This window comes from Bacillus sp. EKM501B (assembly GCF_011800505.1).
GTDB classification, from domain to species: Bacteria; Bacillota; Bacilli; order Bacillales; family Bacillaceae_G; genus Bacillus_A; species Bacillus_A cereus.
The window spans coordinates 747808-861284 of record NZ_JAALFZ010000001.1; the positions used below are offsets into that span (position 1 = coordinate 747808).

Consider the following 113477-nt stretch of genomic DNA (forward strand, 5'->3'; position numbering starts at 1 on the left):
AAGCAATAGATGTTGCAAACAGGGCAGTTAGAAAGAGTGCGAATAAAAAGGATTGATTCGTCCATAGTGATACTGAAAATAACTTTTCCCAATCTTCAAACAAGAAAGCGCAAATAGAAGAAAATATACCAACAGCTAATACTTGAGATGTGCTTAATAATAAAGGTGATATTTTTTTAGAAAAGAAGCCGTTAATAAGAATATGGGCAGCGAAAGCGACTGCACAACCAAGAACAAGTATATCTCCTATATTTAATTGGAAAGAATCAGCAGCTGTTAATAAGTACAAACCTGTTGTAGCTACAGCAATACCAAGTACGATGAAAATGGTGGCTTTTTGTTTTAAAAAGATAAAGGATAAGATTGGGACCATAACAATGCTTAGCCCAGTTAAGAAACCTGCTTTTGAAGAAGTTGTATAAAGTAAGCCAAATGTTTGTAATAAATAGCCGACAAATAAGAAGAACCCAACTATTAATCCAGCTAAACTACTATGTTTTAATTCTTGTTTTGAAGTTTTCTGTGAGAAAATAATTTGAACGAATAATAAAATAATTCCAGCGAATAAAAAACGAATACCATTAAACGTAAATGGACCAACGAAAGACATAGCGTTTTGAACGACAACAAACGTAGCTCCCCAAATAAAAGAGACAAATAATAAAGCAAGAGGAGCAATCCACTCTTTTTTCACACTCATACCCCCGTTAATTTTGTAAGATAGCTTTTCTAGCTAATTCATCAGCTACTTTATTTTGACTACTTGGAATCCACTTAATAAAAAAGAGATTGAAGTTTTTTATGTACTGTAGTGCTTCATCTAAAAGAGGTGCAAATATTTTATTTTTTGCGTATTCCTTTTCAACAGCCCGCTCAACAAGCTGCGAATCTGTACGAAAAGAGACAGTGCTATAATTATGCTCAATGCAATATTTTAATGCTAGAAGTAAAGCGCGGTATTCTGCTTCATGATTGGACATTGTTCCAAGTGGTACTGATAATTGTACAGGCGGCTGAACGCCTTTAATAAACACTCCTGCACCAGAAGGACCAGGATTTCCTTTTGATGCACCATCAATATATACTTCAATCAAAATGAGAAACCTCCAAATTATAAGATTATCCCCTACTTAAATATTTTTTTGAAGTAGGGGATAGAGTAGTTATCCGATTGTGATGCTGTAACGACATGTAAATGTTTCATTCGCTTGTAAAGATTGAATTCCCTTTTTGTCCTTGAAATCTTTTGCTGGATTTACTTCATCAGCGATTCCATACCAAGGTTCAATACATAAGAAAGGTGCGTTATCCCCTGGTGTCCATACGCCGACAAATGGAAATCCATCAAATTCTACTTTTACAAATTTATTATGTTTATGAGAACGAATCGAAATTTCATTCGTATTCATATGTTCAAAAATAAGTGCATCATTTTTGAATAAATCGTATGTAAGTGGCAATTCAGTCGTATTTTCAGCGATTAATTGCTTTTTGTTTGAAAGATAAGGTCCTTCTAATACGCTTGTTTCTAAGCGTTCCGAACCATTAAACGATAAGTGATAATCTGTAAATGATTCACCGTCCAATAAAGGGAAGTTGAATCCAGGATGTGCGCCGATTGAGAAGAACATTTCTTTAGAAGTAGGATTGTTTACTTCATATGTTACATGAACACTTTGTCCATCTAGCTCATAAGAAACGAGTAATTCGAATTCGTATGGGTATTTTTTTAATGTTTCTTCATTACTAGTAACGATATAAGTGATCTTTGTTTCGCTTTGTTCTTTCACAGAGAAAGTAAGATCACGAGCGAAACCGTGTTGTGTTAATGAATATGGTTTACCGTCTACGTAGTATGTATTATCTACTAATCGACCGACAATTGGGAACAAAATTGGTGCACGGCGTCCCCAATAAGTAGAATCACCTTGCCATAAATATTCTATGTTGTCTTCTTTTAAGCGAACGCTCTGTAATTCTGCACCTTTGTCAGAAATGGAAACGATCACTTTTTCATTTTGAATTGTTGCTGTCATGAAGTGAAACCTCCTAAATCTTTCATATGTTTCATTATACGTTGTCTAAAAGGAAAAAGGTAGTTTATGATAGGAAATCTATTGACGAAAGAGGGGCTACCACGTAAAATATAATCTTGTTGCTAAAAAAAAGAATAACGTGGTTCGAAACCATCCCACGTAAAAAAACTAAGGAGATTTTGTCATGAATATTAGAACATTAGTCGGTAATGGTATTTTAGCGGCATTATATATTGCTGTTTCTATGCTTATTCAGCCATTTGGCTTTACGAATGTACAGTTTCGTATTTCAGAGATGTTTAATCATCTCGTTGTATTTAACAAGAAAGCAATTTACGGAATTGTATTAGGTGTATTTTTAACGAATCTCTTTTTCTCACCTATGATCGCTTATGATTTAGTATTTGGAGTAGGGCAATCTATTCTTGCATTAGTTGCAACGATTATTTCTATGCGATTTATTAAAGGTGTTTGGGCTCGTATGATTTTTAATACAGTTATCTTTACGATTACAATGTTTATGATTGCAATTGAACTTCATCTTGCATTTGACCTACCATTTATGTGGACTTGGTTAACATGTGCAGCAGGTGAATTCGTAGTAATGGCGATCGGTATGCCTGTAATGTACTGGATTAATAAGCGAGTACAATTTGAAAGATTTATGTAATAGATGAAAGAGCTATTCCTTATATAGGATGGCTCTTTTTGTATGTGATTATATTGAATATAATACTGTGACTCTTGATAAAATATAATAAAATAAAGTGAGGCTTCAATTAGCCGGATAAATAAGAAGTCTTACATAAGGGGAATGTAGTATGAAATATAAAATTCATTGGTTGTATAAAACGAAGCGCGGATTGCAGACGGAATTAACAACAGAGTATATGAACATAGAAGAAGTACTTCAATTTGCAGAGGATTTTGAGAAAACAGGAAGAGTAAAAGAAATTTCATTTTATGATGAAATGGACGCAGAATGGTCATTAAAAGAGATGAAAAAGTTAAGTAAGCAAGTAGAGGAAGATCCCCAAGAAATACTCGTTTATTTTGATGGGGGGTATGATGTGCAAACGAAAGAAGCTGGCGTTGGTATATGTGTGTATTATAAAAAAGGAAATACAAACTACCGGATTCGCCGCAATGCATATATAGAAGGTATATATGATAATAATGAAGCGGAATATGCATCGTTACTATACGGTATGAATATACTCGAGGAATTAGGGATTAAGTATGAAGCAGTCACACTTCGCGGTGATTCTCAAGTTGTACTGCAGCAATTAGCCGGAGAATGGCCTTGTTATGATGAGCATTTAAACCATTATTTAGATCAAATTGAACAAAAGGCGAAGCAAATGAAATTAAAACTTATATGTGAACCAATATCTAGAAAACAAAATAAAGAAGCACATCAATTAGCTACGCAAGCATTGGAAGGAACAGTTATTGATAGTCATAAAGAAATAACTGAATAGAGAGGTGCAAAGGTGGATAAAAAGCAACTCATTACAGAGGTAAATGACTTATTAGAAACGTATTGTGAAGGATGTTTCTTGCGAGAACATAATCGAAAGACAAATAGTAAATATTATGCCCATTCATTTTGTATACGGCAATGTACAGTTGGAGAAACATTGAAAAAGTATGGAGAACAGTTGTCATGAAAAAACATCCAGAGAAAATTCTCTGGATGTTTTTTAGTGTCTTGCTTCGTTTAGTTGATGCTCACATTTATTTAATTTCTTTTCCTCATTCATTAAAAATGGCTCATCTAAATCAGTTGCAACAGATTTCATAATTTCAAGCTGAGAGCGAGCTGCTTCTACAGCAGTAGTAGCATGCTCTAATGTATCTGGATCCATTGAAATTGTTGCTGATCCTACCATTTTTTGTGCTGTTTCTACACGGAATTTCACTTCTTCAAAATCATTTACTTCTGATCCCATTAATAATTCCTCCTTTGTATAGTGCGCATTTCACATAGTTTTTGCTCTGTAAAACGGAAATATACAAAGGAATAACAAAGGAGGTTACCAAGTAAGGCAACCTCCTGTTATATGTTGGATTAAAGTTTTACTACGTTAGCAGCTTGAGGTCCGCGGTTACCTTCAGTAATGTCGAAAGATACTTCTTGACCTTCTTCTAAAGCTTTGTAGCCGTCTCCTTGAATAGCAGAGAAATGTACGAATACATCGTCAGCGCCTTCCATTTCGATAAATCCAAAACCTTTTTCGTTGTTAAACCATTTTACTTTTCCTTGCATGTTACAATTCCTCCTAAAAGCGTTTACTATTTTCATTTAGTGAAATTCATTAAAAAAATAATATAAACTAAAAATGCTATATTCTTGAATATTCTGCTAAATGATTAATTTAAATATACACGAATTGGGAGAATTTAGTCAAGTAAGCGATTTTATTTTTTTGTATTTTTAAATAATTTTCCAGTCAAATTTTTAAATAGGTATAGGACAGGCCGAGTATGTAATATTCTTAATTGAATGCTATACATAATGAGGTGAAAGAATGAATAAGTCTTACTTATTAGATAATGAAGGAATGAGAACGAGAACCGACATACCGGATTGGGTTGCAAAAGAATTTGAGATTTTTTCAAATGTTGTGTTAGAACCAACTTTTCCATGTTATTTCGGTTTAACAGCTTTCAAAAAGAATGAACTTCGTTATTCATTTCTTTCTCATAATGATTGGAGTCATTTGCCGCATACAATGTTATCTTTTTTAGAGTTAATGAAAGAGAGACCGATTGTAAGAAGGGGCTTTTTCCTTTTTGTAGAACCGGAATGTGAAGAACAATCACTCGAATATTACCGTGATTCTTTTTGGAAAGTGTTACAGTATTTACATGAAAACGATAATCAAGCATGGCCAAAGCAAATTCCTGAAGACCCAGACCATTATTTATGGGAATTTTCATTTGGTGGTGAGCCAATATTCGCATTTGGAAATGCGCCAGCTTATAAACAACGAAAAACTAGACATTTAGGGAATTCTCTCGTTATTGGTTTTCAGCCACGCACTATTTTTGATGGATTAGAGGGAGATCGTCCTAAAGGAGCATATTCAAGACAAATGGTCCGTGAGCGAGTTGAAAAGTGGGATCAATTGCCGAAACATCCTAACATTAGTCATTATGGTGACCCAGAGCATCGTGAATGGAAACAATATTTCATAGGAGACGATGTAGAGCCAATAAAAGGGAAATGTCCTTTTCTTCATAGGATAGAAAAGTAAGAGCCATCATCTAGATGGCTCTTTTGTATATTTTGGATAAAAAAGGGTATTTTATTATGAAAGCTAGTCTATTTTTTAAAATTACATCATTAACTAGTAGTAAAGAGAGTAGAAAGGATAGAGCGATGATTGGAGCAATTATACAGCAAATCGTATTAGGTATATCATTAGCTGCGCCAGTAGGGCCGATTAATATTGAAATGTTAAAACGAGGAATTGAACGTGGTTTTTGGCACGCTTGGGTTGTTGGAATTGGTGGAATGACTGCAGATGTTTTATTTATGCTTCTCATTTATTTCGGTTTATCTTCTGTGTTTATGTATACATATGTACAAGCCTTCATGTATTGCACGGGTTTTTTCTTGTTATTTTATTTAGGATTTCAAAGTGTAAAACAAGGAATTTTCGAATCGAATATGGAATATAAAAAAGAAGAGGTAGGTGGCCTTAAGCAATCGTTTATGGCAGGATTTTTAATTGCGATATCCAATCCATTAAATCTTGTTTTTTGGTTTGGTATATACGGAAGTACACTTAGCTCATTACTTACGAAGGTAACGAAACAAGAAGCTTTTTTGTACAGTCTTTGCATTATTGTTGGTATTATTTTATGGAATTTAAATATTGCTTTTTCTGTACATTTTGGAAGAACTTTATTAAAACCAAAAGCGCTTGGCTACATAACAGCCGGAGCAGGTATTATTTTAGTAGGTTACTCTATACATTTTGCATACAAAGCTTTACAGTTGTTCACATAAGATTGAAGGGGAGATTTTTATGTATCGAACCACTATTGACGGAAAAGAAATTATAATTACGTTAGCGCCAAAAATCCGAAAAGAAATTACTGATAGAAATCCACTATATGAAGCGGTATTTCATAATGCTGCAAGATTGTTACAAACAAAGCAACCGACGTTTGCAGTAAATCATGAAATATTTGGGCTCATTATTGGAGAAGTGCAAAGAGGAGAAGTAACAGTGTTTGCAGTGGAACATATTATTCCGAAGCAAAATATATTTGGATCAAACAATTTTTTCTCGGCAATAGAACAACAGGCAAATTTGTAAAGTGAATAGAATAAGAATAGAAAAGAAATAGTCGTAACGATATGTTGCGGCTGTTTTTTTGGAAAAGGGGGAAACAAGATGAAGAAAGTGGGGAAAGAGTTCTTTTTACAACATGATATTGTTATTATGTATAGCATTCTATTTATTTTCATTATTATTTTAAAAATGCAATTTTTTACGTGGTTTGGCATGTTAGCATGTGTGTTTGGGATTGTTTTCTATACACTTAATGAATATATGACACATCGTTTTTTATTCCATATAAAGCCACCTAAAAACACATTTCTATTAAAAATGTTAAGAAGATTGCATTATGATCACCACGTATATCCAGATGATTTAAAACTTTTGTTTTTACCTGTATGGTTTAGTATACCTAGTTTTACTATATATTTACTTATAGCATATGGTATTACAAAAAGTGTTACTATTGCACTTTCATTTGGAATCGGAATGATTATTATGCTGCTCGTTTACGAATGGAAACATTATATTGCTCATAGACCGATTCGTCCCGTCACTAAGTTTGGAAGATGGCTAAAAAAACAACATATATTACACCATTATAAAAACGAAAAGTTTTGGTTTGGTGTTTCAAATCCAGTATTCGATTTTATATTTGGAACACTTAAAGACGGAAAAGATGTTGAGTTAAGCGAAACGGCTCGTAATTTAGAAAAGGAAAAAAAGACAAAAGTAGTGCGTTAAGCACTGCTTTTGTCTTAATGAGGATAAATAAGTAAGGTGTCACTTTATTTTGAAAAAGTATATTAAAAATTTAGGGGAAATTGCCGAAAAATGTCTATCAAAAAATCTTTGCATGAATGCATGGATTGTCTAAAATGAATATAAGTTTCTGAATATTTGTAAAATTTAGTCTTTATGTATGCAAGGGGTAAGTGTATTTTAAGTAAGAGAGGGGATCGATTAATGAAACGAGACGATACGTCAGCACGTAAGTTGCAAAATGAGGTGAATTATACAGAGGTCGTTCAGTCGGAAGAATTTCAATTGTTATTAAATACGAAAAAGAAGTTTATCATTCCAATGAGTATTTTCTTTTTTAGTTTTTTTATCGCATTACCTATTCTAACATCGTATTCAAAGGTGCTTAATACACCTGCATTTGGAGACGTTACATGGGCGTGGGTATTTGCTTTTTCCCAATTTATTATGACATGGGCACTATGTATGATTTATAGCAAAAAAGCAGAATCATTTGATGAAATCTCCCGAAAAATTTTGCAAGATATGCAAAAAGGGAGGGGCTGAACTTGAATACTACTGCATTTGCACTATTTTTAATTATTGTTCTTGGTACGCTCGTCATAACCTATTTTGCATCGAAAAAAACGAAAAATGCGAGTGAATTTTATACGGCTGGAGGGGGATTAACTGGTTGGCAAAATGGTCTGGCCATTGCTGGAGATTACATGTCTGCTGCTTCATTTCTCGGTATAGCTGGAGCAATCGCATTAACTGGGTTTGATGGATTCTTTTATAGTATCGGTTTTTTAGTTGCTTATTTAGTTGTACTATATCTTGTTGCAGAACCGCTTAGAAATTTAGGAAAGTACACTTTGGCGGATATGATTGCAGCACGCTTTGACGCGAAAAAAGTTCGCGGAGTTGCAGCTCTTAATACGATGACGATTTCTATCTTTTATATGATTGCACAATTAGTTGGCGCGGGTGCACTTATTAAATTATTATTAGGGATTGAATATACGACATCTGTATTAATCGTTGGAACACTTATGACGGTGTATGTTATTTTTGGTGGTATGACAGCAACGAGCTGGGTACAAATTGTAAAGGCTGTATTACTTATGGCCGGTACGTTTATTATTTCTGTTATCGTTTTCGCAAAATTCAACTTCAGCGTGACTGAAATGTTTGCCCAAATGAAAACAGCTACACCATTAAAAGATTCATTTTTAAATCCAGGTGTAAAGTATAAGGATGGCCTTGATACACTTTCTTTAAATTTAGGACTAGTACTTGGTACAGCTGGATTACCACATATACTTGTCCGCTTTTTTACAGTACGTGATGCAAAAACTGCACGTCAATCTGTCGTATATGCGACATGGTTAATTGGTGCATTTTATATTATGACGATTTTCTTAGGATTTGGTGCGGCAGCGTTTGTAGGAAATGAAGCGATTATTAAAGCGAACCCAGCGGGTAATATGGCAGCACCTTTATTAGCCAAAGCGTTAGGTGGAGACTTCTTATTTGCTTTCGTATCAGCAATTGCTTTTGCAACAATTTTGGCTGTAGTGGCAGGTCTCGTATTAACGGCAGCATCAGCATTCGCTCATGATTTTTATAATGAGATCATTCGCAAAGGGAAATCATCGGAAAAAGAGCAAGTATCTATGGCTCGGTATGCATCTATTGGAGTAGCGATATTATCTATCATACTTGCATTATTTGCCCAAACATTAAACGTAGCATTTTTAGTATCATTAGCATTTGCAGTTGCAGCGAGTGCAAATCTACCAGTGATTTTATTTACAATATATTGGAAGCGTTTTAATACAACGGGTGCTATTTCCGGTATGATTGTAGGGCTCGTATCAGCAATTGTTCTCGTAGCGTTGAGTCCGAATGTTTGGAACCCTGTAGCTGGAAAAGCTATTTTTGCTGGGGAAGCGATATTCCCATATACGACACCAGGAATTATTTCAATTCCGCTCGGATTTCTTGCAGCATATTTAGGAACTGTTTTATCTAGTAAGAAAGAAGATGCAGCGAAATTTGATGAAATTCTTGTGAAATCTAATACTGGTCACGGTATTAGTGATGCGTCTTCACATTAAATAAAAGAGGAGCTTTTCGATAGATAAGAAAAGCTCTTTTTTCTTTTGTCATTTTCTTGTAAATATTACTGATTTGTAAGTAGGATTTGTCTTAATTTTGTGGAATGAAAATAGCAGGGAGAAATTTAAGTCATCATGGCACCAGCGCAGCTTTTGTGAAAAATAAGTTGTTATGGAAGGTGGAAGTAATGATGAAAACGAAGCAAACTGATGAATTATTAGCAAAAGATGAGCAATATGTTTGGCACGGAATGCGTCCCTTTAGTCCAAATAGTACAATGGTAGGGGCAAAAGCTGAAGGGTGCTGGGTTGAAGATATACAAGGAAAAAGATATTTAGATGGTATGAGTGGTCTTTGGTGTGTGAATAGTGGATATGGAAGAAAGGAGCTCGCAGAAGCGGCTTATAAGCAATTACAAACATTATCATACTTTCCAATGTCACAATCTCATGAACCAGCTATAAAGCTCGCTGAAAAATTAAATGAGTGGCTTGGGGGAGAGTATGTTATTTTCTTCTCAAATAGTGGTTCAGAAGCGAACGAAACAGCTTTTAAAATAGCAAGGCAATATTATGCGCAAAAAGGTGAACCACATCGTTATAAATTTATGTCACGTTATCGTGGGTATCACGGGAATACAATGGCGACAATGGCAGCGACGGGACAAGCGCAGCGTAGATATCAATATGAACCGTTTGCTTCAGGCTTTTTACACGTAACACCACCGGATTGTTACCGTATGCCTGAAATTGAAGGGCAGCATATTTATGATGTAGAATGTGTGAAAGAAGTCGATCGTGTTATGACGTGGGAATTAAGTGAAACAATTGCCGCTTTTATTATGGAACCAATTATTACAGGCGGGGGCATATTAATGCCACCACAAGACTATATGAAAGCTGTTCATGAAACGTGTCAAAAACACGGTGCCTTGCTTATTAGTGATGAAGTAATTTGCGGTTTCGGACGTACAGGAAAAGCATTTGGATTTATGAATTATGATGTGAAGCCAGATATTATTACGATGGCAAAAGGGATTACGAGCGCATATTTACCATTATCTGCAACAGCTGTGAAAAAAGAAATATATGAAGCATTTAAAGGGAAGGGAGAGTATGAATTCTTCCGACATATTAATACATTTGGTGGAAATCCAGCAGCTTGTGCATTAGCCCTTAAAAACTTAGAGATTATGGAAAATGAAAATTTAATTGAGCGATCTGCGCAAATGGGTTCCCTTTTATTAGAGCAACTAAAAGATGAAATTGGGGAACATCCGCTTGTTGGGGATATTAGAGGAAAAGGTCTATTAGTTGGAATTGAATTAGTAAATGATAAAGAGACGAAAGAGCCAATTGATAACGACAAAATCGCAAGTGTCGTAAATGCTTGTAAAGAAAAAGGGCTTATTATAGGACGAAACGGTATGACGACAGCAGGATATAATAACGTTTTAACATTAGCGCCGCCGCTTATTATTTCAAGTGAAGAAATTGCCTTTGTTGTTGGAACTTTGAAGACGGCGATGGAACGTATTTAATAAATAGAGAGAGGAGCGAGCTGTAATATAAGGCTCGCTTTTGTTTTTTAGTAGGAGGGGACTTTTAATGGAGAAATATGATCCTAACAAACATTATCACATCGGATATTATGAAGACGGATATGATTTAGAAGTGACGGCGTACAAAAGAATAAATGAACCAGTTTGGGATGCTTATCTTCCGCACTATGAGGTAGACGATTTTTACAAAAAAGTGGAGAAAATGAAGCTAGGTGAATATATAGATGACTATGGTATTAAAGTATATTCATTTAGTAATGACATCGATGATGAAGAAGCACGAACTATTTTTGAAAACTGGTTAAAAACGAATGGAATTGTTTAAAGATAAAATGAAAAAGGAGATTACTATCTTGTAAGATAGTAATCTCCTTTTCTTATTCTTATAGTAAATTTACTTACTTGCTTTCATTGCTTTATCTTTTGCACCAAAAGTGTATTTTAACATTGGTGGTGTAATCATTGTAGTTAAAATAACGACAATAACGATTGCTGTAAAGTAATCTTGTGCCAATAGACCTGAAGAAAGTCCTGTTCCTGCAATGATAAGTGCAACTTCACCACGAGAAACCATACCAGAACCGATAATTGCAGAAGACTTAGCATCAAATCCAGTCATGCGTGCACCAACACCACAACCAATTAGTTTCGTTAATACAGCGATTACTGTTAATGCTAAGATGAACCAAATTTGATTGCCAATACCGTCAAATGTAATATTCATACCGATACTAACGAAGAATACTGGAACGAACATAGCGTAAGCAATTGGTTCTACTTTCTTTTCTACTTCATGTTTGTAGTTTGTTTGAGAAATTGCAATACCAGCAGCGAAAGCACCGATAATACCAGCAATTCCTAATAGTTCGCCGAAATATGCGAATGAGAAACAGATGATAAGAGCTGCGCTCACGATAGACTCAGATACGCGCAGTGGTGACAACCAACGCATAATTGCTGGAACACCTTTCCATCCAATTAAAATAATAGAAGCGAAGAATACTACTTTCTTCAAGATAATCATTGTTAAGTTAACATCATCAGTGCCTAAGAAGCTCATTGCGAATGCTAATAAAATAACAACAAGAATATCATCAAATACAGCGGCTCCAAGCATCGTCGTACTTTCACGTGTTTTCATTTTACCTAAATCACGAAGTGTTTGTACGGAAATACTAACACTTGTCGCACATAGAAGTAATCCTAAGAATACAGCGTTTCCTTGTTCCATTCCCATAACAAGGCCGGAAACGTAACCACCTACGAATGGAAGAATAATACCTCCGAGTGCAACTGCTAAAGAAGAATTACGATTGGCGTTTAATTCTTCTAAGTCTGTTTCAAGTCCAGCCATAAACATTAGAAGAATAACCCCGACATTACTTAATTGAGTTAGAAGCTCTGAATTTTCAATCCAACCTAATACAGCTGGACCGATAACGATACCGACAATTAATTTACCTAGTACAGAAGGTTGACCTAATCTAACACTAAGATCACCAGCAAGCTTTGTACTTAATAAAATAAGTGCGATTTGAAAGAAAAATTCGAATTCCATCTGATCCTCTCCTCATCATTTTTAGTTTTATCATACGATTTCTCGGAATTTGCCTAATGAAAATATGTAAAACCCATTAAACAAAAGGGTCTGATTACGAGTTCTTTTGAACTTGTAATTTGAACCTGTAATTAATATATAATATATTTTGCAAAAAATCAATGAAAAAATGGGAGCTTTTTTAGAGAGAGACGGTGTTATTAGAGATATACATATAAGAATAGTGTGTGAATTTTTATATGTATGAAATAGTATGAAGTCCTTTTTCATTACAAATAATAAAGCCTAAATGCTATTTCACGAATTATAAATGTGAAAAGGAGGTTTTATCATTTGAATTCATTAAAAAATAACTTGTCTATTGTTGCTTTAGGTGGAGTAAATGAAATAGGAAAAAATATGTATGCTATCCAATATGAAAATGATATTGTCGTCATTGATTGTGGATCTAAATTTCCAGATGAAAGTTTATTAGGGATTGATTTAATAATTCCAGACGTCACATATTTGCAAGAAAATAAAGAAAAAATTCGCGGTTTAGTAGTAACGCACGGGCATGAGGACCATATTGGCGGAATACCATATTTTTTAAAACAACTAAATGTACCAATCTATGCAACAAAGTTAACGTTAGGTTTAATTGAAATTAAATTAAAGGAATACAATCTTCAAAATGATACGGAATTAATCGTTATTCATTCAGAATCAGAAATTGATTGTGGTTCTATTAAGGCAACCTTTTTTAAAACGAACCACAGTATTCCGGATTGTCTCGGTATTGTTTTTCATACACCAGAAGGTACTGTAGTACATACAGGTGATTTTAAATTTGATTTAACACCAGTAAATAATCAACATCCTGATATTCATAAAATGGCTAAAATAGGAAGTGAAGGTGTACTAGCTTTATTATCTGAAAGCACAAATGCAGAACGCCCAGGTTTTACTCCATCAGAAAGGTCAGTAGGAGAACGGGTAGAGGAAATATTTATGAAAGCAAATAGAAAAGTAATTATTTCTACATTTGCTTCTAATGTGAATCGTGTTCAGCAAATAGTTGAAGCTTGCATAAAAACAAATCGAAAATTGGCTTTGCTCGGGAGAAGTATGGTAAATGTAGTAGAAGTTGCTCTAGAGAAAGGGTATTTACATATTCCAGACGGCATGTTGATTGAAGCGAGTGAGATAAATCGTTTAGATCCAAAGCAGGTAGCGATACTTTGTACAGGAAGTCAAGGAGAACCGATGGCAGCTTTAGCGCGTTTAGCGAGTGGAAACTATAGACAAGTTGATGTTTTACCAGAAGATACGGTTATTATAGCTGCGACTCCGATTCCAGGAAATGAACGTAACGTTTCAAGAATTATAGATAATCTATTTGTTTTAGGAGCAAAAGTAATTTATGGATCAGGTAGTTCTACTGGAGTCCATGTATCTGGTCATGCGTATCAAGAAGAATTGAAATTAATGCTCACTTTAATGAAACCTAAATATTTTATCCCAATTCATGGAGAGTTTAGAATGCTACATCACCATAGTTTGTTAGCAGAATCAATTGGTATTGAAAAGGAAAATATCTTTATCGTACGTAATGGAGATGTTGTAGATATTAGTAATGAAGTGGCAATTCAATCTAGAAGAATACAGGCAGGAAATATATATGTAGATGGATTAGGAATTGGAGATGTTGGAAATGCATTATTACGTGATCGTAAACAACTTTCAGAAGATGGAATGCTCGTTATAGTTATTACTTTTAATAAAGTGGATGGAGAAATAATTTCAGGTCCTGATATTATTTCTCGTGGATTTGTCTATGTTCGTGATTCAGAAGAATTTTTAAGAGAATTAAATAAATTAGCTGTTATTACAATTAATAATTTAAAGAAAGAGAATGTGAATAGCTGGGGTATTTTGAAAAGGGAGGTAAGAGAAGCGTTAGGGAAGTATATATATACAAATACAAAACGAAAGCCGATGATTCTTCCTATAATAATAGAGGTTTAATAGTAAAAAAAGAATTCTCGTATGGGAATTCTTTTTTGTTTTGAAGACAAAATGAACATATAATGAAATAAATAGAAATGGAAGGAAATAAAAGATGTTATTAAATAAACGTTTTACAATTGGAGAAATGGCAAAAATGCATAATATCGCAGAATCTACATTAAGGTATTATGATGAAAAAGGAATTTTTCATCCGTCCATTGTTGATCCTCAAACGAATTATCGTTATTATACAATCGATCAATTTTCACTATTAGATACGATTAAGTTTTTACGCCAATTAAACATTCCATTAAAGGAAATTAAAAAATATATTGATGAAAGAAATCCAGCATACGCACTCAATTTACTGGAAAAACAACAAGAGATGATGCTGAAGAAACAAAGAGAAATTGAGTATGCTTTAGCGAAAATGGAGCATAGAATTCATTTAATTAAGGAAGCAACAAAAGCAAAAGCTGAACAAATGGTAATAAAAGAGATCCCGCAGCGAAAAATAACAGCTATTGCGGTTGCCCCGAATACGACGGATGATATGTTTGAGTACTACATTCATTCGTTGCAAAAAAATATGAGGCAAATGGATGATAGCTTATTTTCTGGAGATATTGGTGTAACTGTTGCGAAAAAAGGGTTAATGCAAAATGAGTTTCAAGCATATAGCAGTGTATTTATTCTTTTGGATTATATGCCTTTTGAAGTACAGAGTTCAGATGAAATTAAAGAAGGTATGTTTGCCTGTGTATATCATCATGGGCCATATGAAGAAACTGATGAAACATATAAGAAGCTAATGAAATATATTGATCAAGAAGGATACGAAATAAGTGGAGATGCAATTGAGATTGCATTAATTGATTGGTCTGTAACAGAAGATCCTGAGGAGCAAGTAACAGAAATTCAAATTCCTATAATGAAAAAACAAAGCAATAAGTTATAGGACTCGTATAATTACAAATGAGCATCAAACGCGATAATTAAGTCACCTATTTTTTAATTCTCTATTGACCTTAAAGTTACTTGAAGGTTTAAACTAAGAAAAGAGAGTTGAAAAAAAGGAGCATATTAGAGTATGGAAGCAACAGAAAAATTAAGAGAAAAACCAATTAAAAGCTTATTTATTTCTTATTTAATACCAGCAGTTCTTGGAATGGTATTAATGTCAGTGAATATTGTAATTGACGCGGTTATGATTAGTAGAGGAGTTGGGGCGAACGGTTTAGCAGGAGTGAACGTGGCTATTCCAGCCTTTTCGATTTTCTTCTCTATTTCATTATGGATCGGAATGGGCGGGGCAACGTTATACTCCATTGCATTAGGTGAAAATAAACGAGAAAGAGCAAGGTCTATTTTTACTCAATCAATGACGGTAGCAGTTGTTATCGTAGGGATTTTAGCAGCGATTTGCTTATGGAGAATAGAAGATTTAGCATACTTATTTGGTGCAAACGAAGTGATTCTACCATATGCGTTAGACTATTTACACGTATTATTAACATTTGGAATGATATACGTTTTAGAAAATATTTTAAGTACATTTATACGAAATGATGGAAATCCTAATTTAGCAATGGCTGGTCTTGTTGTAACGGCTGTATTAAATATAGTGTTTGACTATATCTTTATTTTTATCTTTGGATGGGGCGTAACAGGTGCTGCCTCAGCGACTATTCTTTCGGCAGCGATTGGTTTCCTTGTATTATTAACCCATTTCTTTAGAAAAAGTAGTATTTTAAAGTGGACGAAATTTCATTTTGAATGGGATACTGTCAAACAAATTATGGTGATTGGTTTCCCAAGTTTTACAGCAGAAAGTACGGTTGCAATCGTAACGATTGGTTTTAATATCGCATTTGTCCAATATGCAGGAGAAGTAGGAGTAGCTTCCTATGCGATGGTGAATAGTATTCATGCAATGACATTACTATTATTCTTTGGTGTTGGAGCAGCATTACAGCCAATTGCTAGTTTCCATTACGGGGCAAATTTATCAGAGAGACTTCGTGAAGGATTGAAGTTTGCTGTGAAAATTGCAGTTGTCCTTGGAGGCGTTGCGATAATTGTCGGATTATTCTTCGGGAAATATATCATTGGTTTATTTGATGTTCAATCTCCAGAATTATTGGAGTTAACCTTAACAGGTATTAGTTTATTCTTTATCCAATACGTATTTTTAGGTTATAACATTGTGTATGGAGAGTACTTCCAATCAGTGCGACAAACGAAGAAATCAGTACTTATTATAATGAGCCGAGGATTACTATTTATTATTCCATTGTTATGGATTATGCCGAAACTATTTGGTATAAATGGAATTTGGCTCGTTATGCCAGTTGCAGAAGTAATGACAGCGATTATCGTATTTACGATGAATCGTATGAAACATCCTGTTCCATTAAATATGGCAGGAGAGAAAGAAGCGATATGATAAAAAATCCCCTTAAGCAATTAAGGGGATTTTCTTATTCCTTTAAACTAATAGCAAAAGATCCATCCGTTTCTTGAACAGAAGCAAAGGCAACGTTTTTAATATTTGTAATTCCTTTTTCTTTTAATTCTTTATATAACCATTTTTCATCTTTATGTATTAACTTTAAGTTATCATATTGAATTTGTGAATCGACGATAAGTGCAATTGGTAATCCAGCATACTTAACATCTATGTTTAAATCTTTTGGAGTTAATGGTACAAGTTCTCTTTTTGGTAAAATACTAATAGCGCCGTTCGCTTCTAAAATAGCGTATTCAATTTCATGAACACTTGGATATCCTGCAACGCGAAGATTAGAAAGCAGTTCTGCAATGGGGTATCTACTTTTTTGTAAGTTCTCAAAAATAATATCACCATGTTTAATTAAAATGATAGGGTGTCCGAGAATAAAACGATTTAGTTTGTTGAATAGGCTTAATTTTGTAAGGAGTAAATGTAAACATGTGATAACAACCATACCGAGAAATGCTTGTAAAGCACCAGAGACGGGTATGGCCTGGAAAGCTAAATAAGATAAAAAAATTATAGCCCCAAAATCATGAGGAGTTAGTTGCGCTAACGCGGATTTACCGAGTAACTTAAGCGATAGCAAAAATAAGATGAAAAAGAACGACACGTTACATAAAAAGAGAAGCAATAGAGACACTCCTTCGTGTAAAGTTGTACTTACTATTCCCGAAAGTAATATAAATATTACCTTTCAGAGGATAAATTAGGGTTTATTGGAATTTGCCTGTATACAAACAAATAAATGGATATTATCATGAAGGAAGTAAAAGAAAATAGGAGTATATGAATATGAGAAAGAAGAAAATAATGAAGGGCATTTTAGTTGTTATAATAATTTGCGCCGTGTATGCGGGGTTTTTACAATATCACATTTATAAGCATGGGCATATGAATGCAACATACGATGCTGATTACATAATTGTACTAGGATCGAAAGTAAATGGGACGAAACCATCTTATTCATTGCAATATCGTATTGATAAAGCAGCTGAATATTTAAAATCACATGAGAAAACAATCGCTATCGTATCTGGAGGACAAGGAAAAGGCGAAGACATTTCAGAAGCATTAGCAATGAAACAAGGACTAATAAAACAAAATATCGCAGAAGACCGCATTATAATGGAGGACAAATCTACGAGTACAGATGAGAATATTACATTCTCAAAACCGTTAATTCCAGCCGATATGAAAAAAGGTATGATCGTAACAAACGATTTTCACATGTTTAGAGCGAAAAAAATAGCGGCCAAACAAGGTTTACAATTAGAAGGTCTTCCGGCAAAAACACCGAAACCAATCATCATTCCATCGAATGTACGAGAATATTTAGCAATTACACAGTATTGGTTTATGAATCGAATATAGTGAAAGTGATCCCGTCTGAAACTCAGGCGGGATTTAGTTTGAGGAAAATCTTACAAATATGTCACGTTCGTGAAAGGTAAAGCGATAGTTTCTAGAATGATTTCCTGACATAATGAAGGTAACAAAAACTATTTAGAGGTGAATCGGATGAAAGGAAATAATATTTTATCTTCGTTATGTTACTTTAGTATCTTTTTTGCACCATTTTTACTACCAATTATCGTGTACTTTGTTGCAGAAGATGAAGTGAAGTATCACGCGAAAAAAGCATTTTGGTCACATGTTTTCCCATACGCAATCTTATTTGGAGGACTAGCAGTATCAGGCATGTACGGTTTAGGTTTCAATCAATCTGACGGTGCTGGAATTGGAATGGCTATCACATATGCAGTGTTCATTCTTGTAGGAATTTACTACTTCATTTGGAATATCGTAAAAGGTATTAAAGTTTTGAAAACGGCGTAAAAAGATAATTATAATTTCATTTACCGTATCGATAAACGTTTTAAAAAAGGGCAATTCAAAAAGAATTGCTCTTTTTGTGCTTATAAGTTGTGAAAATTGAAAAAGATATGTTAATTTTTCATTATGAAGAGAAAAAAGGAGTGATTTTCATGAATGAGATCATACATAAGATGGAGCAACATGTTTCAGTTCGTAAATATAAAGAAGAATCAATTCCGAAAGATGTAGTAGAAAAGATGGTGCATGCTGCGCAACATGCAGCTTCATCACATTTTGTACAGGCGTATTCTGTTATATATGTAACAGATCAGGAATTAAAGGCTAAACTAGCAGAGCTATCCGGAAATCGCCATGTGAAGGACTGTGCAGCATTTTTTGTTTGTTGTGCAGATTTAAAACGACTTGAAATTGCATGTGAAAAACATAGTACAGAGATAAAGCATGAGGGAGTAGAAGACTTTATCGTTGCGACGGTAGATGCTTCACTTTTTGCGCAAAACTTAGCACTAGCAGCAGAATCGTTAGGATACGGTATTTGTTATATTGGTGGTATTCGTAATAATCCGAGAGAAGTGAGTGAACTGCTTCATTTACCGGATAAAGTATATCCTGTATTCGGAATGACAGTCGGTGTACCAGATGAAGAACATGGAGTTAAACCACGTTTACCAGTAGCAGCAGTTCTTCATGAAAATGGATATGATGAACAAAAATATGATGAATTACTAAACGAATATGATGAAACGATGAACGCGTATTATAAAGAAAGATCATCAAACAAGAAAAACGTAACATGGACGGAATCAATGAGTTCGTTTATGTCTAAAGAAAAAAGAATGCATATGAAAGAGTTTTTAAGTGAAAAAGGATTAAATAAGAAGTGAGTAAAGAGGCAAACCTGTGATGCAGGTTTGCCTTTTTGAGAAGGAGAAATACCTAAGGCCAGAAAGTTGTTTATTCTTTCTGAACTTAGGTATTTTGTTTGTTATCATGTACATAGAAATAAAAATTAATAATTTTTTACAAAAGTGATAGAAAATGAGAATGAAATGCCAATAGTAAGTAAAAGCGGCATAATAGCCGCTTTTTATCGTTTTATTTAGTATTTGATTTGAAATATTTTCCTTATGAAAGAAAGATTATTGCTAATTGTAAACTGTCAATAAAGTTATTTAAGTTTTGATATGGAATACCCCGCCGGAAAATACAGCAATAATTTCGTTTGAACATATCTGTTATTGCACGATCTAAAGCATCTTCTATAACAAGTTCAAACTTTCAATAAGAAGATAACCCCCTGTACAACTTAAAAGAATGTACGTAAATATTTTAAAAATCCGTTGATTAAGCCATTTAAAAATAATTTGACCTATAAACAAACCTAAAAATACAATTGGAATGGCATAAAAACTTGATTCCCAAATGGTTTTGTTTGTGCCAGTAAAGAGTATTTGAGTTACTAGACTAATGAAATATATAAACAGATAAAAAGCTAATGTAGTTGCTCTTAACTTCTCTTTTTCAGTATTAGTTCCTGTAAAATAAAGTAACAGGGGTGGACCTGGCATACCGATGCTTGTCGTTAAAAGACCAGATAATCCGCCAACTATGAAATCTCTAGATTGTGTTGATCTAACCTTAACGTTGCATATTAGCAACAATGTTAATAGTAAGAGTAGGATGCTAACTGCTAATTTAAAAGTGTTTATGTTAACGGAAATGAAAATTAAAATGCCAAAAGGAACACCAACTATACTTCCAAAAATAAACCTTTTCAGTAGAACAAAATCAACGTCCATTCTTATTTTCCAAATGAGTGAAATGGAGATAATTAAAGATAAAATAATGTTTATTTGTATAGCTTCTTGTGGTAGAAATAACATAAGTAAGAAAGGGGTTGCCATTATGGAAAAGCCAAAACCTGTACTTGCTTGCAGAATAGAAGCCACTAATATAATACATATGAAAAAGAATGTGATACCCAAAACAGCCCTCCTATTTAATCAAGTTTAACTAGTTAAAGTCTATTATTTAAGTGCAATGTTTCACAAACTTATTTATATTTTAACATAAATATCTAGTTTTTTCTCAAATAGTGTTGCCATATAAGGCTCTTTAACTAAAAAATCTGACTTGTGTTTTTAAACAATTTTATTATGGGGAAACAAATAATGAATGGGATCAAAATGTATTGATTATCATTAAATTATTCACTGAGATCCCCGCGATAAAACAAGAACAGCCATATAAAACTTACAAAAATACAGCATGTAGCTAATAAACAGCCAATCATTTGAGGAGAAAGAATTTCTAACAGCCCTCCTGTAAAAAACATCGATAACTGAATAAGAGATCCGTAAATGGAATAATTGAAGTTTTTATTTGTTTTAAGAAGTGTGGAATAAGAAACTGACATAAATAGATTAATCCTTATGTAATGACGATGTTTGAATTTGTTCTTTCCACTCACTTAAATACACTTTTTCCGCTGTGGGAAGTCCAACAGGTAATTGTGCAATCAATTCTAAACTATTTCCATCAGGGTCGTTAAAGTATACGGCTGCATGTGCTAATTCCGGAAAAACAATCGGTTCAATTGGTTCCATTCCAAAGTCTTTTCGTGCTGAAATTCCTTTTTGATTTAGCCAATGAATCGCATTTTCTAAATCATGTAAACTTACTTGAAAGGCGATATGTCGTAAAGAGGGGTGATAATTCACTTTGTATTCTGTGCCTTCCCAAAGGCCGAGCCAACTCTCATTTTCTTTAATCCAAAAGAAAGCAATATTATCTCCTCTTTTATATAATTTTAGCCCTAGTGATTCATAAAAAGGTATTGATACTTTTAAGTTGCGGACAGGTAAATGTGCTTCGTAAAGACCTCTAATCATTGTAATCCCCCTTAGTAAAAATGTTTCTTATTCCATAGTAAACAATATGTTGCTAGTTGAAATCGCAAATAAGAGGGATATAAATTCATACGAAAGTATGAAAAAAAACAGCTCATATTTGAGCTGTTTTTCTATAGTTTTTAGTTCATTTTTCAAGGATAGGATATATTAATATCCGTATCCGCCGCCACCCCAACAGCTACATCCGATGATGATTAGAAGGATGAATAGTACGATAAGCAAAGCAAATCCACCGCCGAAACCAGCGCAACTTCCACCATAACTCATATGTTTTCCTCCTTTTTAGTAAGTTAATCTATATGGTTCATGGACTACTATATACAGTATGTTTTTTGTATAGAAAACGAGCCAGTCTCATTTATAATTAGACAAATGCCTGTAGATTCATTAGGATTGCATGTTAGTGATTTGTAAATAAACCTTTACGTAATTCATAATTTAGGCATAAAAAATAAAAAATTGTAAAAAAAACCATTTTCTTATTTTTTTATGAGAGAATATGTACTATAATTTTACAAGTAATATTATGGGAAAAGGGAGTTTTAGTATAGAGATGGAGATGGGACAATTAAAAAATAAAATAGAAAACAAAAAGAAAGAGTTAATTCAACTTGTTGCGAGACACGGATTGGATCATGATAAAGTTTTGTTATTTAGTCGTGATTTAGATATACTTATTAATAAGTTTATGAACATAAAAGACAAAGTGCATAAATAAAAAATTTATAGTTTTTTATATTAAGATGTTTCACAGAAAGGAGAGGACAGTAATTGGAACATTTACAGGAAGAATTGTATAAACAAATAAAAGAAGAAAAAGGTACAGTGACAATTTTCTTAAAGAGTGGCGTTAGAATAATAGGAGAAGTTGTTGGAGTGGATAAATTTACAGTTTTAATCTTAGTGGATGGAAAACAACAGCTTATTTATAAGCAGGCTATATCAACAATAATGAAATAAGACACTCTTGTTGAGTGTCTTATTTCATTATTGCTTGCATGCCTCAACATCAATGCCGGCAGCAATTAACTTCTTTTCTCCATCTTGTTCAATAATTTTTTGTAATTTAGATAAGAAAGAATCAAAGTTTGTATGCTTTGCTACTTGGAACGTCATTTTATGTTCAATTGGTAGCCACGTATCAATATCAGCTTCGTTATGCTGAATTTTCACCTCAAGTTTATCGAGTGCATTAGCAACTTTTGCTTCGTACGTTTCTTTCGCTTCAAACTCCATCCATAAGTCATATAATTCCTCGCCGAGAGAACCTGTTAACGTTTGTTTAATATTTAAAATAGCCTCCAGTTCATTTTTTTGTTTTTGTAGCTGTAATTCGTGACTATTCATTGTATCAAAAGCAGGAATATCACCAGCTTCGGCTTCGACTAGGTCGTGAATAATAACCATTTTAAGTAATTTCTCAATACTTACTTTTTGATCCAAATAAGGTTCAACTAAAATGGCCATTAGAGACATCCGCCATGTATGTTCGGCAACACTTTCTTGACGTCCGTTGGAAAGCCAGCTATGTCGCATTTCATATTTTAGTTTTTCTGCTAATGCAATGACTTGTAAAATGTTGTGTTCCATCGTGATCCTCCTCATTTATTCATACCATAATTCTAATATAGAAATGAAATGTGTCAATTTTATGAGTATATTGCGATAAACAGATGATAAGCGTATAATACATGTTATATGTGAAAACGTATTATTAAAATAAAAAAATGTTATATAAAAATGGAAAGGAAAGGGCAGAAATATGGGAGAGAAAAATCAAGTATTAGCTAGACCACAAAGAAGAAAAAGGAAGTTTGATATTTCTAGCCCAGTGGGCATTATAGTAGGTTTCATTATAGTGATAGCGGCAATTATGCTTGGTGGCGGTGGAATAAAAGCTTTCAAAAACTTTTTAGATATTTCATCTATTTTAATTGTCATAGGGGGAACAACAGCGACAATTGTTGTGGCATATCGATTTGGAGAAATAAAAAAATATACGAAAAGCATTTTTACTGTTTTACATAGAAGAGAAGAAGATTTAGAACAGTTAACGGATTTGTTTGTCGATTTTTCGAAAAAGTCTAAAAAGAACGGCTTGCTTTCTTTAGAGGTAGATGGAGAGCAAGTAGACAATCCTTTTATTCAAAAAGGAATTCGATTAATGTTAAGCGGTTACGATGAAGATGAATTAAAAGAAGTGTTATTGAAAGATATTGAAACGGAAGTGTATGAGTTAAGAAAAGGAGCAGCATTATTAGATAAAATTGGTGATTTTGCTCCAGCTTGGGGAATGATTGGTACGTTAATCGGTCTTATCATTATGCTCCAAAACTTACAAGATACATCGCAAATTGGTACAGGAATGGCAGTTGCGATGTTAACGACATTATATGGGTCTGTACTTGCGAATATGATTGCAATCCCTCTTGCGGAAAAAGTATATCGTGGTATTGAAGATTTATATACAGAGAAGAAGTTTGTAATAGAAGCAATTTCAGAATTGTATCGTGGACAAATCCCTTCTAAATTAAAGTTGAAACTGGATACATACGTATACGAAACAAAGGTAAAAAAGGTAAAAGGAGCAGCCTAATATTTCAAGGAGTGGTATGATGAGTAAAGGACCGCAAAAGGGATCGCCTCGTTGGATGACGACTTTTACAGATTTAACGATGTTATTATTAACTTTCTTTGTATTACTAGTTGCTACATCAAAGCAAGATGCAGTAAAATTGTCAAAGATGCTTGAAAAGTTTAGTGATACGGGGCAAGTAGATGCAAAAGTAATGGAAAATACAATACCGGATATTTCACATGAAAAAAATGATGAAAAAATGATTTCAAAAAAGAGAATGGATGAATTATATAAGAAGTTAAAAGCATATGTAGATAATAATGGTATTAGTCAAGTGAATGTATATCGAGAGGATACAGGGGTAAGCGTCGTTATAGTAGATAATTTAATATTTGATACAGGCGATGCGAACGTTAAGCCCGAAGCGAAAGGGATAATAAGTCAATTAGTTGGATTTTTTCAATCCGTACCTAACCCAATTGTTGTAGAGGGACATACAGATAGTAGACCTATTCATAACGAGAAATTCCCTTCTAATTGGGAGTTATCTTCAGCACGAGCGGCAAATATGATTCACCATTTAATTGAAGTGTATAATGTGGACGATAAAAGGCTAGCTGCGGTAGGATATGCAGACACAAAGCCAATTGTACCAAATGATTCACCGCAAAACTGGGAAAAAAACCGTCGCGTTGTTATTTATATAAAAGAGTAGTATATTATTATTTTAATAATAAAATAATAAAAACACGAAAATTCTTTTAAAAAAATATTAAATTTTATCATTTTATTTTGTATAATGAGTGAGAATGATAAGGTGAAATATTAAGATATATTTATACATAGAAGGAGAGAATTAAAAAGAATGGCACATAAAATTTTAGTAGTAGACGATGCGATGTTTATGCGAACGATGATTAAAAACTTATTAAAAAGTAATGCTGAATTTGAAGTTATTGGCGAAGCAGAGAATGGGGTAGAAGCAATTCAAAAGTATAAAGAACTTCAACCTGATATTGTAACATTAGATATTACTATGCCAGAAATGGACGGGCTTGAAGCATTAAAAGAAATTATTAAAATTGATTCAAGTGCAAAGGTTGTTATTTGTTCTGCAATGGGACAACAAGGTATGGTATTAGATGCAATTAAGGGCGGGGCAAAAGACTTTATTGTAAAGCCATTCCAAGCGGATCGTGTAATTGAAGCTTTAACAAAAGTAGCAAATAGTTAATATAGAAGGGGTGCCACAAGGAATCAAAACAGTGATAGCGGATCGACGTGTGGCCCCCTTTTTTCTCATTGTAAAACACTAAATTGTTATACATAAATGAAATGTTTGTTAGACAGGTAGGGGATAAAAATGCAAACAGATCTATTAAATATATTTTTCGAAGAGTCAGAAGAACATTTACAGTCGCTAAATGAAAATGTGCTAGTGTTAGAACAAAATCCTGCTGATATGGATGTTGTAGGAGAAATATTCCGATCCGCTCATACATTCAAAGGTATGTCTGCGAGCATGGAATTTACGGAAATGGCTGATTTAACGCATAAGATGGAAAATGTGTTAGATGAAATTCGTCATGGAAATATAGTTGTAAATGCGGATATTATTGATGTGATTTTTGAGTGCATTGATAATTTGGAGAAGATGGTTGCAGATGTGCAACAAGGTGGAATGGGCAATATTGATGTAGCCTCAACTAAACAGAAATTAGAAGCATTATTGAACGGCAATGTAGAAACTCCTACGGAACATATAGAGCAAAATCATATAGACACCGATGATGGAGTTTCGCATGAAGTGCATATAACAGTTGAACAGCAAGCGATTTTAAAAGCAGTACGTGCCATTATGTGTATTGAAGCATTGCAAAATGTAGGGAATATACAAAAAACAGCTCCGAGTATTGAAGAAATTGAAGCAGATGCTTTCGGATTTGAATTTACAGTATTTATGGATACGGATTGTAGTATAGAAGAGTTGAAACAAGTAGTACTTCATGTTTCTGAAATTGAGAAAGTGGAAGTAAAGCAAGGAGAACCTATATCGAAGGAAGTAGCTTCTAAAAAAGTCGTTACACAAGAAGTTGTGCAAGTAGAAGAAAAGCTACAACCAGCTGTGGCTACGCAGGTAGAATCACCAATAGAGGCAACGAATCAACCTTCAAGTGCTATGCCAGCTAAAAGTACTACAAAAACGAAAAATGCTAAAGTGGAGAATCGTTCAATTCGTGTTCAATTAGAGAAAATCGAAAGATTAATGAATATGTTTGAAGAAAGTGTAATTGAACGTGGGCGCATTGATGAATTGGCTCAAACGATTCAAAACAAGGAGCTAATTGAACATTTAAATCGATTAGGCGATATTTCAAAAGATATTCAAAATGTACTATTAAATATGCGTATGGTGCCGATTGAAACTGTGTTCAATCGTTTCCCGCGTATGGTACGTATGTTAGCGAAAGATTTAGGGAAAAAAATCGATTTACAAATTACAGGTGAAGATACTGAAGTAGATAAAATTGTTATTGATGAAATCGGTGATCCGCTCGTTCATTTAATTCGAAATGCAATCGATCACGGTATTGAAACTGTTGAAAAACGACGTGATGCAGGTAAAAATGAGACAGGTACGATTAAATTAGAAGCCTTTCATAGTGGAAATCATGTCGTTATTCAAATTACGGATGATGGAAACGGTATTAATAAAGGGAAAGTATTAGAAAAAGCGATTAAAAATGGCGTTGTAACTGAAGCAGATGCGAATAGATTAACAGATCGTGAAGTGTTTGATCTTATTTTCCAACCGGGATTTAGTACAGCTGAAGTTGTATCAGATCTTTCAGGACGCGGTGTCGGATTAGATGTTGTAAAACATACGATTCATAGTTTAGGTGGACATTTAATTATTGATTCTGAGGAAGGAAAGGGAAGTACATTTAGAATTGAACTTCCATTAACGTTATCTATTATTCAATCTATGCTTGTTCAAACGAATGATAAGCGTTATGCTTTACCTCTTGGAAATATCGTTGAAGCAATTCGAATTAAGAGAGAAGACATCCAATCCTTACAAGGAAAAGATGTATTAAATTATCGTAATCAAATTATTGAAGTGAAACATTTAAGTACTGTATTTGGTGAAAAAACAGTAGATGAGGCGTTTGCGTCATATGATGGTCAAATGGTTCCTGTGTTAATTGTTCGTAACACACATCGCAGCTATGGACTTATTGTAAACACAATTATCGGTCAAAGAGAAATAGTCTTAAAGTCATTAGGTGACTTCTTTGCAGAGAGTTCTAACTATTTCTCTGGTGCGACGATTCTCGGTGATGGACGAGTGGTCCTCATTTTAAACCCAGAAGGTTTATAATAGGAATGAAGGAAAGCTCCCCACTTGTATACAATTGGGGAGCTTTTTGGCTAATCGTTACGAATCTAATAATGGATACATAGTAACGTTTTATACTAATGAGTTTGCTAACATAAAATAAGAGTTTATATTATTTGATAGAAAAACAGAAATGAGGAGGCAGGGAAAATGCCTGAGCAACACACAAAAGGGGATACGAGCACGATTGTGCTAGAAAAAGAAAATGAGCATTTAACGCCCCAAGAATGCGATATTCTTGGCGAAATTGCAAATATATCATTTGGTTCAGCTTCGACTGTATTATCAACAATTTTAAATAGGCAAGTAAGCATTACTGCTCCTCGTATAGAGTTGGTAGATTTATATGATTCAAGAGATGTCGAAGTTCCACATGTTGTATTAAACATTCATTTTACAAAAGGATTAGATATGGAAAACCTTCTTGTTCTTAAGCAAGATGTTGCATTGTCCATTGCTGATTTAATGATGATGGGAACAGGTGAAGTCGAGGACGGAAAAGAACTTGGTGAATTAGAGCTAAGTGCTGTACAAGAAGCGATGAATCAAATGATGGGATTCGCAGCTACATCTATGTCGGAATTCTTCCAAGATACAGTAGATATGTCTCCGCCGACGATTAAAGTTGTAAAGTTATCAGAAGAAATGGAGAAAATCTCTGAAATCGATGGGAATCATACGATTGTTAAAGTATCGTTTGATTTAAAGATAGATAATCTTGTAAACTCTAAACTTGTACAAATTGTTTCAGTTGAGCATGCGAAACAAATGGTAAATAAATTAATGCAATTATCTGGTGGAGTAGAAGAAACAGACGAACCAGCAGAAGTAGTGGAAACTGAGATTGTAGAAGAACAAGTTGAAAAAGAGCATTTAACACAAGAAGAGAAAGATGTGCTTGGTGAAATTGCAAATATTTCAATTGGCTCCGCTTCAACAGTATTGTCAACGCTTTTAAATCAGCCAGTTACAATTAGTACACCAAATGTGGAAGCAATCAATGTTCGTCATTATGATGGAGTACCAGTACCATTTGTTATTTTAAATGTCGACTTTGTTGAAGGGCTAAAGAATGAGAATGTATTCGTATTTACGAAAGATGTTGCCTTAACAATGGTAGATTTAATGATGATGGGAACAGGGGAAGTTGACCCAGAAAAAGAGCTTACTGAATTAGAACTGAGCGGTATTAAAGAAATTATGAACCAAATGATGGGTCATGCTGCTACGGCGATGTCAGAAATGTTTCAAGAAAAAATGGACATGACGCCGCCAAATGTTAAATTTGTAACGTTAAAAGAAGAAATGGAATATTTGGGAGAGTCAATGGAAGTGGACGAACTCGTTCAAATTACGTTCAATCTTGAAATTGGCGATTTGCTTCAATCGAAGATGTATCAAATTTTGCCAATTTCCGAAGCAAAAGAAATGGTAAGGCGACTTCTGTATCCGATGGTGGAAGAAGAAGAGATTGCCACAGAAGAAATTGAAGAAGAAAAAATTGTAGAACCAGTTGTGCAACCTATTGAATTTAAAGAAGTAAAACAAATGGAACCAGTATATATGGACACGTCCATTCTACAAAATGTAGAAATGAACGTGAAATTTGTATTTGGAAGTACAGTGAAAACGATTCAAGATATATTAAGTTTACAAGAAAATGAAGCAGTTGTACTAGATGAGGATATTGATGAACCGATTCGTATTTATGTAAATGATGTATTAGTGGCGTATGGTGAACTTGTAAATGTAGATGGATTTTTTGGAGTAAAAGTGACGAAATCACTATAAGGCATTGAAATAGGAGTTTGAACTAGTAGATGAAAAACGTAAAGTTTTTTCTAATGAGTTGGCTATGCATACATGTGTGCTTGTTCTTCCCCTTGCAAAGTCAGGCTGAGGAACAAATTGAGTCAGATCAAAAAATAAATGAAGTGAATGTACAAGAAGAAAATAAGGAATCTCAAGAATCGTCAGAACAAGTGGAAACGAAGCAAGATGAAGAGAAACAAAAAGAAGCAGAGCAACAAGAAGTAGAACAACAAGAAGTAGCAAATAAACAATTGAATGAAAGAAAGATAGAAACGGAACAGGGAATTATTACAGTAAATAAGCCGGAGCTTAAAGTTGGCGAAGAAGTGCGAATTGCTGTAGAACCAAATGGGAAAAACATTCAAAGTATGAAAGGTATATTGCAGCTACAAAAAAATGGCGAGCAATATGCGCAAGAAAGAATACTATCTTTTGAGTATGATGAAGAAACGAAGAGCTGGGTTGCTAACTATAAAGCAGGGAATTTTGATTTGCAAGGTGATTGGAATCTTCAGCTCGTTCAAAGTTACAAAGAGAATGAGAAAGAAGAAATCGTAAAAAATGAAGTGAAAGTCCCGCTCATTCGTATTAAAAATGAAACGCCAACTATAGATAAAGAATTGCCAAAGTTACAGAAAGTTACTATTGATGAAGTAAAAGAGAACTTAGTTGAACGAAAACAGGGAGATTCTATACATATACGAGTAAAAGCGTCAGATATAGAATCGGTTGTAAAAGAAGTGCGCGTTACATTAAAAGGGAAAGAAAATAAAGAGCTTTCGTTTTTATTAGACTACAACAAGTATGATATGGATTGGCAAAAAGTATTTGAAATAACAGAAGCATTGCCGGCTGGGCCATACGAATTACTTGTAGAGATAATAGATGCAGCAGGTAATAAACTTGTTGAAGAAAGTGAATATACCATTTCTGTTTTGGCGCCAAAAAACGAAGATGATAAAAAGATAGAAGAGAAAGAGAAAGAAGAGAAATTAGATAATAAACTAGAAAATGAATTAGAAGATAAGAAAGAAAATGAGAAGCAAGAAGATTTGAAAATCAAAAACCCGCTTCTAGAAGAAAAATTGCCGGTTGTTCAAATTCCGAAGCAAGATGAGAAAGTAAATAAGTTTATAAAAGAACCGTTGAAAGAGAAAGAGAAATTTACTTACGTTATAAAAGAGCCGTTCGAAGACAACAAGGAAGTACATAAGGCGAAGGACCAAAAAGAGAAAAATAACAAACAAGTTGTCTCTAAAAAGAAAGAACAAAAAGAAGAAACGAAAGACAAGGAAGAAGAAAAAGGTGAACAGGGAGTACAAGCTTCGGATGTATTTACTATCATGTCAGGTTTGTTCGTACTGTTTTTAGTTTTAAAGAGTAATAAAGAATGGGGCTAATTATTTCATAGTAGTGGAGGCGCTTAAATGGAGATTAAACGTACGACAATTGAAGATAAGACGCTACAACCATTAAAACAGCCTGCAGCTATTTCGGAACATGAAATCCAGAAAGAACGAAAGCGTAGCAATTTAGTGTTTACTGGACAGTCTAAAATTATTTCGAAAAATAATGAGATAGGTATTTTACTTGCAAGTTTAAGTGATGGAAAGATTATGAAGGAAATGCTTTCTAAAGAGATGGATACAGTGTTACAACTTTTTAAAAAGTTACATACGTTATCTGAAGAAGGAAAGCAATCAGAAAAAGTGTTTGAACAAGTAATTAGAAGCCTGCAAGGACTTATTAAGCAGGCGCATATAAAAGAACTTCCTTTGTTAGATGGAACATATGATTTCGCTGAAGTGCAACTATCATTTGGTAGAAAAGTACATATTCCTTTACTAGATGTAAGTGCACTCATCTCTAGAGTGGAAAGTGATTCTTCAGAAGGAAATATAAATTTGATGGTAACGGTTATTACTGCTTATATAACGAAATTGTCTAACGAAACGATTTTAATTAGCGTTACAGACCGCATTGCTAAAGATCGGGATGTAAGTGTATGGAGAGCGCTTGCGGAAATGAACATGACACAATTATCACAGGCATTGAAACAAACGATGCAAGAACATAAATGGTCTATGACGTTTCTTTTTCTCTTCATATGGATTGTCGGTATTATTTTAATTCGAGTTATGTAAAAAGGTCGTCACTCCATTGTGACGACCTCTTTTATATTTTTTCGTAGAAGAATGTATCAAATCGCTGAAGATTGTAACGTTCGGGTGTTAAAATTTGTTCCGTACTACCAACAAATAGTACACCGCCTTTTCGTAAAGAACGACTAAATTTTTCGTAAAGTTTTATTCTTGCTTCTTCTGTGAAATATATCATTACATTACGACAAATAATCAAATCATAATTTGTATCGAATGACTGCATTAAAAGGTCATGTTGTTTAAACGAGACGTTTTGTTTAATGTTTTGATGCAATGAATATAGACCATTCTCTTTTGTGAAATGACGTTCTTTCAAATCAGTAGGTAATTCCTTTAACGAACGTTCTGTATATTGAGCGCGTTTTGCGGTTTCTAAAATATGAAAATCAAGATCTGTTGCTTGAATTTCAAAACGGAATGGAGCTAGATGCTTTGATAAAATTAAAGAGAGTGTATATGGTTCTTCACCAGCAGCGCAAGCGGCACTCCATACCTTTAATTTTCCGCTATTTTGTTCGAGTAATTTTGGTAGTGCTTTCGACTCTAAAGTTTGCCATCGTTCTTTATTTCTAAAAAACTCTGAAACGTTAATTGTAATATAGTCAATAAAATTTAAAAATAAATTTTGATCAGCGCGTAATTTGTTTAAAAAATTAGTGTAGTTTTCGAAGCCTTTTCTCGAAATGAAAGCATCGATTCTACGGCGCATTCTATCTTGTTTATATGAAGCGATGTCCATATTGAATTGTTGTTTAAAACTCGCGATAAAATGATCATAATCTTGTTCAATTATCATATTTACAATGGGCACAATAATGGTATTGTGCCTCCCCCTTTACATCATACGAATTTTTTGTTCAAAGCTTTTTTTCATTTGCTTTTCATGTAATCCTGGTAAATCATAAATGACAGCATCAATACCTGCTTCTTTTGCAACATCGACAGGGATGACAGATGTATGTTTGTCACCATTATAAAAACAGAGAACTAAATCAGTGTCTTCAATAATTTGTTTAACAAAAAACATATAATCTGATCGGTAAATGGAGTCGGAAGGATGATCAAAAGCAACATATTCGGCTCCGTGTTTTTTTAAGTAATCAACGACTTCTTGAAATTCATCTGTTATTGCTGGCAATGGTTGCAGCGTGTAAAGGCATAAATTTTGAGCGAGTCTTTCATTCTCAACGAAAAAACGAAGAACCTCATTTTCAATAGATTTATAACATAATATGTAAATTTTATGTTTGTGAGCATAGTCAGTTAAAAATTTTTTAATTTCTTCTTGATCTAATGCTGTTAATTGATTTGAACCACAAAGGAAAATATTCATAGAATTGTGCCACCTCATGCTAAATTGTAACATATCTTTTATAAAAAATAACTGCAAAATATTACTGTTCAGAGTATAATTATAAATAACTGGATTTTACGATTAAGTTTAGGAAGAAATAAAAAAATAAATAGGTGATATATATGCTACGTTCTATCTCGCATAATCCAATTTTATCGCATATACCGCCTGCTACTCAAATGCCGAAAGAAGTAAATGTCAGGACAGGACTTGCATTTTCGGATAATTTGCATGCAGATCCGAAAAAAGATAAATTGCTAGAACAAATGGAAGCGTTTGTCGATAATATTGGAGAAATTAAAGAGAAAATTGAAATGGAATTAACGCTTGATAATGTAATGGAATACAAAAATACAGTAAAATCATTTTTGAATTTTTACGTTGATAATGTATTGCAGTATAAAGATGTCATGTCTCGTCACCCGCGTTACGGATATTCACAGAAAATGACGATTGTGAAACAGGCAGAAATGGGATTGAATGAATTAGAAGATGTTATGAATTTAATTAATACGAAAACAGGACATTTAGAAATGTTAAATCAAATTGGAGAAATCCATGGTTTAATTGTGAATTTAGTCTTGTAAAAGAAAGGAAGCTATATGTACATACAATTATATGAAAAACTCGTTATTATTCAAAAAGCGTATGAAAATATTCAAGCGCTTGGAGAGCAAATATATGAGAATTTAAAAAATAAAAATGTAAATGCAGTTCAAAAGTTGCAAGTAGAGCAATTGCAGTACATTGATGGTTTAAAAGGGTTATCAAGCTCATTTGAAGAAATGGTTGTTCAGTTCTGTAAAGAACAAGGGGTTGAATCGTTTCGTGTAAGTGCGTTATTTTCGTATTTTTCTCAAGAAGAAATTGAAAAAATGGAAGAATTACAAAAAAACGTAACTGAATTAGAAGAGAATGTAAAAATGATTCTTTTGAAAAATCAATATTACTTAAACGTACTATTAAAAACTACAGAAAGTATTGTGGATTCTGTTTCTGAATATAACTTAGAGCGAAACAATAATTCGCAAATCTTTATGAATGAACTATTGTAAAGGAGAAGTGAAGCTTTATGAGATTATCTGATTATAATACACCGCTATCGGGCATGTTAGCGGCTCAAATGGGGTTACAAACAACGAAACAAAACTTGTCTAACATTCATACACCGGGTTATGTTCGTCAAATGGTGAATTACGGATCTGTTGGAGCAAGCAATGGTCATACGCCAGAACAGAGAATTGGTTACGGTGTACAAACGCTAGGTGTTGACCGTATTACTGATGAGGTAAAAACGAAGCAGTTTAATGATCAATTATCTCAGCTCTCTTACTATAACTACATGAATTCAACTTTATCACGTGTAGAGTCTATGGTTGGAACGACAGGGAAGAATTCATTATCTAGTTTAATGGACGGTTTCTTTAATGCCTTTCGTGAAGTAGCAAAAAATCCAGAACAACCAAACTACTATGATACATTAATTTCTGAAACTGGGAAGTTCACTAGTCAAGTAAATCGTCTTGCGAAAAACTTAGATACAGTGGAAGCGCAGACGGCAGAAGATATTGAAGCGCATGTTAATGAATTTAATCGTCTGGCTGCTAGTTTAGCAGAAGCGAATCATAAAATTGGACAAGCGGGTACACAAGTGCCGAATCAACTTTTAGACGAACGAGATCGCATCGTTACAGAGATGTCTAAGTATGCAAACATCGAAGTATCTTATGAATCTATGAATCCTAATATCGCGAGTGTTAGAATGAATGGTATTTTAACAGTAAATGGACAAGATACATATCCACTTCAATTAAATAAAGAAAAAGACCCAATGTCAGTTGAGATTTACGGTTCAGAAATCTCTGTAACTAGCGGAGCGATAAAATCAGCGATTGATACGAAAGCGAAGATTGTTGATTATAAAAAAAATCTCGAAGACTTAATGAGTTCAATGAAAAATCAAGTGAATACAGTGATGGGAAAAGATTTCTTCGTTGGAGATTATGCGAAAGAGATGAAGTTAAATCCAGAATTCCAAAAAGATGTTTCGAAAATGAAAATGTCTGCTGAAACAGCAAATAAACTAGCAGCAGTTACAGATGACGATTATAAAGAAGGTCTTTCTTATAAACAAGCATTAGACCAATTTATAGTTCGTGTTGCATCTGATAAAAGTGCAGTAAATGGTTATCAAAAAATTCATGGCGACTTACTAGAAGGTATTCAACAAGAAAAAATGAGCGTTGAAGGTGTAAATATGGAAGAGGAAATGGTAAATTTAATGGCCTTCCAAAAATATTTCGTCGCAAACTCTAAAGCTATTACTACGATGAATGAAGTGTTTGATAGTCTATTTTCGATTATTCGATAAGTGATAATAATTGATTGGAAATATATAAGGAGGAGATAGAAATGAGAGTATCTACATTTCAAAATGCAAACTGGGCAAAGAATCAGTTAATGGATTTGAATGTGCAACAACAATACCATAGAAACCAAGTAACTTCAGGGAAGAAAAATCTTCTTATGAGTGAAGATCCACTTGCAGCGAGTAAATCATTTGCGATTCAACATTCATTGGCGAATATTGAACAAATGCAAAAAGATTTAGCTGACTCAAAAAATGTATTAACACAAACTGAAAATACTTTGCAAGGTATTTTTAAATCTTTAACGAGAGCAGATCAATTAACGGTACAGGCATTAAATGAGCCAAATGGTGAAAAAGAATTGAAAGCCATCGGTGCAGAGATTGATCAAATTTTAAAACAAGTTGTATATTTAGCGAATACGAAAGAGCAAGGTCGTTATATTTTCGGTGGTGATAGTGCAGAAAAGTCACCATTTACAGAAGATGGTACGTACCAGGGTGGACAAAATGATGTGAACTGGCAACTAAATGACGGTTATGAGTTAAAGGCATTCCGTAACGGAGAAGCATTATTATCCCCGGTTATAAAAACGTTAAAACAGATGAGCGAAGCGATGCAAAAAGGTGACCAAAAAGCGTTACAACCGTTATTAGGAGAAAATAAGAAAAACTTAGATGGCATCATTAACCGTACAACTGAAGTTGGTTCAACAATGAACACAATGGAGACGTTTAAAACAATTTTAAGTGAGCAAAATTTAGCGCTCCAAGAAAACCGTAAAGAAATTGAGGATGTTGATTTAGCGGTCGCAATTTCTGACTTGGCATATATAAATGCGACGTATGAAGCGACACTTAAAGCGGTTAGTACGATGAGTAAAACGAGTATTTTAGACTACATGTAATCTACAAGGAGTGAGAAAAATGGCAGGAACAACGATGACAGGTATTGGTGGTAGACAACAAATTTGGAACCTCGGAAATAATATGATCGATACTTCTAACCTAGTAGAATTAGAAATGCAAGCGTTAGATATGAGAAAAACACCATATACGAAAGAAAAGAACGACCTTACAAATGATAAATTATTATATACAAGTTTAAAATCAGAATTTAGTTCTTTCACACAAACGTTTAAAAACTTAGCGGCTTTTAAAGGGAATGAGAAAAAAGTAACGACAACACAAGACGGTTATATTAATGTAAAAGCAGATGGTGGTGCGATTGCAGGAACTTTTAATATGACAATTACACAGCTCGCGCAACGTCATCAAATAGCTTCTAATGAAATTAAAGATATAAATGCGAAACTTCCTAAAGATGAAACATTAAAACTAGGCGATAAAGAACTAAAAGTAACAACTGATATGACATATAAAGATTTAATTAATAAGATTAATGATGGAGATTATGGCGTATCAGCTTATACACTTGGAAATAAAATTTTCATGACCTCGAAAAAAGAAGGGGCAATGAATGAAATTAAATTAGAAAAGACACCGCCTAATGTACTTACAGATTTGTTTTATACGAAAGTGGAAGGTACAGATGAGAATAATCAGCCTACGACAGAAATGAAATTAAATACTATTAACGAAGCGCTAGATGCAAAATATAGTATTAATGGTGTTGAGGGAAAAAGTGATAGTAATACAATTGAAGCATTACCAGGTGTGAAAATTGAGCTATTGAAAGTAACGGAATCAAAGGTGGAAAATAAACCAGAAGATGGAACAGGTACAAATGCAGATCAAAAAGCAAAAGGTATAGATCTAAAATTTACAGTAAATGACTCAAACGTAACAGACGCATCGAATGTTATTAAAAAAATGGTAGCTGATTATAATAAAGCTGTTTCTACAGTAGATATCTTTGCTGGAAAAGGTGGAGCTTTCCAAGGTCAAGCTATTATGCAAAGTGTACGTCAGGCAATGAACAATGTCGTAACATTTTCTCAAGATGGTAATTATTTATTCACATTTGGTATTCAATTAAAGCAAGATGGAACGATGGAAGTTAATGATGAAAAATTAACACAAGCATTAAAAGAAAAACCCGATGCAGCGAAGCAATTTTTCTTTAGTTCTAACGGTTTAGGAAAAATGATGGAAGAACCGCTTGATAAACTATTCGGTGATAAAGGTGTAGTCGGCGAGAGAGTTAAAAACATTGACTCACGTGTAAGCGATTTAGATAAAAAGATTAAAGATATTGAGACGCAAAACTTGCAAAAGCAAGATGAAATCGTGAAGAAGTATCAAAAGCTAGAGAGTACATTGGCGGCGCTTGATAGCCAACTAAAAACAATTAAAGCAATGACAAAACAAAAAAGTGATGATTAATGAAAGTTAAGGAAGTGATCGTATGCAAGCATGGCAACGTTATATGCAAAATGATATTATGACGAGTAATCCGATTAAAAATACAATTTTTATTTATGAAAGATGTATTGTAGAGTTTCGTAATTTAGAAGAACTTTTACATACTTTTAAACTTCAAGAAGGGGACGCACTTCTTGAAAAATTAGAACGTATTTTTGAAGAACTAAAGCTTCAATTAAATCCTGAGATTACGAAAGATTTATATGATAGTCTCTATGGTTTATATGATTGGATTAGCATTCAAATTCAAACGATGAAAGTAACGCGTGAAGCGAAAGATATTGATGCAATTGTGAAAGTGTTACAAGATTTAATAGACGGTTACCGCGGAGCACTTGAAAATGAACAATGATATTTATCGGACGTTTGTCAGCTGTTTTAATGAAATCGGTGAATTGCAAGTGTCAGACAGAGAGTTTGCTGAGAAGAGTGAGATGTTAAATCGCTGGATGATGACATTGGATGAAGAAACGCGTGCACAAGTTGCAGCAGAAGTAAGCCCGTTCATTATTAAGGCAGCACAGCATATTCGGGATAAGCAAAAGATTTTGGAAGAAATGATTATGACAAATGATGGGCGAATGAAGGCTAATTCATTTTACGGTAAATATTAATAATAACGTCTGGAAACAGGTTCCCCTTTTAAAAGGGGGTCTATTCCTTCGTTTACATAAAGAACCCGCTGATTGAGGTTTCATTTTATGACTGTGATGAAATAATAATTGTAATCTAAATAATAGAAAAATGGACTTTAGTTTATATATTGAAATGTTCTATAGGTTACTGTGTGTATACAGTTTTTTGCATTCTTTTTTATATTTTTATATTTTTCTAAAGACAACAATGAAAAAATGGAATAAAATATGTAAGGGTACATAATAGTAAATATTTTAATAAATGCATATAAGAAAATAAATAATGAAGTGAAACTTCTATCAGTGGATCATTAAGTTAGAAAAGGAAGGGTGTGGAATATGCCAGATTTAGTGAGTGATGTAAGCCATTATATGAATTATTTAGTGACGAAACGAAATACGGTTTCTAGTAATATTGCAAATGCGAATACACCTGGCTATAAAGCACAAGATGTAACATTTGCTGAGCAGATGAATAAAAGTAGTGCATTATATAAAAACAATGCGGCTGATTTAAAGAGTAATCCAGATTTATATCAAACGAATGAAATGCACTTGCCGACAGTAAATATGAAAAATACATATGCAAAGATTCAAACAAAATCAATGCAAACGAATAAAGACGGAAATAGTGTGGATGTAACGACAGAAATGCTAGATTTAATGAAAGCAAATCAGTTATACGGTATTTCAGTTAACGCAATTAATACACAATATGCAATTAACCAAGCGGCACGCGGACGTTAAAAGTAGAAGGAGAGACAACGGATGTTTCAGGCAATTAATGCAAGTGGCTCAGGACTAACGACAGCGAGAAAGTGGATGGAAGTTACTTCTAACAATATTGTAAATGCAAATACGACGGCGGCTCCGGGGGCAGATTTATATGAGCGTCGTAGTGTGGTGCTAGAATCAAACAATAGTTTTGCAAGTATGCTAGATGGGGCTCCTACTAACGGAGTAAAAATAAAAAGTATTGAAGCAGACAAAACGGAAAATTTAGTGTATGATCCGACGCATCCGCACGCAAATGAAGAAGGATATGTACGTTATCCCAATATTGATGTAACTGCTGAAATGACGAATGTAATGGTTGCTCAAAAAATGTATGAAGCGAATACGAGTGTATTAAATGCGAATAAAAAAATGCTTGATAAAGATTTAGAAATCGGCCGAGGATAAGGGGGAAGATAGTAATATGAAAATTCAACCAATGTTACATACACAACCATTTGGAGCAATTCAGTCAATTGGTGCACCGAAAACTTCTCAAACATCTGTAGTTGAGGGGAAAAAGTTTATTGATTTATTGGAAGATATGAATCAAACGCAAAACAATGCGCAAACAGCAGTATATGATTTACTAACTAAAGGGGTAGGAGAAACACATGACGTTTTAATTCAGCAAAAGAAAGCTGAGTCTCAAATGAAAACAGCTGCTCTCGTACGTGATAATCTTATTGAAAATTATAAGTCACTAATTAATATGCAAATTTAGGAAAGTGGACGGGTGTGTTTAAATGGAAAAGATGAAAAATGTTATCCAATCGTTAAAAACGTGGCATAAGTTAGTAATCGGTGCTGCGCTTTTAGCGATTGTAACAGGAGCACTTTTATACTTCACCTTGCCAGATAAATATGTTGTTGTATATCAAAATTTAAATGATACAGATAAACAAGAGATTACAGCAGAATTATCGAAGTTAGGTGTCGATTATCAATTAGCGGCCGATGGTTCGATTCGTGTGCAAAAGAATGATGCTCCATGGGTTCGAAAAGAAATGAATGGGATGGGCTTACCGTTTAATTCGAAAAGCGGTGAGGAAATTTTATTAGAAAGCTCGCTCGGTTCAAGTGAGCAAGATAAAAAAATGAAGCAAATTGTCGGTACGAAGAAGCAATTGGAGCAAGATATTGTAAGAAACTTTGCGACAGTTGAAACGGCAAATGTTCAAATTACATTGCCTGAAAAAGAGACAATTTTTGATGAAGAAAAAGCAAAAGGAACAGCGGCGATTACGGTTGGAGTGAAACGTGGCCAATTGTTAACAGCTGATCAAGTTGCAGGTATACAGCAAATGATTAGTGCAGCGGTTCCTGGTGTGAAAGCAGAAGAAGTAAGTGTTATTGATAGTAAAAAAGGTGTTATCTCAAAAGGAGCAGATGAAGCACATTCTAGTAGTTCCTCTTCTTATGAGAAAGAAGTAGAGATGCAGCACCAACTTGAAGGTAAATTAAAGCAAGATATTGATGCAACGTTAATGACGATGTTTAAACCGAATGAATATAAAGTGAATACGAAAGTATCTGTAAACTACGATGAAGTTACACGTCAGTCAGAAAAGTATGGTGATAAAGGTGTACTTCGTAGTAAACAAGAACAAGAGGAAAGCTCTACCGCGCAAGAAGGGGCAGATACGAAGCAAGGTGCTGGTATTACAGCGAACGGTGAAGTGCCAAACTACGGTACGAACAATAATCAAAATGGTAAAGTTGTCTACGATAATAAAAATGGTAACAAAATCGAAAACTATGAAATAGATAAAACAGTTGAAACAATTAAGAAACATCCAGAATTAACGAAAACAAATGTTGTTGTATGGGTAGATAATGATACGCTAGTAAAACGTAAAATTGATATGACAACTTTTAAAGAAGCGATCGGAACAGCGGCAGGACTTCAAGCTGATCCGAACGGTAACTTTATAAATGGTCAAGTTAACGTTGTAACTGTTCAGTTCGATCAGCCGAAAGCCGAAAAAGAGAAAGAGCCAGAAAAAAGTGGTATGAATTGGTGGTTATTCGGTGGAATTACAGCTGGCTTATTAGCGATTGGTGGCCTAGTATGGTTCTTATTAGCAAGACGTAAGAGAAAGAAAGAAGAAGAGGAATATGAAGAATACTTAGCAGAAGAGGAAATTGCTGCAAGTAATGAAAGTATCTTGGAAATTCCTGAAGAAAAAATAGTGCCAGAGCCAAAACCTGAACCAGAAGAACCGAAAGAACCAACGTTAGATGAACAAGTGCAGGATGCTACGAAAGAACATGTAGAAGGAACTGCAAAAGTAATTAAAAAATGGTTAAACGGACAGTAAGGGAGGAACAACGATGTTAGATGAAATCTCCTCCAAAGAAAAAGCTGCCATCCTTATTCGTACATTAGAAGAAGGGGTGGCAGCAAAAGTCATTGAATATATGACAGCTGAGGAAAAAGAAGTATTACTTCGTGAAATCGCAAAGTTTCGTGTATACAAACCAGAAACATTAGAAAATGTACTAGGAGAGTTCTTATATGAACTAAATGTAAAAGAATTGAACTTAGTCACTCCAGATAAAGAATACATTCGTCGCATATTTAAAAACATGCCAGAAGACGAACTGGAAAAATTATTGGAAGATCTTTGGTATAACAAAGATAATCCGTTTGAGTTTTTAAATTCACTTACAGATTTAGAGCCACTTCTTACAGTGCTTAATGATGAGTCACCACAAACAATTGCAATTATCGCTTCTTATATTAAACCGCAACTTGCGTCTCAATTAATTGAGAGATTGCCAGATCATAAGCGCGTTGAAACGGTAATGGGTATAGCGAAACTAGAACAAGTTGATGGTGAGTTAATTAATCAAATTGGTGAGTTGTTAAAATCGAAATTAAATAATATGGCATTTAGTGCAATTAATAAAACTGATGGCTTGAAAACAATCGTAAATATTTTAAATAATGTTTCACGAGGTGTTGAAAAAACAGTCTTTCAAAAGCTGGATGAAGTCGATTATGAGTTATCTGAGAAAATTAAAGAAAATATGTTTGTCTTTGAAGACTTACTTGGCCTTGAAGATCTTGCGCTTCGCCGTGTATTAGAAGAAATTACAGATAACGGTGTTCTTGCGAAAGCACTTAAAATTGCAAAAGAAGAAATTAAAGAGAAATTATTTACATGTATGTCTTCAAACCGTAAAGAGATGATTCTAGAAGAATTAGATGGCTTAGGACCGCTTAAGATGACGGATGCTGAAAAAGCGCAGCAAACGATCACTGGTACAGTGAAAAAGCTAGAGAAAGAAGGAAGAATTATCGTTCAAAGAGGTGAAGAGGATGTCCTTATTTAAAAACAGAATTCCGAAGAATTCTGTTTCTTTTTCTGAAGAAACGTATGAATTACAATTTCCAAAACCAGCTTCAGTTCAAATAGAAGAGGAAGAATTACAAGCTGATCATGCAGAACTTCGCGCCCAGCAAGAATCGTTACATATGGAAATGAATCAGCTAAGGCAAGAGAAGCAAATGCTAGAACGAGAGCGGCAGCAGTTATTACAAGATAAAGAACAATTTCAAATGCATATTCATGAGCAAATGGAACAGATGGAAGCAGCGCGTGTGCAATTTCAAAAAGAACAACAAGAAACAGCATATGAATGGACAGAGTTATTATGGGATCAATCATTTCATTTAGCAGAAAAAATCGTGAATCAAGCGGTAGATTCACGATTGCTTGATGTGTTACCTATTTTAACTGGCATCGTGCAAACATTGCCAACTTCGTTTGAAAAATTAATCATTACAGTACATCCAGAAACGTTTGAACGTATTCAAGAAGAGAAGGAGAATACGAAAGAATATTGGTTACTACAATTAGTAGAATGGAAATATGATTTCTCCCTGCAATTTGGTGAATTTGTTCTGGAAGAAGAGAAAGAGTTCTTTGAATTTAAATTTGCACCTATATTTGCGAAACTTCGTCAGAAATGGGAAGAAGAGAAGTTATTTGAGGAGCAAAATGTATGAGCCGCCTGTTAATGAATGAGAACGAAAAATGGAATAAGTTCATTGAAACACCGCTGTATACGAAAGTAGGCAAAGTTCATAGTGTACAAGAACAGTTTTTCGTAGCAAAAGGGCCGAAAGCGAAGATTGGAGATGTTTGCTTCGTTGGAGAACATAACGTCTTATGTGAAGTGATTGCCATTGAAAAAGAAAATAATATGCTACTTCCATTTGAACAGACAGAAAAAGTATGTTATGGAGATTCAGTGACATTAGTTTCAGAAGATGTTGTTGTACCACGTGGTAATCACTTGCTCGGAAAAGTGTTAAGTGCAAATGGTGAAGTGTTAAATGAGGAAGCTGAAAACATTCCATTACAGAAAATAAAACTAGATGCACCGCCTATACATGCATTTGAACGTGAAGAGATTACCGATGTATTTGAAACAGGAATAAAATCAATTGATTCTATGCTAACAATTGGTATCGGTCAAAAGATTGGTATTTTTGCTGGGTCAGGTGTTGGTAAATCAACTTTACTTGGAATGATAGCAAAAAATGCAAAAGCTGATATAAACGTTATTAGTTTAGTAGGGGAACGTGGTCGGGAAGTAAAAGACTTTATTCGAAAAGAGTTAGGCGAGGAAGGTATGCGAAAAAGCGTCGTTGTTGTAGCGACGTCAGATGAAAGTCATCTTATGCAACTTCGTGCAGCGAAACTCGCAACGTCTATTGCTGAATACTTCCGTGATCAAGGTAATAACGTATTACTTATGATGGACTCTGTTACTCGTTTTGCCGATGCACGAAGAAGTGTTGATATTGCTGTTAAAGAGTTACCGATTGGTGGTAAAACACTGTTAATGGAAAGTTATATGAAGAAGTTGTTAGAGCGTTCCGGAAAAACACAAAAGGGATCTATAACAGGTATTTATACGGTGCTTGTTGATGGGGACGATTTAAATGGTCCTGTACCAGATTTAGCACGTGGTATTTTAGATGGACATATCGTATTAAAGCGTGAGCTTGCAACGCTTAGTCATTATCCTGCAATTTCAGTATTAGATTCAGTAAGTAGGATTATGGAAGAAATTGTTTCGCCACATCATTGGCAACTTGCAAATGAAATGAGAAAGATTTTATCAATTTATAAAGAAAATGAATTGTATTTTAAGCTAGGAACGATTCAAGAAAATGAAGAAAATGCTTATATTTTTGAATGTAAAAATAAAGTAGAAGGCATAAATACATTTTTAAAGCAAGGTCGATCGGATAGTTTCCAATTTGATGATATCGTTGAAGCGATACAGCATATAGTATAAGGCCTCTGCATAAGAGGTCTTATTTTTTTGTTTTTTAATATTTCACAGATTTTTTTGGAAAAAAACTATATAATAGAAAAAGAGAACGTTATAATAGAAAGGGGTTATGAAAACAGGTGGATAAACAGCAGTACGACACAATAAAATTGCAAATAAATCAAGAAAAAGAACATATTTTAAAAGAAGTGTATGAATTAACAGCTGAAAAAAGAAAAATAGAACAAAAAAAAGAATATGATTTATATGTTGTGAAATCGCGTAGTAAAGTCGTACAAACTGGGCAACGTATTATGGCTGGTATGCTTTCTTCACATACGTTTTCACCTGAAAGAATAGAAGAATGGAATCGGAAAATTAAAAAAACGGAAGGTTTTATTCAAAAAAATGAAAGTCTTTTAGAGCAAGTAAAAGAAAAAGAACGTGTCATTGATGAGATGTATCAAGAAGATTGCAAAAAGCTTGCGAAAGCACAAGAAAAGCTGGAAGAAAAAATGCTTCTGGATTTGAAAATGTGTATGAATGGATGAGGTGAATGTAGTGATACAGTCTGTATTACCGGTGCAACAAAGTTTACCTCCGCAAAAAGAAAAAGGGCTAGAAGTACAATCAAAAAATGAAGATTCTTCATTCGATCGTACGATGAGAATGGAAAATAAAAAACAGCCGCAAACGGAGAAAACGAAACGAGAAGAAGCACCAAAAGAAGAGAGAAAAGATTATATTCTTTCTAAAAAATCGGTAACGGAAGAAGAACCTATTGTAAAGAAAGAAGAAAAAAAAGAGACAGAACAGTTGTTATTAGCTGTATCTGAGCAAATGGTTGCAATTGAGCAATTACATGTGCAGCCGGAATTGTTATATCAATACATACAAAAAATACAAGAGCTATATAAAGAATATGGCAATATTAAACTTAATGAATTACCTGCAGCTGAATTACAACAATTACAAGAACTTCTTTCAAATATGAATATCAAAAATGCTATATGTTTAGAAGATACAATGCAAATGGTATTAGAAAAAATGAAGATGCCAGAGCAAGCGATGCAAGCATTGAAGGCTGTAGAAACAGAAACTTGTAATATTGCAAAGGGACAGGAAGAGTTTAAAGACGTAGATCTTCCGAAACTTGAGAGCGATGATACAAAGGTAGAGTTGCCTGAGGTTGATGCATTAAACGATTCGAGCTCTGCAGGTGCAGAATTATTAAATAAAACGACGAGTACCGAACAAGTAGGGAAATCAAATAGTGGTGCTGAGAAAGTTTCATTACCTGACTTAGGAAAGAAAATGGAAGCGCAAGTAGAAGCGTTGCAAAAATTTGTAGTGAAACAAGAACGTGTTTTATTCCAGTTAAATCCAGAAAAACTTGGTACATTAACAGTGTTTATGAAAAAACACGGAGATCAAATTGACGTTCACGTAGAAATGGAAAAACACGATGCGAAAAAACGTGTTGAAATCATTTTTGATGAATTGAGATTAAAGTTAAAAGAAAAAGAAATCAATATTCAAATTAGCTATTCAGATAAAGATGAAAATCGCAAAGAACAGCGAGAACAAGACCAAAGGCAAAAACAGAAATTAGCAAATACAAATCATGAAAAACAACAATCAACAGAATTTGCGGGATTATTGGAGGAATAAAGCGTGCCAACAGTTGGATTAAATACAACGAGTACAAATCATATTCCGTTACAAGCAGGAGCGCAAAAAAGTAATGTACCTGTTAATGGTGTACAATCGCCAGTGCAACAAAGTAATGGAGTTTCAGCAGGAGCGCAAAAGACTCCTGGGGTAATGGGGAAAGATGATTTCTTAAAATTGTTTTTATCAAGTTTCCAACATCAAGATCCATTTAATGCGATGGATATGAATCAAATGATGAATCAGACGGCGCAGTTATCTCTTATGGAACAAGTACAGAATATGACGAAAGCAGTAGATAAGCTGCAATCAACGATGTATTCAACAGCACTTGATGGTGGAATGAAGTTTTTAGGGAAATACGTAAGAGGTGTTGACGGTGACGGAAACAAAGTAACCGGTCAAGTAGAAACGGTTCGTCTTGCGGAAAATAACGATGTACAGCTCGTTATTAATAATAAAGTTGTCTCTCTTCGTTTCGTTGAGAGAGTGTCTGATAAACCGATTGGGGAAACGAACCCAGAAGACGCAAAGAAAGACGATCAAAAAGTAACTGAAGAAGTAAAAACTACAAATTTATAAGGAGTGTCCATACGTTATGATTAAAGCGTTATATACAAGTATTACAGGGATGAATGCAACACAAAATGCATTAAGTGTAACTTCAAATAATATTGCCAATGCACAAACAGTAGGTTATAAAAAACAAAAAGCAATGTTTGATGATTTACTATATAACAATTCGATTGGTGCAAAAGGTGACGGTAAATACGCAGGAACGAATCCGAAAAGTATTGGTAACGGTGTGAAAATGAGTGGTACTGTTACGGATTATAGTGATGGTACAATTACGTTAACAGGTGGCAAAACACAAGCCGCAATGGAAGGTAATGGTTTCTTCGTTGTAGGTGATTCAAAAGGCGGAAATATGGAATTTACTCGTAAAGGTACGTTTGGGATATCTTCAGATTACTATATTACGAATACTGAAGGTCAATACGTGTTTGCATACCCTGCAAATGAGGCAACTGGTGAAGTTGATTTATCTGGAATTCCAGGACCGTTGCAAATTCCAATGGGAACAGCAATTGGTGGTATTCGAACATCGAAAGGGACAATTAAAGGGAATATTCCAACTGGTGAAAAACAAATTACACAAGATTTACCTGTATATGATAATGCGGGGAATACATGGACAATGCGTGTAGAGTTTAAACAAACGAGTGAACATAACTATACATATAAAGTACAAATGCGCAATGACTCGAAAAAAGAAACAGAGTTTAAAGATGTTCCAGGTGCAGGTGGTAATATGACATTTGATGCTGTTGGAAATCCAAATCCGAAAGAGCAAGGAGCCAATATTCCATTTGATGGCGGTTCTATAAAATTAGACTTAAGCCATTTAACAAATCATCCAACAGATAAAACATTATCAGTAACAGACGTAGATGGTAGAGCAGCAGCGACGGTTAAAGATTGCCTCATTGCTGACGGTGGATACGTAATGGTAAAATATTCTGATGGAAGTATGAAATCTGCAGGTCAATTAGCTGTTGCAATGTTCCCGAACGAAGGCGGACTAATGAAAACAGGTAATGGTAACTATACAGCAACGAATACAACAGGTATTTTAGCTCTTGGTACATCTGGTCAAAACGGTGCAGGTAAAGTACGCGGTGGTGCACAAGAAGGTGCTAACGTAGATTTATCTGTAGAATTCGTTGACTTAATGTTATACCAACGCGGATTCCAAGGAAATGCGAAAGTAATTAAAGTTTCAGATGAAGTATTAAATGAAGTTGTAAACTTAATTCGATAATATATCGCATGGGAAAAATGTAATGGAGTAGAAAGGGTTTTTTATTCGTATGACAAGACAAGAGCGAATTTTACAATTGCCTTTTTTCGAAAATAAACGTGAACTTGCCGAGCAAGTATTAAAAATAGAACGAGAAGAGCATGTATATTTACCAGATCAATTTGAAATTAAGCAAGTGCCTCCGTATTCATTTGGCGAAAAACAAGCAATCATTGGCCGTATCCATGAGTTTTATTTCATAAGTGTTGGTAGCGATACTTTTTGGAAGTATCAACTGTTTAAGGATGAGATGAAGTGTCGTGAGTTTTTTGTTATGTTGCCAAATATTACGGATCAGCAGATAGCGTTTTGGTTTAATAACATAGAGTTATTGAAAAGTTCTTAAAAAGATCTAAAAAGCTCTTTTTAGGGTTGACGAGAGGACCCAGCGTTGTTTTTGAGCGGTTAGTGCCTAATAGGGCCTCGACTGGTGTGTAAGGACAAAGGTATGGAGAGTTACTAGGGTAGTATAAGAAGAGGTAAGCAAAGTTTAGTGTGGATAAACAGTTATGGTCCAGAAGAGCTCCTAGTTGTAAGAATAGAGCTATGGAGGCGTACTGAGATAATCATTTCATAGTAGGCCAGTGCCTTCTGGATAGTATGTAACAATAGATTTTTATAAAAGGAGAGGTGAGGAGGATGGCGCAAAATAAGTATCGCGTTACATTCATTTCGCCGAGTGAGGTTGAGCAGCGAACTGTAATGGCGGCAAATAGTTTGCCAGATTTAATTCGTAAAGTAGAAAGTATTATTGCAGATCCAAACGGTTATTTTGTGAATGATAAAAAAAATAATTGTTATTTTAAAGTGATTAAAGAAAATGTTACGTTTATTCAATATGAGTTACTATTTTCGGATAAGGAAATTCATATTGAAAAATTAAAACATATAGCACCGGTAGTATTAAAGCGATTATTCGAAAAAATAAATGACCCGGAATTATATGCACTTGCGCTACTTGATGTTGATATAGCAACGAAAGAATATGTGTTAGCAGAAATGAATTCTGAACTGAGAATAAGAGTAGAGACAGAGCTTTCGAAAAAATGGGAAGCAATGCCGACGGAAATTGTAGGTGCACAAGAAGTTTTATTAGAGGCACTTGCTTCGTTTATACAAGATTAATTGTTTTTTTTATAAAATGAATCGTTCGACTATCTATATTTTTTATATAGGTAGTTGACTTTTTCTCTTTTATAAAGCTTAATAATTAGATATACGGAATTAATGGAAGGGGAGCGACACCTTTATGTCACAAGCACAAAGTATTTTATTAGAAAGCGGAACAAATGAATTAGAGATTGTTACGTACACTGTTGGTGAAAACCTATTTAGTATTAATGTAATGAAAGTACGTGAAATCATTAATCCATTCCCTGTTACAACTGTGCCAGAATCTCATCATGCAGTTGAAGGTGTTGTTCAAGTACGTGGTGAAATTTTACCTGTTATTAACTTAGCGATGGCTCTTAATTTAAAGTCAACAAAGCCACTTGATCAAACGAAATTTATCATCTCAGAATTAAACCAAATGAAAGTTATTTTCCGCGTTGATGAAGTGCATCGTATTCAACGTATTTCGTGGGAACAAATTGATGAACCAGCTTCATTATCTATGGGACTAGAAGAAACGACATCTGGTATTGTAAAACTAGATGGAAAAATCATCTTACTATTAGATTATGAAAAAATTGTATGTGAAATTAGCGGCACTGGTTATGACAATAAATCAATTGCAGGATTAGAACAAAAAACAGATCGAGCTGAAAAAGTAATTTACATTGCAGAAGATTCAGCGATGCTTCGCCAAATATTAGAAGAAACATTATCATCAGCTGGATATACAAAAATGAACTTCTTCAGCAATGGTGCAGAAGCGTTAGCGCAAATTGAAAAATTAGCGAAAGAGCAAGGCGAAAAAATGTTTGAGCATATTCACTTGCTAATTACGGATATTGAAATGCCAAAAATGGATGGACATCATTTAACGAAAGTGGTTAAGGATAGTGAAGTAATGAATCGTTTACCAGTCATTATTTTCTCTTCATTAATTACAAATGAATTATTCCATAAAGGTGAAGCTGTAGGAGCAAATGCTCAAGTAAGTAAGCCAGATATTCAAGAGCTAATTGGTTTAGTTGATAAGTTAGTGCTTTAAAAGCTTCTATTTAGCCGGAATAGAAGCTCTAGCTAAGTGTTGAGCGGTCAGTGCTTAATAGAGCCCTATGCGATGTTGAGACCAGAGATATGGAGTGGTTATAGGTAAGTAGAAGAGCTGGCGTATAACATTTTTCTATTTAGTAGGAATAGAGGAACTACTTATGTAAGGAAGTTTTCAGTGCTTAATAGAGTCTCATGCGATGTGAGTTCAGAGGTATGAAGTAGTTTTAGGTAAGAAGAAGTGAGACTTTGATTGAGGATTTGAAGACTGGGTTTATAACTCTATTCTGTTAGAGAGAGGAAGGAATTAGCCAATGCTACATATGGCTAATTCCTTTTTAGTATTCTATACTTTAAGCTGGTAGAAAAATGAAAGGTTTCTTGGGTGTTTGTCGCTGTATGTGTGAATAATCTTTATTTAGAGATTTTTGATTTAAAAATATAAGCAAACGTATTTTCGATTGTTATTTTAGTAATATTTCGTGGTAACGCAAATTTTTTCGGTGAAAAAACATTCAAAATACCATATAATATAATTAAATGTAATTAATATGCAATTTTGCATATTAATAAAAAAACATTTTCCAAATTTTTATACTTTCTATACATTTTTGTATGTTTATTATTTGACAGATAATTTCGAACTGTTATAATATGGATATGTAAAAATTGCTATTTTCTTAAAAGACATGGGAGTCAGATGAGAATTGTGAAAGGATGAGGGGGAGTGGCACAGATTATGTATCACCACACAGCAATTAATGTATTAGGTCTTTTGCAAAACATGTCAAATAATAAAATGAACGATATGCAACTAGAGGTGGAATTTAAAAAAATAGAAAAAGAATTCCAAGTAAAGTATGAAGAATTAGTTGATTTACATAATAGAATGGTATTATTTCAAATAGATATAGAAAAAAATGGCGGGATGCGAGCATATGAAAAATCAGCAATTACATGGCTGAAGTCTGAACTAGAGCTACTGTATGAAGTGTATCAATTTTGTCAACGTCACGGTTTAAACATTTTAAGTATTTCAAAATACGTAAGTAAAAATGAACTAAATCTTTTTCCAAAAACAGAAAGTCAATTGCAAAATACGTATTATAAATTAAAAAAACGTGAAATACCGTTTGAAAATATTGAAAAACAAAAACCAGGACGAAAGCGAAAATATATACCAGTAAAAGAGACAATCGCTGCAAGAAAACAAGAAAACGAGTACGAATTAAAAGAAGAAATCCAGCATAAAGAGGATGAAAAAAGTCTTGTAACAGTTATATCTGGTATCGTTGATAACTTTGAAACAATTAATCAATGTAGTGAAAGGAAAGAAGACGAACTACATCAGTTTATGGAAGGTATTTATAAGCTTTCTAGCATGGCAGCAGGGCGTTCTAGAGAAGCAAAGAATACACGTAGTCTAGAAGGTGAATTGCAGTCGTTACAACTGGAAAATGAAAGGCTAAAACGAGAGAAAGAAGAGCTTGTACAAGATATTAAAGGTATGACGCAGCTTTTAATTCATTTCATTACAAGTTCTGATATCGATCAAATTCGTAAATTACCAACTTTCGTACAAGATTGTAAAATGGAATTACATAAACTTGGGCTATATAATGCACAAGACGGAAAAATGAAAATAATGGTTGACCGTAGCGGACAAGTTATGACGGTAACACAGTAATAAAATTTGGGTACAAAATAAAAGGGAGATACATAGTTTATATGTATTTCCCTTTTGTTTTGTATGGAATCGTTCCAAAGAAGGAAGATTCATTTTTATAATTGTAGTAGTTTAGAGACCATTTTCGGAATTTGGTTCGCTTGTGAAACCATACTAATTGCAACTTCAGTCAATAATTTGAACTTTAAAAAATCACTCATCTCCTGCGCCATGTCTGCATCTTCAATTCGAGATGCAGCATCTGTTAACGCCATACTTTGGCTATTTAAATTTTCAATATTAAACTGTAAACGATTTATCATTGCACCAAGGTCGGCACGATGAAGTGACACACTTTGCAAAGCCTCTTCAATTTTAAGGAGCGCCGCTCTGGCTTCTTGTTCTGTTGAAATCTTGATGTCGTGTTGTGTAGGGGAAGGGGGAATATGTTTCGTCATATTTATCGTATGATCGATATCGTCTAATGTAATAGGGCGGTTTTGACCGTCAAATACAGATAAATCATTAAACTCAGTCGTCTCGCCAATATAGCCAATTTGTTCTGTTAAAGACTGAAACTCTTTATTCAGCGAATGACGGTTTTTATTTGAATTTGTACCGTTCGCAGATTGAACGGCTAAATCACGCATACGCTGTAAAATATTTGTCACAGTTTGAAGGGCAGCTTCCGCCGTGCGAAGCATCGATATCGCATCCTCATTATTACGAATCGCCACGCGCATACCACTTGCTCGTGTATGCATACGAGTCACAATTGCAACATTAGCGGGATTATCAGAAGCATGGTTTAACTTCTTACCAGTCGCCAAATGCTCCATTGACACATTCATACGTTTTTCATTCTCATACAACGACTGCCTAGCATTCCTACTTAAAACATTCGTACCAATACGCATAATAGACACTCCTTATAGATTGATATAGTCAGTGTTCTAAAGCCAATAAAAGGTCATGAAAAGATAAAAAGGCTTATGCTTATTTGCTATTTGTGTTTTAGCATAAGAGGGGATCAAGATAAGCACTAACCGCTTCTATGCACCGCAGATGCTTTCTTCCATCAAAAAAAGAAAGTTTTATAAATAATCTATCTATATAGAAAAAAATAAACCTCTCTGCAAGCAGAGAGGTTTATTCAGGAAACTAACTCAAATGGCTTATTGTAATAATTTAGAAACCATTTGTGGAGTTTGGTTTGCTTGAGAAAGCATGCTGATACCAGCTTCGTTCAAGATTTTGAACTTAGTCATTTCAGACATTTCTTTCGCCATGTCAGCGTCTTCGATTTGAGAAGCAGCTGAAGCCATAGAAGAAGATTGGCTCTTCAGGTTGTTTACGTTAAAGTCAAGACGGTTTAATGTAGCACCTAGAGTTGCACGGTTGTCAGCAACTGTTGTTAGAGCTTTATCAATTGCAGCAACAGCAGCTAAAGCGTCCGCTTTAGAAGTATCTGGTGTTGGTGTTGGTGTTGGTGTTGCTAATTTTAAATCTTTGGCAGCAGTAAAGATTGCTTGTGCGTTAGTGTCATTCGCTGATGCTGTATAGTCATCGAAAGCTTTTTGGATATCTTTAGCTTGGTTAGAATCTAATGAAGCTGATACTTTGTCAAATTCTGCTTTAGCTGCAGCAACATCAGTGTCTCTTGATGCTGCTACAGGAGTTTCTAATTTCTTCATAGCGTTGTTAAGAGCTGTAAGGTCTACAGTAGTACCAGTACCAGTACCAGTAGTAGCATCAGCTTTACCGATAGCAATTTTATCAATTCCTAATTTTTCAAGAGTAACTGCTTTTAAATTAATACCAATTTGTTGATCAGCGCTACTTGAATCAAGTGTTTGAATCTTAACTTCGCTATCCTCTTTTAATAAGTTCTTATCGTTAAATTGAGTATTGTCTGCAATGTAAGTGATTTGTTTTTGTAATTCAACAAATTCTTTTTGTAGTGCAGATTTGTTTGAATCAGTGTTTGTACCGTTAGCTGATTGGTTAGCAATGTCACGCATACGAAGTAAGATATTAGATACTGAGTTCATTGCAGAATCAGCTGTACGGATTAATGACATACCGTCTTGCGTGTTATTAGCTGCAACACCTAATCCACTTTCACGTGCACGCATACGAGTTGCAATTGCAAGACCAGCAGCATCGTCAGAAGCGTTGTTGATACGTTTACCGCTTGATAAACGATCCATAGAATTGCTCATTTTTGATTGGTTTTGACGCATGTATTCTTGCGTACGTAAACTGTTAATGTTTGTATTAATTCTCATAATTAAGAACCCCCATTTTTTTATATTGACTTTTCTGCAAATTGAAAAACGGTAATATGCGAAAAAATCAATTTCGAGATTTATTGTAATCCCTGTCATAGCGGCTGTCAACTAAAAATTCGAATTAATAAATATAAAAAAATAACAGTTTAACAATATATTCATTTTTTTATTACATAATTATTAAAAGGATTATTGCAAACTTTAAAAAAAAACTCTAATATTAGATTATCTTTGTTTACCGAAAAGGTGATATTATGATAGTTGGAAATATAGTAAAAGAAGTGCTTGCATATAAGAAAGGGCAAATTCAGCAAAAGCTAAGTAGTCCACAAGCATTTGTTAGTAGTCGTTTTCAAGAGAAGTTGCAGAGTGAACCTGCGAAGGAGACGAAGGCTACTACGCAGCCGGCAAAAGTAGAAGATATGAGTCAGCCGGTACAATCTACGAAAATAGAAGCGGTTGTTAATAAACCGGCAGAAACTATTAATAAAGTAGAGGAAGCGAGTAAGCTTGAAGAAAAGGCTGAAACGAAGAAAGCAGATGAAGTGCAAGTTGCGCAAAAAGAGTTTGAACGACGTTTCCCAGAAACGAAAAATGAGGCCGCTGATACGTGGGAATTAACGAAGAAGTATAATATTCAAAAAATACGTTCTTCCAATGAAGGCAAGTATGAGGATATTATTGATCGAGTAAGTCGTACATATGGAATTCCAAAAACGTTAATTCAAAAAATGATTGAAGTAGAGTCTAATTTTAATCCGAAAACGGTGTCACATGCAGGTGCGATGGGTCTTATGCAGCTTATGCCAGCGAATGTGAAGGAGATGGGTGTGAAGAATCCCTTTTCACCAGCTGAAAGTATTGAAGGTGGCGTGAAAGAGTTAAGCGGTTATTTAAAGAAAAATAACGGCGACTTAGTATTGGCACTTGCTTCTTATAATGCTGGTCCTGGCAATGTGAGAAAGTACGGAGGCGTACCGCCATTTAAAGAAACGCAAGGATATATTAAAAAAATATTAAATATCGACGTTTCAAAATAAGAAGTTTCATATATAGAGAGAACATGAAATTTTCGTGAACATGATATGGGAGTTGGCTAGATTTGAAATTACAAGATGATATTCCGTTAACAATTTATTTTGAAATCGGAAATACGAAAAAGAAAATTGAAGATCTGCTTCATATTACGAAAGGTACATTGTATCGTCTTGAAAATTCAACGAAAAATACGGTGCGTCTTATGCTTGAGAATGAAGAGATTGGAACCGGAAAGATTTTGACGAAGAATGGAAAGATGTACGTTGAAATCGTTGAATTGAAAAGGTAGGGAAGGGGATTGTCATGAGTGGCGAAAAATTAAGCCAAGAGCAAATTGATGCCCTGCTGAAGGCGGTAAATGAAGGCGAGGAAATGCCAGCTTTCGCACAAGAAGCAGGAAAGCAAGAGAAATTTCAAGAGTATGATTTTAATAGACCAGAGAAGTTCGGTGTTGAGCATTTACGTAGTTTGCAAGCGATTGCTTCTACGTTTGGAAAACAGACGTCACAGACGTTATCAGCGCGTATGCGTATTCCAATTGAACTAGAACCTTCAACAGTTGAGCAAGTTCCATTTACGAGTGAGTATGTGGAGAAAATGCCGAAAGATTATTATTTATATTGCGTGATTGATCTCGGTTTACCAGAGCTTGGAGAAATTGTTATTGAGATTGATTTAGCATTCGTTATTTATATTCATGAATGTTGGCTTGGCGGAGATAGTAAGCGTAACTTTACGATGCGCAGACCGTTAACAGCATTTGAGTTTTTAACGCTTGATAATATATTCTTGCTTCTTTGTAAAAATTTAGAGCAATCATTTGAAAGTGTTGTTGCGATTGAACCGAAATTTGTAACGACGGAAACAGATCCGAATGCATTAAAGATTACGACAGCGAGCGATATCATTTCATTACTTAACGTAAATATGAAAACAGATTTTTGGAATACGACGGTGCGTATCGGGATTCCATTCTTATCTGTTGAAGAAATTATGGATAAGTTAACGTCTGAAAATATTGTCGAACATTCTTCAGACAAGCGTAAAAAGTATACGTCTGAAGTGGAAATGAAAGTAAATCAAGTGTACAAACCTGTTCACGTTGCGATTGGTGAGCAAAAAATGACAATGAGTGAGATTGAACAAATTGAAGAAGGCGATATTATTCCGCTTCATACGAAAGTTTCGGATGAATTACTTGGTTATGTAGATGGAAAGCATAAATTTAATTGTTTTATTGGAAAAGATGGAACGCGTAAGGCGCTCCTATTTAAAAGTTTTGTAGAGTAGGAGGATCCATATGAAGCATGAAGTATCTCCCGTGTCATTAATGGGATTAGAAGATTTTGCAGGAAAGCGAAATGAAGCAGGTAAAGCACATATTGATACTGTTTCAGATATTTCGATTGAACTTGGTGTAAAGCTTGGAAAGTCATCTATTACACTTGGTGATGTAAAGCAGTTAAAAGTTGGCGATGTTCTGGAAGTAGAGAAAAACTTAGGACATAAAGTAGATGTGTATTTAAGTAATATGAAAGTCGGCATCGGTGAAGCAATCGTAATGGACGAGAAATTCGGTATTATCATTTCTGAAATTGAAGCTGATAAGAAACAAGCGGCGCTTATGAAAGCGCAAAGTCAAATGCAAGATAAAGAGTAGAGGAGGAGTCATATGTCTTATATGACGACCTTATTTCAAGTCGTTTTACTGTTTGGTGCGCTCGGTTACGGTGCATATTATATGACGAAAAAGACGCGCAAACAGCAGTTTTTTAAGCAGGGTGAAAATGGCCATATTCAAGTAAAAGACGGCGTTTATTTAAATCATCAAACGAGTGCCTTTTTATTTGAAGTGGACGGAAAGCAAGTGTTCACTGTTATTAGTAATAACGGTGTGCAGTCTGTGCAATTAACCGGAACAGGAAATCAGTTTCAACAAGCACTAGAAGACGCGGTGAAGAGTGAAACGAAAAAAGTAGAGGATCCATCATGAGAATAAAGAAACAGTTATCATTATTAGCCGTTATTTTCGTATTTTCTATCGTTTTTTCAATTATTTTTGTAAATCCAGCGTATGCAGCCCCGAACGGTTTTATTAATTTCGAAAATGGAAAAGAGTTTACGAGTAATTCAAGTGTACAACTATTTGCGCTCGTTACCCTTTTATCATTATCTTCTTCTATCGTTCTATTATTTACACATTTTACTTATTTTATGATCGTTCTAGGGATTACACGTCAAGGACTTGGGGTAATGAATTTACCACCAAACCAAGTGCTTGTTGGACTTGCATTATTTTTATCACTCTTTACGATGCAGCCTGTACTCGGGCAACTGAAGAGTGATGTGTGGGATCCGATGACGAAAGAGAAAATAACAGTAAGTCAAGCTGCGGAAACGACAGCTCCTATTATGAAAGAATATATGTCAAAGCATACGTATAAGCATGATTTAAAAATGATGCTGAAAGTACGCGGAGAAGAGTTGCCGAAAGATTTGAAAGATCTTTCACTATTTACGCTCGTACCATCCTTTACGTTAACGCAAATTCAAAAAGGTTTACTAACAGGGATGTTCATTTATTTAGCGTTTGTATTTATAGATTTGATTATTAGTACACTTTTAATGTACCTCGGGATGATGATGGTACCGCCGATGATTTTAAGTTTACCGTTTAAAATACTCGTTTTCGTATATTTAGGTGGATATACAAAAATCGTCGACATTATGTTTAAAACGGTCGCCTGAAGCGTTTGATGCTATGTGATAGGAGTCATATAAATGAATACGTCACCAATTATAGATATTTTTCAAACCTTTTTTTATAAAGGGGTTATGATTTTAATGCCGGTTGCCGGCGTAAGTATGATTGTCGTTATTATCATCGCTGTCATTATGGCGATGATGCAAATTCAAGAGCAAACGCTGACGTTTTTACCGAAAATGGCGAGTATTGTCCTCGTTATTATCATTTTAGGTCCGTGGATGTTCCAAGAGTTAACGACACTTATTTTAGATTTATTTGATAAAATCCCATCGCTATTGCGTTCGTACTAAGATAGGTGAACTGAAATGAATATGGAATTATGGGCGGCAACGTTTTTTGCGTTTTGCCGCATTACTTCATTTTTATATTTTTTACCGTTTTTCTCAGGACGATCCATTCCAGCAATGGCGAAGGTTACAGTTGGACTTGCTCTTTCAATTACAGTGGCTGATCAAGTGGATGTCTCTCACATCAAGACAGTTTGGGACGTTGCAGCTTATGCAGGAACGCAAATTGTAATTGGATTATCACTTTCAAAAATTGTAGAAATGCTGTGGAACATTCCTAAAATGGCCGGGCATATTTTAGACTTTGATATCGGTTTATCACAAGCAAGTTTGTTTGATGTAAATGCGGGCTCACAGTCTACTTTACTATCAACCATTTTTGATATATTTTTTCTCATTATTTTTATTTCACTTGGCGGCATTAATTATTTCGTTGCCACGATTTTAAAGTCGTTTCAATATACAGAGGCGATTTCAAAATTGCTGACGACTAGTTTCTTAGATAGTCTACTCGCAACGCTATTATTTGCGATCACATCAGCGGTTGAAATTGCTCTTCCGCTCATGGGAAGTTTATTCATCATTAACTTTGTTCTTATTTTAATTGCAAAAAACGCTCCGCAATTAAACGTTTTTATGAATGCATACGTAATTAAAATTACGTGCGGTATTTTGTTTATTGCGATGAGTGTACCGATGCTCGGTTATGTGTTTAAAAATATGACGGATGTATTACTTGAAGAGTATACGAAACTATTTAACTTTTTCTTAACGAAGTAGGGGGACGCGCATGGCAAAGGATAATAAAACAGAAAAGGCCACCCCGCAGAAGCGTAAAAAATCGCGTGAAGAAGGGAATATTGCCCGGAGTAAAGATTTAAATAATTTATTTTCCATTCTCGTATTAGCAGTTGTCGTTTATTTCTTCGGAGATTGGCTAGGGTATGAGATTGCGAATTCCGTAGCGGTGCTGTTTGATCAAATTGGAAAAAATACAGATTCAACCGAGTATTTTTATTTAATGGGGATTTTATTACTGAAAGTATCGGCTCCGATATTAATACTCGTATACGCTTTTCATTTATTCAATTATATGATTCAAGTCGGGTTCCTATTTTCTTCTAAAGTCATTAAACCGAAAGCATCACGTATTAATCCGAAAAACTATTTTACGAGACTGTTTAGTCGTAAAAGTTTAGTAGATATTTTGAAATCACTGTTTTATATGGGATTAATCGGTTACGTCGCTTACGTTCTTTTTAAAAAGAATTTAGAGAAAATCGTGAGCATGATTGGATTTAACTGGACTGCGTCACTTACTGAAATTATTAGGCAAATTAAATTTATTTTCTTAGCAATTTTAATTATTTTAATCGTTCTTTCTATTATTGATTTCATTTATCAAAAATGGGAGTACGAGCAAGATATTAAGATGAAAAAAGAAGAAGTGAAACAAGAGCATAAAGATAATGAAGGGGACCCGCAAGTAAAAGGGAAACGAAAAAACTTTATGCATGAAATCTTGCAAGGAACAATTGCGAAGAAGATGGATGGCGCAACGTTTATTGTAAACAACCCGACTCATATTTCGGTCGTACTTCGTTACAATAAACACGTTGATGCAGCACCAATTGTCGTTGCAAAAGGGGAAGATGAGCTCGCGTTATATATACGAACGCTTGCCCGTGAACAAGAAATACCAATGGTGGAAAACCGTCCGCTTGCTCGTTCTTTATATTATCAAGTCGAGGAAGATGAGACGATTCCAGAAGATTTATACGTAGCTGTAATTGAAGTTATGCGCTATTTAATTCAGACGAACGAACTTGAAGTATAATAGCGCGTTTGGAGGAGATCTCTTTGTTTAAGATAGAGTCTGCAAGAACCTATTTTTCTATCTTTTTAGCAGCGTCATTCGTAGTGGCGCTCTTAATTCCACTTCCACCATTTATACTTGATATCATTATCGTTTTTCTACTAAGTATGTCAGTGCTTATTTATATGCGAGCGACAAGTATTAACGAGTGGGATGAATTAAAGTCATTTCCAACGATGTTGTTATTAATCGGGATTTTCCGCGTATCGATTAACGTTTCGACGACGCGAGCGATTTTGACAGATGGAAATGCAGGTCATGTTATTGAAGAGTTCGGCCAGTTCGTAATTGGCGGAAACTTATTAATTGGTATCGTTATTTTTACAGTATTAATCATATTCCAGTTTATTGTTGCAAACGGTGCGTCTCGTACAGCTGAAGTAGCAGCTCGTTTTACACTTGATTCTTTACCAGGGAAACAAATGTCTATCGATGCTGATTTAAACCAGCGTATTATTTCAGAAAAAGATGCACAAGCAAAACGAAAAAAATTAAATATGGAAACAGAGTTTTATGGGGCGATGGATGGTGCCGGAAAGTTCATTAAAGGGGACGTTATTTTCGGGATTGTCATTTTATTCGTAAACATTATTTTCGGTTTAATTGTCGGAATGATGCAGCAAGGGATGAGCTTTGCAGATGCGGCTCTTCATTATACACAGTTAACTGTCGGTGACGGAATCGTAAACCAAATTGGATCGCTAATGCTTGCAATTTCAACAGGTATTATCGTAACGCGTGTATTTGACGGCTCACCAGATACAGTAACAGAAGGTATCTTTAAAGAGTTATTAGCGCATGAAGTCGTTGTATATGCGCTCGGTGGTTTATTTATCGCAATGGGTATTTTTACTCCGCTACCGTTTCTACCATTCGCACTCGTTGGCGGAACAATTATCTTCTTAGGAATTCGTAATAAAAATCGAATAAAGAAAGAAAAAGAAGACGAGCTTCAAAAAGAAATAGAAATGATCCAAGGCGAAGATGAGCAACTGCAACAAGTAGAAGATTCATTTGGAGTATTTACGGATAAATATCCAATTATAGTAGAACTCGGTTTAGATTTAGCAGCACTTGTAAAGCAGAAAATTAACGGGGAAACAGCGCGTGATAAAGTTGTTCTTATGAGGAAGTCAATTATTACTGACCTTGGTATTAACGTTCCTGGAATTAACTTTAAAGATAATACGAGCTTTAGACCACGCGGACGTTACATTATTCGAATTAAAGGTGCGAAGGCGGCTGAAGGTGTTTTAAAATCAGGTTATTTATTAGCACTGAAAACACCAAACGTAATGGCTGATTTAGATGCAGAGCCAGCGAAAGATCCAATTTTTGGTGAAGATGGATATTGGATTTTAGAGCATATGGTGCAAGATGCACAAATGAAAGGCTATCAAGTGTTAGAGCCACTTAGCATATTAATTACACATTTAGATGTTGTCGTTAGACGTAATCTTCATGAATTAATTCAGCGCCAACATGTAAAAGACTTAATTAACTCGCTTGAAAATGATAATGGCGTTCTATTAGAAGAGATTAAGAAAAAAGAAATTGATTTATCACTTGTTCAAAATGTTATTAAACAACTTCTAAAAGAAGGTATTTCTATTCGTGATTTACCAACAATTATTGAAGGTATTATTGACGGCAAAGAAATTTATCAAAACCACGTTGATGGTGTGACATCATTTGTTCGTGAATGTATTTCAAAAGTTATTTGTGAAAATGCGAAAAATCCAGACGGAAAAATATATGCAGCGCTCTTCTCTGATTCAATTGAGTTAGATGCGGATGTTGTGAATAATTCATATCAAGGTTACTTATTAAACTGGGATTTAGATTTAGAAACACGTGTCGTTGAGCAAGTGCAGCGCGTCTTTAAGCAAGCACGTTTAATGGGAAGAGAGCCAGTGTTATTAACACGTAGAAAAGATTTTAGATTTGCGATTGTAAGACTGCTAGAACGTTATCAAGTGGAAGCACAAGTACTTTGTATTAGTGAATTAGCACCAGAAATTGTTGTGGATCAAATTGCCTATATTGAATAGTAGGGGGTGAAGTAATGGAAAGTACAGAAAAGAAAGAAGCGTTAATGCGAATAAAAGCAGCTTCGAAAAATGAATTGTATCGAAAGTTATTTGACCAATATGGTACAGATTATTATTACGTTGTCGATGAAAGTGTAAAACGAAATATACCGTTTTTCTGGAAAAAGGATTATGAAATGTTAGTTGCTTTTCCAGAAGAAAAACAGGAAGAAGTGAATGAAGGTACAGCTCAATTTCATGAACAGTTAATGGATGTTGTGAATGATCCTTCAGAACAAATTGTGAAGGCGAATGGAATTCAATCAGTACTGCACAATTTAGAAAACGTAACGACTTCTATGTCATACGCGGCGATGCAAACAGGAAATAGTGAAGAATGGGCAAGAAAAAAAGAGAAACTATTAAAGCTGTTTGAAAAAGGAATTGTCGTGGTGAAACAGACGAAAGAAACGGAAGTAACGAAAAAGAAAAAAGTTGTGAAACAAGTCGTTCCGGTAAAGAAAGAAGAAGTAGTTACAAAGAAAGAAAACCAAGAATCTGTACCGTTTATTATTCAAAAAGTAATTCGGATGCTAGAACAAAACGATGTGGAACAATATTTCATTCATGCATATGCTGAAAAGTTAAAAATAAAGTTTGAAAATGCGACGATGATTACGGAAGAAGAAGTTATCAGGTACATATTGGAAGATATGAAATCTCATTTCAATACGGAAAACGTCTTTGAAAAAGAAGTACAAACAATTGCATTAATCGGTCCAACTGGCGTTGGTAAAACGACGACACTGGCGAAAATGGCATGGCAATTTCACGGTAAGAACAAAACAGTTGGTTTTATAACGACAGATCATTCGCGCATAGGGACAGTGCAGCAATTGCAAGATAACGTAAAGACAATTGGATCTGAAGTAATTGCTGTGCGTGATGAAGCTGCAATGACAAGAGCGCTTACGTATTTTAAAGAAGAAGCACGCGTCGATTATATTTTAATTGATACAGCAGGGAAAAATTATCGTACGTCAGAAACAGTGGAAGAAATGATTGAAACGATGGGACAAGTAGAACCAGATTATATTTGTTTAACGTTATCAGCTTCAATGAAAAGTAAAGATATGATTGAAATTATTACAAACTTTAAAGATATTCATATAGATGGTATTGTGTTTACGAAATTTGATGAAACAGCAAGTAGTGGCGAATTGTTGAAAATTCCAGCAGTATCATCAGCTCCTATTGTATTAATGACAGATGGCCAAGACATAAAGAAAAATATACATATCGCTACAGCTGAACATTTAGCGAAACAAATGTTACAAACATCGTAGAAAAGAGGTGAAGAATAAGGCGCTTGCCTTATTCAAACGAATATGAACGGTCTTTATATAGGTTCTATGGGCATGATGAATTACATGCAGCGCATTAATGTTCATTCGAATAACGTTGCAAATGCTCAAACGACAGGATTTAAAGCAGAAAATATGACGTCTAAAGTATTTGATGTACAAGACACATATCGCCGCGGAGATGGGGCGGTAACAAATATCGGTTCGGTCGATTACGCTGTAGTACCAGCTGGAACGCATGTGAATTTAGTACAAGGAAATATACAAATGACAAATAGCGCTACAGATTTCTTTTTAGATGACGGCGCGGCCGGCACAACATCATTTTTCGTTACTTCTAAAAATGATGAAACGTTTTTAACGAGAGATGGTAGTTTCACATTAAATAGTGATCGTTATTTACAAACATCATCTGGTGCTTTCGTAATGGGAGAGAATAATGAGCGTATTCGTATTCCAGAAGGAGCAAAGGTTGCTGTACAAGCAGATGGTACATTATATGATGAGGTAACACAAAATAATATTGCTCGTTTGCAAACAAAAACAGTAGATGCCGAAACGAATGCACGTCTCGTGCAACGTGAAAACAAAAGCTTTACACTAGCAGAAGGAAACATTGCTAATTTACCGAACGGAACAGGAATAGTAAAAAATCATATGCTAGAAAATTCAAATGTTGATATGACGAAAGAGATGGCAGATCTTATGACAGATCAAAAGATGATTCAAGCATCACAGCGCGTTATGACGTCATTTGATAAAATTTATGAAAAAGAAGCGAATGAAATATTGAGATAGTGGACTCCTAATAAAGGAGTCTTTTATTAATTTTAAATTTCAGAATTATCAATTGACTTTGCAGAGCTTCTTTTTTATATTAGTAGGTATAACTATAACTACTAAAGAGGTGAGAGTATGACAACGGCATTATATTTAGAAGATGCATACAAAACGAGTTGCGAAACAGAAGTGATAAGAGTAGAAGGGAATAAAGTATTTGTAAAAGAAACAATTTTTTATCCAACTGGTGGAGGACAGGAATGTGATACGGGTGTCATTGTACAAGATGGGTCTGTATTTGAAGTTGAAAAAGTAAAGAAGGAGCAAGGAGAAATAGTTCACTATATAAAAGACGAAGCACAAGTAAAGTTAGGTCCAGTTAAATTAGAGATAAATTGGGAAAGACGTCATAATTTAATGCGTCATCACTCTTTACTGCATCTTATCGGAGCTGTTGTTTATGAAAAGTATGGAGCTCTATGCACCGGAAATCAAATTTATCCTGATAAAGCACGTATCGATTTTAATGAGTTACAAGAGTTATCGAGCGTGGAAGTAGAAGAAATTGTTGAGGAAGTGAATAAACTTATTAAGCAAAATAAAGAAATTTCCACTCGTTATATGAGCCGCGAAGAAGCAGAAAATGCTGTAGGAATGATTAAAACAGCAATAAATCTCCTGCCAACTACTATCCAAGAAATCCGCATTGTTACAATTGAAAATTTAGACGAACAAGCTTGTGGAGGCACACATGTGAAAAATACGAGTGAAATAGGAACACTTGTTATTGATAAAGTAAAAAGTAAAGGGAAGCAAAATCGTCGTTTTGAAGTAAGAGCGATTTAGATTGTGAGGGGTTACCGATGGATGAAATTATAAAGGAATTACAAAAGTTGGGATTTTCCCAATATGAATGTAAAGCGTATATTGGATTGTTAAAACATTCTCCAGTAACAGGCTATGAAGTGAGTAAACAAACAGGAGTACCTCGTTCTATGATTTACGAGGTACTCGGTAAGTTAATGGATAAAGGAGCGGTGCATATTGTACCTTCTGAACCAGTTAAATATGTACCAGTACCAGCTACCGAATTAATGAATCGAATGCGAAAAGACTTTGAAAAGTCCTTTGAATTTTTAGATGAGAAATTAAATTGTTTAGAACAAGAGCGACAAATAGATGTAATTTCGCATATTCGCTCAAATGATCGTGTTTTAAAAGAAATATGCAATATAATTAATAGGGCAAAGGAAGAATTATGGATTTCTGTATGGGAAGAACAAGTGCATGAAATTGAGCCATACATTCATCAAAAGGAAGAGGAAGGCGTACATATATTTTCAATCTTATTTGGAGCTCCAGAAACAAAAATAGGAGCGACGTTTCATCATAATTATATGACGCCCCACGTTGTTGAAAAGAGAATGGGTGGTCATTTAACTGTTATTGCTCGTGATGGAGAGGAAGTATTAATTGCGAACTTCTCAAATGATAGCACTTCATGGGCCGTTACAACGTATGACCCAGCGCTAGTTCTCGTTGCTACAGAGTATGTGCGGCACGATATTATGGTTGAAGAAATCACAAAGGAATTTGGAGCTGATAAGTTAGATACGTTATGGCGTGAAAATATAGATTTAGTTCATGTCGTAACAGGAAAACGAACTTTAGAAGGAATGGAGGATGATAGAGATGAGTAAAGCTCAGGCACATGTAGCTTTGCAGAGTGACGATACATTTCAGCAAGGAGTAAAAGATTGTTTACCAACTGTATTTGGTTACTTGAGCATCGGTATAGCAGCTGGTGTAATTGCAAAAACAGCTGGTTTCTCCATCATTGAAATTGCATTTATGTCCACTTTAATTTATGCAGGTTCTGCCCAATTTATATTAGCTGGTATGTATGCAGCCGGTGCTCCTGCTTCCGCAATTATTTTTACTGTATTTTTTGTTAACTTGCGCCACCTTCTTATGAGTGCTGCACTTGCACCGTACTTTACGAAAATTCCTCTATTTAAAAACCTAATCATCGGTTCGCAAATTACAGATGAAACTTTCGGCGTTGCAGTGCAGCATGCTGCGCAAAAAGGATATTTAGGTGAAAGATGGATGATAGGGCTTAATGTAACAGCGTATTTAAATTGGATTCTTGCCACTATCATTGGCGGGCTATTTGGTGAGTGGATACCAGATCCACATACATACGGCATGGATTATGCATTACCAGCGATGTTTATCGGATTATTTGTTCTTCAGCTCATAAGTAGTAAACCGAAACTAGCAATTCATTTAAGTGTTGCAATTGTAGCGATTATTATCGCATACGTTTCACACCTATTTATGCCAGATAGTATAGCGGTTATTATCGCAACCTTACTAGCTGCGACGATTGGAGTGTTGATTGAAAAATGGAAATGAGATTAGATGTATTATTACTTTTACTAGCAGCAGGAGCTGTTACAATCGTGCCACGTATTTTACCTCTACTCGTATTTAGCAAACTACAAATTCCTGACTGGGGTTTAAAATGGTTAAATTACATACCAATTGCGATATTAGCAGCGCTTTTAGCACAAGTTTTATTTATGCATGAAACGATGCAGTGGGATTATCTTATTGCAGCAATTCCAACATTTCTTGTAGCGATATATACTCGTAGTTTATTAGGTACAGTATTAACGGGAGTGATTGTGATTATTTTGTTACGTTTCCTTTTCTAAAAAGGATTACACTCATATCATAGCGAAAAGTGTAATAACATGAAAAATATAGGGGTGGTGTTATGATACTTTTAACGATAGGAGCAATTTTGTTAACGTTATTTATTTTCTTTATTATCGGCTTTATTACGTTTATGATGTTTGTTGATAAGGCGACACCTCAAATATATTATACACCTTGTGAATCAGTGACAGTGAAAACTAAAGGTAAACATAGAAGGAAGAAAAGTTGAAAGTTGGCTTTTCTTCCTTCTTCTATTACATCCCGGAAAGAACTAACAACAATAATCCAAATGAAAAACTAGTCAAGGAAAGAAAACCGATACATATGGAGAATACACGATTATTTCCCCATTCACGCCAGAAAGTTATAAAACCTAAAATACAAAGGAAAAACCAAATGGGTAGGAATAGGAACTCACTAATTTTCTCGGGAAGTAACGAATAAAAAGTTGTTACATATAAGATCCAATTAGTAAAAAATAAAAGGCAAACGATAATAGATTGTAAGTAGGGGCGGTTGAAAAATAGCCCTTTTTTTACGGTTTTAAAAATGATAGTTAGCGCTGAGATAAAGGCAATGAGTATGAAAACAAGTAAGGGTAATGTCAGCGTCATTTTGAGTCTCCTGTATAAGATTGTTTTTATCACGCATGGGCAGTAAGACCCACACCTTAAAACTCAACGTAAGAAAAGAGATTAGGTGGGGGATGACCCCCCCCACTGATTGAAGTTTCACTTTACAAGAAATGAATCTATTAAATTGTATGCTTGTTTTGTAGAGTGCCCGTTATATTTTTCAGTGTACGGATTTAGAAATCCATGTTCACCGTGTAGTTGTTTTATTTCTAATAAAGGATTCTTTTGTTGCTGCAATGTGTGAATTAAAGAGGATACTGAAAAACTAGCTTCTTTTTCAGGGAATATAAGTAATGTAGAGCATGTAGGCTTTATGTGAACATAGTCGCGTATACGAGAACCGTAACATCCGATAATAAAATCTATTTTCGGATTGTTACTACATAGCCATGAGATGGTAGCTCCAACACTAAAGCCGATAAGTCCAATATGTGTATAACTACTAGAAAGATGAGAAATGAATTCTTCAATTTGCTTTTTTCCATCATCAAATCCAATATGATTTACAAAATGTTCATATGCCTTTTCTTCATCACGATAATGAAATGCATGTTGTAAGTGTAGAAGATTAGGACAGAATACGTCTATATGAGATGAAGTAAAGTGCTGGGTAACGTGATGCATATGGTCGTTCACACCATATATTTCATGAACAATAACGAGAGCTAATTTTTCCTTCATAGTTATAAAGTACCTCTATGAAACTTAAATTCTTTCTCAACAAGACAAATACGCAGGTGGAAGTTTTCATACCATTGCTCACGACCTCTTTTTTTCGCTTCTTTATGTAAGGTGTTCTTCTTCCAATTTTCAATCGCATCAAGTGATTCCCAATAAGAAATTGTTATTCCGAGTCCAGAATTACCTCGTGCACTTTCTACACCTAAAAATCCAGGTTGTTGCTTTGCAAGTTTCTCCATTTCTTCGGCAACGGTATTATAGTCAGTTGTATTATTTGATAAATTAGAAGTGAATATAACTGCATAATAAGGCTGGTTTTTTTCTAAATTAGATGCCATTATTTTTCCTCCTTAATGTATAGTACGAATAATTAATCCATAGTTTGTATTTTAGCAGGTCACAAAGAGAAAAGAAGTAGAAAATTCTTATTTTTTCAGCTCATGTAAAATAAAGAGTTGAAGAAATTTATAATAAGTAATCTGAAAGAAGAAAAATGCCACTTCAAAAGAGAAGTGGCATTTCTTATATTTCCTCTAAGCTATTAACTGGAACAGTTAATTCGCGTCCTGGGTTTTTTACTTCATATATGCGGGCGGTTTCATTGCTTTCATCGACGTGTTGAATCATAACAGGCATGCCTTGAAAATTGACATTGGCTTGTTCTGCTGACATAGAAAGCTCTATTGCACGTTGTATATTCATTTATATTCCTCCCATCATTATTATCTTTGCTAAAAAAGAGGAATAATATACCATTTAGAGACATTCTTAAAGTTTTTGTATTATTTGTAATGTTTCTTTAATAAATGAAGTGAAGATGGAATCAGGATAGGCCTGTACGATTTCATATGCTTCTGTTACTTCTTCAAGAGCTCTTTTTTTATCATTAAGTTTCACATAACAAAGAGCGCGATATGCCCCAGCTGTTGTAAGCCGTGCGTGATCAAGTGGATGGTTTATATAATCTGGTATGATAGCGCGTTGCAATGTTTTTAAAGCTTCTTCGTATTGTTTTAAACCATACAAAGCTTTTCCTTTTTCAAGATAATATGATCCATCATCTTGAAAAATTGGCTCATCTTTTAATTTTTCTCGAAATTGTTCTAAATGTTCTAATGCAATTGTATATTCATTAGCAATTGTGTTGTAGTAGAAAGCTTTTAAAAGATCAATAACCGCCGCAGAGAAATTATCTTCTGTAAAAATGGCGAATTGCTCTGATTTTTTTATGTAATGTAAATATTGTTCTTTATCAGCCGTGATTACTTTTTGATAAGATAAAATACGATAAAATTCATCTGTTTTATAATACACTTGATGTTTTTTTGAAAATGCAAGTGCATCTAAAATGACACTTTCACATTGTTCGTAATCACCACATGCAAGAAAAATAATTGCTTCATATAAATATAATTCGATATGTATAATGAGATCCATTTCTAAATGTTTCTCTTCATAGTCATTTCGGATACTAGCTATAAGTTGTAAACATTCAGCATATTTTTTACGTGTGAATATCGTAAAGGATAATTTTAATTTTGTTTCCGTACTATCCCGGTATAACGTATATTTCTCAAAAATAGAAGTAGCCTTTTCAACGTAATATTCAATATTGTAATCTTTCATTTTAGCCGCAGCTGTTACAAACTGTTTATATAAACGAGCAGTATTCAAAGTGGGAGGTAGCTCTTTTTGAACGATCGGTAGTAAAACCTCATATACTTCATCGTACTTGTTTGCTTTTATTAGTTTCTCCGTTTGTTGAATGAGTCTTACAATTTCTACATCATCTTCTTCTAATAAAAAACTCGTTTCACATTCAAGTTTGTCAGCGATATATTGTAGTGTTTTCATAGAAGGTGTAGCTTTTCCATTTTCAATTTGACTTAGCATACTTTTTGTGAGTTCTGAACCTGCTAGATCAGTTTGAGTAAGCTTTTTTTCTTTTCGTAACGTTTTAATTTTTTCACCGAGAGTAGCCATATAATTGCTCCTTTATAGTCAGAAAGTTAAATGTCATTAAACTTTTTGTTGTAAAAATTGGAAAGTTAATTATATAATAAGTTTAACACAATTTAACTTTTAAGGGGAGAGTGTCAAAAATGGGGGATATAAGTATAGGACAAAATGATTCAAGAATGAAGATTGCAACGAGAAATATTATTTTAATAATGATTGGGAAAATGACGTCTTTGCTAGGAGCCGGTATTTATACGTTTGCAATGGGATTATACGTATTAAAGACAACGGGTTCAGGAATGGGGTTTGCAACTACGCTTATTTGTGGATCGATTCCAAGGCTAATCTGTGGACCAATTGCTGGTGCTGTAGCTGACCGCGTCAATCGAAAATGGCTTGTCATCGGTACCGATTTGTTAAGTAGTTTAACAATGTTTATTATGTTTATCCTTACAACTACTTTTGGGCCATCACTTCTGTTTATTTATGTTTCAGCAGCATTATTATCAATTTGTGCGAGTTTTTACTCTGTTTCATTAACTTCATCTATTCCAAGTTTAGTAGATGAAGGACGTATTCAAAAAGTGAGTGCCTTGAACCAGACGGCAGCATCTTTATCAAATATTTTAGCACCGATTATTGGCGGAGTTGTATTTGGTTTCTTTTCAATTAAATCGTTTTTCCTATTGAATAGCATTACATTCTTTTTAGCGGTTGTTGTGCAATTGTTTATCGTATTTGATTTATACAAAAAAGAAAAGGCTGAAAGTAAAGAGCATTTCTTGACGAGTATAAAAGAAGGGTTTTCATATGTGAAAAGACAGCATGAAATATATGGTTTAATGAAAATTGCAGTAGGGGTAAACTTTTTTGCGAGTGCACTTTTCGTTTCACTTCCATATATTATTGTTCAAAATTTGCATCTATCTTCGAAACAACTCGGTGTTGTAGAGGGAATGTTAGCAGTTGGGATGTTAATTGGTGCAATTGCGTTATCAGTACGTAAAGAAGTGAATGATCCGTTTCGCTCTGTTTATATTGGGTTGTTTTTATTTGCGAGTTTGAGTTTATGTACAGTGTTTCCATTAGTAGTCACCATCCCGAAAGTAGCAAGTTTTATTTACTATATCGCTTTTATGATGTTAACTGGTATATCAATGATGGTTGTAAATATCCCGATGCAAGTACATTTGCAAAAGACGACAGATCCAAGTTATTTAGGACGCGTTTTCGGCTTACTTGAAACAATTTCTACTGCAATCGCACCGCTCGGTATGATTGTGTATGGATTATTATTAGATATGTTGCCAACTAGCATTGTTATGATGACATTAGGCGTAGGTTTATTGTTAGTTGTATTAGTAGGAGTAAAGCAACATATGGCGAAAAAACAACTAGATGTGTCCGCTTAAAAATAAGAAAATAATAAAAATTTGACTTATCATTATAAAAATGACTAAATTAGTATTTTAGTTTTTGAAACTCTTTTTCATGTATGTTAAAGTAAAGTGAGCTTGCAAAGAAAAGGAGACAACAGCATGAAAAAATTAAGTTTTGTTATGCTTTTTCTATTAGTCGTAATGGCTGGATGTAGCAATTATGACACATATATTGAAACAGGTATGCAATCATTGAAAGATGAAAAGTATAGTGATGCAACAATGTGGTTCGAAAAAGCAGAAAAAGAGAAATCAGGAAATGAAGCGAAATCATATAAAGAAGTTGCTGAGAAAATGGATCAGGGAGCAACAGCATTAAAAGACGGTAAGTATTTAGAAGCGAAAGACATTGCAAATGAAGTGTTACAAAAGAAAAAAGATGATGAACTTGAAAAAGCTGTAATATCAAATGCAGAGAATATGCTTCAAAAAGCAAAAGATGTGGAAGAGAAAGTAAATGAAAGAGTGGCAAAGCGTAGAAAGGTAGAAGAAGAGGGAATCGATAAAATTATTAAAGCTGTCGATAGTATAGATGAAGTGAAAGAAAAAGAGAAGAAAGTATCAGAAGCATTAGATAAGGCTGAAGAGGCGCAAGCAAAAATTGAGGCAAAGAAAAATAAATAGATTTATAGTTTAAAAGGCTGTCGTGCATAACGACAGCCTTTTAATTTTTTGTTGCAAATGAAGTGATGCTCTGTAGTAAAAAAGAAATGATTTTAGAATTCCATCTGTCCTCATGATGAATCGTATAAATATTACGCTGAAATTCAAATTCAGGGATTGGTATATAGCATAGCTCATTTCGTTGTATTTCTTGTTCGATAGCAAGTTTAGAAATCAAGGCAATTCCATTACCATATTTTAAAATTTGTTTCATCGTTTCTAATGAGTCTAATTCAATTTCTGATTGGAATGTAATGTTATGCGCTAACGTCCATTGTGTAAGTAAATCTCTTGTTGTAGATGGGTTACGATGCAATAGTATGCGTTCCTTTTCTATATTTTGTAACGATACATTGTCTTTCTTTGAAAAATGATGTTCTTTGGAAAAGGCAAGAACAAGTGTATCGGGCATTATATTCGTTTGTTTTAAAAGTGGTTCATCAAATGGAGCAGCGGAAATTATCCCAAGATCGATTTCGTGATTTTGTAGCATCATTCGAATTTCAGGGGCTGTTTTCACTAGTAGCGTTATTTTTATATTGGGAAATTCACATTGAAATTGATGAACGACTGCTGGCAAAAGATAAGTCGCTGGTACATAACTAGCGCCGATTGTTATAGCACCTTTATGAAAATCTTTAAACTCTTGCGTGACACGTCTAGCTTCTTTCATAAGTGCATCTATTTTACAAGCATAATGGTGCAAAGCCTCACCAGCCTCTGTTAAGAAATACCTTCCAGAACGTAATTCGAATAAAGACACACCGAGTTCTTCTTCTAAGCTTTTTATATGAAAAGTAATAGTTGGTTGTTTAACGCCAAGTTTTTCTGCAACGATTGTAAGCTTTTTGTATTTCTTAATAAGTACTACAATTTCTAATTTTAAGAGATTCATTATGAATTGCCGCCTTTTTTATTTTAACTATAGAAAAAATCTATAGAAATAAATAGTTTATTAGAAGTTTTTTAATTTAATCTTTACAGTACATTAACATTCAGTATAAATCTTCCATATAGAATGAAAGCAGGTTAAGAATGAGGGGAGAGAGGTGAGACGATGGATATTAAAATTAATGGATTAGAAAAAACATTTGGAAAAACACAAGCGTTAAAGCCGTTGCAGATTGTAATGAAACAAGGGGAATTCACTACACTTTTAGGACCTTCGGGATGTGGGAAAACGACTTTACTTAGAATGATAGCAGGACTTGAAGAACCGGATAAGGGAGAAATATATTTTGGAGACCAGTGCATGTATTCTGCTACAAAAAAGATAAAGACATCTCCTCATGAACGGAATATCGGTATGGTATTTCAAGATTTTGCTTTATGGCCGCACATGACTGTTTTTGAAAATGTTGCATTTGGTTTAAGAGCTACAAAGCAAATGAATCATTTACGAGAAAAAGTAGAAGATGCGATAAAGCGTGTTCGCCTGCAAGGTATGGAGAAAAGGTATCCGCACGAACTTTCTGGTGGACAGCAACAACGTGTCGCATTCGCTAGAGCAATTGTAACAAAACCTCATTTTATTTTGTTTGATGAACCGCTAAGTGCACTCGATGCAATTTTGCGAGAAGAAATGAGAATAGAGCTTATGGATATCGTTCATTCCATTGGTTTAACTGCACTGTATGTTACTCACGATCAAACAGAAGCAATGTCAATGTCAGACCAAATTATTGTCATGAAACAAGGAGAAGTATTACAAAAAGGAACACCGGAAGATATTTATGTGAAACCGTCTCATGAATTTGTTGCCAAATTTGTTGGTAAGGCGAATTGGCTTGTAGAGGGTGAAAAAATGATTCGTCCAGAGCATGTGAGTTGGACAAAAAATGATGTGTGCGAAATGTATACAGGTGAAATTCAGCATGTTACATATGTAGGAGAACGTTATGAAGTGAAAGTAAATATGGGGACTTTAGGCATTTGGACAGCCTATCACAATAGTAAGCTAAGCATCGGGAAACCAGTATCGTTATATGTACCAAAAAAATGTATTCATCATATAGGGGGAGAATCGTATGAAGAAATTCAGTTCGCTTAAGTCTTTATTTGTATGTACTTTACTATTTTCTACTGTAGTAACAGGTTGTAGTTCAAAGACAGGTAATGCAGATGCAAAAAGTAAAAATATGAATGAAAAGAAAATTGTTGTATATAGTGCAGGGCCAAAAGGGTTAGCAGAAAAAATTCAAAAAGACTTTGAAAAGAAAACTGGTATAAAGGTGGAAATGTTTCAAGGGACAACTGGTAAAATTTTAGCGAGAATGGAAGCTGAAAAGAAAAATCCAGTCGTTGACGTTGTCGTACTCGCTTCCTTACCAGCGATGGAAGGATTAAAGAAAGAGGGTCAAACGTTAGCTTATAAAGAGGCGAAACAAGCTGATAAGCTGCGTTCTGAATGGTCAGATGATAAAGGCCATTATTTCGGGTATAGTGCTTCAGCATTAGGGATTGTGTACAATACAAAAAATGTGAAGACGGCGCCTGAAGATTGGAGCGATATAACGAAAGGAGAATGGAAAGGGAAAGTGAATCTTCCAGATCCAGCACTTTCAGGTTCAGCTTTAGACTTTGTAACAGGATACGTGAAAAAGAATGGACAAGATGGATGGAATTTATTTGAGCAGCTTAAGAAAAATGAAGTTACAGTAGCAGGAGCAAACCAGGAAGCGTTAGACCCAGTTGTAACAGGTGCGAAAGATATGGTCATTGCGGGTGTTGATTATATGACGTATAGCGCAAAAGCAAAGGGTGAACCTGTTGATATCGTATATCCAAAAAGCGGAACAGTTATTAGCCCACGTGCAGTGGGGATTATGAAGGATAGTAAAAATGTTGAAGGTGCAAAAGAGTTTATTGATTATTTATTATCCGATGATGTACAAAAACAAGTTTCTAAAGCGTATTTATTGCCTGGTAGAACAGATATAAAAGCTGAAAATAGACAAAATGTAGAAGAGATTCCAGTATTAAATATTGATTGGAAAACAGTTGAGAAAGAGCAAGATGAAATAGGGAAACAATTTAAGAAAGTATTTCAATAAGATGGTGATTCCATGGTAAATCGATTCGTATCAGTAAGACAAGTTGGAATGACGGTAGCGTTATTACTTGTGGCGATGTTAATCGTCATTCCACTTTTTCTTATTTTATTTTCTAGTGTATATGAAAATAGCAGTTGGAATTTTTTAAAGCCTTTTGAGGTGATGCAGAGTGGTGGATTAGCGGGGATTTTTCTAAATTCGATGCTTCTAGGTGTACTCGTTGTAATAGGTGCTACAATATTTGCATTTCCATTGGCATTTATTATGAGCAAAACAGATGTAGGAAAGTATAGTAAGTTAGATATTGTTTTTATGATTCCATTTATGACACCGCCGTATATTGGATCGATGGGCTGGATTTTGTTCATGCAACCTAACGGCTATTTTGAACAATTTTTTCCGATGCTAAAGACAGTTTCATCATCGTTTTTTAGTTTAGGAGGTATGGTCTTAATTATGAGTCTGCATTTATTCCCATTTCTTTATTTCATGCTGAAAAACACGTTACTTCAGATTGGGAGTAGTAAAGAAGAAGCTGCAGCAGTTCATGGCGGAAGTTTTTTCTATCGCTTAAGAAAAATAATATTGCCGTTATTAGTATCAAGTTATGTAATGGGTGCTTTACTCATTTTCGTAAAGACGATTGCTGAATTTGGAACACCGGCTACATTCGGACGTAGAATAGGATTCCACGTGTTAACATCAGAAATTCATAAATTTATTTCGAGTTGGCCAATTGATTTTAGTAGTGCAACAGCATTATCTTCTTTATTACTTAGTGCTTGTATGCTCATTTGGTATATGCAAAATGTATTGAATCGAAAGTATTCATATGCAATGGTTAGTGGAAAAGGTGTGAAATCTAAAAGATATACTTTGTCTATATTTACGCGCGTTGTAGCATGGATGTATGTAATTGGTTTATTAATCGTATCAATTGGAATTCCATACTTTTCTATACTTATTGCTTCTTTTTCAAAATTAAGAGGCGGCGGTTTACATGTAAATAACTTTACAACAAGTCATTATGAGGCATTGTTTACAATGGGGTCTCCGGGATTAGAGGCTTTATGGAATAGTTTTCTTTTTTCACTCGTAACAGCGATTATTGCGGTAATGATTGGAGTCTTTTTGGCACTTATGATTCGAAAGGGGAAAAAAACCTCTGAAAAATGGCTTGATATGTGCGGTATGTTACCGAATATGGTACCAGGAATCGTTATGGTTGTAGGTCTTATTCTATTTTGGAATTCACCATATATGCCTATATCAATTTATAATACACCAATCATGGTTATCGTAACGTATGTTGTTCTGTTTTTACCTTACACGGTGCAATATGTAAAATCATCACTCGGACAAATTGATGATTCTCTCGTGCAGGCAGGAAGTATTTTTTCTGGAAATTATATTTATATTTTTAGAAAAATAATATTGCCTCTTATTATCCCAGGCATTCTTGCCGGATGGGCGATGATATTTACAATTTCAATAAGAGAGTTAGTAGCATCACTTCTCGTATTACCTCCATCAGTAGAAACGTCAGCAACGTTTATTTTTGCTCAATTTGAACAGGGTGAAGTATCTATAGGAATGGCGATGGCCGTTGTTTCTGTTGGACTTACAACAATGTGCTTATTACTGCTGCAACATATGGAGCAAAAGCGAAAAGGGGTAGCATGATGAGAGTGGAAGTATGGGGAGGAGCAGGAGAATACGGTCGCTCTTGCTATTTTGTAAAAAATAAAGAGACGAAAATAGTATTTGATTGTGGTATTAATCGATCTTATGAGAATGGTTATCCAAAAATAGAGAGAGAAGCTGTTCCATTTTTAGATGCGGTATTTTTATCACATATTCATGAAGATCATACGATGGGTTTACCTTTATTAGCGAAGTATGGCTATAAGAAAAAAATTTGGACGACTCGTTATACGAAGGAGCAACTGCCGTTATATTATGAAAAATGGAGAAACTATAATGTGATGCAAGGATGGAATTTACCTTATAGCGACCAACATATAAAAGATTTAAATTATGTATGTATTGATGAGATTAGCAATCCAAATGAATGGTTACAAATTACTCCTACATTGCGGTTTCAGTGGGGGTATAGTGGGCATGTATTAGGAGCTGTTTGGTTTTTAGTTGATATGTGTAATACATACGTATTTTATTCAGGCGACTATTCAGCAGAGTCTAATATACTACGAGCTAATTTACCTGAGAAATTGGGCCACAATATAAAAGTTGCAATTGTAGATGCCGCTTATCACACAGATGAAGTTTCGCAAAATGAAAGATTAGACGACCTATGTGCAGAAATTGAACGAGTTATGCAAAATGAAGGAATAGCATTATTACCGCTGCCACAACTTGGTAGGGCGCAAGATATAGTATTGTATTTATATGAACGATATAAAGAATTTCCGCTTATAGTAGATAAAGAAATTTTGGCTGGATTTGAAGAGATGTTCATATATAAAGGTTGGATAAAAAATAATGAAGAACTTAAATGGATTATGGAGAGTTTAAAAAGAAACATAATAGTTATGGATAATGACATTAGTATGCAAAATAGTTACGGAATAGTTGTAATGAGTGATGCGAATATGCAAACGAAACGAGCACAGTTATACTATGAACAACTTCGGAATGAAAAACGGAATGCCGTTATTTTTACTGGGCATATTGCGAAAGGGAGTTTTGCAGAAAAAGTTATGAAAGAACATGTAAGGAGTACATGTAGGGTGAAGAGAGTTCCGTATAAAGTTCACCAAAGTATAAGAGACGTTAAAGAGATGCTAAATACATTATTACCAGAACATACGGTGTTAGTGCACGCTTTGAAAGAGGATACGGATCGATTACAACAAAAGCTAAGTACAGCAGGGTATGAAAATGTATATTCACTTGCAATGGAACGTATAGAAGTCATTTGAAATGTAAAGGGGATAGGTATATGAAAAAAGTATTTGTATTCGTAAGCATTTTCTTTTGTTGTTTCCTTTATAACGTTAAGGAAGGGTTTGCAGCTAGTCCAATGAAAGCTAGTTTTGAAGTAAAGTTATTATTGAAGCCAGAACAAGTATTAGGTGATAACAAAGAGATGAAGCAAGAGGTGCTAGAACATTTCCAGGCTGGTACAAAATATGAAAGAATACAAGTGCAATTTTTAGATACTGCGAATAAAAGTTTAAGTGAGGAAGGTTGGTTTGCTAGAATTCGAAAGAAAGAATTTAGTAAAGATTTTGAACTAACATATAAAAAAAGATATCCTATTCCAAATGGTGTAATTCAAGATGCACTAGAAGTAGCTAAAAAAGAAGGATTCGATAGTAATACGGATAGTTATGAGGCGGAAATAGATTGGGGATTTGAGAAGAAAACATTAAGCATTTCAAATAAGAAAAGTTACAGCGCTAAAGGATATGGGATACTTGATTTACCAAATGAACAAGCTGCTCAAAACATGTTAATAGAAAAATTACCAGGGAAAATGAACAAATGGTTGTATACAAATTGGGGAGAAGAAATGTTAAAGAATTCCCGTATTTACGGTCCTGTATTAATGAAACGATATACAGGAGAGTTTGAAAACATAAAAGCAAATATTGAAATTTGGCCATTAAGTAATACCGGAAAATTAGAAGATGACTTCGTAATAGAAGTGTCATTTAAAACAAATGAAGAAAGTATTGCGACAAAGCAAAGGGAATTATTAATGGCGAGTTTAGAGAAAAAAGGCTGGTTGTTACCGAAAGATAGTTTGAAGACAGAGCTTATTTTTCAGTAAATGAGAAAAAAAGGAATCCATATTTCTTGGATTCCTTTTTCCAATATATGAGTATTAAGCTAAGTCAGCTGACACGAACATATCACTATTTTGAAGGTTTTTAGAGCGTAAACTATAAGCAACTACCTTCTTTTTATATTGTTTTACAACATCAACATGCTCTTCATGACTGTAAATATAAAATGTGAAATCTTTTTTACCCCGTTTTGCATTGATAATTAAGGGAGTGCCTTCATTATGGGGTGGTGCATAATAGCGATCTAAAAATAAACCTTCGTTAAAATCATGAATAATTTTTGATTTCTGTTCGCCTTCTACGTTATTTCCGTGAATTGTAATAGTCACATTCTCTTCTTCAAGTTTTGGATGTGTTTCGTACTTGCTAATAATGGATTCAATAACAGTGTTAGGAAGGCTAGAAACGATAATTTTAAATGCTCCAAATACAACTAACATTACAATAAACCAAGTCGTCATAGTATATCATCCCCTTTATTCTATTTAATAATATAACTCATATGGTAATAGTACATATGGTGAAGTTTTGTATAATTTGTGAAAAATATGCCATTTTCACGAACGAAATGTTAGAAAAATCAATTTTGTTACAAAAAGTTGAAATCGAAGTATTTTAAAAGAAAAAGGTTTATAATAAAAATATAACTAATAACCACATTACTAATTATAAGGAAGTGTAACTATGAGTACTGTAGCAATCGTATATGGTATTATTCTTTCCACAATTATTGTTTTGTTTTTCGTTGGGGTTTCACGTTATATTCATAAATGGAAAGAAGGCGTTGCGAAATTAAATCACATTGAAGAAGAACTTAGTGATTTAATGTTACATCATGGTAAGTAAACATTTATTTTTTAACTAAACAATGTGAAGAATATCACAAAACGTGCTTTCCTAATGAAGGCATGTTTTTTTGTTGTTTAAGAAAAGAAGTATTTTTGTATAAATAATCTAATTATTACTTAAAAAGGGAAATTTATTTAGTATAATATATAATATGTTTATTTTAGGGGGAGTATCATGAGGGGATTAAAAGTTGTTGGAATTATAGCTGGAATTACTATAGTAGGCTGTATAGCTTTCTTTTCAGTGAAGGAATATGTCAATTCCAAAGAAGACTCTAATTATGTGCTAAATTACATAAAAGAACATAAGGATGATAAAACAACTTCTTTAATTGTTAAAAGAAATGGTGAAACATTGACATCAATAAATGAAAAAGAAAAATTACCGCTAGCAAGTATGTCGAAAATCGTTATAGCAATTGAATATGCTAAGCAAGTAGCTGAAGGGAAAATAAGAAAAGACGAGAAAATTTCATTGAAAGAATTAGAAAAATACTATGTGAAAAATACTGATGGTGGTGCACACCCTGCATGGCTAGATGATGTAAAAGGTAAAGAGTTAGTGAAGGGTGGTCAAACTTCTTTAGAAGAAGTAGTGAAAGGAATGATCCATTATAGTTCGAATGCGAATGCATCATATTTATTGGACAAGCTTGGAGCAGCGCGGATAAATGAAAGTTTGAAAGAGTTAGGCTTAAATAGTCACGATGAATTTTATCCAACGTATACAGGGGCATTATATATGAGGGGCTATGTTGAAAAAGAACTGCATATTCCTCAAAATAAAGCATTGGACAAGCTACGTAATATGTCTAATGATGAATATGTTAAGCATGTATGGCAAATACATGAATGGATGAAAGACGAGAAAGAATGGACAAAACGCGAGATATCGTTAAAAGCCGATATGGATTTTCAGCGTATTTGGTCAGATCGGTTTATAGGTGCAAATGCGAAGGATTACATGAGTTTATTGGAAAAGATAAATAGCAGAAATTATTTTACACCACAAATGCAAGGTGAGGTTGAGAATATATTTAAAGGAACCGTAGGAGAGGGTATATTCGAATTTGCTGGACAGAAAGGTGGTTCTACGGCATTTGTATTAACAAATAGTTTCTATGGTACTGATAAAAAAGGGAATAAGATTGAGATTGTCTTTATGATGAACAATTTGAGTGAAAAAGCATTTGAAAAACTTCTAAGTAATATGGATTACTTTATTCGAGATATTGTCATAAGTGAGGAATTCAGAAATAAATTATAATGAAATAATTTTATTATGAAAGGGGCACTTATGAAAAGTGCTCTTTTGTAATACAGGATTTTCCAATCTTATTATTGAATATAGATGGAAAATAAGATTGGAGGTTAAAAAATGACAACAATATATTTCGTTCGCCATGCCCATTCTACATATACAAAAGAAGAACGGGAACGACCTTTATCTGAAAAAGGGCACTGTGATGCAGAAAATGTAACGCATTTATTAAAAGATAAACATATTGATGTTGTTATTTCTAGTCCTTACAAAAGAGCAATCCAAACTGTACAAGGAATTGCGAATACATATAAATTATCAATACAAACTGAAGAAGATTTGCGTGAAAGATTATTGAGCACAGAGCCAGTATCAAATTTTAATGATGCTATGCAGAATGTGTGGAAAGATTGGAGTTTTGCATACGAAGGCGGAGAATCGAATACTGTAGCACAAAAGCGCGCTGTAATATGTATACAAAATATATTAAAAAAATATGAAGGTAAGAATATTGTAATAGGTACGCATGGAAATATTATGGTATTACTAATGAATTATTTTAATTGGAAATATGATTTGGAGTTTTGGAAAACACTTCATATGCCTGATGTGTATAAATTAAATTTTGATAAAAATCGTTTCATTTCTGCTGAAAGAATAGAGAAAACAGGTCATCGGTTAAATATTTTGTAAAAGTTTATCAAAAAAAGAGGAAAGAGAGAAGTTATTGTAGAAGTATGACTTTGTAACATAAAAATTATATGTTAAAGGAGGCTGTTTACATGTTTGAGAAAGAGAAAGAAGGGCTTATTGAAGTTCACAACGTATATGAAATTGCACCAGCAGATGGAACAATTATTGGTATGGCAACAGAAGAAGAAATGGAAATTGCTGCTGAACTAGAGCTGCAGTACTATGCCCATTCTCGTTTGCTAGAAGCAAATATTCAGTTAGACGGTTCCTCCTATAAAGAGTTACTTCAGGAGTTCCAGGAGTACGAAAGAAAATCAATGAGCTTTTGGCGAGCAATACATAAGCGTTTAGCTGTGCCATGGGCATGGGTATTACGTATTGATGTTGCGAATGGCCCTATTTATGTAAGTAATGGGAATGCTTATTACGAAGAAATCGATGATGAAGAAGATTATGAATAGATAAGTAAGGAAGCAACTTTAGTTGCTTCCTTTTTTATTTATAGAGATTGAACAGCCCCAATAATAATATCAGGCCGATCAATTTCGATTCCGTGACCAGCATGTTCGGCAAGTATATATTGGCTATGTATTGAGAGTTGTAATTGTTCATGGATCAGTTCTTGCCACATTGCTTCAAGTTGTGTTGCTTCCTCTTTTGGCATGCCACCATTAGTCAATTGAGTAATAGAATATTGAGGATCTCTACCGATAACGATTAATGGTATTTCTAATGTTTTACATAGCTCTTTTAGTGAGAGAGCACAGTTTTTCCACTCCGATAGTTCAGAAGCTGTCGCTTTATATAATGAAGGCGAGGTAGAGAATCCAATTTGCTGTTTTGATTGATCGGTGAGAATAGGTTTTAGTTCATTATAAAGTGTGTCTACATCCATTTTGGAGTATGTATTATATTTTTCAAGCCACATATCATCCGAGTCAGTTTGATCAGAAATTGGTAAATGAAGTTCATCTAAACGGTGTAAGTTCATCGAAGTAGAATCAACTAAAATAAGTGCTTGCAGCTTATCTTCATGTAACATCGCAAAATGTTGTGCACATAATCCTCCATAGGAATGACCGATTAGAATAAATGGTTCTTGAATAGCTAGTTTGTTTAGTAACATATGTAGCTCTTTTGTAACTTGCCTTATTGTACGTGGCTGATTTCCTAGCTCACTTTTCCCGTAACCTGGGCGATGGTATGAAACGACTGTAAAGTGCTGTGAAAGCTTTTTTATAATAGGAAGCCAATCATAAAATGAGCAAGTCATTCCGGTTTGAATGACTACAGTTTGTTTACCACCTCCTTTTATATGTACTTCTATATTTTGCCCCATTATTTCTACAAATTTATGAATGTTAATTCCCCCTAAGCTTGAAATAATTTTTGAAAAGCAAAAACGATACACCAAACACCTATACCGAGTAGGACAGATGTACTAAGTGTAAATGAATTTTTTAAACCAATATAGACAATAAATAATAGTAGTGCTGATGCGGGGAATCCATATAATACCCCTAAAGCAAATTGACTCAATTCTTGTTTATTCCCGCCTTCAAATGAAATCCAAAATAGACTAAGTAAACTTACGAGAGGAAGAGCAGCAATAAAGCCACCTATCGTACTGTAGTGTTTAGCGACTTCAGTGATAACGCCGATAATAAGTGCCGAAACGATTACTTTAACGAGGAAATGCATATTTTGCCTCCTTCGCTAATAACGAAAATGCTTTTTCAATTAATTGTTGTTCTTCTTTTGATAACTGTGATTCTAATATTTTTATCTTTTCTTTATCTAGTAAAGTATGTTTTTCTAATACTTCAATTCCTTCAATTGTTAATGTAAGGTTTACCACTCTTTCATCTTTTTTATTTCTCTCTTTAACGATGAACCCCTTTTGAATAAGGCGCTTTATATGTTCAGATGCTGTGTTATGAGAAAGACTAAGCTCAGTAGCGACTTTTCCAATTGTTATATCTTTCTCACGAGAAACGATTTGTAAAATACGAATTGCTTGGTGGGAAAGATTGTCCTCGTATTCGTATCGTAAGTGATAATAAATGCTCTCCCAATGTTGATTAATGTTGTTCATAATAATAAATCCCCTTTTTTATATCGTATAGTAAGATATATTCGTTGTTTTAGAAATAAAATCCTTTTATTTGGATAAAAAATGTTGAAAAAGTTTATTTTTATTGAAATATAAGGTAATCTATGTGTAAAGGTATACATTTAGCAAGAGAGAGGATGATAGTTGTGAATACATTCAAATGGATGAGTCATGAACAGATGTATGTAGATGAAATACATGTTGAAAAATGTGGTCCTCTTTCAGTCGGCGTATATGGGGGAAATCAAGAAAGTGATGCATATGAACGAGGAGATGCGGTACTTGCTTGGTGGGACCCTGAATTACAATTTGAATTTGTTATGATTTTTGATACACACCACAAAACAAAAAATATTGATTATATAATAGAAGCAATTTCAGAAAGAAAAGAGAAATTAAAAGAGTTATTTTCCTATCCAATACATTTAGCTTTTCATCATACACATATGTACTTATTAGCGTTATTTACAGATGAGTTATTTATTAAAAAGTGTGATCAAGATGATGAGGAACTCGCTTGCTTAATTTGTTTACGAAAAGGCGAATTTTTATATTGGTTATCAGTTGGTGATTGTTTCGCGTATTTATTCCATTCTGAGAAAACGAAAAATGGAAAAGGACGATTAAATAAACGGAAAAATTACGAATATATTGGCAGGAAAAATATTTTTGCAGCAAATACACCTTGCTTTACGTCAGGTGTAAGAGGATTAGAAAAAGGAATGAATCACATTGTAATGGCAACGGACGGTATTTTAGAGTGTGACAAACGAAGGTTTGATGATGATCAATCTTTAGTAGAAATATTACACGACGGAAATAGCTTGCAGATTGAGCCCGTATTAACAAATGTACTGCAGTGGAAAGGTAGAGACTGTGCCACGATTATTGGATGGTCTATTGATACTGATAATAAACAATGTGCTAATTAATATAAAAGGAGTTCAAGGTTTTTATCCTTGAACTCCTTTTTGTTAAGCAATATGGATGTGATATGTTTTCAACCATTCATTTACTTGTAGCATATACTCCATGGCACTTCTTGCTTCAAAATTGTTAATCACTTTATTACTTTGATCAGCAATTGAAAGTAAGATGGAATGGTTAATAAGTGAGAAAATAGGATTGTTTTTATTGTTACACATATCAAGTGTTAAATTACGGATTGTTTGTAAGTAGTGTGGATCTTGTGAAGTTGGATAAGCGCTTTTTCTTCTATTGCGTACATCGTCAGGTAAAGCTGGTTGTAGTGCTCTACGTAAAATGCCTTTTTCAATATTATCAATACTTTTTATGTTGAAAGGAACATTCCATAAATATTCAACTAATCTATAATCGCAAAACGGTACACGAACTTCAAATCCAACAGCCATACTCATACGATCTTTACGGTCAAGTAAGAAAGGAAGGAATCTTGTTAAAAATAAATAAAACATTTGACGTTGTTTCGCGGATTTTTTACTTTCGCCTTCAAGAGTAGGTACTTCAAGTATCGCTTCTTGGAATCGTGTATCAATATAGTCTTCTAGATTACATTGGTTACTTACTTCATTTAGTAGAAGAGGAGATGTATTTTTCCAATTTGTTAGCCAAGGAAACTTATCTACATATAGTAGTTCTTCTTGATGAAACCAAGGATATCCACCGAATACTTCATCAGCCGATTCGCCGGATAAAGCTACGGTCGCATCTTTTTTCATTTCGCAAAATAGTAAATATAGTGAAGTTTCCATTTCACCAGCACTCGGTAAATCTTTTGCATGAAGGGGAACGAATAAGTGATTTGCTAATTCTTCAGCATTCACAATAATATCATGATGCGCTGTCCCGACATGTTCAGAAACGCGTTTTACCCAAGGAGCGTCTAAACCAGTGCGAGCAAATGTCAGTTCGAAATCTTTTGCGCTATTTACAAAGTCAACAGAATACGTATGAAGTGTTTTATTTTCAGCAGCAAATTCTTTACCCGCAAGTGCAGTAATACCGCTAGAGTCTAATCCGCCTGATAACATACAAACGAGAGGAACATCGGCAATTAATTGTCTTTTTACTGTATCTTGTAAAATAGATAAAATATGCGAAGATGTATCTTCTATAGAGTCTGTATGGAACTTACTTTCTAAATTCCAATACTTAGTAACTACTTTTTTATGACGTGTAAATGTTATAGAATGTCCAGCACGTACTTCTTGAATATGTTTAAAGACGCCACATCCTGGAGTGCGAAATAAGCCTAATCCAAATATTTCATTTATTCCATTCGCATCAATTTCAGCAGGGACAGATGGATGCGCTAATAATGCTTTAATTTCAGAGCCGAAAATAATACTGCCATTTCTTTCTGTAAAAAAGAGTGGTTTTACACCTAAATGATCTCGTGCTAAAAACAATTGTTGCTTCTGATCATCCCATAAGGCAAAAGCGAAAATTCCGTTTAAATGTCGTACGCAGTCTTCTTTCCATTCTAAATAAGCATGTAGTAATACTTCTGTATCTGAATGGGTTTCAAATGCATGCCCACATTTTTGAAGCTGCTCTCTCAGTTCACGGAAATTATAAATTTCTCCATTATAAGTAAGAGCATACGTATAATCACCAGCACGAAATGTCTTAGGCTGTGTCCCGCCTTCTGGATCAATTACAATTAAACGCCGGTGTGCAAAGGCCGCATGAGGTGAAAACCAAAATCCTTCAGCATCCGGACCACGATGCTCAATACTATTTGCCATCTTTTTTAAAATAACATGTTGATTTGAAAGGTCTTCCTTCCAATCTACCCAACCTGTAATTCCACACATACACATCTCATCTCCTAATTTTAAAAATAGATTAATGAAATAAAATGTACACTAAATTAAAGAGTGACTATATAAATAGTGTACTACATGAATTAAATTGCAGACTTGAGAAAGTTTTCTTTGAATGCATAGTTATGTGAGAAAATGGCTAAGGGAAAGTATTCCATTACATACAAAAAATAAAAAAGATGAGAGAAAAAATTTTCTCAGACGTTATATAGGGTGTAAAAGCTTTTACAAAACAATAAGGGGAATCGCTACATGAAATCAAATGAGAAAAATTTTATAAAAAGATTACAGCGGCAAAAAGAAGACGCGTTAGAATTCGTTGTCGATACATACTTACCACTCATAAAGGGGATCACGCATAAAGTTCTACTTCCCATTCAAAATGATGGACTCATAGAGGAATGTATAAACGATATATTTCTTTCCATTTGGAATAACGCAAATAAATTCCATGGAGAGCCGAGTGATTTTAAAAAGTGGATTGCAGCGATTGCGAAGTTTAAAGCAATTGATTATTACCGGAAATCGACTAAAACAGTAGAAATCATTTCAGATGAGTTTCATATCAGTACAGAAAAATCAGCAGAAGACGAATTAATCGTTATGGAAGATAGGGAAGAATTATTGAAGCTCATTAATCAATTAGAACCGCTAGATCAAAAGGTGTTCATTATGAAATATTTACTTGGTATGAAGACAGAGGAAATAGGTGACAAGTTAGGATTAACTCGGGCAGCAATTGATAATCGAGTGTACCGGGGGAAAAAGAAACTACAACAAAATGCTACGAATATTAGTTTTGGAGGTAGTGCAATATGAAAGACATTTATGAACTATTAAATGATATTGATATAGATGAAAAAGAACTAGAAGAAATTGAGGCTTCTGAAATTGAAAAGGAAAAAGTAAAACGAAATGTAAAACAATCGATACGTACGAAGAAAAAGATGAAAAGTTGGAAAAAAGGTGTCGCTGCTGCATCTGTTTTAGTAGGGTTATCAGTTGCAACACTCGGTATTGGATTTCCTACATACGCTGGAGGACTACCAATAGTAGGGGACATATTCCGATTTTTAGATAATGGTAGAACGGGGTTATATGAAAATTATAAAGAGTTTTCGACTGAATTGAATATGACGAGAGAGAGTAATGGGGTTAAGGTTACCATTAATGATGCGGTGTTCGATGGTAGAACAATTACAATCACATATTCTATTGAGAGTGATAAAGATTTAGGGGAGAAGCCAAATATATTTGGATATCCGCAGGTGATGGGGTTTAATGGCGGGGGAGGAAGCTCTCAAGTAACAAAAGTTGGAGAGAAAAAGTACGTAGGTATGACTACGATGAGTGGGAATAGTAGTAAAAGGTTAGATGTCGCAAATGTTTGGTGGGATATAGAGGCAATTGAGTTGGATTATGAAGGTAATGTAATAAAGGGAAACTGGAATTTCGCACTTAGTTTAAAAGCAATGGATAGTAAGGAAGTAAAGGTTAATGGGGTTTCTGAAAATGAATTAATAAAAGTAAATATAGACAAAATGGAAGTAACCCCGATGTCATTTATCGTTTTTTTCAATCAGGAAGAATCTAAGGTATTAAGAAGTATATGGGATAGTGCGGATGTTGAGTTAGAAATAAAAGATGATTTAGGAAATCATTATGCTGGTGAAGGAAATGGCGGAAGTAGTACAGTAGCAGAGCCACATAAAAGTAGTTGGAGTGCCACCTTCCAAAAACTAAACGAAAATGCAACAAAGCTTATCGTTACACCTCGCGTGCACTTGCGAGTACATACACCTGAAAATCATGGTGGAGTAGAGTATGTGAATGGGAAAGAGAAGAAAATAGAAGTGCCGAAAAAAGAAGCGAAGAGTAAAGATATTGTGTTAGATGATATTGTCATTGATTTAAAGAAATAAAAGAGAGACTGCCTAAAATCATTTAGGCAGTCTTTTTTCGTTAAGAACTAGTGACGAATAGTGCATGCGGATGCTGCGTTTTATACTCATCTTTCCACGGAATGTTTAGTTGTTCCCACGATTCGCCGCTATCATTGGATTGAAAGACGCCATTGTTATTTAACGTGTAAAACGTATGTGGTTCGGCTTCGTTTGTAGCAAACATCGAAATGACTGTACCGATTGCAGATGGTAGTCCTTGTTGTACTTGCTGGAAAGGAGTATCTTTCGTTTTTCGATAAATATAAGACTCATAAGGGATACGATGATGAGCGAGATCAGCACTTGGCGCGGCAGAAACGAGAATCGTATCACAATCAGCTGGATCAATTGCCATGCTGTATAAATAATGATGTTCAAGTCCTGCACTACATGAGATCCAACTGTTTCCATTGTTATAACTCTCAAGATAAGCACGATCAGGTCCGCCCATAAATCCGTCACCACATGATGCATAAAGGCGATTTGGTGCTTCAGGGTGCATAAGTAATTGATGAGCATCGATAGGAGCACCGAATTTTTTATCAATCCATGTATGCCCTTTATCGTTACTTTGAATAACAGCACCAGCTTCGATTGAAACGTGTATTGTATTAGGGTTGTTTGGATCAACTGTAATCCAGCGTACGTGATGGGTAAAAGGTCTAGGCGGGAAAGCCCATGTATAAGAAGATAATAATGATTTCATATTTTTAAGTTCAGTCCACGTTTCACCACCATTTTCAGAGCGAAATAAAGCGCTCGGTTCTGTGCCGACATAAACGACCCCATATCCGTTAACTTGTTCATTTGAGCTTATTGTTATGGAAGTGATAGAGGAGTGCAAAATACCATCTTCTTTAGGGAAATCAAAGTAACGATAGGAATCCCCAATTGGTCGCCAAGAATCCCCACTATCGTCACTTAACCATAGACCTCGTCCAAATGTTCCGCAATATACACGGTTTGGGTGGAACGGATCAACAGCGATACAGGTAGGTTGCATATTTTGTAAGTGATAAGTCGTTTCATAGTTATCATTGTGTTCTTTCACTACAACAAGTTCACGTTCCATACAGAGAAATAAACGTTTCATTTAAGTAACCTCCTTCAAAATTCTTTCATTAGTAAACAATATGAAAATAAAAAAGAAGTAGTCTTGTTTTATTTGAGAAAAAGGGATTGTTTAAAAAATAGCGAAGTGTGTATACAGAGGAAGCGGGCGTTTACAATCAGTCAATTCGGGATAAACACGGGGAGTTTGTTTCATACTAACATACAGATATTGTACTTAAAGGAGTATAAGTATGGGACATTCGCATGATCATGGTCATTCAAAAAATAAAAAGGCGTTACTAATTGCCTTCCTACTAACAACAAGTTTTATGATTGCAGAAGTTGTTGGTGGATTTGTAACAAATAGCTTAGCACTACTATCTGACGCGGGGCATATGCTAAGTGATGCAGTATCTTTAGCTTTAAGTTTACTTGCGTTTAAACTCGGAGAAAAAACAGCAACAACTGCGAAAACATACGGGTATAAGCGAGTCGAAATGTTAGCAGCATTATGTAACGGTGTCGTTCTTATTGTCATTTCGGTATACATTTTTATTGAAGCAATCCGTCGTTTTAAAGAACCAGTTGAGATTGCTAGTAATGGGATGCTCATTATTGCAGTCCTTGGTCTGCTTATTAATATTTTATCAGCTTGGATATTAATGAGAGGCGGAGATGTGAAAGGTAATTTGAATTTAAGAAGTGCTTTCCTGCACGTACTAGGCGATCTATTGGGTTCCGTCGGAGCGATTATTGCTGCGTTACTTATTAAATTTTTCGGATGGACTGCTGCAGATGCGATTGCTAGTATTCTTGTGTCTATTTTAGTCATTATTAGTGGATGGCGTGTAACACGTGATACGGTTCATATATTAATGGAAGGTGCACCACAGCACATAAATGTTGAAGAGGTAAAAAGTACGTTATTAAATATTCCGATTGTCAAAGAAGTTCATGATTTGCACATATGGTCTGTCACATCAGATTTTCAAGTATTAACATGTCATCTTATTATTAAAGGGAATGAAACGCAAAGTGTATTAAAAGAGGCTACGTACGTATTAAAGGAGAAATTTCATGTAGAACATGTCACCATTCAAGTAGAAATAGATGGTGAATTTAATCATGATGAGACAACTTGCAAAGTATGAAAGAAAAAGGATAAGAAAAAGTGTCATAACATTTTTCGCACGGCATACATATATATAATGTGGCCACAAGTACTTTGCAAGGTAAATATTTCATGAAATTACTTTACTTATAAAGAGTCATCTTTTATAATCAAAAGTGGTAATTGATAGAGATTATCATTTTCAATGATCGTAGAAAGGAGTTTTTTAAAAGATGAGTAGTCAACTCCGTTTTGCTGTTGAAAATCGTAAGAGGCATTTAATTGATGAGTTAATTGGAGCAGGTGTGTTTAAGATTCGCGACCGACAATTATACGAGCTGTCTTTAGAGGAATTGGAAAAAGAGTACGAAGATATGGAAGATTATGCGAATATTCAGGCGTAGCTATATAGATTAGTAAAAGGAGAGCTGGTTACGATTTTGTGTAACCAGCCCTCTTTTTATTTCGTAGAAATTATTTTTTGTATTTCTTTCATGGGACGGAGCCAGTTTTGGGTCATTATTTGTTCCATTTGTTTTTCGTCCTGCTTCTGTAATGCTTGAATGATAGAGTGATGTTCTTCAATAGATTGACTTGCTGGAACAAAGTTTTGGAAAAACAAATATTCAAGACGTAAAACGTGAAGTTGCATATTTTCTAGAAAGGGTTCAATATATTGGTTTTTAGCAATAGAAGAAATTGTATTGTGGAATTGTATATCTAATTCTAAAGCTTGTTTTGCGTTTTTTTTCTCTATAGATTGCTGAAAATGCTCATTTATTTCAGAAAGTAGTTGAATATCAGCGTTTGTAATGTTTTGAAGAGCTTGCTTTCCTATAATAGAGTGAAGACCAGCCATCGTTTCATAAATGATAGATACGTCGTCTAACTTAATAGGAGCAATTTTCGTTTTTTGCCCTGGTACCATTTCCACTAATCCAGAAAGCTCTAATATTTGAAGTGCTTCTCTTACAGGTGTTCTGCTTACTCCTAGTGCCTCAGCCAATTCCCCATCATTAATTTTTTCATTGGGCTTCAGTACACCTTCAATAATCCAATTTTGTAGTTGATTTAAAACGAGTGATTTTGCTGAAACTCTTCCTGGTTTTTTATAATTTTGAGGGACAGGCATAGTGAATTCAATCCTTTCATTGTATATTTTCCTTTTTTGCATGAACAAGCTTTAATTTTTGTTTCCCTTCATCCGGCTTTTGGCTTAAGATGAGCACCATTACAATGACACAAAAAGCGCCTAATAACTGAAAAGATTGAAATGGCACGTGTAATATAAGTACAGAAGAAATAATAGCTGCGAGTGGTTCTGTGCAACCAAATAATGTTGTTTCTTTCGGAGTCAGGTATCTTATGCTGTCTAAGTATAAATAAAAGGCAATAAGTGTCCCGAAAATGACGACAAATGTGATGAGCGGTAGGGTACTTAGTTTTACATATTTCATAGTTGATAATAAAATGAATTCGTTTGTAGAAATAAAGTGTACAATCGTTACACCAATACCCCCAATAATCATGCCCCATCCAACGATAACGGAGGAAGAACATTTTTCTAACAATTCCTTTGAATATAAACTATAAAAAGCGAGAGATAATCCAGATAAAACACCCCAAATAATAGCTGGTGTAGAAACAGCCAAGTTATGAACAGACCCGTTTGTTAGTAAGAGAAAAGTGCCTACTAATGAAAGGGTAATTGAAATGAAATCAATTTTTGATGGACGAACGTTCCATTTGAAAAGTAAGTATACAGTGATGAATATAGGAGCTAAATATTGTAATAATGTTGCCACGGCAGCATTTCCTTCTTTAATTGAAGCGAAATACGTATACTGTACAGCAAGCATACCGAATAGACCAAACAAAATCATTTTAATAGCATCAGATTTTTGTTTCCAAATGCCAAATATCTCTTTTTTTCTCGTTCCGAATGAGGAAATAATGAGCAAAATAATTCCAGATATAAGTAAACGGATCGTAACTAACCATTCGGTTGAAACATTGTCATATTGAAAAAGTTGTTGTGCAGCTGTACCAGACAAGCCCCATAAACAAGCACCGATTATGACCATTATAATTCCTTTTAATCGATTTGAATCCATATGATCTAAAATTCTCCTTTCTAAAAATACAAATTGAATACAATATGCAATATATCACAGAACGACTCGTTAATAAACTGAAATTTCTAATTTGTTTTTTATGTATAGTAAAATATTGTAGAGGAGGGGGAGTATATGTTAGCTGGATTTTTAGTTTGTTTATTTGTTGGGTTACTTATCATTTTTTTAGGGTATCAAATACATGTGAAAAAGAGGTTGTTTTTGTTAGCAGGATATCAAGAAGAAACGTTTGTTGGAGATAAAAATAAATTAGCGAAGCTTTCAGGAGCATTTTCTTATATAGTTGGAGTTGCTACTATAATATTACCGCTTGGCTTAGAAAAAATAGGTAATGTAGTTGGTATCGTATATGCTATATTAATTGTTTTAGGTACAATTGTATTCATAATTAAAGCAAACTTATTAAATAAGAGTACTATAAAGTAAAAAGGCTTCATTCTACTGAAGCCTTTTATTAATTGTTATGAAGTATAAGTAAAAGCTGGAATAGGATCAACAAATATATCCCAATCTTGTTTCATTTCTTTCTCTGTTAATAGACAACTATCTAATGATTGTTCAATTAAAGAACGGTTCATATCAATTCCGATAAATACGAGTTCGGTTATTCGATCTCCATATTGTTTATCCCAGTTTTTCAATACTTCTGGTTCTTCTGTAATCATTTGATTTCTTTCAGTTTTAGGTAATGCCGCTATCCACTCACCGGCTCCTTGAATTGTAATAGAGGAACCTGCTTGAGATAGAAGCCCTATCATATTATTACGAGATGCCAGCCAGAAGAATCCTTTCGCTCTTACAACATCTAAAGGCCATCTTTCTAGCCAATTCATAAGGCGCTCGGGATGGAAAGGATATTTGCGGCGGTAAACAAAGGAATTGATACCGTATTCTTCCGTTTCCGGTGTATGATGGTCACTATTTAATTCTTGTATCCAGCCGGCCGATTGACTGGCTTCTTCATAATTAAATAGATTTGTGTTTAAAATTTCTTGTAATGGTACTTTGCTAAACGAAGATTCAAGAACTTTTGCATTAGGATTTAATTTTTTTAGTAAATGATGAAGCTCTATCACATCTTCTTTTTCTAGCAAATCTATCTTATTAAGAATAATTACGTTTGCAAATTCAATTTGATCTATTAATAAATCAATAACTTCCCGGGTATCATTCTCATCGATTGCTTGTTTTCGGTCTAATAAACTTTCTCCATCTGCAAAATCATCCCAAAATCTATTTGCATCTACAACTGTAACCATCGTATCGAGGCGACAATTTTTCGTTAAATCAATGTTAAGAACTTCGTCTGTATAAGTAAACGTTTGAGCAACTGGAATAGGCTCACTTATACCAGAAGATTCAATAATAATATAGTCAATATCACCATTTTCCACAAGACGATTCACTTCTATCATTAAATCTTCTCGTAGTGTACAACAAATACAGCCATTTTGAATCTCTACTAGTTTTTCCTCCGTACGTGAAAAACCACCCTTTTTTATAAGAGATGCATCAATGTTTACTTCGCTCATATCATTAACGATAACAGCTACTTTTAAGTTATTCTTATTAGTCAAAATGTGATGTAGTAAGGTAGTTTTTCCAGATCCTAAAAAACCACTTAATACAGTGATAGGTACTTTTTTCATGAAACGATCTCTCCTTTAAATCGTAATGATTACGTTTTATATTAAACGATAGGAAAAGAAAAATCAATAATAAATCATAATGATTACGATTTAAGAATAGAAATAGACTATAAAATTTGTGCTGTAGTATGAAGCATTTGGACAAGCACATGTTTACATGTAAATAAAATGGAGGCGAGAAGCTTGGTCTTTAATAGAGTTTCAAAAGAATTAGTAGGCATAGCTCTTATCGCTATGTTTCTCTTTTTATTATTTTTTGTAGATTTTACAAGTCTAGTAAATTTGCACACAAATATACCGCAGGAATGGCTGAATGTGAATACGGTATTTTTAAGTATCATTTTTGAAGCAATACCTTTTATTTTATTAGGGGTAATTGTTTCTTCATGTATTCAAGTGTTTGTGACGGAAGATATGATTCAAAAAGTCATGCCGAAATCTCCAATTGTTGCAATGATTCCAGCAGTATTTGTGGGAGTTCTTTTTCCAATGTGTGAATGTGTCATTATACCAATTGTAAGAAGACTCATTCAAAAAGGGCTACCACTTCATGTAGGCATTGTTATTTTATTGAGTGCACCCATTATGAATCCAGTTGTTCTTTTATCTACTGTATATGCGTTTCCAAAAAATGATTACGTTGTATATGCACGCTTTGGGATAACAATTTTAGTTGCTCTATTTATAGGGCTAATTGTGTATTACTGCTATCGCGAAAGAAATGTTTTAAAAGACGTAGAGGTTTCAGTTCAAATAAGCAAAAAAAAGAGTTGGAAAGATGTTATGAATCACATTGTAGATGAGTTTTTTGATACTGGTAAATATTTATTGATAGGTGCTTTTTTAGCAAGTGTATTTCAAACGTTTTTTGATCGGAATGTACTGGATGCAGTAGCACATAACGAAGTAATTGCCCCTTTTATTATGATGGGATTTGGTTATGTTTTATCAATTTGCTCTGCAGCCGATGCTTTTATAGCTGCATCTTTTGGACATGTTTTCTCGGTAAAGGCACTTCTCGCATTTCTTGTGTTTGGGCCTATGCTTGATATGAAAAATACGTTAATGCTATTTGCGTATTTTCAAAAGAAATTTGTATTCTTTTTGATGGGAATTGTCATTGTATCTGTGTATACCATCCTGCAAATCATAATGTTATAGGAGGTGAGAAAGAATGGAGAAAGAGGAGCAGAAGGCGTATCATCGCTATATACGTGGCATTATTTTAATTGGTTTAGCAATGCTCTTATTTAAACTACTTGTAACAGGAAATATTTATAATTTTATCGCTCCAAAAATGATCAAATTTACGTATATAGCTTTTGTAGTAATTTTAATTTTTGGTATTGTACAAGTTTGGGGAGATGGAAGAGAAAAACAGCATGATTGTAATTGTTGTAAACATCATACAACATCAAAATCAGGGATAAAAAGTTTCTTTGTATATGTTTTATTTGTTGTTCCGATAGTTAGTGCTTTTCTCTTTGGAAGTGTAACAATTGATGGAAGTTTAGCAGGAAAAAGGGGTATGAATCAAAGTGTACAGGCGAGAAGTCTGGAAAGAAACGAAAAAGAGGGGAAACAGGTTAAGTTTGATGAGCGAGAAGTATTAGTTGATTCAGAAGAAACATCAAATTTAGCAACGACTTATAAAACGGAAGAGCAAGTAGTAAAAAGTATGTTAGGACAGCGTAAACTACAAGTAAAGGATAAGGATTATGTTCAAACAATGAATGTAATTGGTCAAAATATTAATTGGTTTAAAGGGAAAGAAATTACATTTTTAGGGTTTATATATAAGGATAAAGATGTGACGGGTAATAAAGCAGTAGTGGCTCGATATGGCATAACTTGTTGTATTGCGGATGCATCAGTCTGGGGGATGATTGTTACCGGGAAAAATATTGAAAAAATTCCAGAAGAAACATGGGTGAAAATAACAGGATTATTAGATGAAACGACATATAAAGGAACAGTCTTTCCACTTGTAAAAGTAAACAAAATCGAGAAAATTAATAAGCCAACTGACCCATATGTATATGATGCTTTACCTCAATAGAAAAGAATAAATTCTTCATATTTTCATGAAATAGAATCATAATCAAGGCGATAAAAAAATAAAGATAAGAGTAATTTGGTTTGTTAAAAATATGTGCAGAAGGAGTTATGCGATGAACTGGGTTACTCATAAACCATCATTTGAATTTGAAACATTTAGTCCTATTATTCGGTCACAATCTGCGTGGAGTGGACATTTAGATTTTGCATATGACTTAGTACGATTTGAAAAACCAGAAACTTTAGTTGAGTTAGGTACACATTTAGGAGCTTCCTTTTTTAGTTTTTGTCAGGGAGTAAAAGATGGAGGGTTATCGACTAAATGCTTTGCAGTAGATACTTGGGCTGGAGATGGGCATACAGGTCCATATGGAGAAGGGGTTTTTCAAATAGTAGAAAAAGTAGTGAGCGATAACTACCTTAATATAGGAAATTTAATTCGATCTACTTTTGATGATGCTGTAGACCGGTTTCAAGATGAAACGATAAATCTTTTGCATATTGATGGCTATCATACGTATGAAGCTGTTTCTCACGATTATAATACATGGCTACCGAAAGTCGCGAAAAACGGTATTGTATTATTTCATGATATTGAAGTTAGAAGTAGTGATTTCGGCGTATATAAGTTTTGGGATGAGGTAAAAGCGAAGTACCCTCATTTTCAATTTGCGCATTCATATGGACTGGGAGTGTTATTTCCGAAGGGTTGTAGTGATAAGTTTGAGGAAATACTTAAAAATAAAGAAGAAATACAAAATATGTATAAATAAAGGTAGGGCATGCATCATTTTAATGATGTGTGCCCTATTTTTGTGTGGGAAATTATGGTGTGAATTAAAAAGTGAAGATAGTTGTAAAAAGTTTTGTTGCAGCAAATATTAAAAAAGTTAGTATGGGATTTTTCTTTGTAAATAAAGTGAAGCTTTAATACGTTCATATCAATTCGGAATTTTACAGTAGTTAATTTCTTACCTAAGTGCTTTGCACTTACTGAATTTTGAGACGGGGGTCTTATTGGCCGAAAATATCGGGATAAATAAAAATACAACATTTTTTATATTTTTCATTGCGAAAAACGTAATCTACTTTTACAATAGAAAGGGTTGTGAATATATTATACTGGAAAAATAAATCGAAATAATATGAAAATTTTGTTTTGTCTTCGCTAATTGTATATTACATACATGTAAGACGACATACGTCATGTTATCGACTTGTAAGGAGAGAAAAAAATGAAAAGTGTAAGATTACCATCGATGCTAGAAATCATAGTTCTTTTATTACTATTTCTTGCTGTTGTCTTTTCCTTCCAAACGATTTTTGATCTCCCAATTCAATTAGCGCTATTTATTTCATGGTTTTTAGTAATTGCGCTTGGATTAAGATTAGGATTTCGTTATCAAGAATTGCAAGATGCAATTACGAAAGGGATTTCTAACGGATTAGAAGCGATACTGATTTTAGTTGCAGTAGGTGCTTTAATTGGAACATGGATTGCTGGTGGGGTAGTACCAACATTAATCTATTATGGATTAGAATTTATTCACCCTAGCATATTCCTATTAGCAACATTAATTATTTGTTCTATAACTTCTATCGCAACAGGAACGTCTTGGGGAACAGTGGGAACAGCAGGTATTGCTATGATGGCGATTGGTGAAGGACTTGGTTTACCACTTCCGCTTGTTGCTGGTGCAGTTCTTTCAGGAGCTTATTTCGGCGACAAATTATCACCACTTTCTGATAGCACAGTTCTTGCAGCTTCTATGGCGAAAGTAGATGTTATTGCTCACGTTCGAGCTATGCTCGTATTAGATGTTCCAGCTTATATTATTACTAGTATTATGTTTACTGTAGCTGGTTGGATGTATGGCGGCGATAATGTAGATTTGAATCGAGTAGAATTTTTAAAAGAAGCTTTATTAAAGCAATTTGATATTAAAATATGGATGCTTGTTCCGGCGGTCATTGTTATCGTTCTATTAGCGATGAAGAAACCGTCTATGCCAACAATTGCAATGGGAGCTTTAATTGGTGCAATTTGGGCAACCCTTTTCCAAGGGATGAACTTTGGAGAGGCGATTGGAACAGCTTATAACGGATTCTCAATTCAATCTGGTGTTGAGTTTGTTGACAAGTTATTAAACCGTGGTGGAATTAACGGCATGCTTGGCTCAGTAGCCGTTATTATTTTCGGTTTAGGATTTGGTGGATTACTTGAAAAACTAGGTGTTTTAAAAGTAATCGTATCAAAATTTGAGAAGAAATTAAATTCTGCAGGTAATGTAACATTGTCTACATTAATCGTGGCATTCTTAGCTAATATATTTGGTTGTGCGATGTATGTATCACTAATTTTAACACCAAAAATTATGGAAGATAGCTATGATAAATTAAAAATAGACCGTCGTGTATTAGCGCGTAACTCAGAAGTAGGTGGAACGTTAACTTCAGGTATGGTTCCATGGTCTGATAATGGTATTTTTATGGCTGGTATTTTAGGTGTAGCAACGTTCTCATACGTTCCGTTTATGTGGTTAAGCTTCGTATCGTTAATTTTAGCAGTTATTTACGGATATACAGGCAAATTCATCTGGTATGTAGATGATGCAGATAAAGGAAAGCAAGCATCATAAAATAAAAATCACCTTCTACAATATGTAGAAGGTGATTTTTTTATTTTTTAATAGCATTTGCTGAAGTTATTTCATTCTCATATTTAGCAATTTTTTGTTGTATCTTTTTTAAGTTTTTTTCAGTGTCTTGAATGAGCTGTAAGACATTGGTCTCCTGTTGTTTCATTAATTCTAACCTTTGAAGGATGGTAGATTCTCCTTCCATAGACCAGTCGATAAATTGTTTTATTTTTTGAATTGGCATACCAGTGTTTTTTAAACACAAAATCATCTCTAAATATTTCAGTGCTTCTTCATCAAAAACTCGATCTCCTTTTTCGTTTCTTTGCAGAAAAGGAAACAGTCCTTGTTTATCGTAATAACGTATTTGAGAAATAGTTAAGTGTTGCATTTTGGCGACTTGCCCAATTGTATAATACATATCATTCATCCTTTTATTACCAAGGTATAATGCCATCTTTGTTAAGTATTTTACCATTATAGTTTGTTTCACTTAATGCATATTTAATAATAATTTTAGCACTTTCAGTGGTTGTATGGCCACCGGGGGAATTTCCATTAAGATCCGTAGTTGTAAAACCAGGAGTTACCCCAAATACTTCTGGACCGTTAGTGGCAAATTCTTTACTAAAAGCTAATGTTAAAGCATTAATAGCTGTTTTTGAAGAATTATATCCTAGTGTATTAATTGGATGTGTTTCACCATTAGCAAACATTGTTAGTGAGGCCATGTCAGTTGTTACATTTATTATTTTACTGTTGCTTGAATTCTTTAATAATGGTAAAAAGGCTTGCATCATTTGGAAAGTTCCAAAAAAATTAACTTCAAATCCTTGGCGTAAAGTTTCAATATTTAATTCACTAGGTAGCATATTGAAGTCTAGCGCTATGCCTGCATTATTAATTAATAAATGTAAGTGATCAGTCGTTTCGTAAATTTTCTTTGTTGCTTCTTGAATGGATTGTGAATTTGAAATATCTACTTGAATATAGGAAACGTTTGAAACATTTAAAGATTCTACGGCTTGTTGTCCAAGTTGTTCATTACGAGCACCTAAAAATACGTGATAATCTTTTTCTGCTAATTGACGAACAAGTTCATATCCAATTCCTTTATTCGCACCTGTTATAAAAGCATATTTTTTCATATTGAATTCCTCCAGTAATGTTATAGTAGGTTACAATGGAAAGGATACAGCCTAAACTTAAGTTTAGGTCAAGAGGAATTTTTTTAAATAAATATAGAATATCTATATATAAGAGTGAGAATTCTTATCATTTAAGAGAAAGTCTGTTATTATAAGAGATGTAGGTATTATATTTTCAAGGGGATGAAAACATGGAGTACAGAATTGAAAGAGATACATTAGGAGAAATAAAAGTTCCAGCTGATAAATTATGGGCAGCACAAACACAACGTAGTAAAGAAAACTTTCCAATTGGAACAGAGCAAATGCCGCTTGAAATTGTAAAAGCATTTGCAATTTTAAAGAAGAGTGCAGCGCTTAGCAATCAAAAATTAGGAAAGCTATCAGAAGAAAAAGCAGAAGCAATTGTAGAAGCTGCGGATGAAGTGATTGCAGGGAAATGGAATGAACATTTTCCGCTTGTCGTATGGCAAACAGGTAGTGGTACACAGTCAAACATGAATGTGAATGAAGTAATTGCAAATCGTGGGAATCAAATTTTGAAAGAGAAGGGATCTGACGTACATATTCATCCGAATGATGATGTGAACATGTCACAAAGTTCAAATGATACATTTCCAACGGCGCTTCATGTAGCTTGTGTAATCGCAGTAGAAAATCACGTATTACCAGCAATTACGAAATTAAAAGAAACTTTAGCAGAAAAAGTAACTGCATTTGAACATATTATAAAAATTGGTCGTACACATTTACAAGATGCAACGCCGTTAACTTTAGGGCAAGAAATTAGCGGATGGCACCGTATGCTTGAAAAAACAGAGCGTATGATTGCAGAGAGCAATACATATATGAAAGAGTTAGCAATTGGTGGAACTGCGGTTGGAACAGGTATTAATGCTCATCCTAAATTTGGTGAGATGGTATCAGAGGAAATTAGTCAATTTACAGGTAAACAATTTGTTTCTGCACCAAATAAGTTCCATGCATTAACGAGCCATGATGAAGTTGTATATACTCACGGTGCATTAAAAGCATTAGCTGCGGATCTAATGAAGATCGCTAACGATGTACGTTGGCTTGCAAGTGGTCCACGTAGTGGTCTTGGAGAAATTATTATTCCAGCAAATGAACCGGGAAGCTCTATTATGCCAGGTAAAGTAAATCCAACGCAAAGTGAAGCGTTAACGATGGTTGTAGCGCAAGTAATGGGGAATGATGCAACAATCGGATTTGCTGCGAGCCAAGGTAACTTTGAGTTAAATGTATTTAAACCTGTTATTGCTTATAACTTCTTACAATCAGCTCACTTATTAGCGGATGCAATTGTTTCGTTTAATGACAATTGTGCAGTTGGTATTGAAGCAGATGAAGAAGTAATTAATGAAAATGTGAATCGCTCACTAATGCTTGTAACAGCGCTAAACCCACATATCGGATATGAAAATGCAGCGAAAATTGCGAAGCATGCTCATAAAGAAGGATTAACTTTAAAAGAAGCAGCATTACAATCTGGGCTACTAACAGAAGAGCAATTTGATGAAATTGTAGATCCAAAGAAAATGATTGCTCCAAAAGAGTAATAGAAAAAGCCAGGGTTCTTAGTATAGAATCTTGGCTTTTTTGATGTTCATTTTTATGTTTCATCTACTTGCAATACTACAAGCTTCAAAATATATTATTTGTTAGCAGGCGTATTCATTACTTTCATCTGTGGGCAGTTCTCTTTTAAGAGTGAAATGAATTTTTCTTCTTCTAGTGGTATGAAAGTGGTCACTGAGTCAAATAAATTGTAATGGATTTCTAATTGTTGTCTAGTCCATTTTTTTGAATGAAGTTTTTTACCAGAGTATTTAACGTGACGAATATCTTCAAATGGAATTTCAGTATGAAAAATGAAACCGTGTTTTACAACAAGAGATGATTCCGTTACGTTGTAGTGAGAGAAATAGAATGAAGAAAGATTCACGATATTTAGCAGCATCATGAGAGTGAAAAAAATAGAATTTTCATTTTGGAAGAATAACGAAACGAAAAAAATAATTATAAATAATGTAATGAAAATGACGTGGAATGGATTTTTTTTCGCTTTAAATTTCAAGTTAGTCACCTCGGTATACTTGTTCTTTAACTAAATTAAATCATAACATTGTGATAAAACGTGTGAATATGCAGAATTGCATATTCACACGTTTTATTATTCATGTAAAATTTCTTGATGGGATAAATTCAAAAGAAGTTTTGTAATAGTGGAGTGGCATAAAGTGACTTACAAGAATAGAAAGATAGCGTTAGTCATAATTAGTTGTATGATGATTATGAGTAGTTGTGCTAATAAATTTGTTGAAGATAGAAATCGAAAGCATACATTTGTACAAGCAAGTAAGGTTTTAGTAGAGACTGTAAATAGAATATATAAAAAGTAAAGGATGTTTTCTTATACGAAAACATCTTTTTTGTAGTTAAAATTGAATACTGAAGTTTTGTAATGAGTGAATACCAGTTCCATATTCACTAATCGCATATGCGTTCTGTGCAATTTACTTAACGGTAAACCAAGGGTCTTGAAGAATATTCATGTTCTATTTTACATCCTATAAAATGAATTTGTATAAACATATTCGCTTTTCGTTGTATTAAATCCTTTCGATAGATGTTTTTATAAAAGTTTATAAAATGGGCAAACGAAACGTTGAAATGTTTGTTTGTGTTGTGATAAGATGATGAAGTGATAATAAACGATATAGCGATTTGTTTGGTTTTTAAATAAACATTTTGAAGGAGTGTTTAGTATGAGCGATATTTCAGAGAAGTTTTGGGATGCGTCAATAGAGGAATTAAAGAAAGGGTATGTGTTTGATGAAGAAAAAGAGGGGTACATTTGCTTAGCTTGTGGTGAAACATTTATTAAAGGTGTTATTTATCAAGATAATCAAGTTTTGTATGAAGCAGAGAAGTTCGTCCAATTGCATATTCAAAATGAGCATACGTCTATGTTTGATTATTTGCTAAATATGGATAAGAAATTTACTGGATTAACGGATTTACAAAAGAAAATGGTTCAGTTTTTCTATATGGGACTGAATGATAAAGAAATTGTAAAAGAGATGGATGGCGGAAGTACATCAACAATTCGTAATCATCGATTTACACTGCGAGAGAAAATGAAACAAGCAAAAGTATTTTTAGCGCTAATGGAATTATCAGAAGAAAAATCAAAAGTACAAACGAAATTTGTGCCAATTCATAGAACAGCAACGATGGTAGATGATCGATACAATATTACGGAAGAAGAAAATGATGAAGTATTAAAAGCTCATTTTACAGAAGGGTTAGATGGACCTCTCTCTAAATTTCCGAAGAAACAAAAGCGTAAATTAATTATATTGCGCCATTTAGTGAAGAAGTTTGATAGTAATAAAAAGTATACTGAAAAAGAAGTAAATACAGTGATAGAAAATGTATACCCTGATTTTGTAACATTAAGAAGATATTTAATCGAATATGGATTTTTAGATCGAACAGCCGATGGAAGTCAATATTGGGTGAAGTTATAATCATACGAAAAGAAAATGAATAGAAGCACAGTATTATAACAACTATACAAAGAGATAGAGATTGAAAATAGATGTTTAATAAAAGGAGAAATGAAATTTGAAACCACCTGCAGATAACAATAAAGAAGGTGCGGAGTCACATAAGTTGGAAAGTGAGAGTAAACCGATTTGGAAATCGATGTCGATGTTTTTAGTACCGTTATTATTAAGTAATGTACTACAATCAGTTGGACAATTATTTGGTATGGTAGTAGTAGGAAGATGGCTTGGAGTTAATGATTTAGCGGCTATATCAGCATTCTTCCCATTATTTTTCTTGCTCGTTTCATTTGTAATTGGTATCGGTTCAGGAAGCTCTATTTTAATTGGTCAGGCGTTTGGTGCTAAAAACGAAGATCGTTTAAAAGCTATCGTTGGTACGACGCTGACATTTACCTTTATTATTGGAGTTGTGTTGGCGATAATAGGAAGTATTTTTGCGATGGATATTATGCGTCTAATGGGAACACCAGAAAATATTATTGAAATAAGTGTACATTATGCACGGATTTTATTTATATCGATGCCAGTATTATTTTTATATTTCGCATATACAACATTTATGAGAGGTACAGGAGATTCTAAAACGCCATTTTACTTTTTAATTGTAAGTACAGCACTAAATATGATTTTATTACCGGTTCTTATTTTTGGATGGTTAGGAGCTCCGAAATTAGATGTGTATGGAGCAGCCTATGCCTCTGTTATATCTACAGTTATTACGTTTATTGTCATGCTTGTGTATTTAAAGAAGAAAAATCACCCATTACAACTAGATGGAACGGTTAGAAAATACCTTCGAATGGATGGGGAGTTATTAAAGCTATTGCTAAGGCTCGGTATACCGGCAAGTATAAATATGATATTAGTTTCATTATCTGAGATTGCCGTAATCGCATTTGTAAATCGTTACGGTTCGGATGCAACAGCTGCTTACGGCGTTGTGAATCAAGTTGCAAGTTATGTACAAATGCCAGCAGTTAGCCTTGGTATTACAGTTTCTATTTTTGCAGCACAATCAATTGGGGCGAATCAATTTGATCGATTGCAGAAAGTTGTGAAGGCCGGAATTATTATGAACTACGTCATCGGTGGTGTGTTAATATCTCTTATTTATTTATTCTCAAGAGACATTTTATCACTATTTTTAACGAGTCAAACTACAATTGAAATTGCTCATAGCTTAGTTATGATTACGTTATGGAGTTATTTAATTTTCGGTCATGCACAAATTATTAGTGCGACAATGCGAGCGAGCGGTACAGTACTTTGGCCAACTGTTATTGGAGTTGTTTCAATTTGGCTTGTAGAAGTACCCGTAGCATATTATCTTTCTTACCATACAAGTCTTGGAATAGAAGGTATCTGGATTGGGTATCCAGCAGCATTTATTGTCAGCTTACTATTGCAGTATGCATATTATAAGCTTTCATGGCAAAAGAAACGAATTACACGATTAGTTAGTTAAATAGAAAAAATGTCCCTAAGTTATTAGACTTAGGGACATTTTTTCTTAAGTGCAGGTTTACAAATAGCTTTTTAAAGTTATATCAAAATGTTGTCTAATGAGAGTTTTATCACTCATATAAAACTCCCACGCTTTTTCTGATTCACCGATAATCTCAAAGGATTCCTCTGTAATATATAAAGCGCAATTATCCTCCAGTGCAATTCCTTCTATATTCCCTTGATGATTTTGTAAAAAGGAATGGAAGGCGTTCATTCTGTTTAATTGATTATAATGTGGACAAAATCTTTTATTAACAATACCCCATCCGTTACTCTCTATGTAACCAGAACCTTCATAATCTGATCGGATACTAGACGTGAACCAACACATAGCACCAGCGCTATAACCAGCAATAAGTGTTCCTTGTTGCAGAGCCAATAATAATTTTTCATCAAGTCTATGTTCTTTCCATTGCGTAAGCATGTGAATATAGTTTCCGCCACCTAGATAAATTAAATCGGCTGAATGAATCATCTCCTCTATTTCATACTTAGAAGGTGAATCTGTTGTAATGCGTAAAATTTGTACTTCACAATGTAATTGTTTTTCAAACGTGTCTAAAAATAATTTTATATAGCTTTCATCATCATGACTAGCCGTTGGAATAAACAATACTTTTGGATACTGTTTATTTGTTAATTCTATAAGGCGTTCATTAATAGGCAAGTGATTTGAATCTTGTAAATCACCGCCACCAATGACAGCTAATTTCATAGTAAAGCACCACCTAATCATTTTTGTTATATAAAAATTCGATAGAAGAGAGTTACATTCCTTCCGTAATGTAATCAATAATTAGAAAATGTAGCTTAAGTATATCGGAATAGTAAAGAAACTACTGACTATATATACCAATACATTAGAAACCATTCATTGATATATAATATTTCATACTAATGTTTCAAAAAATGGAAAAAATATGTTTAAATAGATGTAATGAAGCATTCATTCATATTGAATTTATACTTATATTTTAAAAGGGTATCGGAAATAATAGCGATTTTCTAAAACAGTTTTTACTTTTAATAGGAAGTTGTATTACAATATGGTAAAATTATTTCAATATATTTATTTAATATGAAATACAAAGAAGGAGCGTGAAAAAAGTGGATTTTCGATTTGAATTTACAACGAAGCTGAAAGAATACTTAGACGATGAGAAGGATGAAAAAATAATAAAAGATGGACATAGAGATGTAATTTTTCACTATTTATATGCGTTAGAGACTGAAATTGGCGTTGTTAAAAATCCTAATTTTACTTTTTTTGCATCAGGAAGACGTTCACATATAGTGTTAGAAAACGTTGAATTTAAAACAGAAGTAAATGTAAAAAGTAATATAATTGAAATTACAAAAATAGTGGATAATGTAGTTATTCCGTTAGATACTATCGTAGCGAAGGATCGGGAATTATTTGCCCTTGGGCGTAATGAGAAGTTTAGTGTACAAATATTAGAGCAGTATCTCTTTGATACATTTGGAGATAAGTTAGGCTTATAATGAATAGAATGAGGTACGTATTTATAGGTAGTGAATTTTAGTTTGTATTACTTGCGTTTGACCTCTCATTTAATTTGTACTACAATTCGTAGTGTGAAAGGAGTCGTACGATGTTTACGCAAAACTATAGGTTAAATGAGCAAGGATTAAATCATTTCTTTGGACCGCTTGAAGCGAAGATTATGGAGATTGTTTGGTCTACTGAAGGTATTACTATTAAAGAAGTCCAGCAGAAATTAAGTGAAGAATCGCCTGTAAATTTTAATACTGTTATGACAGTTATGAACAGGTTAGTAGAGAAATTACACTTAGAAAAACAGACTGTGAAAAGAAGTGGCATATATCGTGCTATACAAACGAAAGAAGAATTCTTATCCAATCAAACGAAGAAAATGACACAGGAATTAGTGGGGGAATTTGGAGATTTAGTTATAACACATATGATAGATGAGTTAGAGCAGGCTGATCCGAATTTAATAAAAAAATTAGAAGACAAATTGAATCAGTTAAAAAAAGAGGATCGATGAAATGAAATGGCAAATGCGTAAAATCGTATTGTTAGCGCTCATTGTTAGTACCCTCTTTTTCAGCTTGTTATTGTATTATGTTACATATCCATTTCTCTTTCAAAATAAGGCATTCTTCCTTTCAAAGTTTTGCTTGTTTCAGTTAGAAAAACATATGAAAGAACTATCAATGGTTCGTATTATAATAGCGGGGTTATTATTAATTACTGTATTGATTGTGTGTAAAAGAATTTGGCGGCAATTTTTCTATAGTAAAAAAGTACAAAAAGTACTTATCCCATTTATTAGAAAAGGGAAACAAATATATATACTGCCGACTGCGGAAGTTGCAGCGTTTACAATTGGATTATTCCGTCCGAAAGTTGTCATGTCGGAAGGTTTGCTTCAGACGTTTTCAGATGAAGAGATTGATGCGATTATTTTCCATGAAGAATATCATCAAAATAATTGGGATCCGCTAAAATTATTTTGTTTTACGTTATTAGCAGAAGGAATGATGTACATCCCGATATTAAAAGAATTGTTACAACGATATCATACGTATCAAGAGTTAGCAGCAGATAAATATGCGATGCAAAAAATGGAATCTTCATTTGAGTTAGGTAGCGCGTTATTAAAATTAATTAAAATAAAGACAATGGAAAATCGATGTGTTACAGCTTCATTTGCAAAAACAGCAATAAATTTACGAATCGAGCAAGTGTTAAATGAAAAGGTTGCTAAGCTTACTATTCCGTTACATACGAACTCGGTATATGTAACAATAGGGTTATTCTGTGTGTCGATTGTACTTATTGTCGGAGAGTGCATATAGCCTCTTTTTTTAGGGTAAACACTACTCTATGTAGTGTGGATAGAGTGTTGTCATTTATATCATTATACTTTTTATCGCTATATATATCTTATTTATCATATATTACAGGTATTTTATTGTATACAAATCAAATGACGAAAATTACAGCATTCTTTATTCGTCTATTCGGTGGATTTACAGGTTTTTAAAAATGAGGAGGAAGGAAAGTGAAGAAACTAATTGCTATTATACTAGTAGGTGCTCTCGTTTGGGCGGGGGTTAACTTTTATAATTCAAAGAAAGAAGAAAAGGAAAGAAAAGCGAAACAAGCAGAGTTACAAGAGAAAGAAGTATTACCACAAGTAGGTTTTAAAGCACCTGGCATCACATTAAAAGGATTAGACGGAAAGTTGCAGTCGTTAAATGATGCCAAGGGAAAACCATATATTATTAATTTTTGGGCATCATGGTGTGGGCCGTGTGAAATGGAGGCACCTGACTTAGTTCATATGTATGATAAATATAAAAAGGATGTTGAAATTTTTGCGGTGAATGCAACTGTTAGTGACCCAGTACAAGAAGCAAGCGCATTTGCTAATCGCTATGGATTTGAGTTTCCGGTTCTACTAGATATGGACGGAGTAGCTGGACTAGATTATAAAGTATTCTCTTTACCGACGACATTTTTTGTTAATAAAGATGGAATTATAGTAGATCATGTACGAGGTGTATTACCACCAGATCAATTAGAAAAGAAATTTAAGAAATTGATTGAGAGCTAAAAGGGGATTTCGTGATGATGGAGTGGATCGTGAGATTACAACCCGTATCTCTTATAATTGGAAGTCTATTTGGATTTATGTTGATGAAACGAAAGATGAGGCATCAAAATGCATCATATGAAAAAATGATGGATGCCGTAACAAATGCATTTATTATCATCGTATTTGTATGGAAGTTTGCACCAGCAATTTTAAATCCTGTATGGGCTTTTAAATCGCCATTGCAAGCATTATTAGCTATAGGAAGTATGCAACATATTGTAGTAGGATGCGTAATTGCTAGTGTATACATTGTTTGGAAAAGTAAAAAGGAACAATTTTCGCTTCGCATTTTACTTGATGTACTCCCTTTTGGATTGTGTGTGTGCATTATCTTTTATTTTCTATTACATCATGAAGTAGGTGTACAAACGACACTACCATGGGGAATGAATATATACGAATCTAAATTTTTGTATCATCCTATTTTTGTATATGAGATTATCCTCAACCTTTGTATAATGGGTTTGTTATGGATGAAAAATGAAAGGCTCGGAAATGGAAAGAATATAAGTATTTTTCTAATTGTTGAGGGGTTTGCTCAAATTATTATTTCGCTTGTTAGTGAACAAAATTCGGTACAGTTTGGTCTATCAGCACAGCAAATAATGAGCTTTTGTATTATTAGTTTAGGGATTTTGTTGGTGCCGAAAAAATAAAAGATATCCATGTACAGAGAGTATCTGTGTATGGATATCTTTTATAAGCGTATTTCTTCATCATATGCTAAATCATTATATTGTAGAAACCTAAAAACCCCTTTATTAGGGGTTTTTAGGTTTCTACAGGTCTGCATGTGTTTCTTGTTTATCTGTATCCCATTTTGGAAGTTGTTTTGCTTGTTGATTTTCAGTGAAATTATTAAAGCCAAAAGCAAGTATGCATGTAAAGGTTAAAATAGCTAAACTAATCTTTTTCATTATCTTAGTGCCTCCTTAGTTAATAATTTTTGTTTTGCTTCGTAAGTTTTGAAAAAATATTTTTGAGATTTCTCTATTTTATTCACTTTATGAAATTCTACTGCTAATAATTCGTAATATTCTTGTGCATAATCGTATAATTCTTTACTGTTAAAATATGTGGTGCCTGCAATGATTGCGTTTTCTAAGTCGTCTAGAATACCAGTGTGTTGTGTTTTTAAGATAGTGAAATGGTGTTTATATTCTTGATTATTTAATTCATTACAAATTTCTAAGCCTTTTTGAACCCAATCGTTTGCAAGTTCTTTTTCATTTAAACTAAAATGTTCTTTGGCTTGTAGAAAATTGGCTTTTAGGTGTTTAGGTAATTTGTTTGTAACTATTGTAAGATGTCTAATAGCAAGGGTTGATAGATTTTGAGAAGAGTAGAGCCAACCTAAGTTATTTCGAACTTTTAAGATTAGTGTATCGTCTTTCAGCTTTTGTAAAATATTGATTGCTGAATTATAGTTCTCTTCGGCTTGTTCGAATTGTTTTAAATAAACAGAACATGAGCCTAAAATGTTTTCGCATAGAGCTATTTTAATTTCATAACGTGGATATTTTGAGAAAATCTCTTTCGCTTGATTTGCATAATTGATTGCTGTAAGTGGTTTGTTTGTATGGTGATTAAATATAGCAAATTTATATTTATATTCAGCTTCTTCTAGTTCACCTGGTACATGTTTTAAAAGGGATTCAGCTTTTTCGTATTCTTTTTTTGCTTCATCATAATTTCCAATAATGGTAGCATGTTCAGCTTTAAAAAAGTGATAATAATAAGTAATAAAGTCTTCAGTTATTGGATTGTCTAAACGAACAATTTGACTAAAAGTATCATACTTAATGTTTGTCCAATCGGTTAGGACCTTATATTTAAAGTTTAGTAGGGAGTAGTAAAGCGATAGATTTTGATCAGCTTCAATTTTATTAATCTGTTTCTCTATTTTTTCTTTTAATTGTTTCGCTTCAATTAATTGCTCCGCTACCATTACTTGATATAAAATGTTTAATTCGTTGACAATCTGTTCATGCCCTTTTAATAACACACTCATTATATATTCCCCCATCCGATAAAAGTATTCTAATTTAATTATTTCTATAATAGCAAAATAGAAGAAGTATAAGAGTAATTTTACCATATTTTTCAACGAAATTCTGAAAAAACAATTAATTTTTACGTGTTTCTTATTTTTATGTGAATATTACAAGTGCCTCTGGTAGTGGTGGGATGAATCTGACTCATGATACGTTAGCATCAATGGGAGGGATAGCTTCACTTGTAAATATGTTTTTAGGAGGATTGTTCGGATTGGGTCCAACTGTTAAGCTTTTAACAAAAATTTCACTTTCTTATTTAATAAAAACAGGATAATCCGCATTTTATAAGAATCATCCTGTTTTTATTGATATATTAAAAAATCGGCGGAGTAACAGAAAATAAGACTATCGCATTTTTCTCAAAATGATTCACCCATTTATGCTTTAAATAAGCAGGTATCTTTACACTGTCGCCAGTTTCTAATACGTATTCTTCCTCGTTTAAATATAATGTGATTTTCCCATCTAAGACAAATGCTAATTCTTCTCCTTTATGTTCTAGCACATTTTCTGATGAAGCTGTATTAGGCGGGACGGTCATAATTGCTGTTGCTAAATTTCCAGTGAAATCAGGTGAAAGCATTTCATATGATAAATTATCGATAATCATTTTCTTTCGTTTATGGGAACGTACAATTAAATCGTCTGTATTTGTATCTTCAAGTAAAAAGCTAAATGTTGGCACATCAAGAGCTTTAGCAAGCACTTTTAATGTTTGAATAGAAGGGTTAGCGGACCCACGCTCAATTTGACTTAACATAGATGGTGTAATATCGGCCATCTTTGCTAGTTCTTTACTAGTTAAACCTTTTTCTTTTCTTTGTTTTTCAATTTTTTTACCAATATCTATATTTTCCATAATGAAAATCTCCTTAAGAGTTATTAAATTATATTTAAATAAATTAAATTAAAATTAACTAAAGTTAACGATTTGTGTTAAACTATATTAAAATTAATTTAATTATAATTTATTATATGGTGAGCTACAAGGATATAAGGAGGAAACAAAATGAAAGAAATAGGGGCATTACAAGCAGAATACCCATTAGTGAATAAACTTATTGCAACAGAAGAAGTATTTTGGATAAATCCAAACATAGAAAAGTATGAAAGGGCAATAAAAGATTCACCACTTAATGAAGAGAATGTAAAAGATGCGGAAGAGAGATTAAAGCGTTTTGCACCATATATTGCGAAAGTTTTTCCTGAAACGAAAGGGACGAATGGCATAATCGAATCACCTTTAGTGAAAATATCTTCTATGAAAGAAGCTTTAGAGACAAATTACAAGCAACCTATTTTAGGAGAATTATTATTAAAATGTGATAGTCATCTTCCGATATCAGGATCAATTAAAGCTAGGGGCGGCATTTATGAAGTGTTGAAACATGCTGAACAACTAGCATTGCAGCATGGTATGTTAACAGAAGAAGATGATTATTCCATTTTAGATAGTGATACATGTAGAGAGTTTTTTGCCAAATATTCATTTGCGGTCGGTTCAACAGGAAATTTAGGCCTAAGCATTGGGATTATGAGTGCGAAACTAGGTTTTAACGTAACGGTTCATATGTCAGCAGATGCGAAACAATGGAAAAAAGATTTATTAAGAAGTAAAGGTGTAAACGTTATTGAGTATGAAGCTGATTATAGTAAAGCAGTAGAAGAGGGGCGTCAGCAAGCAGATGCCGATCCTAGCTGTTATTTTGTAGATGATGAAAACTCCCATGATTTATTTTTAGGATACGGAGTAGCAGCATCGCGATTACAAAAGCAATTAGAAGAGTTAGAGATTGTAGTAGATGAAAATCATCCTTTATTCGTTTACCTTCCGTGCGGAGTAGGAGGCGGACCTGGCGGCGTCGCATTTGGTTTAAAGTTATTGTATAAAGACAACGTGCACTGCTTCTTTGCGGAGCCTACGCACTCTCCATGTATGTTACTCGGTTTAATGACAGGACTTCATGATAAAATTGCTGTTCAAGATATCGGGATTGATAATGTAACAGACGCGGACGGACTAGCGGTAGGAAGACCGTCTGGATTTGTCGGTAAAACGATGGAACCATTTTTGAGTGGGAATTACACAGTAAGCGATGAAGAGTTATATAGATTGTTAAAAGAACTAGCTG

At 34.1% G+C, this 113477-nt stretch carries 136 protein-coding genes, 1 pseudogene and 1 riboswitch (2 of these 138 only partly in view); of the genes and pseudogenes, 99 read left to right on the top strand and 38 right to left on the bottom strand.

From position 1 onward, the window contains the following. The 3 genes from HFD78_RS03905 to HFD78_RS03915 all read right to left on the bottom strand — a co-directional run. Nucleotides 1-694: the 5' portion of a DMT family transporter gene (locus HFD78_RS03905; RefSeq protein WP_000712602.1), read on the bottom strand. Its footprint begins 212 nt before the window's first position; only the first 694 of its 906 coding nucleotides appear in the window; its start codon is at nucleotides 692-694; its stop codon lies beyond the left edge, outside the window. Nucleotides 695-707: 13 nt separating this feature from the next. Beyond that, nucleotides 708-1094, bottom strand: a complete 387-nt coding sequence (locus tag HFD78_RS03910; protein ID WP_000573881.1) for a reverse transcriptase-like protein — start codon at nucleotides 1092-1094, stop codon at nucleotides 708-710. Between the two features lie 69 nt (nucleotides 1095-1163). After that, nucleotides 1164-2036 (bottom strand): aldose 1-epimerase family protein, encoded by an 873-nt coding sequence (locus HFD78_RS03915; RefSeq protein WP_000127397.1) that lies wholly within the window; start codon nucleotides 2034-2036, stop codon nucleotides 1164-1166. A 133-nt stretch (nucleotides 2037-2169) separates the two neighbouring features. Then, nucleotides 2170-2214: riboswitch (PreQ1 riboswitch) on the top strand. Nucleotides 2215-2220: 6 nt separating this feature from the next. On the opposite strand from HFD78_RS03915, the gene HFD78_RS03920 reads away from it, so the two are divergent. From HFD78_RS03920 to HFD78_RS03930, 3 genes are all read left to right on the top strand, one after another. After that, nucleotides 2221-2706, top strand: coding sequence for a QueT transporter family protein (locus HFD78_RS03920; protein ID WP_001026471.1), 486 nt, complete (start codon nucleotides 2221-2223; stop codon nucleotides 2704-2706). 151 nt (nucleotides 2707-2857) lie between these two features. Next, nucleotides 2858-3517, top strand: a complete 660-nt coding sequence (locus HFD78_RS03925) for a ribonuclease H family protein (protein ID WP_000875554.1) — start codon at nucleotides 2858-2860, stop codon at nucleotides 3515-3517. Nucleotides 3518-3529: 12 nt separating this feature from the next. Then, nucleotides 3530-3706, top strand: coding sequence for a zinc-finger domain-containing protein (locus HFD78_RS03930; RefSeq protein ID WP_000358801.1), 177 nt, complete (start codon nucleotides 3530-3532; stop codon nucleotides 3704-3706). Nucleotides 3707-3739: 33 nt separating this feature from the next. Here the strand turns inward: HFD78_RS03930 and HFD78_RS03935 are convergent, their stop codons facing one another. Together HFD78_RS03935 and cspB are read right to left on the bottom strand one after the other, a co-directional pair. After that, nucleotides 3740-3988, bottom strand: a complete 249-nt coding sequence (locus HFD78_RS03935; protein WP_000534392.1) for a DUF2564 family protein — start codon at nucleotides 3986-3988, stop codon at nucleotides 3740-3742. A gap of 119 nt (nucleotides 3989-4107) precedes the next feature. Next, a complete protein-coding gene (cspB, locus tag HFD78_RS03940; RefSeq protein WP_001161731.1) occupies nucleotides 4108-4305 on the bottom strand; it encodes a cold shock-like protein CspB in 198 nt (65 codons plus the stop codon). 262 nt (nucleotides 4306-4567) lie between these two features. Here cspB and HFD78_RS03945 point away from each other — a divergent pair, with 262 nt between their 5' ends. From HFD78_RS03945 to HFD78_RS03980, 8 genes are all read left to right on the top strand, one after another. Beyond that, nucleotides 4568-5296: a YqcI/YcgG family protein gene (locus tag HFD78_RS03945; RefSeq protein ID WP_097862916.1), complete on the top strand. Its 729-nt coding sequence runs from the start codon at nucleotides 4568-4570 to the stop codon at nucleotides 5294-5296. A 14-nt stretch (nucleotides 5297-5310) separates the two neighbouring features. Further along, nucleotides 5311-6054 (top strand): LysE family transporter, encoded by a 744-nt coding sequence (locus HFD78_RS03950; RefSeq protein ID WP_001196839.1) that lies wholly within the window; start codon nucleotides 5311-5313, stop codon nucleotides 6052-6054. A gap of 19 nt (nucleotides 6055-6073) precedes the next feature. After that, the gene (locus HFD78_RS03955) at nucleotides 6074-6367 is read left to right on the top strand and encodes a hypothetical protein (protein ID WP_000286362.1); all 294 of its coding nucleotides are present in this window, start codon (nucleotides 6074-6076) and stop codon (nucleotides 6365-6367) included. Between the two features lie 78 nt (nucleotides 6368-6445). Continuing rightward, nucleotides 6446-7075 (top strand): sterol desaturase family protein, encoded by a 630-nt coding sequence (locus HFD78_RS03960; RefSeq protein ID WP_000755400.1) that lies wholly within the window; start codon nucleotides 6446-6448, stop codon nucleotides 7073-7075. A gap of 222 nt (nucleotides 7076-7297) precedes the next feature. Continuing rightward, nucleotides 7298-7639 carry a DUF485 domain-containing protein gene (locus HFD78_RS03965; protein ID WP_000817366.1) on the top strand — a complete coding sequence of 114 codons (342 nt, stop codon included), beginning with the start codon at nucleotides 7298-7300 and terminating at the stop codon, nucleotides 7637-7639. A gap of 2 nt (nucleotides 7640-7641) precedes the next feature. Then, on the top strand, nucleotides 7642-9192 hold the full coding sequence (locus HFD78_RS03970) for a solute symporter family protein (protein ID WP_097862917.1): 1551 nt from the start codon (nucleotides 7642-7644) through the stop codon (nucleotides 9190-9192). Between the two features lie 191 nt (nucleotides 9193-9383). Beyond that, the gene (locus HFD78_RS03975) at nucleotides 9384-10733 is read left to right on the top strand and encodes an aspartate aminotransferase family protein (RefSeq protein ID WP_000850959.1); all 1350 of its coding nucleotides are present in this window, start codon (nucleotides 9384-9386) and stop codon (nucleotides 10731-10733) included. A gap of 67 nt (nucleotides 10734-10800) precedes the next feature. Further along, nucleotides 10801-11079 carry a DUF3986 family protein gene (locus HFD78_RS03980; protein ID WP_000417070.1) on the top strand — a complete coding sequence of 93 codons (279 nt, stop codon included), beginning with the start codon at nucleotides 10801-10803 and terminating at the stop codon, nucleotides 11077-11079. Between the two features lie 69 nt (nucleotides 11080-11148). Here HFD78_RS03980 and HFD78_RS03985 read toward each other — a convergent pair whose 3' ends face one another. Further along, nucleotides 11149-12312, bottom strand: a complete 1164-nt coding sequence (locus tag HFD78_RS03985; protein WP_000393892.1) for a cation:proton antiporter — start codon at nucleotides 12310-12312, stop codon at nucleotides 11149-11151. A gap of 333 nt (nucleotides 12313-12645) precedes the next feature. Here HFD78_RS03985 and HFD78_RS03990 point away from each other — a divergent pair, with 333 nt between their 5' ends. From HFD78_RS03990 to HFD78_RS04000, 3 genes are all read left to right on the top strand, one after another. Then, entirely contained in the window at nucleotides 12646-14319 is a 1674-nt protein-coding gene (locus tag HFD78_RS03990) for a ribonuclease J (protein WP_097862918.1), read from the top strand. Between the two features lie 94 nt (nucleotides 14320-14413). Then, nucleotides 14414-15259, top strand: coding sequence for a MerR family transcriptional regulator (locus HFD78_RS03995; protein WP_000925910.1), 846 nt, complete (start codon nucleotides 14414-14416; stop codon nucleotides 15257-15259). A gap of 132 nt (nucleotides 15260-15391) precedes the next feature. Then, nucleotides 15392-16747, top strand: coding sequence for an MATE family efflux transporter (locus tag HFD78_RS04000; RefSeq protein ID WP_000388390.1), 1356 nt, complete (start codon nucleotides 15392-15394; stop codon nucleotides 16745-16747). 34 nt (nucleotides 16748-16781) lie between these two features. On the opposite strand, the gene HFD78_RS04005 is transcribed toward HFD78_RS04000, so the two are convergent. Next, nucleotides 16782-17447 carry a DUF421 domain-containing protein gene (locus tag HFD78_RS04005; RefSeq protein ID WP_000923922.1) on the bottom strand — a complete coding sequence of 222 codons (666 nt, stop codon included), beginning with the start codon at nucleotides 17445-17447 and terminating at the stop codon, nucleotides 16782-16784. A 161-nt stretch (nucleotides 17448-17608) separates the two neighbouring features. On the opposite strand from HFD78_RS04005, the gene HFD78_RS04010 reads away from it, so the two are divergent. The 3 genes from HFD78_RS04010 (at nucleotide 17609) to nfsA (ending at nucleotide 19536) form a co-directional block, all read left to right on the top strand. Then, nucleotides 17609-18187, top strand: a complete 579-nt coding sequence (locus HFD78_RS04010) for a YdcF family protein (protein WP_001227673.1) — start codon at nucleotides 17609-17611, stop codon at nucleotides 18185-18187. A gap of 147 nt (nucleotides 18188-18334) precedes the next feature. Further along, a complete protein-coding gene (locus tag HFD78_RS04015; protein ID WP_000678055.1) occupies nucleotides 18335-18652 on the top strand; it encodes a magnetosome magnetite crystal formation protein family in 318 nt (105 codons plus the stop codon). Between the two features lie 149 nt (nucleotides 18653-18801). Beyond that, the gene (gene nfsA, locus HFD78_RS04020) at nucleotides 18802-19536 is read left to right on the top strand and encodes an oxygen-insensitive NADPH nitroreductase (protein WP_001002392.1); all 735 of its coding nucleotides are present in this window, start codon (nucleotides 18802-18804) and stop codon (nucleotides 19534-19536) included. Between the two features lie 375 nt (nucleotides 19537-19911). On the opposite strand, the gene HFD78_RS04025 is transcribed toward nfsA, so the two are convergent. From HFD78_RS04025 to HFD78_RS04040, 4 genes and pseudogenes are all read right to left on the bottom strand, one after another. Beyond that, the gene (locus HFD78_RS04025) at nucleotides 19912-20637 is read right to left on the bottom strand and encodes a sulfite exporter TauE/SafE family protein (protein WP_000513081.1); all 726 of its coding nucleotides are present in this window, start codon (nucleotides 20635-20637) and stop codon (nucleotides 19912-19914) included. Between the two features lie 221 nt (nucleotides 20638-20858). After that, nucleotides 20859-21026, bottom strand: a pseudogene (locus tag HFD78_RS04030) (MFS transporter); the annotation flags it as partial. A gap of 49 nt (nucleotides 21027-21075) precedes the next feature. Continuing rightward, the gene (locus HFD78_RS04035; RefSeq protein WP_000617953.1) at nucleotides 21076-21543 is read right to left on the bottom strand and encodes a VOC family protein; all 468 of its coding nucleotides are present in this window, start codon (nucleotides 21541-21543) and stop codon (nucleotides 21076-21078) included. A gap of 168 nt (nucleotides 21544-21711) precedes the next feature. Continuing rightward, nucleotides 21712-21831 carry a YjcZ family sporulation protein gene (locus tag HFD78_RS04040; protein WP_000120179.1) on the bottom strand — a complete coding sequence of 40 codons (120 nt, stop codon included), beginning with the start codon at nucleotides 21829-21831 and terminating at the stop codon, nucleotides 21712-21714. 232 nt (nucleotides 21832-22063) lie between these two features. On the opposite strand from HFD78_RS04040, the gene HFD78_RS04045 reads away from it, so the two are divergent. Both HFD78_RS04045 and hfq read left to right on the top strand, forming a co-directional pair. Continuing rightward, a complete protein-coding gene (locus tag HFD78_RS04045) occupies nucleotides 22064-22282 on the top strand; it encodes an aspartyl-phosphate phosphatase Spo0E family protein (RefSeq protein WP_000291688.1) in 219 nt (72 codons plus the stop codon). A gap of 53 nt (nucleotides 22283-22335) precedes the next feature. Continuing rightward, nucleotides 22336-22524, top strand: coding sequence for an RNA chaperone Hfq (gene hfq, locus HFD78_RS04050; protein WP_000400664.1), 189 nt, complete (start codon nucleotides 22336-22338; stop codon nucleotides 22522-22524). 27 nt (nucleotides 22525-22551) lie between these two features. Here hfq and HFD78_RS04055 read toward each other — a convergent pair whose 3' ends face one another. After that, a complete protein-coding gene (locus tag HFD78_RS04055; protein WP_000400780.1) occupies nucleotides 22552-23154 on the bottom strand; it encodes an HD domain-containing protein in 603 nt (200 codons plus the stop codon). Nucleotides 23155-23326: 172 nt separating this feature from the next. Here HFD78_RS04055 and HFD78_RS04060 point away from each other — a divergent pair, with 172 nt between their 5' ends. From HFD78_RS04060 to HFD78_RS04090, 7 genes are all read left to right on the top strand, one after another. Beyond that, complete coding sequence (locus HFD78_RS04060; protein WP_000504185.1) at nucleotides 23327-24160, top strand: flagellar motor protein MotP; 834 nt, start codon at nucleotides 23327-23329, stop codon at nucleotides 24158-24160. Nucleotides 24161-24179: 19 nt separating this feature from the next. Further along, complete coding sequence (locus HFD78_RS04065) at nucleotides 24180-24857, top strand: OmpA family protein (protein ID WP_000033627.1); 678 nt, start codon at nucleotides 24180-24182, stop codon at nucleotides 24855-24857. A 150-nt stretch (nucleotides 24858-25007) separates the two neighbouring features. Continuing rightward, nucleotides 25008-25376: a response regulator gene (locus tag HFD78_RS04070; protein ID WP_000940568.1), complete on the top strand. Its 369-nt coding sequence runs from the start codon at nucleotides 25008-25010 to the stop codon at nucleotides 25374-25376. 129 nt (nucleotides 25377-25505) lie between these two features. Then, nucleotides 25506-27524, top strand: coding sequence for a chemotaxis protein CheA (locus HFD78_RS04075; RefSeq protein ID WP_097862919.1), 2019 nt, complete (start codon nucleotides 25506-25508; stop codon nucleotides 27522-27524). A 168-nt stretch (nucleotides 27525-27692) separates the two neighbouring features. Next, complete coding sequence (locus HFD78_RS04080; RefSeq protein ID WP_001115010.1) at nucleotides 27693-29333, top strand: flagellar motor switch protein; 1641 nt, start codon at nucleotides 27693-27695, stop codon at nucleotides 29331-29333. 29 nt (nucleotides 29334-29362) lie between these two features. Beyond that, a complete protein-coding gene (locus HFD78_RS04085) occupies nucleotides 29363-30754 on the top strand; it encodes a transglycosylase (RefSeq protein WP_097862920.1) in 1392 nt (463 codons plus the stop codon). Between the two features lie 27 nt (nucleotides 30755-30781). Further along, the gene (locus HFD78_RS04090; protein ID WP_000403962.1) at nucleotides 30782-31498 is read left to right on the top strand and encodes a hypothetical protein; all 717 of its coding nucleotides are present in this window, start codon (nucleotides 30782-30784) and stop codon (nucleotides 31496-31498) included. Between the two features lie 31 nt (nucleotides 31499-31529). Here the strand turns inward: HFD78_RS04090 and HFD78_RS04095 are convergent, their stop codons facing one another. Both HFD78_RS04095 and HFD78_RS04100 read right to left on the bottom strand, forming a co-directional pair. Continuing rightward, entirely contained in the window at nucleotides 31530-32312 is a 783-nt protein-coding gene (locus HFD78_RS04095) for a CheR family methyltransferase (protein ID WP_000582874.1), read from the bottom strand. A 39-nt stretch (nucleotides 32313-32351) separates the two neighbouring features. Beyond that, nucleotides 32352-32849, bottom strand: a complete 498-nt coding sequence (locus tag HFD78_RS04100) for a hypothetical protein (protein ID WP_001020105.1) — start codon at nucleotides 32847-32849, stop codon at nucleotides 32352-32354. 143 nt (nucleotides 32850-32992) lie between these two features. Between HFD78_RS04100 and HFD78_RS04105 the strand changes: the two genes are divergently transcribed. The 22 genes from HFD78_RS04105 to HFD78_RS04210 all read left to right on the top strand — a co-directional run bounded on the left by HFD78_RS04105 (nucleotide 32993) and on the right by HFD78_RS04210 (nucleotide 51703). Continuing rightward, nucleotides 32993-33457 carry a YaaR family protein gene (locus HFD78_RS04105; protein ID WP_097862921.1) on the top strand — a complete coding sequence of 155 codons (465 nt, stop codon included), beginning with the start codon at nucleotides 32993-32995 and terminating at the stop codon, nucleotides 33455-33457. Nucleotides 33458-33472: 15 nt separating this feature from the next. Further along, entirely contained in the window at nucleotides 33473-33925 is a 453-nt protein-coding gene (locus tag HFD78_RS04110; protein WP_000275878.1) for a hypothetical protein, read from the top strand. Nucleotides 33926-33942: 17 nt separating this feature from the next. Then, entirely contained in the window at nucleotides 33943-35241 is a 1299-nt protein-coding gene (gene flgK / locus HFD78_RS04115; RefSeq protein ID WP_001239711.1) for a flagellar hook-associated protein FlgK, read from the top strand. Nucleotides 35242-35282: 41 nt separating this feature from the next. Continuing rightward, nucleotides 35283-36146, top strand: coding sequence for a flagellar hook-associated protein 3 (locus HFD78_RS04120; protein ID WP_001266405.1), 864 nt, complete (start codon nucleotides 35283-35285; stop codon nucleotides 36144-36146). Nucleotides 36147-36165: 19 nt separating this feature from the next. Beyond that, nucleotides 36166-37584, top strand: a complete 1419-nt coding sequence (locus tag HFD78_RS04125) for a flagellar hook-associated protein 2 (protein WP_084064995.1) — start codon at nucleotides 36166-36168, stop codon at nucleotides 37582-37584. 22 nt (nucleotides 37585-37606) lie between these two features. Next, a complete protein-coding gene (locus HFD78_RS04130) occupies nucleotides 37607-37975 on the top strand; it encodes a flagellar export chaperone FliS (RefSeq protein ID WP_001149516.1) in 369 nt (122 codons plus the stop codon). Further along, nucleotides 37965-38237: a hypothetical protein gene (locus HFD78_RS04135; RefSeq protein WP_001058088.1), complete on the top strand. Its 273-nt coding sequence runs from the start codon at nucleotides 37965-37967 to the stop codon at nucleotides 38235-38237. Before HFD78_RS04130 ends, HFD78_RS04135 begins: the two co-directional genes overlap by 11 nt. A 360-nt stretch (nucleotides 38238-38597) precedes the next feature. Beyond that, entirely contained in the window at nucleotides 38598-39005 is a 408-nt protein-coding gene (gene flgB / locus HFD78_RS04140) for a flagellar basal body rod protein FlgB (RefSeq protein WP_097862922.1), read from the top strand. 21 nt (nucleotides 39006-39026) lie between these two features. Beyond that, the gene (gene flgC / locus HFD78_RS04145) at nucleotides 39027-39440 is read left to right on the top strand and encodes a flagellar basal body rod protein FlgC (RefSeq protein ID WP_000484680.1); all 414 of its coding nucleotides are present in this window, start codon (nucleotides 39027-39029) and stop codon (nucleotides 39438-39440) included. A gap of 16 nt (nucleotides 39441-39456) precedes the next feature. After that, the gene (gene fliE, locus HFD78_RS04150; protein ID WP_000701672.1) at nucleotides 39457-39756 is read left to right on the top strand and encodes a flagellar hook-basal body complex protein FliE; all 300 of its coding nucleotides are present in this window, start codon (nucleotides 39457-39459) and stop codon (nucleotides 39754-39756) included. A gap of 22 nt (nucleotides 39757-39778) precedes the next feature. Further along, entirely contained in the window at nucleotides 39779-41353 is a 1575-nt protein-coding gene (locus HFD78_RS04155) for a flagellar M-ring protein FliF C-terminal domain-containing protein (protein WP_074625415.1), read from the top strand. Between the two features lie 13 nt (nucleotides 41354-41366). Then, the gene (fliG, locus tag HFD78_RS04160) at nucleotides 41367-42371 is read left to right on the top strand and encodes a flagellar motor switch protein FliG (RefSeq protein WP_000883364.1); all 1005 of its coding nucleotides are present in this window, start codon (nucleotides 41367-41369) and stop codon (nucleotides 42369-42371) included. Beyond that, entirely contained in the window at nucleotides 42358-43047 is a 690-nt protein-coding gene (locus tag HFD78_RS04165) for a FliH/SctL family protein (RefSeq protein WP_000051691.1), read from the top strand. Before fliG ends, HFD78_RS04165 begins: the two co-directional genes overlap by 14 nt. After that, nucleotides 43044-44348, top strand: coding sequence for a flagellar protein export ATPase FliI (fliI, locus tag HFD78_RS04170; RefSeq protein WP_000088693.1), 1305 nt, complete (start codon nucleotides 43044-43046; stop codon nucleotides 44346-44348). Before HFD78_RS04165 ends, fliI begins: the two co-directional genes overlap by 4 nt. Nucleotides 44349-44464: 116 nt before the next feature. Beyond that, nucleotides 44465-44875, top strand: coding sequence for a hypothetical protein (locus tag HFD78_RS04175; RefSeq protein WP_000360855.1), 411 nt, complete (start codon nucleotides 44465-44467; stop codon nucleotides 44873-44875). 10 nt (nucleotides 44876-44885) lie between these two features. Then, entirely contained in the window at nucleotides 44886-45995 is a 1110-nt protein-coding gene (locus HFD78_RS04180) for a flagellar hook-length control protein FliK (protein WP_116291473.1), read from the top strand. Nucleotides 45996-45998: 3 nt separating this feature from the next. Continuing rightward, entirely contained in the window at nucleotides 45999-46577 is a 579-nt protein-coding gene (locus HFD78_RS04185) for a flagellar hook assembly protein FlgD (protein ID WP_001143461.1), read from the top strand. Nucleotides 46578-46593: 16 nt separating this feature from the next. Then, on the top strand, nucleotides 46594-47817 hold the full coding sequence (locus HFD78_RS04190; protein WP_000588322.1) for a flagellar hook protein FlgE: 1224 nt from the start codon (nucleotides 46594-46596) through the stop codon (nucleotides 47815-47817). A gap of 49 nt (nucleotides 47818-47866) precedes the next feature. After that, nucleotides 47867-48202, top strand: coding sequence for a DUF3964 family protein (locus HFD78_RS04195; protein ID WP_097862923.1), 336 nt, complete (start codon nucleotides 47867-47869; stop codon nucleotides 48200-48202). 293 nt (nucleotides 48203-48495) lie between these two features. Further along, nucleotides 48496-48981, top strand: a complete 486-nt coding sequence (locus HFD78_RS04200; protein WP_000068301.1) for a hypothetical protein — start codon at nucleotides 48496-48498, stop codon at nucleotides 48979-48981. 124 nt (nucleotides 48982-49105) lie between these two features. After that, nucleotides 49106-50014, top strand: coding sequence for a chemotaxis protein (locus HFD78_RS04205; protein ID WP_000075943.1), 909 nt, complete (start codon nucleotides 49106-49108; stop codon nucleotides 50012-50014). Between the two features lie 741 nt (nucleotides 50015-50755). Beyond that, nucleotides 50756-51703: a DNA-binding domain-containing protein gene (locus tag HFD78_RS04210; protein WP_046392543.1), complete on the top strand. Its 948-nt coding sequence runs from the start codon at nucleotides 50756-50758 to the stop codon at nucleotides 51701-51703. A gap of 95 nt (nucleotides 51704-51798) precedes the next feature. Here HFD78_RS04210 and HFD78_RS04215 read toward each other — a convergent pair whose 3' ends face one another. Continuing rightward, the gene (locus HFD78_RS04215; RefSeq protein WP_097862925.1) at nucleotides 51799-52599 is read right to left on the bottom strand and encodes a flagellin N-terminal helical domain-containing protein; all 801 of its coding nucleotides are present in this window, start codon (nucleotides 52597-52599) and stop codon (nucleotides 51799-51801) included. Between the two features lie 258 nt (nucleotides 52600-52857). Beyond that, complete coding sequence (locus HFD78_RS04220) at nucleotides 52858-53970, bottom strand: flagellin N-terminal helical domain-containing protein (RefSeq protein WP_098331105.1); 1113 nt, start codon at nucleotides 53968-53970, stop codon at nucleotides 52858-52860. 257 nt (nucleotides 53971-54227) lie between these two features. On the opposite strand from HFD78_RS04220, the gene HFD78_RS04225 reads away from it, so the two are divergent. The 17 genes from HFD78_RS04225 to HFD78_RS04305 all read left to right on the top strand — a co-directional run bounded on the left by HFD78_RS04225 (nucleotide 54228) and on the right by HFD78_RS04305 (nucleotide 67068). After that, complete coding sequence (locus HFD78_RS04225; protein ID WP_000635223.1) at nucleotides 54228-55013, top strand: lytic transglycosylase domain-containing protein; 786 nt, start codon at nucleotides 54228-54230, stop codon at nucleotides 55011-55013. 62 nt (nucleotides 55014-55075) lie between these two features. Next, complete coding sequence (locus HFD78_RS04230) at nucleotides 55076-55300, top strand: flagellar motor switch protein FliN (RefSeq protein ID WP_000775712.1); 225 nt, start codon at nucleotides 55076-55078, stop codon at nucleotides 55298-55300. A gap of 14 nt (nucleotides 55301-55314) precedes the next feature. Continuing rightward, nucleotides 55315-56301 carry a flagellar motor switch protein FliM gene (fliM, locus tag HFD78_RS04235; RefSeq protein ID WP_000012356.1) on the top strand — a complete coding sequence of 329 codons (987 nt, stop codon included), beginning with the start codon at nucleotides 55315-55317 and terminating at the stop codon, nucleotides 56299-56301. A gap of 10 nt (nucleotides 56302-56311) precedes the next feature. Then, the gene (gene fliN, locus HFD78_RS04240) at nucleotides 56312-56671 is read left to right on the top strand and encodes a flagellar motor switch protein FliN (protein WP_000680010.1); all 360 of its coding nucleotides are present in this window, start codon (nucleotides 56312-56314) and stop codon (nucleotides 56669-56671) included. Between the two features lie 12 nt (nucleotides 56672-56683). Further along, nucleotides 56684-57004 (top strand): hypothetical protein, encoded by a 321-nt coding sequence (locus tag HFD78_RS04245; RefSeq protein ID WP_000121176.1) that lies wholly within the window; start codon nucleotides 56684-56686, stop codon nucleotides 57002-57004. Next, nucleotides 57001-57759 carry a flagellar type III secretion system pore protein FliP gene (locus tag HFD78_RS04250; protein ID WP_001220582.1) on the top strand — a complete coding sequence of 253 codons (759 nt, stop codon included), beginning with the start codon at nucleotides 57001-57003 and terminating at the stop codon, nucleotides 57757-57759. The genes HFD78_RS04245 and HFD78_RS04250 overlap by 4 nt, the downstream gene beginning before the upstream one ends. 33 nt (nucleotides 57760-57792) lie before the next feature. After that, complete coding sequence (locus tag HFD78_RS04255; RefSeq protein ID WP_001098085.1) at nucleotides 57793-58068, top strand: flagellar biosynthetic protein FliQ; 276 nt, start codon at nucleotides 57793-57795, stop codon at nucleotides 58066-58068. A 15-nt stretch (nucleotides 58069-58083) separates the two neighbouring features. Continuing rightward, on the top strand, nucleotides 58084-58845 hold the full coding sequence (locus tag HFD78_RS04260; protein WP_001055718.1) for a flagellar biosynthetic protein FliR: 762 nt from the start codon (nucleotides 58084-58086) through the stop codon (nucleotides 58843-58845). A gap of 10 nt (nucleotides 58846-58855) precedes the next feature. Next, nucleotides 58856-59902: a flagellar type III secretion system protein FlhB gene (flhB, locus tag HFD78_RS04265; protein ID WP_097862927.1), complete on the top strand. Its 1047-nt coding sequence runs from the start codon at nucleotides 58856-58858 to the stop codon at nucleotides 59900-59902. Nucleotides 59903-59925: 23 nt separating this feature from the next. Next, nucleotides 59926-61992, top strand: coding sequence for a flagellar biosynthesis protein FlhA (gene flhA, locus HFD78_RS04270; RefSeq protein ID WP_000472585.1), 2067 nt, complete (start codon nucleotides 59926-59928; stop codon nucleotides 61990-61992). Nucleotides 61993-62006: 14 nt separating this feature from the next. Beyond that, on the top strand, nucleotides 62007-63317 hold the full coding sequence (gene flhF, locus HFD78_RS04275) for a flagellar biosynthesis GTPase FlhF (protein ID WP_061655901.1): 1311 nt from the start codon (nucleotides 62007-62009) through the stop codon (nucleotides 63315-63317). Nucleotides 63318-63359: 42 nt separating this feature from the next. Beyond that, nucleotides 63360-64133 (top strand): flagellar basal-body rod protein FlgG, encoded by a 774-nt coding sequence (locus HFD78_RS04280; RefSeq protein ID WP_098450799.1) that lies wholly within the window; start codon nucleotides 63360-63362, stop codon nucleotides 64131-64133. Between the two features lie 117 nt (nucleotides 64134-64250). After that, nucleotides 64251-64961, top strand: coding sequence for an alanyl-tRNA editing protein (locus HFD78_RS04285; RefSeq protein WP_000205394.1), 711 nt, complete (start codon nucleotides 64251-64253; stop codon nucleotides 64959-64961). 17 nt (nucleotides 64962-64978) lie between these two features. Then, nucleotides 64979-65815 carry a TrmB family transcriptional regulator gene (locus HFD78_RS04290; RefSeq protein WP_000343357.1) on the top strand — a complete coding sequence of 279 codons (837 nt, stop codon included), beginning with the start codon at nucleotides 64979-64981 and terminating at the stop codon, nucleotides 65813-65815. After that, nucleotides 65808-66533 carry an AzlC family ABC transporter permease gene (locus tag HFD78_RS04295; RefSeq protein ID WP_000030478.1) on the top strand — a complete coding sequence of 242 codons (726 nt, stop codon included), beginning with the start codon at nucleotides 65808-65810 and terminating at the stop codon, nucleotides 66531-66533. The genes HFD78_RS04290 and HFD78_RS04295 overlap by 8 nt, the downstream gene beginning before the upstream one ends. Further along, complete coding sequence (locus HFD78_RS04300) at nucleotides 66524-66835, top strand: AzlD domain-containing protein (protein WP_000425938.1); 312 nt, start codon at nucleotides 66524-66526, stop codon at nucleotides 66833-66835. The genes HFD78_RS04295 and HFD78_RS04300 overlap by 10 nt, the downstream gene beginning before the upstream one ends. Before the next feature lie 62 nt (nucleotides 66836-66897). After that, nucleotides 66898-67068, top strand: a complete 171-nt coding sequence (locus HFD78_RS04305; RefSeq protein WP_000602236.1) for a DUF3951 domain-containing protein — start codon at nucleotides 66898-66900, stop codon at nucleotides 67066-67068. A 25-nt stretch (nucleotides 67069-67093) separates the two neighbouring features. On the opposite strand, the gene HFD78_RS04310 is transcribed toward HFD78_RS04305, so the two are convergent. The 5 genes from HFD78_RS04310 to HFD78_RS04330 all read right to left on the bottom strand — a co-directional run bounded on the left by HFD78_RS04310 (nucleotide 67094) and on the right by HFD78_RS04330 (nucleotide 70138). Continuing rightward, nucleotides 67094-67453 carry a hypothetical protein gene (locus HFD78_RS04310; RefSeq protein ID WP_097862929.1) on the bottom strand — a complete coding sequence of 120 codons (360 nt, stop codon included), beginning with the start codon at nucleotides 67451-67453 and terminating at the stop codon, nucleotides 67094-67096. A gap of 117 nt (nucleotides 67454-67570) precedes the next feature. Next, complete coding sequence (locus tag HFD78_RS04315) at nucleotides 67571-68155, bottom strand: dienelactone hydrolase family protein (RefSeq protein ID WP_000660114.1); 585 nt, start codon at nucleotides 68153-68155, stop codon at nucleotides 67571-67573. 2 nt (nucleotides 68156-68157) lie between these two features. After that, complete coding sequence (locus tag HFD78_RS04320) at nucleotides 68158-68493, bottom strand: antibiotic biosynthesis monooxygenase family protein (protein ID WP_000157887.1); 336 nt, start codon at nucleotides 68491-68493, stop codon at nucleotides 68158-68160. 184 nt (nucleotides 68494-68677) lie between these two features. Next, nucleotides 68678-68857 (bottom strand): H-type small acid-soluble spore protein, encoded by a 180-nt coding sequence (locus tag HFD78_RS04325; RefSeq protein WP_001025731.1) that lies wholly within the window; start codon nucleotides 68855-68857, stop codon nucleotides 68678-68680. A gap of 66 nt (nucleotides 68858-68923) precedes the next feature. Further along, a complete protein-coding gene (locus HFD78_RS04330) occupies nucleotides 68924-70138 on the bottom strand; it encodes a transcriptional regulator (protein WP_097862930.1) in 1215 nt (404 codons plus the stop codon). 119 nt (nucleotides 70139-70257) lie between these two features. Between HFD78_RS04330 and HFD78_RS04335 the strand changes: the two genes are divergently transcribed. After that, nucleotides 70258-71526, top strand: coding sequence for an MFS transporter (locus tag HFD78_RS04335; RefSeq protein ID WP_191968054.1), 1269 nt, complete (start codon nucleotides 70258-70260; stop codon nucleotides 71524-71526). A 126-nt stretch (nucleotides 71527-71652) separates the two neighbouring features. Further along, on the top strand, nucleotides 71653-72177 hold the full coding sequence (locus HFD78_RS04340) for a COG3014 family protein (RefSeq protein ID WP_000736440.1): 525 nt from the start codon (nucleotides 71653-71655) through the stop codon (nucleotides 72175-72177). Between the two features lie 40 nt (nucleotides 72178-72217). On the opposite strand, the gene HFD78_RS04345 is transcribed toward HFD78_RS04340, so the two are convergent. Then, the gene (locus tag HFD78_RS04345) at nucleotides 72218-73111 is read right to left on the bottom strand and encodes a LysR family transcriptional regulator (RefSeq protein ID WP_001050594.1); all 894 of its coding nucleotides are present in this window, start codon (nucleotides 73109-73111) and stop codon (nucleotides 72218-72220) included. A 162-nt stretch (nucleotides 73112-73273) separates the two neighbouring features. On the opposite strand from HFD78_RS04345, the gene HFD78_RS04350 reads away from it, so the two are divergent. Genes HFD78_RS04350 through HFD78_RS04370 form a run of 5 tightly spaced genes read left to right on the top strand, consistent with a single transcriptional unit; the run spans nucleotide 73274 to nucleotide 79065 of the window. Next, nucleotides 73274-74266 (top strand): ABC transporter ATP-binding protein, encoded by a 993-nt coding sequence (locus HFD78_RS04350; RefSeq protein WP_000351799.1) that lies wholly within the window; start codon nucleotides 73274-73276, stop codon nucleotides 74264-74266. Beyond that, complete coding sequence (locus tag HFD78_RS04355) at nucleotides 74244-75269, top strand: ABC transporter substrate-binding protein (RefSeq protein WP_000714718.1); 1026 nt, start codon at nucleotides 74244-74246, stop codon at nucleotides 75267-75269. Before HFD78_RS04350 ends, HFD78_RS04355 begins: the two co-directional genes overlap by 23 nt. 12 nt (nucleotides 75270-75281) lie before the next feature. After that, nucleotides 75282-76952: an ABC transporter permease gene (locus tag HFD78_RS04360; protein ID WP_000248168.1), complete on the top strand. Its 1671-nt coding sequence runs from the start codon at nucleotides 75282-75284 to the stop codon at nucleotides 76950-76952. Next, nucleotides 76949-78211 carry an MBL fold metallo-hydrolase gene (locus tag HFD78_RS04365; RefSeq protein ID WP_033667922.1) on the top strand — a complete coding sequence of 421 codons (1263 nt, stop codon included), beginning with the start codon at nucleotides 76949-76951 and terminating at the stop codon, nucleotides 78209-78211. The genes HFD78_RS04360 and HFD78_RS04365 overlap by 4 nt, the downstream gene beginning before the upstream one ends. 20 nt (nucleotides 78212-78231) lie before the next feature. Further along, nucleotides 78232-79065: a hypothetical protein gene (locus HFD78_RS04370; protein ID WP_000755306.1), complete on the top strand. Its 834-nt coding sequence runs from the start codon at nucleotides 78232-78234 to the stop codon at nucleotides 79063-79065. A 54-nt stretch (nucleotides 79066-79119) separates the two neighbouring features. Here the strand turns inward: HFD78_RS04370 and HFD78_RS04375 are convergent, their stop codons facing one another. Next, nucleotides 79120-79542 carry a YfmQ family protein gene (locus tag HFD78_RS04375; RefSeq protein ID WP_000214589.1) on the bottom strand — a complete coding sequence of 141 codons (423 nt, stop codon included), beginning with the start codon at nucleotides 79540-79542 and terminating at the stop codon, nucleotides 79120-79122. A 41-nt stretch (nucleotides 79543-79583) separates the two neighbouring features. Here HFD78_RS04375 and HFD78_RS04380 point away from each other — a divergent pair, with 41 nt between their 5' ends. The 5 genes from HFD78_RS04380 (at nucleotide 79584) to HFD78_RS04400 (ending at nucleotide 82344) form a co-directional block, all read left to right on the top strand. Further along, nucleotides 79584-79700 carry a hypothetical protein gene (locus tag HFD78_RS04380; RefSeq protein WP_001987133.1) on the top strand — a complete coding sequence of 39 codons (117 nt, stop codon included), beginning with the start codon at nucleotides 79584-79586 and terminating at the stop codon, nucleotides 79698-79700. Between the two features lie 65 nt (nucleotides 79701-79765). Further along, nucleotides 79766-79927, top strand: coding sequence for a hypothetical protein (locus tag HFD78_RS04385; RefSeq protein ID WP_000108701.1), 162 nt, complete (start codon nucleotides 79766-79768; stop codon nucleotides 79925-79927). A 177-nt stretch (nucleotides 79928-80104) separates the two neighbouring features. Then, on the top strand, nucleotides 80105-81196 hold the full coding sequence (locus HFD78_RS04390) for a serine hydrolase (protein WP_001214673.1): 1092 nt from the start codon (nucleotides 80105-80107) through the stop codon (nucleotides 81194-81196). Nucleotides 81197-81307: 111 nt separating this feature from the next. After that, on the top strand, nucleotides 81308-81883 hold the full coding sequence (locus HFD78_RS04395) for a histidine phosphatase family protein (RefSeq protein ID WP_000208268.1): 576 nt from the start codon (nucleotides 81308-81310) through the stop codon (nucleotides 81881-81883). A gap of 89 nt (nucleotides 81884-81972) precedes the next feature. After that, entirely contained in the window at nucleotides 81973-82344 is a 372-nt protein-coding gene (locus HFD78_RS04400) for a hypothetical protein (RefSeq protein ID WP_000461766.1), read from the top strand. A gap of 38 nt (nucleotides 82345-82382) precedes the next feature. Here HFD78_RS04400 and HFD78_RS04405 read toward each other — a convergent pair whose 3' ends face one another. From HFD78_RS04405 to HFD78_RS04415, 3 genes are read right to left on the bottom strand one after another with little or no spacing between them, the layout of a single operon-like run. After that, a complete protein-coding gene (locus HFD78_RS04405) occupies nucleotides 82383-83294 on the bottom strand; it encodes an alpha/beta fold hydrolase (RefSeq protein WP_116291471.1) in 912 nt (303 codons plus the stop codon). Further along, nucleotides 83255-83584, bottom strand: a complete 330-nt coding sequence (locus tag HFD78_RS04410) for a DUF3147 family protein (RefSeq protein WP_000545641.1) — start codon at nucleotides 83582-83584, stop codon at nucleotides 83255-83257. Before HFD78_RS04410 ends, HFD78_RS04405 begins: the two co-directional genes overlap by 40 nt. Further along, nucleotides 83568-83978: a MarR family winged helix-turn-helix transcriptional regulator gene (locus HFD78_RS04415; protein ID WP_001059785.1), complete on the bottom strand. Its 411-nt coding sequence runs from the start codon at nucleotides 83976-83978 to the stop codon at nucleotides 83568-83570. The genes HFD78_RS04410 and HFD78_RS04415 overlap by 17 nt, the downstream gene beginning before the upstream one ends. A 122-nt stretch (nucleotides 83979-84100) precedes the next feature. Between HFD78_RS04415 and HFD78_RS04420 the strand changes: the two genes are divergently transcribed. Then, entirely contained in the window at nucleotides 84101-84928 is an 828-nt protein-coding gene (locus HFD78_RS04420) for a PP2C family serine/threonine-protein phosphatase (RefSeq protein ID WP_001999549.1), read from the top strand. A 42-nt stretch (nucleotides 84929-84970) separates the two neighbouring features. Here HFD78_RS04420 and asnB read toward each other — a convergent pair whose 3' ends face one another. Next, the gene (asnB, locus tag HFD78_RS04425) at nucleotides 84971-86794 is read right to left on the bottom strand and encodes an asparagine synthase (glutamine-hydrolyzing) (RefSeq protein WP_000333936.1); all 1824 of its coding nucleotides are present in this window, start codon (nucleotides 86792-86794) and stop codon (nucleotides 84971-84973) included. Nucleotides 86795-87055: 261 nt separating this feature from the next. On the opposite strand from asnB, the gene HFD78_RS04430 reads away from it, so the two are divergent. Together HFD78_RS04430 and HFD78_RS04435 are read left to right on the top strand one after the other, a co-directional pair. Then, the gene (locus HFD78_RS04430; RefSeq protein ID WP_000840007.1) at nucleotides 87056-87622 is read left to right on the top strand and encodes a sigma-70 family RNA polymerase sigma factor; all 567 of its coding nucleotides are present in this window, start codon (nucleotides 87056-87058) and stop codon (nucleotides 87620-87622) included. Further along, nucleotides 87619-88725, top strand: a complete 1107-nt coding sequence (locus HFD78_RS04435) for a DUF4179 domain-containing protein (protein WP_000653146.1) — start codon at nucleotides 87619-87621, stop codon at nucleotides 88723-88725. Before HFD78_RS04430 ends, HFD78_RS04435 begins: the two co-directional genes overlap by 4 nt. A gap of 40 nt (nucleotides 88726-88765) precedes the next feature. On the opposite strand, the gene HFD78_RS04440 is transcribed toward HFD78_RS04435, so the two are convergent. Next, nucleotides 88766-89839, bottom strand: a complete 1074-nt coding sequence (locus HFD78_RS04440; protein ID WP_000825296.1) for a WD40/YVTN/BNR-like repeat-containing protein — start codon at nucleotides 89837-89839, stop codon at nucleotides 88766-88768. A gap of 211 nt (nucleotides 89840-90050) precedes the next feature. Between HFD78_RS04440 and HFD78_RS04445 the strand changes: the two genes are divergently transcribed. Next, entirely contained in the window at nucleotides 90051-90950 is a 900-nt protein-coding gene (locus HFD78_RS04445) for a cation diffusion facilitator family transporter (protein ID WP_000510035.1), read from the top strand. Between the two features lie 193 nt (nucleotides 90951-91143). After that, nucleotides 91144-91314 carry a Fur-regulated basic protein FbpA gene (fbpA, locus tag HFD78_RS04450; RefSeq protein WP_000098302.1) on the top strand — a complete coding sequence of 57 codons (171 nt, stop codon included), beginning with the start codon at nucleotides 91144-91146 and terminating at the stop codon, nucleotides 91312-91314. Between the two features lie 56 nt (nucleotides 91315-91370). On the opposite strand, the gene HFD78_RS04455 is transcribed toward fbpA, so the two are convergent. Together HFD78_RS04455 and HFD78_RS04460 are read right to left on the bottom strand one after the other, a co-directional pair. Beyond that, complete coding sequence (locus tag HFD78_RS04455; RefSeq protein ID WP_001987091.1) at nucleotides 91371-92042, bottom strand: GntR family transcriptional regulator; 672 nt, start codon at nucleotides 92040-92042, stop codon at nucleotides 91371-91373. A 16-nt stretch (nucleotides 92043-92058) separates the two neighbouring features. Further along, nucleotides 92059-93024 carry a DMT family transporter gene (locus tag HFD78_RS04460; protein ID WP_000378083.1) on the bottom strand — a complete coding sequence of 322 codons (966 nt, stop codon included), beginning with the start codon at nucleotides 93022-93024 and terminating at the stop codon, nucleotides 92059-92061. Nucleotides 93025-93159: 135 nt separating this feature from the next. Here HFD78_RS04460 and HFD78_RS04465 point away from each other — a divergent pair, with 135 nt between their 5' ends. Continuing rightward, on the top strand, nucleotides 93160-93471 hold the full coding sequence (locus tag HFD78_RS04465; protein WP_000879376.1) for a DUF3784 domain-containing protein: 312 nt from the start codon (nucleotides 93160-93162) through the stop codon (nucleotides 93469-93471). Nucleotides 93472-93506: 35 nt separating this feature from the next. Here HFD78_RS04465 and HFD78_RS04470 read toward each other — a convergent pair whose 3' ends face one another. Next, on the bottom strand, nucleotides 93507-94694 hold the full coding sequence (locus HFD78_RS04470; protein WP_000757672.1) for a GTP-binding protein: 1188 nt from the start codon (nucleotides 94692-94694) through the stop codon (nucleotides 93507-93509). Between the two features lie 168 nt (nucleotides 94695-94862). On the opposite strand from HFD78_RS04470, the gene HFD78_RS04475 reads away from it, so the two are divergent. From HFD78_RS04475 to nhaC, 4 genes are all read left to right on the top strand, one after another. Further along, on the top strand, nucleotides 94863-95855 hold the full coding sequence (locus HFD78_RS04475) for a permease (RefSeq protein WP_170952442.1): 993 nt from the start codon (nucleotides 94863-94865) through the stop codon (nucleotides 95853-95855). Between the two features lie 13 nt (nucleotides 95856-95868). After that, a complete protein-coding gene (locus HFD78_RS04480) occupies nucleotides 95869-96753 on the top strand; it encodes a TIGR03943 family putative permease subunit (protein WP_000409931.1) in 885 nt (294 codons plus the stop codon). A gap of 112 nt (nucleotides 96754-96865) precedes the next feature. Then, on the top strand, nucleotides 96866-97525 hold the full coding sequence (locus HFD78_RS04485) for a class I SAM-dependent methyltransferase (protein ID WP_001104673.1): 660 nt from the start codon (nucleotides 96866-96868) through the stop codon (nucleotides 97523-97525). A 462-nt stretch (nucleotides 97526-97987) separates the two neighbouring features. Continuing rightward, nucleotides 97988-99391 carry a Na+/H+ antiporter NhaC gene (gene nhaC / locus HFD78_RS04490; RefSeq protein ID WP_000843992.1) on the top strand — a complete coding sequence of 468 codons (1404 nt, stop codon included), beginning with the start codon at nucleotides 97988-97990 and terminating at the stop codon, nucleotides 99389-99391. A gap of 40 nt (nucleotides 99392-99431) precedes the next feature. Here nhaC and HFD78_RS04495 read toward each other — a convergent pair whose 3' ends face one another. Both HFD78_RS04495 and HFD78_RS04500 read right to left on the bottom strand, forming a co-directional pair. Further along, on the bottom strand, nucleotides 99432-99812 hold the full coding sequence (locus HFD78_RS04495) for a MerR family transcriptional regulator (protein WP_000291861.1): 381 nt from the start codon (nucleotides 99810-99812) through the stop codon (nucleotides 99432-99434). Nucleotides 99813-99828: 16 nt separating this feature from the next. Next, the gene (locus HFD78_RS04500) at nucleotides 99829-100539 is read right to left on the bottom strand and encodes an SDR family NAD(P)-dependent oxidoreductase (protein WP_000759549.1); all 711 of its coding nucleotides are present in this window, start codon (nucleotides 100537-100539) and stop codon (nucleotides 99829-99831) included. 191 nt (nucleotides 100540-100730) lie between these two features. Between HFD78_RS04500 and fumC the strand changes: the two genes are divergently transcribed. Continuing rightward, complete coding sequence (gene fumC, locus HFD78_RS04505) at nucleotides 100731-102119, top strand: class II fumarate hydratase (RefSeq protein ID WP_000456608.1); 1389 nt, start codon at nucleotides 100731-100733, stop codon at nucleotides 102117-102119. A 95-nt stretch (nucleotides 102120-102214) separates the two neighbouring features. Here fumC and HFD78_RS04510 read toward each other — a convergent pair whose 3' ends face one another. Beyond that, nucleotides 102215-102637, bottom strand: coding sequence for a PH domain-containing protein (locus HFD78_RS04510; protein ID WP_000669070.1), 423 nt, complete (start codon nucleotides 102635-102637; stop codon nucleotides 102215-102217). Nucleotides 102638-102800: 163 nt separating this feature from the next. Here HFD78_RS04510 and HFD78_RS04515 point away from each other — a divergent pair, with 163 nt between their 5' ends. The 3 genes from HFD78_RS04515 (at nucleotide 102801) to HFD78_RS04525 (ending at nucleotide 105600) form a co-directional block, all read left to right on the top strand. Then, entirely contained in the window at nucleotides 102801-102962 is a 162-nt protein-coding gene (locus HFD78_RS04515) for a hypothetical protein (RefSeq protein ID WP_000221432.1), read from the top strand. A gap of 366 nt (nucleotides 102963-103328) precedes the next feature. Continuing rightward, entirely contained in the window at nucleotides 103329-104093 is a 765-nt protein-coding gene (locus HFD78_RS04520; RefSeq protein ID WP_001280278.1) for a DUF2087 domain-containing protein, read from the top strand. A 97-nt stretch (nucleotides 104094-104190) separates the two neighbouring features. Beyond that, a complete protein-coding gene (locus HFD78_RS04525) occupies nucleotides 104191-105600 on the top strand; it encodes an MATE family efflux transporter (protein WP_000804128.1) in 1410 nt (469 codons plus the stop codon). 57 nt (nucleotides 105601-105657) lie between these two features. Here HFD78_RS04525 and HFD78_RS04530 read toward each other — a convergent pair whose 3' ends face one another. Further along, nucleotides 105658-106356, bottom strand: coding sequence for a peptidase E (locus HFD78_RS04530; protein WP_098005298.1), 699 nt, complete (start codon nucleotides 106354-106356; stop codon nucleotides 105658-105660). 392 nt (nucleotides 106357-106748) lie between these two features. Between HFD78_RS04530 and HFD78_RS04535 the strand changes: the two genes are divergently transcribed. The 6 genes from HFD78_RS04535 (at nucleotide 106749) to HFD78_RS04560 (ending at nucleotide 109944) form a co-directional block, all read left to right on the top strand. Further along, complete coding sequence (locus HFD78_RS04535) at nucleotides 106749-107144, top strand: DUF3942 family protein (protein ID WP_000347526.1); 396 nt, start codon at nucleotides 106749-106751, stop codon at nucleotides 107142-107144. A gap of 110 nt (nucleotides 107145-107254) precedes the next feature. Further along, the gene (locus HFD78_RS04540) at nucleotides 107255-107671 is read left to right on the top strand and encodes a BlaI/MecI/CopY family transcriptional regulator (RefSeq protein WP_098005300.1); all 417 of its coding nucleotides are present in this window, start codon (nucleotides 107255-107257) and stop codon (nucleotides 107669-107671) included. A 1-nt stretch (nucleotide 107672) separates the two neighbouring features. Then, entirely contained in the window at nucleotides 107673-108485 is an 813-nt protein-coding gene (locus HFD78_RS04545) for a M56 family metallopeptidase (protein ID WP_061139452.1), read from the top strand. Between the two features lie 47 nt (nucleotides 108486-108532). After that, complete coding sequence (locus tag HFD78_RS04550; RefSeq protein ID WP_015382254.1) at nucleotides 108533-108673, top strand: hypothetical protein; 141 nt, start codon at nucleotides 108533-108535, stop codon at nucleotides 108671-108673. 18 nt (nucleotides 108674-108691) lie between these two features. Then, the gene (locus HFD78_RS04555) at nucleotides 108692-109246 is read left to right on the top strand and encodes a TlpA family protein disulfide reductase (RefSeq protein WP_000733185.1); all 555 of its coding nucleotides are present in this window, start codon (nucleotides 108692-108694) and stop codon (nucleotides 109244-109246) included. Nucleotides 109247-109263: 17 nt separating this feature from the next. Next, nucleotides 109264-109944 carry a prolipoprotein diacylglyceryl transferase family protein gene (locus HFD78_RS04560; protein WP_033667336.1) on the top strand — a complete coding sequence of 227 codons (681 nt, stop codon included), beginning with the start codon at nucleotides 109264-109266 and terminating at the stop codon, nucleotides 109942-109944. A 123-nt stretch (nucleotides 109945-110067) separates the two neighbouring features. Here the strand turns inward: HFD78_RS04560 and HFD78_RS04565 are convergent, their stop codons facing one another. Both HFD78_RS04565 and HFD78_RS04570 read right to left on the bottom strand, forming a co-directional pair. Beyond that, nucleotides 110068-110205 (bottom strand): hypothetical protein, encoded by a 138-nt coding sequence (locus tag HFD78_RS04565; RefSeq protein WP_000724010.1) that lies wholly within the window; start codon nucleotides 110203-110205, stop codon nucleotides 110068-110070. Further along, entirely contained in the window at nucleotides 110205-111299 is a 1095-nt protein-coding gene (locus tag HFD78_RS04570; protein ID WP_000114846.1) for a response regulator aspartate phosphatase, read from the bottom strand. The genes HFD78_RS04565 and HFD78_RS04570 overlap by 1 nt, the downstream gene beginning before the upstream one ends. A gap of 143 nt (nucleotides 111300-111442) precedes the next feature. Between HFD78_RS04570 and HFD78_RS04575 the strand changes: the two genes are divergently transcribed. Next, nucleotides 111443-111619 (top strand): ATPase, encoded by a 177-nt coding sequence (locus HFD78_RS04575; protein ID WP_069604915.1) that lies wholly within the window; start codon nucleotides 111443-111445, stop codon nucleotides 111617-111619. 39 nt (nucleotides 111620-111658) lie between these two features. On the opposite strand, the gene HFD78_RS04580 is transcribed toward HFD78_RS04575, so the two are convergent. Further along, on the bottom strand, nucleotides 111659-112204 hold the full coding sequence (locus HFD78_RS04580; protein ID WP_000427637.1) for a helix-turn-helix domain-containing protein: 546 nt from the start codon (nucleotides 112202-112204) through the stop codon (nucleotides 111659-111661). 150 nt (nucleotides 112205-112354) lie between these two features. Here HFD78_RS04580 and HFD78_RS04585 point away from each other — a divergent pair, with 150 nt between their 5' ends. Beyond that, nucleotides 112355-113477: the 5' portion of a D-serine ammonia-lyase gene (locus HFD78_RS04585; RefSeq protein WP_098005304.1), read on the top strand. 209 nt of this gene lie beyond the right edge of the window; 1123 of the gene's 1332 nt are visible here — the first part of the coding sequence; the start codon lies at nucleotides 112355-112357; its stop codon lies off the right edge, out of view.

Bases quoted from the DNA above. Each gene is read 5' to 3' on its own strand.
- HFD78_RS04380 (WP_001987133.1), top strand. From the start codon at position 79,584: ATGGTAATAGTACATATGGTGAAGTTTTGTATAATTTGTGAAAAATAT.
- HFD78_RS04320 (WP_000157887.1), bottom strand. From the start codon at position 68,493: ATGGCATCTAATTTAGAAAAAAACCAGCCTTATTATGCAGTTATATTC.
- HFD78_RS03955 (WP_000286362.1), top strand. From the start codon at position 6,074: ATGTATCGAACCACTATTGACGGAAAAGAAATTATAATTACGTTAGCG.
- HFD78_RS04155 (WP_074625415.1), top strand. From the start codon at position 39,779: ATGGAAAAGATGAAAAATGTTATCCAATCGTTAAAAACGTGGCATAAG.
- HFD78_RS04530 (WP_098005298.1), bottom strand. From the start codon at position 106,356: ATGAAATTAGCTGTCATTGGTGGCGGTGATTTACAAGATTCAAATCAC.
- flgK (WP_001239711.1), top strand. From the start codon at position 33,943: ATGAGATTATCTGATTATAATACACCGCTATCGGGCATGTTAGCGGCT.
- HFD78_RS03925 (WP_000875554.1), top strand. From the start codon at position 2,858: ATGAAATATAAAATTCATTGGTTGTATAAAACGAAGCGCGGATTGCAG.
- fliN (WP_000680010.1), top strand. From the start codon at position 56,312: ATGAAGCATGAAGTATCTCCCGTGTCATTAATGGGATTAGAAGATTTT.
- HFD78_RS04560 (WP_033667336.1), top strand. From the start codon at position 109,264: ATGGAGTGGATCGTGAGATTACAACCCGTATCTCTTATAATTGGAAGT.
- HFD78_RS04215 (WP_097862925.1), bottom strand. From the start codon at position 52,599: ATGCGTATTGGTACGAATGTTTTAAGTAGGAATGCTAGGCAGTCGTTG.
- nhaC (WP_000843992.1), top strand. From the start codon at position 97,988: ATGAAAAGTGTAAGATTACCATCGATGCTAGAAATCATAGTTCTTTTA.
- HFD78_RS04015 (WP_000678055.1), top strand. From the start codon at position 18,335: ATGAAAGGAAATAATATTTTATCTTCGTTATGTTACTTTAGTATCTTT.
- HFD78_RS04040 (WP_000120179.1), bottom strand. From the start codon at position 21,831: ATGAGTTATGGTGGAAGTTGCGCTGGTTTCGGCGGTGGATTTGCTTTG.
- HFD78_RS04080 (WP_001115010.1), top strand. From the start codon at position 27,693: ATGCCTGAGCAACACACAAAAGGGGATACGAGCACGATTGTGCTAGAA.
- HFD78_RS04395 (WP_000208268.1), top strand. From the start codon at position 81,308: ATGACAACAATATATTTCGTTCGCCATGCCCATTCTACATATACAAAA.
- HFD78_RS03920 (WP_001026471.1), top strand. From the start codon at position 2,221: ATGAATATTAGAACATTAGTCGGTAATGGTATTTTAGCGGCATTATAT.
- fliG (WP_000883364.1), top strand. From the start codon at position 41,367: ATGTTAGATGAAATCTCCTCCAAAGAAAAAGCTGCCATCCTTATTCGT.
- HFD78_RS04245 (WP_000121176.1), top strand. From the start codon at position 56,684: ATGTCTTATATGACGACCTTATTTCAAGTCGTTTTACTGTTTGGTGCG.
- HFD78_RS04290 (WP_000343357.1), top strand. From the start codon at position 64,979: ATGGATGAAATTATAAAGGAATTACAAAAGTTGGGATTTTCCCAATAT.
- HFD78_RS04480 (WP_000409931.1), top strand. From the start codon at position 95,869: ATGGAGAAAGAGGAGCAGAAGGCGTATCATCGCTATATACGTGGCATT.
- HFD78_RS03935 (WP_000534392.1), bottom strand. From the start codon at position 3,988: ATGGGATCAGAAGTAAATGATTTTGAAGAAGTGAAATTCCGTGTAGAA.
- HFD78_RS04365 (WP_033667922.1), top strand. From the start codon at position 76,949: ATGATGAGAGTGGAAGTATGGGGAGGAGCAGGAGAATACGGTCGCTCT.
- HFD78_RS04540 (WP_098005300.1), top strand. From the start codon at position 107,255: ATGTTTACGCAAAACTATAGGTTAAATGAGCAAGGATTAAATCATTTC.
- flhF (WP_061655901.1), top strand. From the start codon at position 62,007: ATGGAAAGTACAGAAAAGAAAGAAGCGTTAATGCGAATAAAAGCAGCT.
- HFD78_RS04345 (WP_001050594.1), bottom strand. From the start codon at position 73,111: ATGAATCTCTTAAAATTAGAAATTGTAGTACTTATTAAGAAATACAAA.
- HFD78_RS04105 (WP_097862921.1), top strand. From the start codon at position 32,993: ATGCTACGTTCTATCTCGCATAATCCAATTTTATCGCATATACCGCCT.
- HFD78_RS04350 (WP_000351799.1), top strand. From the start codon at position 73,274: ATGGATATTAAAATTAATGGATTAGAAAAAACATTTGGAAAAACACAA.
- HFD78_RS04580 (WP_000427637.1), bottom strand. From the start codon at position 112,204: ATGGAAAATATAGATATTGGTAAAAAAATTGAAAAACAAAGAAAAGAA.
- HFD78_RS04195 (WP_097862923.1), top strand. From the start codon at position 47,867: ATGACAAGACAAGAGCGAATTTTACAATTGCCTTTTTTCGAAAATAAA.
- HFD78_RS04440 (WP_000825296.1), bottom strand. From the start codon at position 89,839: ATGAAACGTTTATTTCTCTGTATGGAACGTGAACTTGTTGTAGTGAAA.
- flgB (WP_097862922.1), top strand. From the start codon at position 38,598: ATGCCAGATTTAGTGAGTGATGTAAGCCATTATATGAATTATTTAGTG.
- HFD78_RS03995 (WP_000925910.1), top strand. From the start codon at position 14,414: ATGTTATTAAATAAACGTTTTACAATTGGAGAAATGGCAAAAATGCAT.
- HFD78_RS04415 (WP_001059785.1), bottom strand. From the start codon at position 83,978: ATGAACAACATTAATCAACATTGGGAGAGCATTTATTATCACTTACGA.
- HFD78_RS04190 (WP_000588322.1), top strand. From the start codon at position 46,594: ATGATTAAAGCGTTATATACAAGTATTACAGGGATGAATGCAACACAA.
- nfsA (WP_001002392.1), top strand. From the start codon at position 18,802: ATGAATGAGATCATACATAAGATGGAGCAACATGTTTCAGTTCGTAAA.
- HFD78_RS04125 (WP_084064995.1), top strand. From the start codon at position 36,166: ATGGCAGGAACAACGATGACAGGTATTGGTGGTAGACAACAAATTTGG.
- HFD78_RS04485 (WP_001104673.1), top strand. From the start codon at position 96,866: ATGAACTGGGTTACTCATAAACCATCATTTGAATTTGAAACATTTAGT.
- HFD78_RS04295 (WP_000030478.1), top strand. From the start codon at position 65,808: ATGAGTAAAGCTCAGGCACATGTAGCTTTGCAGAGTGACGATACATTT.
- HFD78_RS04250 (WP_001220582.1), top strand. From the start codon at position 57,001: ATGAGAATAAAGAAACAGTTATCATTATTAGCCGTTATTTTCGTATTT.
- HFD78_RS04420 (WP_001999549.1), top strand. From the start codon at position 84,101: ATGTGTAAAGGTATACATTTAGCAAGAGAGAGGATGATAGTTGTGAAT.
- HFD78_RS03965 (WP_000817366.1), top strand. From the start codon at position 7,298: ATGAAACGAGACGATACGTCAGCACGTAAGTTGCAAAATGAGGTGAAT.
- HFD78_RS04090 (WP_000403962.1), top strand. From the start codon at position 30,782: ATGGAGATTAAACGTACGACAATTGAAGATAAGACGCTACAACCATTA.
- HFD78_RS04495 (WP_000291861.1), bottom strand. From the start codon at position 99,812: ATGTATTATACAATTGGGCAAGTCGCCAAAATGCAACACTTAACTATT.
- HFD78_RS04400 (WP_000461766.1), top strand. From the start codon at position 81,973: ATGTTTGAGAAAGAGAAAGAAGGGCTTATTGAAGTTCACAACGTATAT.
- HFD78_RS04210 (WP_046392543.1), top strand. From the start codon at position 50,756: ATGTATCACCACACAGCAATTAATGTATTAGGTCTTTTGCAAAACATG.
- HFD78_RS04070 (WP_000940568.1), top strand. From the start codon at position 25,008: ATGGCACATAAAATTTTAGTAGTAGACGATGCGATGTTTATGCGAACG.
- HFD78_RS04370 (WP_000755306.1), top strand. From the start codon at position 78,232: ATGAAAAAAGTATTTGTATTCGTAAGCATTTTCTTTTGTTGTTTCCTT.
- flgC (WP_000484680.1), top strand. From the start codon at position 39,027: ATGTTTCAGGCAATTAATGCAAGTGGCTCAGGACTAACGACAGCGAGA.
- HFD78_RS04055 (WP_000400780.1), bottom strand. From the start codon at position 23,154: ATGGAACACAACATTTTACAAGTCATTGCATTAGCAGAAAAACTAAAA.
- HFD78_RS04410 (WP_000545641.1), bottom strand. From the start codon at position 83,584: ATGCATTTCCTCGTTAAAGTAATCGTTTCGGCACTTATTATCGGCGTT.
- HFD78_RS04355 (WP_000714718.1), top strand. From the start codon at position 74,244: ATGAAGAAATTCAGTTCGCTTAAGTCTTTATTTGTATGTACTTTACTA.
- HFD78_RS04205 (WP_000075943.1), top strand. From the start codon at position 49,106: ATGTCACAAGCACAAAGTATTTTATTAGAAAGCGGAACAAATGAATTA.
- HFD78_RS04325 (WP_001025731.1), bottom strand. From the start codon at position 68,857: ATGAATATACAACGTGCAATAGAGCTTTCTATGTCAGCAGAACAAGCC.
- HFD78_RS04475 (WP_170952442.1), top strand. From the start codon at position 94,863: ATGGAGGCGAGAAGCTTGGTCTTTAATAGAGTTTCAAAAGAATTAGTA.
- HFD78_RS04330 (WP_097862930.1), bottom strand. From the start codon at position 70,138: ATGGCTACTCTCGGTGAAAAAATTAAAACGTTACGAAAAGAAAAAAAG.
- HFD78_RS04375 (WP_000214589.1), bottom strand. From the start codon at position 79,542: ATGACGACTTGGTTTATTGTAATGTTAGTTGTATTTGGAGCATTTAAA.
- HFD78_RS04305 (WP_000602236.1), top strand. From the start codon at position 66,898: ATGATACTTTTAACGATAGGAGCAATTTTGTTAACGTTATTTATTTTC.
- HFD78_RS04500 (WP_000759549.1), bottom strand. From the start codon at position 100,539: ATGAAAAAATATGCTTTTATAACAGGTGCGAATAAAGGAATTGGATAT.
- HFD78_RS04335 (WP_191968054.1), top strand. From the start codon at position 70,258: ATGGGGGATATAAGTATAGGACAAAATGATTCAAGAATGAAGATTGCA.
- HFD78_RS04130 (WP_001149516.1), top strand. From the start codon at position 37,607: ATGCAAGCATGGCAACGTTATATGCAAAATGATATTATGACGAGTAAT.
- HFD78_RS04315 (WP_000660114.1), bottom strand. From the start codon at position 68,155: ATGAAGGAAAAATTAGCTCTCGTTATTGTTCATGAAATATATGGTGTG.
- fliM (WP_000012356.1), top strand. From the start codon at position 55,315: ATGAGTGGCGAAAAATTAAGCCAAGAGCAAATTGATGCCCTGCTGAAG.
- HFD78_RS04565 (WP_000724010.1), bottom strand. From the start codon at position 110,205: ATGAAAAAGATTAGTTTAGCTATTTTAACCTTTACATGCATACTTGCT.
- fliI (WP_000088693.1), top strand. From the start codon at position 43,044: ATGAGCCGCCTGTTAATGAATGAGAACGAAAAATGGAATAAGTTCATT.
- fliE (WP_000701672.1), top strand. From the start codon at position 39,457: ATGAAAATTCAACCAATGTTACATACACAACCATTTGGAGCAATTCAG.
- HFD78_RS04520 (WP_001280278.1), top strand. From the start codon at position 103,329: ATGAGCGATATTTCAGAGAAGTTTTGGGATGCGTCAATAGAGGAATTA.
- HFD78_RS04255 (WP_001098085.1), top strand. From the start codon at position 57,793: ATGAATACGTCACCAATTATAGATATTTTTCAAACCTTTTTTTATAAA.
- HFD78_RS04065 (WP_000033627.1), top strand. From the start codon at position 24,180: ATGAGTAAAGGACCGCAAAAGGGATCGCCTCGTTGGATGACGACTTTT.
- HFD78_RS04120 (WP_001266405.1), top strand. From the start codon at position 35,283: ATGAGAGTATCTACATTTCAAAATGCAAACTGGGCAAAGAATCAGTTA.
- HFD78_RS04360 (WP_000248168.1), top strand. From the start codon at position 75,282: ATGGTAAATCGATTCGTATCAGTAAGACAAGTTGGAATGACGGTAGCG.
- HFD78_RS04280 (WP_098450799.1), top strand. From the start codon at position 63,360: ATGAACGGTCTTTATATAGGTTCTATGGGCATGATGAATTACATGCAG.
- HFD78_RS04570 (WP_000114846.1), bottom strand. From the start codon at position 111,299: ATGAGTGTGTTATTAAAAGGGCATGAACAGATTGTCAACGAATTAAAC.
- HFD78_RS04010 (WP_001227673.1), top strand. From the start codon at position 17,609: ATGAGAAAGAAGAAAATAATGAAGGGCATTTTAGTTGTTATAATAATT.
- fumC (WP_000456608.1), top strand. From the start codon at position 100,731: ATGGAGTACAGAATTGAAAGAGATACATTAGGAGAAATAAAAGTTCCA.
- HFD78_RS04545 (WP_061139452.1), top strand. From the start codon at position 107,673: ATGAAATGGCAAATGCGTAAAATCGTATTGTTAGCGCTCATTGTTAGT.
- cspB (WP_001161731.1), bottom strand. From the start codon at position 4,305: ATGCAAGGAAAAGTAAAATGGTTTAACAACGAAAAAGGTTTTGGATTT.
- HFD78_RS04045 (WP_000291688.1), top strand. From the start codon at position 22,064: ATGTACTATAATTTTACAAGTAATATTATGGGAAAAGGGAGTTTTAGT.
- HFD78_RS04060 (WP_000504185.1), top strand. From the start codon at position 23,327: ATGGGAGAGAAAAATCAAGTATTAGCTAGACCACAAAGAAGAAAAAGG.
- HFD78_RS04300 (WP_000425938.1), top strand. From the start codon at position 66,524: ATGGAAATGAGATTAGATGTATTATTACTTTTACTAGCAGCAGGAGCT.
- HFD78_RS04430 (WP_000840007.1), top strand. From the start codon at position 87,056: ATGAAATCAAATGAGAAAAATTTTATAAAAAGATTACAGCGGCAAAAA.
- HFD78_RS04390 (WP_001214673.1), top strand. From the start codon at position 80,105: ATGAGGGGATTAAAAGTTGTTGGAATTATAGCTGGAATTACTATAGTA.
- HFD78_RS04220 (WP_098331105.1), bottom strand. From the start codon at position 53,970: ATGAGAATTAATACAAACATTAACAGTTTACGTACGCAAGAATACATG.
- HFD78_RS04460 (WP_000378083.1), bottom strand. From the start codon at position 93,024: ATGGATTCAAATCGATTAAAAGGAATTATAATGGTCATAATCGGTGCT.
- flhB (WP_097862927.1), top strand. From the start codon at position 58,856: ATGGCAAAGGATAATAAAACAGAAAAGGCCACCCCGCAGAAGCGTAAA.
- HFD78_RS04340 (WP_000736440.1), top strand. From the start codon at position 71,653: ATGAAAAAATTAAGTTTTGTTATGCTTTTTCTATTAGTCGTAATGGCT.
- HFD78_RS04385 (WP_000108701.1), top strand. From the start codon at position 79,766: ATGAGTACTGTAGCAATCGTATATGGTATTATTCTTTCCACAATTATT.
- HFD78_RS04285 (WP_000205394.1), top strand. From the start codon at position 64,251: ATGACAACGGCATTATATTTAGAAGATGCATACAAAACGAGTTGCGAA.
- HFD78_RS03960 (WP_000755400.1), top strand. From the start codon at position 6,446: ATGAAGAAAGTGGGGAAAGAGTTCTTTTTACAACATGATATTGTTATT.
- HFD78_RS04000 (WP_000388390.1), top strand. From the start codon at position 15,392: ATGGAAGCAACAGAAAAATTAAGAGAAAAACCAATTAAAAGCTTATTT.
- HFD78_RS04455 (WP_001987091.1), bottom strand. From the start codon at position 92,042: ATGCCTGTCCCTCAAAATTATAAAAAACCAGGAAGAGTTTCAGCAAAA.
- HFD78_RS03945 (WP_097862916.1), top strand. From the start codon at position 4,568: ATGAATAAGTCTTACTTATTAGATAATGAAGGAATGAGAACGAGAACC.
- HFD78_RS04310 (WP_097862929.1), bottom strand. From the start codon at position 67,453: ATGACGCTGACATTACCCTTACTTGTTTTCATACTCATTGCCTTTATC.
- HFD78_RS04200 (WP_000068301.1), top strand. From the start codon at position 48,496: ATGGCGCAAAATAAGTATCGCGTTACATTCATTTCGCCGAGTGAGGTT.
- HFD78_RS04260 (WP_001055718.1), top strand. From the start codon at position 58,084: ATGAATATGGAATTATGGGCGGCAACGTTTTTTGCGTTTTGCCGCATT.
- HFD78_RS04075 (WP_097862919.1), top strand. From the start codon at position 25,506: ATGCAAACAGATCTATTAAATATATTTTTCGAAGAGTCAGAAGAACAT.
- HFD78_RS04100 (WP_001020105.1), bottom strand. From the start codon at position 32,849: ATGAATATTTTCCTTTGTGGTTCAAATCAATTAACAGCATTAGATCAA.
- HFD78_RS04465 (WP_000879376.1), top strand. From the start codon at position 93,160: ATGTTAGCTGGATTTTTAGTTTGTTTATTTGTTGGGTTACTTATCATT.
- asnB (WP_000333936.1), bottom strand. From the start codon at position 86,794: ATGTGTGGAATTACAGGTTGGGTAGATTGGAAGGAAGACCTTTCAAAT.
- HFD78_RS03915 (WP_000127397.1), bottom strand. From the start codon at position 2,036: ATGACAGCAACAATTCAAAATGAAAAAGTGATCGTTTCCATTTCTGAC.
- HFD78_RS03980 (WP_000417070.1), top strand. From the start codon at position 10,801: ATGGAGAAATATGATCCTAACAAACATTATCACATCGGATATTATGAA.
- HFD78_RS04095 (WP_000582874.1), bottom strand. From the start codon at position 32,312: ATGATAATTGAACAAGATTATGATCATTTTATCGCGAGTTTTAAACAA.
- HFD78_RS04445 (WP_000510035.1), top strand. From the start codon at position 90,051: ATGGGACATTCGCATGATCATGGTCATTCAAAAAATAAAAAGGCGTTA.
- fbpA (WP_000098302.1), top strand. From the start codon at position 91,144: ATGAGTAGTCAACTCCGTTTTGCTGTTGAAAATCGTAAGAGGCATTTA.
- HFD78_RS04225 (WP_000635223.1), top strand. From the start codon at position 54,228: ATGATAGTTGGAAATATAGTAAAAGAAGTGCTTGCATATAAGAAAGGG.
- HFD78_RS04110 (WP_000275878.1), top strand. From the start codon at position 33,473: ATGTACATACAATTATATGAAAAACTCGTTATTATTCAAAAAGCGTAT.
- HFD78_RS04470 (WP_000757672.1), bottom strand. From the start codon at position 94,694: ATGAAAAAAGTACCTATCACTGTATTAAGTGGTTTTTTAGGATCTGGA.
- HFD78_RS03985 (WP_000393892.1), bottom strand. From the start codon at position 12,312: ATGGAATTCGAATTTTTCTTTCAAATCGCACTTATTTTATTAAGTACA.
- HFD78_RS03975 (WP_000850959.1), top strand. From the start codon at position 9,384: ATGAAAACGAAGCAAACTGATGAATTATTAGCAAAAGATGAGCAATAT.
- HFD78_RS04435 (WP_000653146.1), top strand. From the start codon at position 87,619: ATGAAAGACATTTATGAACTATTAAATGATATTGATATAGATGAAAAA.
- HFD78_RS04165 (WP_000051691.1), top strand. From the start codon at position 42,358: ATGTCCTTATTTAAAAACAGAATTCCGAAGAATTCTGTTTCTTTTTCT.
- HFD78_RS03950 (WP_001196839.1), top strand. From the start codon at position 5,311: ATGGCTCTTTTGTATATTTTGGATAAAAAAGGGTATTTTATTATGAAA.
- HFD78_RS04085 (WP_097862920.1), top strand. From the start codon at position 29,363: ATGAAAAACGTAAAGTTTTTTCTAATGAGTTGGCTATGCATACATGTG.
- HFD78_RS04035 (WP_000617953.1), bottom strand. From the start codon at position 21,543: ATGATTAGAGGTCTTTACGAAGCACATTTACCTGTCCGCAACTTAAAA.
- HFD78_RS04135 (WP_001058088.1), top strand. From the start codon at position 37,965: ATGAACAATGATATTTATCGGACGTTTGTCAGCTGTTTTAATGAAATC.